This is a genomic window from Propionispora sp. 2/2-37 (genome assembly GCF_001298735.1).
Taxonomy (GTDB): domain Bacteria; phylum Bacillota; class Negativicutes; order Propionisporales; family Propionisporaceae; genus Propionispora.
On record NZ_CYSP01000005.1, the window covers coordinates 112,671 to 228,013 of the forward strand.

General features: G+C 45.4%; 109 protein-coding genes, 2 pseudogenes and 1 other annotated feature (2 of these 112 cut by a window edge). Of the genes and pseudogenes, 85 read left to right on the forward strand and 26 right to left on the reverse strand.

Features of this window, described 5'->3' with window-relative positions:
- From P22_RS06665 to P22_RS06680, 5 genes are all read left to right on the forward strand, one after another.
- On the forward strand, positions 1–526 hold the final stretch of the coding sequence (locus tag P22_RS06665) for a SpoVR family protein (RefSeq protein WP_054259455.1). It extends 761 nt beyond the left edge of the window; the window shows 526 of its 1,287 coding nt (coding positions 762–1,287); its start codon lies beyond the left edge, outside the window; its stop codon occupies positions 524–526.
- A gap of 178 nt (positions 527–704) precedes the next feature.
- Positions 705–839, forward strand: coding sequence for a hypothetical protein (locus P22_RS21360; RefSeq protein ID WP_255351787.1), 135 nt, complete (start codon positions 705–707; stop codon positions 837–839).
- Positions 804–1,017 (forward strand) — a binding site (T-box leader). (Overlaps the previous gene by 36 nt.)
- Before the next feature lie 101 nt (positions 1,018–1,118).
- Positions 1,119–4,220 (forward strand): isoleucine--tRNA ligase, encoded by a 3,102-nt coding sequence (ileS, locus tag P22_RS06670; protein ID WP_054259456.1) that lies wholly within the window; start codon positions 1,119–1,121, stop codon positions 4,218–4,220.
- A gap of 618 nt (positions 4,221–4,838) precedes the next feature.
- The gene (locus P22_RS06675; protein ID WP_054259457.1) at positions 4,839–5,537 is read left to right on the forward strand and encodes a FadR/GntR family transcriptional regulator; all 699 of its coding nucleotides are present in this window, start codon (positions 4,839–4,841) and stop codon (positions 5,535–5,537) included.
- Between the two features lie 69 nt (positions 5,538–5,606).
- A complete protein-coding gene (locus tag P22_RS06680) occupies positions 5,607–6,134 on the forward strand; it encodes a peptide deformylase (protein WP_054259458.1) in 528 nt (175 codons plus the stop codon).
- A gap of 61 nt (positions 6,135–6,195) precedes the next feature.
- On the opposite strand, the pseudogene P22_RS06685 reads toward P22_RS06680, so the two are convergent.
- A pseudogene (locus P22_RS06685) lies at positions 6,196–7,595 on the reverse strand (DHA2 family efflux MFS transporter permease subunit).
- Between the two features lie 256 nt (positions 7,596–7,851).
- Here P22_RS06685 and P22_RS06690 point away from each other — a divergent pair.
- The 5 genes from P22_RS06690 to P22_RS06710 all read left to right on the forward strand — a co-directional run bounded on the left by P22_RS06690 (position 7,852) and on the right by P22_RS06710 (position 12,123).
- Positions 7,852–8,523 carry a hypothetical protein gene (locus P22_RS06690; protein ID WP_054259459.1) on the forward strand — a complete coding sequence of 224 codons (672 nt, stop codon included), beginning with the start codon at positions 7,852–7,854 and terminating at the stop codon, positions 8,521–8,523.
- Between the two features lie 315 nt (positions 8,524–8,838).
- Positions 8,839–9,984, forward strand: coding sequence for a sensor histidine kinase (locus tag P22_RS06695; protein WP_054259460.1), 1,146 nt, complete (start codon positions 8,839–8,841; stop codon positions 9,982–9,984).
- Positions 9,981–10,670 carry a response regulator transcription factor gene (locus P22_RS06700; protein ID WP_054259461.1) on the forward strand — a complete coding sequence of 230 codons (690 nt, stop codon included), beginning with the start codon at positions 9,981–9,983 and terminating at the stop codon, positions 10,668–10,670. The genes P22_RS06695 and P22_RS06700 overlap by 4 nt, the downstream gene beginning before the upstream one ends.
- Positions 10,671–10,884: 214 nt before the next feature.
- Positions 10,885–11,328, forward strand: a complete 444-nt coding sequence (locus tag P22_RS06705) for a Fur family transcriptional regulator (RefSeq protein ID WP_054259462.1) — start codon at positions 10,885–10,887, stop codon at positions 11,326–11,328.
- A 102-nt stretch (positions 11,329–11,430) separates the two neighbouring features.
- A complete protein-coding gene (locus P22_RS06710) occupies positions 11,431–12,123 on the forward strand; it encodes a polysaccharide deacetylase family protein (RefSeq protein ID WP_054259463.1) in 693 nt (230 codons plus the stop codon).
- Between the two features lie 151 nt (positions 12,124–12,274).
- Here P22_RS06710 and P22_RS06715 read toward each other — a convergent pair whose 3' ends face one another.
- The gene (locus P22_RS06715; RefSeq protein ID WP_054259464.1) at positions 12,275–12,916 is read right to left on the reverse strand and encodes an NAD(P)-dependent oxidoreductase; all 642 of its coding nucleotides are present in this window, start codon (positions 12,914–12,916) and stop codon (positions 12,275–12,277) included.
- A 137-nt stretch (positions 12,917–13,053) separates the two neighbouring features.
- Here P22_RS06715 and P22_RS06720 point away from each other — a divergent pair, with 137 nt between their 5' ends.
- The 39 genes from P22_RS06720 to P22_RS06910 all read left to right on the forward strand — a co-directional run bounded on the left by P22_RS06720 (position 13,054) and on the right by P22_RS06910 (position 56,802).
- Positions 13,054–13,407 (forward strand): winged helix-turn-helix transcriptional regulator, encoded by a 354-nt coding sequence (locus P22_RS06720; protein WP_054259465.1) that lies wholly within the window; start codon positions 13,054–13,056, stop codon positions 13,405–13,407.
- Between the two features lie 270 nt (positions 13,408–13,677).
- On the forward strand, positions 13,678–14,835 hold the full coding sequence (locus tag P22_RS06725) for an MBL fold metallo-hydrolase (RefSeq protein ID WP_069972774.1): 1,158 nt from the start codon (positions 13,678–13,680) through the stop codon (positions 14,833–14,835).
- Positions 14,836–14,994: 159 nt separating this feature from the next.
- The gene (locus P22_RS06730; RefSeq protein WP_054259466.1) at positions 14,995–16,194 is read left to right on the forward strand and encodes an ROK family transcriptional regulator; all 1,200 of its coding nucleotides are present in this window, start codon (positions 14,995–14,997) and stop codon (positions 16,192–16,194) included.
- Between the two features lie 550 nt (positions 16,195–16,744).
- Positions 16,745–17,050 carry a PTS sugar transporter subunit IIB gene (locus P22_RS06735; protein WP_054259467.1) on the forward strand — a complete coding sequence of 102 codons (306 nt, stop codon included), beginning with the start codon at positions 16,745–16,747 and terminating at the stop codon, positions 17,048–17,050.
- A gap of 47 nt (positions 17,051–17,097) precedes the next feature.
- Complete coding sequence (locus P22_RS06740) at positions 17,098–17,421, forward strand: PTS lactose/cellobiose transporter subunit IIA (RefSeq protein ID WP_235814572.1); 324 nt, start codon at positions 17,098–17,100, stop codon at positions 17,419–17,421.
- A gap of 64 nt (positions 17,422–17,485) precedes the next feature.
- Positions 17,486–18,913 carry a glycoside hydrolase family 1 protein gene (locus P22_RS06745; RefSeq protein WP_054259468.1) on the forward strand — a complete coding sequence of 476 codons (1,428 nt, stop codon included), beginning with the start codon at positions 17,486–17,488 and terminating at the stop codon, positions 18,911–18,913.
- Between the two features lie 147 nt (positions 18,914–19,060).
- The gene (locus tag P22_RS06750) at positions 19,061–20,407 is read left to right on the forward strand and encodes a PTS sugar transporter subunit IIC (RefSeq protein WP_235814573.1); all 1,347 of its coding nucleotides are present in this window, start codon (positions 19,061–19,063) and stop codon (positions 20,405–20,407) included.
- A gap of 90 nt (positions 20,408–20,497) precedes the next feature.
- On the forward strand, positions 20,498–22,015 hold the full coding sequence (locus tag P22_RS06755) for a sialate O-acetylesterase (RefSeq protein WP_054259469.1): 1,518 nt from the start codon (positions 20,498–20,500) through the stop codon (positions 22,013–22,015).
- Positions 22,016–22,129: 114 nt separating this feature from the next.
- A complete protein-coding gene (locus P22_RS06760; RefSeq protein ID WP_054259470.1) occupies positions 22,130–22,783 on the forward strand; it encodes an HAD hydrolase-like protein in 654 nt (217 codons plus the stop codon).
- 240 nt (positions 22,784–23,023) lie between these two features.
- Positions 23,024–23,326: a PTS sugar transporter subunit IIB gene (locus P22_RS06765; RefSeq protein ID WP_054259471.1), complete on the forward strand. Its 303-nt coding sequence runs from the start codon at positions 23,024–23,026 to the stop codon at positions 23,324–23,326.
- Between the two features lie 144 nt (positions 23,327–23,470).
- On the forward strand, positions 23,471–24,745 hold the full coding sequence (locus P22_RS06770; protein WP_054259472.1) for a PTS transporter subunit IIC: 1,275 nt from the start codon (positions 23,471–23,473) through the stop codon (positions 24,743–24,745).
- A 43-nt stretch (positions 24,746–24,788) separates the two neighbouring features.
- Positions 24,789–25,268: a PTS sugar transporter subunit IIA gene (locus P22_RS06775; RefSeq protein ID WP_054259473.1), complete on the forward strand. Its 480-nt coding sequence runs from the start codon at positions 24,789–24,791 to the stop codon at positions 25,266–25,268.
- Between the two features lie 15 nt (positions 25,269–25,283).
- The gene (locus P22_RS06780) at positions 25,284–26,390 is read left to right on the forward strand and encodes an NAD(P)-dependent oxidoreductase (RefSeq protein WP_054259474.1); all 1,107 of its coding nucleotides are present in this window, start codon (positions 25,284–25,286) and stop codon (positions 26,388–26,390) included.
- A gap of 35 nt (positions 26,391–26,425) precedes the next feature.
- On the forward strand, positions 26,426–27,259 hold the full coding sequence (locus tag P22_RS06785) for a class II fructose-bisphosphate aldolase (protein WP_054259475.1): 834 nt from the start codon (positions 26,426–26,428) through the stop codon (positions 27,257–27,259).
- 90 nt (positions 27,260–27,349) lie between these two features.
- Entirely contained in the window at positions 27,350–30,274 is a 2,925-nt protein-coding gene (locus P22_RS06790; protein WP_069972775.1) for a sigma 54-interacting transcriptional regulator, read from the forward strand.
- A 134-nt stretch (positions 30,275–30,408) separates the two neighbouring features.
- Positions 30,409–31,782: an esterase-like activity of phytase family protein gene (locus tag P22_RS06795; protein WP_054259477.1), complete on the forward strand. Its 1,374-nt coding sequence runs from the start codon at positions 30,409–30,411 to the stop codon at positions 31,780–31,782.
- A 746-nt stretch (positions 31,783–32,528) separates the two neighbouring features.
- Positions 32,529–33,536, forward strand: coding sequence for a LacI family DNA-binding transcriptional regulator (locus P22_RS06800; protein WP_054259478.1), 1,008 nt, complete (start codon positions 32,529–32,531; stop codon positions 33,534–33,536).
- Positions 33,537–33,557: 21 nt separating this feature from the next.
- Positions 33,558–34,991, forward strand: a complete 1,434-nt coding sequence (locus P22_RS06805; RefSeq protein ID WP_054259479.1) for an L-fucose/L-arabinose isomerase family protein — start codon at positions 33,558–33,560, stop codon at positions 34,989–34,991.
- A 15-nt stretch (positions 34,992–35,006) separates the two neighbouring features.
- Positions 35,007–35,837 carry a transketolase gene (locus P22_RS06810; protein ID WP_054259480.1) on the forward strand — a complete coding sequence of 277 codons (831 nt, stop codon included), beginning with the start codon at positions 35,007–35,009 and terminating at the stop codon, positions 35,835–35,837.
- Positions 35,830–36,762 carry a transketolase family protein gene (locus P22_RS06815; protein ID WP_054259481.1) on the forward strand — a complete coding sequence of 311 codons (933 nt, stop codon included), beginning with the start codon at positions 35,830–35,832 and terminating at the stop codon, positions 36,760–36,762. The genes P22_RS06810 and P22_RS06815 overlap by 8 nt, the downstream gene beginning before the upstream one ends.
- A 16-nt stretch (positions 36,763–36,778) precedes the next feature.
- Entirely contained in the window at positions 36,779–38,269 is a 1,491-nt protein-coding gene (gene glpK, locus P22_RS06820) for a glycerol kinase GlpK (RefSeq protein WP_054259482.1), read from the forward strand.
- Positions 38,270–38,344: 75 nt separating this feature from the next.
- Positions 38,345–39,325, forward strand: a complete 981-nt coding sequence (locus P22_RS06825) for a D-ribose ABC transporter substrate-binding protein (protein WP_216598040.1) — start codon at positions 38,345–38,347, stop codon at positions 39,323–39,325.
- 97 nt (positions 39,326–39,422) lie between these two features.
- Positions 39,423–40,166, forward strand: coding sequence for a DUF2291 family protein (locus P22_RS06830; RefSeq protein WP_054259483.1), 744 nt, complete (start codon positions 39,423–39,425; stop codon positions 40,164–40,166).
- On the forward strand, positions 40,166–41,704 hold the full coding sequence (locus P22_RS06835) for a sugar ABC transporter ATP-binding protein (RefSeq protein WP_054259484.1): 1,539 nt from the start codon (positions 40,166–40,168) through the stop codon (positions 41,702–41,704). Before P22_RS06830 ends, P22_RS06835 begins: the two co-directional genes overlap by 1 nt.
- An 18-nt stretch (positions 41,705–41,722) precedes the next feature.
- A complete protein-coding gene (locus P22_RS06840) occupies positions 41,723–42,787 on the forward strand; it encodes an ABC transporter permease (RefSeq protein ID WP_054259485.1) in 1,065 nt (354 codons plus the stop codon).
- 15 nt (positions 42,788–42,802) lie between these two features.
- Positions 42,803–43,234: an RbsD/FucU family protein gene (locus P22_RS06845; protein WP_054259486.1), complete on the forward strand. Its 432-nt coding sequence runs from the start codon at positions 42,803–42,805 to the stop codon at positions 43,232–43,234.
- Between the two features lie 177 nt (positions 43,235–43,411).
- Positions 43,412–43,537: a hypothetical protein gene (locus tag P22_RS21365; RefSeq protein WP_255351788.1), complete on the forward strand. Its 126-nt coding sequence runs from the start codon at positions 43,412–43,414 to the stop codon at positions 43,535–43,537.
- 205 nt (positions 43,538–43,742) lie between these two features.
- Positions 43,743–44,558 carry a bifunctional 3-deoxy-7-phosphoheptulonate synthase/chorismate mutase gene (locus P22_RS06850; RefSeq protein ID WP_054259487.1) on the forward strand — a complete coding sequence of 272 codons (816 nt, stop codon included), beginning with the start codon at positions 43,743–43,745 and terminating at the stop codon, positions 44,556–44,558.
- A gap of 34 nt (positions 44,559–44,592) precedes the next feature.
- Positions 44,593–45,336: a 4'-phosphopantetheinyl transferase family protein gene (locus tag P22_RS06855; protein ID WP_054259488.1), complete on the forward strand. Its 744-nt coding sequence runs from the start codon at positions 44,593–44,595 to the stop codon at positions 45,334–45,336.
- Between the two features lie 204 nt (positions 45,337–45,540).
- Complete coding sequence (locus P22_RS06860; protein ID WP_235814575.1) at positions 45,541–46,371, forward strand: 2,3-dihydro-2,3-dihydroxybenzoate dehydrogenase; 831 nt, start codon at positions 45,541–45,543, stop codon at positions 46,369–46,371.
- Between the two features lie 53 nt (positions 46,372–46,424).
- Positions 46,425–47,651 (forward strand): isochorismate synthase DhbC, encoded by a 1,227-nt coding sequence (gene dhbC, locus P22_RS06865; protein WP_054259489.1) that lies wholly within the window; start codon positions 46,425–46,427, stop codon positions 47,649–47,651.
- On the forward strand, positions 47,648–49,279 hold the full coding sequence (locus tag P22_RS06870) for a (2,3-dihydroxybenzoyl)adenylate synthase (RefSeq protein ID WP_054259490.1): 1,632 nt from the start codon (positions 47,648–47,650) through the stop codon (positions 49,277–49,279). The genes dhbC and P22_RS06870 overlap by 4 nt, the downstream gene beginning before the upstream one ends.
- A gap of 21 nt (positions 49,280–49,300) precedes the next feature.
- Positions 49,301–50,203, forward strand: coding sequence for an isochorismatase (locus P22_RS06875; RefSeq protein ID WP_054259491.1), 903 nt, complete (start codon positions 49,301–49,303; stop codon positions 50,201–50,203).
- Between the two features lie 63 nt (positions 50,204–50,266).
- On the forward strand, positions 50,267–50,500 hold the full coding sequence (locus P22_RS06880; RefSeq protein WP_054259492.1) for an MbtH family protein: 234 nt from the start codon (positions 50,267–50,269) through the stop codon (positions 50,498–50,500).
- Positions 50,484–50,789, forward strand: coding sequence for a hypothetical protein (locus P22_RS20895; protein WP_054259493.1), 306 nt, complete (start codon positions 50,484–50,486; stop codon positions 50,787–50,789). The genes P22_RS06880 and P22_RS20895 overlap by 17 nt, the downstream gene beginning before the upstream one ends.
- 156 nt (positions 50,790–50,945) lie before the next feature.
- Positions 50,946–51,749: a class I SAM-dependent methyltransferase gene (locus P22_RS06895; protein WP_054259495.1), complete on the forward strand. Its 804-nt coding sequence runs from the start codon at positions 50,946–50,948 to the stop codon at positions 51,747–51,749.
- A 216-nt stretch (positions 51,750–51,965) separates the two neighbouring features.
- Positions 51,966–52,958, forward strand: a complete 993-nt coding sequence (locus P22_RS06900) for a helix-turn-helix transcriptional regulator (RefSeq protein WP_054259496.1) — start codon at positions 51,966–51,968, stop codon at positions 52,956–52,958.
- A 315-nt stretch (positions 52,959–53,273) separates the two neighbouring features.
- Positions 53,274–55,064, forward strand: a complete 1,791-nt coding sequence (locus P22_RS06905) for an ABC transporter ATP-binding protein (RefSeq protein WP_054259497.1) — start codon at positions 53,274–53,276, stop codon at positions 55,062–55,064.
- On the forward strand, positions 55,057–56,802 hold the full coding sequence (locus P22_RS06910; protein WP_054259498.1) for an ABC transporter ATP-binding protein: 1,746 nt from the start codon (positions 55,057–55,059) through the stop codon (positions 56,800–56,802). Before P22_RS06905 ends, P22_RS06910 begins: the two co-directional genes overlap by 8 nt.
- 118 nt (positions 56,803–56,920) lie before the next feature.
- Here P22_RS06910 and folP read toward each other — a convergent pair whose 3' ends face one another.
- Together folP and P22_RS06920 are read right to left on the reverse strand one after the other, a co-directional pair.
- Entirely contained in the window at positions 56,921–57,718 is a 798-nt protein-coding gene (folP, locus tag P22_RS06915; RefSeq protein ID WP_069972782.1) for a dihydropteroate synthase, read from the reverse strand.
- Between the two features lie 293 nt (positions 57,719–58,011).
- Complete coding sequence (locus P22_RS06920) at positions 58,012–59,109, reverse strand: esterase/lipase family protein (RefSeq protein WP_235814577.1); 1,098 nt, start codon at positions 59,107–59,109, stop codon at positions 58,012–58,014.
- A 355-nt stretch (positions 59,110–59,464) separates the two neighbouring features.
- Here P22_RS06920 and P22_RS06925 point away from each other — a divergent pair, with 355 nt between their 5' ends.
- The 9 genes from P22_RS06925 to P22_RS06965 all read left to right on the forward strand — a co-directional run bounded on the left by P22_RS06925 (position 59,465) and on the right by P22_RS06965 (position 69,217).
- Complete coding sequence (locus P22_RS06925; protein WP_054259501.1) at positions 59,465–61,294, forward strand: BglG family transcription antiterminator; 1,830 nt, start codon at positions 59,465–59,467, stop codon at positions 61,292–61,294.
- Complete coding sequence (locus P22_RS06930) at positions 61,272–61,727, forward strand: PTS sugar transporter subunit IIA (RefSeq protein ID WP_054259502.1); 456 nt, start codon at positions 61,272–61,274, stop codon at positions 61,725–61,727. The genes P22_RS06925 and P22_RS06930 overlap by 23 nt, the downstream gene beginning before the upstream one ends.
- An 18-nt stretch (positions 61,728–61,745) precedes the next feature.
- A complete protein-coding gene (locus P22_RS06935) occupies positions 61,746–62,057 on the forward strand; it encodes a PTS fructose transporter subunit IIB (RefSeq protein WP_054259503.1) in 312 nt (103 codons plus the stop codon).
- A 22-nt stretch (positions 62,058–62,079) separates the two neighbouring features.
- A complete protein-coding gene (locus tag P22_RS06940) occupies positions 62,080–63,162 on the forward strand; it encodes a PTS fructose transporter subunit IIC (protein WP_054259504.1) in 1,083 nt (360 codons plus the stop codon).
- Positions 63,163–63,182: 20 nt separating this feature from the next.
- On the forward strand, positions 63,183–64,034 hold the full coding sequence (locus tag P22_RS06945) for a class II fructose-bisphosphate aldolase (protein ID WP_054259505.1): 852 nt from the start codon (positions 63,183–63,185) through the stop codon (positions 64,032–64,034).
- Between the two features lie 15 nt (positions 64,035–64,049).
- Positions 64,050–64,913: a ketose-bisphosphate aldolase gene (locus tag P22_RS06950; RefSeq protein ID WP_054259506.1), complete on the forward strand. Its 864-nt coding sequence runs from the start codon at positions 64,050–64,052 to the stop codon at positions 64,911–64,913.
- A 92-nt stretch (positions 64,914–65,005) separates the two neighbouring features.
- Complete coding sequence (locus P22_RS06955) at positions 65,006–65,977, forward strand: type I phosphomannose isomerase catalytic subunit (protein WP_235814578.1); 972 nt, start codon at positions 65,006–65,008, stop codon at positions 65,975–65,977.
- 297 nt (positions 65,978–66,274) lie between these two features.
- Complete coding sequence (locus tag P22_RS06960) at positions 66,275–68,011, forward strand: spore germination protein (RefSeq protein WP_216598041.1); 1,737 nt, start codon at positions 66,275–66,277, stop codon at positions 68,009–68,011.
- Positions 68,012–68,047: 36 nt separating this feature from the next.
- Positions 68,048–69,217, forward strand: coding sequence for a Ger(x)C family spore germination protein (locus tag P22_RS06965; RefSeq protein WP_054259508.1), 1,170 nt, complete (start codon positions 68,048–68,050; stop codon positions 69,215–69,217).
- A 216-nt stretch (positions 69,218–69,433) separates the two neighbouring features.
- Here P22_RS06965 and P22_RS06975 read toward each other — a convergent pair whose 3' ends face one another.
- Positions 69,434–70,549 (reverse strand): GerAB/ArcD/ProY family transporter, encoded by a 1,116-nt coding sequence (locus P22_RS06975; protein WP_069972784.1) that lies wholly within the window; start codon positions 70,547–70,549, stop codon positions 69,434–69,436.
- 281 nt (positions 70,550–70,830) lie between these two features.
- Here P22_RS06975 and P22_RS06980 point away from each other — a divergent pair, with 281 nt between their 5' ends.
- Positions 70,831–71,907 carry a type II asparaginase gene (locus tag P22_RS06980; protein ID WP_054259511.1) on the forward strand — a complete coding sequence of 359 codons (1,077 nt, stop codon included), beginning with the start codon at positions 70,831–70,833 and terminating at the stop codon, positions 71,905–71,907.
- 169 nt (positions 71,908–72,076) lie between these two features.
- Positions 72,077–72,682, forward strand: a complete 606-nt coding sequence (locus tag P22_RS06985) for a ferritin-like domain-containing protein (RefSeq protein ID WP_054259512.1) — start codon at positions 72,077–72,079, stop codon at positions 72,680–72,682.
- A 107-nt stretch (positions 72,683–72,789) separates the two neighbouring features.
- Here the strand turns inward: P22_RS06985 and P22_RS06990 are convergent, their stop codons facing one another.
- The 4 genes from P22_RS06990 to P22_RS07005 form a co-directional block, all read right to left on the reverse strand.
- Complete coding sequence (locus tag P22_RS06990) at positions 72,790–73,611, reverse strand: LPP20 family lipoprotein (protein ID WP_054259513.1); 822 nt, start codon at positions 73,609–73,611, stop codon at positions 72,790–72,792.
- Between the two features lie 18 nt (positions 73,612–73,629).
- Positions 73,630–74,244, reverse strand: a complete 615-nt coding sequence (locus P22_RS06995) for a hypothetical protein (RefSeq protein ID WP_054259514.1) — start codon at positions 74,242–74,244, stop codon at positions 73,630–73,632.
- A 592-nt stretch (positions 74,245–74,836) separates the two neighbouring features.
- Entirely contained in the window at positions 74,837–74,983 is a 147-nt protein-coding gene (locus P22_RS20430) for a hypothetical protein (RefSeq protein WP_156318880.1), read from the reverse strand.
- A 182-nt stretch (positions 74,984–75,165) separates the two neighbouring features.
- Positions 75,166–75,780 (reverse strand): TetR/AcrR family transcriptional regulator, encoded by a 615-nt coding sequence (locus P22_RS07005; RefSeq protein ID WP_054259516.1) that lies wholly within the window; start codon positions 75,778–75,780, stop codon positions 75,166–75,168.
- A gap of 342 nt (positions 75,781–76,122) precedes the next feature.
- Between P22_RS07005 and P22_RS07010 the strand changes: the two genes are divergently transcribed.
- On the forward strand, positions 76,123–77,478 hold the full coding sequence (locus P22_RS07010; RefSeq protein ID WP_054259517.1) for an MATE family efflux transporter: 1,356 nt from the start codon (positions 76,123–76,125) through the stop codon (positions 77,476–77,478).
- Between the two features lie 229 nt (positions 77,479–77,707).
- Here P22_RS07010 and P22_RS07015 read toward each other — a convergent pair whose 3' ends face one another.
- The 9 genes and pseudogenes from P22_RS07015 to P22_RS07055 all read right to left on the reverse strand — a co-directional run bounded on the left by P22_RS07015 (position 77,708) and on the right by P22_RS07055 (position 83,234).
- Positions 77,708–78,919: an iron-sulfur cluster carrier protein MrpORP gene (locus P22_RS07015; protein ID WP_054259518.1), complete on the reverse strand. Its 1,212-nt coding sequence runs from the start codon at positions 78,917–78,919 to the stop codon at positions 77,708–77,710.
- A gap of 36 nt (positions 78,920–78,955) precedes the next feature.
- Positions 78,956–79,369, reverse strand: coding sequence for a NifB/NifX family molybdenum-iron cluster-binding protein (locus P22_RS07020; protein WP_235814580.1), 414 nt, complete (start codon positions 79,367–79,369; stop codon positions 78,956–78,958).
- Positions 79,348–79,734, reverse strand: a pseudogene (locus P22_RS07025) (DUF1847 domain-containing protein); the annotation flags it as partial. The gene P22_RS07020 and the pseudogene P22_RS07025, both read right to left, overlap by 22 nt.
- Before the next feature lie 15 nt (positions 79,735–79,749).
- Complete coding sequence (locus P22_RS07030) at positions 79,750–80,619, reverse strand: ATP-binding protein (protein WP_054259521.1); 870 nt, start codon at positions 80,617–80,619, stop codon at positions 79,750–79,752.
- Positions 80,616–81,467 carry a nucleotide-binding protein gene (locus P22_RS07035; RefSeq protein ID WP_054259522.1) on the reverse strand — a complete coding sequence of 284 codons (852 nt, stop codon included), beginning with the start codon at positions 81,465–81,467 and terminating at the stop codon, positions 80,616–80,618. Before P22_RS07035 ends, P22_RS07030 begins: the two co-directional genes overlap by 4 nt.
- A gap of 114 nt (positions 81,468–81,581) precedes the next feature.
- Positions 81,582–81,827, reverse strand: coding sequence for a DUF5320 domain-containing protein (locus tag P22_RS07040; RefSeq protein ID WP_054259523.1), 246 nt, complete (start codon positions 81,825–81,827; stop codon positions 81,582–81,584).
- Positions 81,828–81,966: 139 nt separating this feature from the next.
- Positions 81,967–82,356 carry an iron-sulfur cluster assembly scaffold protein gene (locus P22_RS07045; RefSeq protein WP_054259524.1) on the reverse strand — a complete coding sequence of 130 codons (390 nt, stop codon included), beginning with the start codon at positions 82,354–82,356 and terminating at the stop codon, positions 81,967–81,969.
- A gap of 57 nt (positions 82,357–82,413) precedes the next feature.
- Entirely contained in the window at positions 82,414–82,848 is a 435-nt protein-coding gene (locus P22_RS07050; RefSeq protein ID WP_054259525.1) for a DUF134 domain-containing protein, read from the reverse strand.
- Between the two features lie 71 nt (positions 82,849–82,919).
- A complete protein-coding gene (locus tag P22_RS07055) occupies positions 82,920–83,234 on the reverse strand; it encodes a hypothetical protein (protein ID WP_054259526.1) in 315 nt (104 codons plus the stop codon).
- 709 nt (positions 83,235–83,943) lie between these two features.
- On the opposite strand from P22_RS07055, the gene P22_RS07060 reads away from it, so the two are divergent.
- The 13 genes from P22_RS07060 (at position 83,944) to P22_RS07120 (ending at position 97,824) form a co-directional block, all read left to right on the forward strand.
- On the forward strand, positions 83,944–84,126 hold the full coding sequence (locus tag P22_RS07060; protein WP_054259527.1) for a hypothetical protein: 183 nt from the start codon (positions 83,944–83,946) through the stop codon (positions 84,124–84,126).
- A 39-nt stretch (positions 84,127–84,165) separates the two neighbouring features.
- Positions 84,166–84,765: a class I SAM-dependent methyltransferase gene (locus P22_RS07065; protein ID WP_054259528.1), complete on the forward strand. Its 600-nt coding sequence runs from the start codon at positions 84,166–84,168 to the stop codon at positions 84,763–84,765.
- A gap of 131 nt (positions 84,766–84,896) precedes the next feature.
- On the forward strand, positions 84,897–85,259 hold the full coding sequence (locus P22_RS07070) for a DUF2680 domain-containing protein (protein WP_054259529.1): 363 nt from the start codon (positions 84,897–84,899) through the stop codon (positions 85,257–85,259).
- A gap of 108 nt (positions 85,260–85,367) precedes the next feature.
- Entirely contained in the window at positions 85,368–86,063 is a 696-nt protein-coding gene (locus P22_RS07075; protein WP_054259530.1) for a response regulator transcription factor, read from the forward strand.
- Positions 86,060–87,919, forward strand: coding sequence for a HAMP domain-containing sensor histidine kinase (locus tag P22_RS07080; RefSeq protein ID WP_054259531.1), 1,860 nt, complete (start codon positions 86,060–86,062; stop codon positions 87,917–87,919). Before P22_RS07075 ends, P22_RS07080 begins: the two co-directional genes overlap by 4 nt.
- 1 nt (position 87,920) lies before the next feature.
- Positions 87,921–88,175, forward strand: coding sequence for an SHOCT domain-containing protein (locus tag P22_RS07085; RefSeq protein WP_054259532.1), 255 nt, complete (start codon positions 87,921–87,923; stop codon positions 88,173–88,175).
- A 656-nt stretch (positions 88,176–88,831) separates the two neighbouring features.
- Positions 88,832–89,446: a flagellar hook assembly protein FlgD gene (locus P22_RS07090; RefSeq protein WP_054259533.1), complete on the forward strand. Its 615-nt coding sequence runs from the start codon at positions 88,832–88,834 to the stop codon at positions 89,444–89,446.
- 99 nt (positions 89,447–89,545) lie between these two features.
- On the forward strand, positions 89,546–90,853 hold the full coding sequence (locus tag P22_RS07095; RefSeq protein WP_054259534.1) for a flagellar hook protein FlgE: 1,308 nt from the start codon (positions 89,546–89,548) through the stop codon (positions 90,851–90,853).
- A gap of 100 nt (positions 90,854–90,953) precedes the next feature.
- Positions 90,954–92,432, forward strand: a complete 1,479-nt coding sequence (gene flgK, locus P22_RS07100; protein ID WP_054259535.1) for a flagellar hook-associated protein FlgK — start codon at positions 90,954–90,956, stop codon at positions 92,430–92,432.
- A 12-nt stretch (positions 92,433–92,444) separates the two neighbouring features.
- Complete coding sequence (gene flgK / locus P22_RS07105; protein ID WP_054259536.1) at positions 92,445–94,001, forward strand: flagellar hook-associated protein FlgK; 1,557 nt, start codon at positions 92,445–92,447, stop codon at positions 93,999–94,001.
- Between the two features lie 16 nt (positions 94,002–94,017).
- The gene (flgL, locus tag P22_RS07110) at positions 94,018–95,325 is read left to right on the forward strand and encodes a flagellar hook-associated protein FlgL (RefSeq protein ID WP_054259537.1); all 1,308 of its coding nucleotides are present in this window, start codon (positions 94,018–94,020) and stop codon (positions 95,323–95,325) included.
- Positions 95,326–95,418: 93 nt separating this feature from the next.
- Positions 95,419–97,389, forward strand: coding sequence for a flagellar filament capping protein FliD (gene fliD, locus P22_RS07115; protein WP_054259538.1), 1,971 nt, complete (start codon positions 95,419–95,421; stop codon positions 97,387–97,389).
- A gap of 15 nt (positions 97,390–97,404) precedes the next feature.
- Positions 97,405–97,824: a hypothetical protein gene (locus tag P22_RS07120; RefSeq protein WP_054259539.1), complete on the forward strand. Its 420-nt coding sequence runs from the start codon at positions 97,405–97,407 to the stop codon at positions 97,822–97,824.
- 84 nt (positions 97,825–97,908) lie between these two features.
- On the opposite strand, the gene P22_RS21460 is transcribed toward P22_RS07120, so the two are convergent.
- The 3 genes from P22_RS21460 to P22_RS07135 all read right to left on the reverse strand — a co-directional run bounded on the left by P22_RS21460 (position 97,909) and on the right by P22_RS07135 (position 101,331).
- Complete coding sequence (locus P22_RS21460) at positions 97,909–99,312, reverse strand: flagellin N-terminal helical domain-containing protein (protein ID WP_054259540.1); 1,404 nt, start codon at positions 99,310–99,312, stop codon at positions 97,909–97,911.
- A 311-nt stretch (positions 99,313–99,623) separates the two neighbouring features.
- Complete coding sequence (locus tag P22_RS07130) at positions 99,624–100,307, reverse strand: response regulator transcription factor (protein WP_054259541.1); 684 nt, start codon at positions 100,305–100,307, stop codon at positions 99,624–99,626.
- A gap of 460 nt (positions 100,308–100,767) precedes the next feature.
- Positions 100,768–101,331 (reverse strand): nitroreductase family protein, encoded by a 564-nt coding sequence (locus P22_RS07135; RefSeq protein WP_054259542.1) that lies wholly within the window; start codon positions 101,329–101,331, stop codon positions 100,768–100,770.
- Between the two features lie 392 nt (positions 101,332–101,723).
- Here P22_RS07135 and P22_RS07140 point away from each other — a divergent pair, with 392 nt between their 5' ends.
- From P22_RS07140 to rsgA, 3 genes are all read left to right on the forward strand, one after another.
- On the forward strand, positions 101,724–101,906 hold the full coding sequence (locus tag P22_RS07140; RefSeq protein ID WP_216598042.1) for a hypothetical protein: 183 nt from the start codon (positions 101,724–101,726) through the stop codon (positions 101,904–101,906).
- A gap of 87 nt (positions 101,907–101,993) precedes the next feature.
- Entirely contained in the window at positions 101,994–102,335 is a 342-nt protein-coding gene (locus tag P22_RS07145; protein WP_054259544.1) for a hypothetical protein, read from the forward strand.
- Positions 102,336–102,684: 349 nt separating this feature from the next.
- Positions 102,685–103,773, forward strand: a complete 1,089-nt coding sequence (gene rsgA / locus P22_RS07150) for a ribosome small subunit-dependent GTPase A (protein ID WP_054259545.1) — start codon at positions 102,685–102,687, stop codon at positions 103,771–103,773.
- A 162-nt stretch (positions 103,774–103,935) separates the two neighbouring features.
- Here rsgA and P22_RS07155 read toward each other — a convergent pair whose 3' ends face one another.
- The 3 genes from P22_RS07155 to P22_RS07165 are packed head-to-tail and all read right to left on the reverse strand — an operon-like array spanning position 103,936 to position 106,097.
- The gene (locus P22_RS07155) at positions 103,936–104,370 is read right to left on the reverse strand and encodes a universal stress protein (RefSeq protein WP_054259546.1); all 435 of its coding nucleotides are present in this window, start codon (positions 104,368–104,370) and stop codon (positions 103,936–103,938) included.
- A 60-nt stretch (positions 104,371–104,430) separates the two neighbouring features.
- Positions 104,431–105,630: an MFS transporter gene (locus P22_RS07160; RefSeq protein ID WP_054259547.1), complete on the reverse strand. Its 1,200-nt coding sequence runs from the start codon at positions 105,628–105,630 to the stop codon at positions 104,431–104,433.
- Between the two features lie 41 nt (positions 105,631–105,671).
- Entirely contained in the window at positions 105,672–106,097 is a 426-nt protein-coding gene (locus P22_RS07165) for a MarR family winged helix-turn-helix transcriptional regulator (protein WP_054259548.1), read from the reverse strand.
- A gap of 302 nt (positions 106,098–106,399) precedes the next feature.
- On the opposite strand from P22_RS07165, the gene P22_RS07170 reads away from it, so the two are divergent.
- From P22_RS07170 to P22_RS07205, 8 genes are all read left to right on the forward strand, one after another.
- The gene (locus tag P22_RS07170) at positions 106,400–107,434 is read left to right on the forward strand and encodes a threonine aldolase family protein (RefSeq protein ID WP_054259549.1); all 1,035 of its coding nucleotides are present in this window, start codon (positions 106,400–106,402) and stop codon (positions 107,432–107,434) included.
- 74 nt (positions 107,435–107,508) lie between these two features.
- Complete coding sequence (locus P22_RS19910; protein WP_069972776.1) at positions 107,509–108,222, forward strand: metallophosphoesterase; 714 nt, start codon at positions 107,509–107,511, stop codon at positions 108,220–108,222.
- 296 nt (positions 108,223–108,518) lie between these two features.
- Positions 108,519–110,645 (forward strand): BglG family transcription antiterminator, encoded by a 2,127-nt coding sequence (locus P22_RS07180; protein WP_054259550.1) that lies wholly within the window; start codon positions 108,519–108,521, stop codon positions 110,643–110,645.
- 48 nt (positions 110,646–110,693) lie between these two features.
- Positions 110,694–110,999, forward strand: coding sequence for a PTS sugar transporter subunit IIB (locus P22_RS07185; RefSeq protein ID WP_054259551.1), 306 nt, complete (start codon positions 110,694–110,696; stop codon positions 110,997–110,999).
- A 23-nt stretch (positions 111,000–111,022) separates the two neighbouring features.
- On the forward strand, positions 111,023–112,303 hold the full coding sequence (locus P22_RS07190; RefSeq protein ID WP_054259552.1) for a PTS sugar transporter subunit IIC: 1,281 nt from the start codon (positions 111,023–111,025) through the stop codon (positions 112,301–112,303).
- A 19-nt stretch (positions 112,304–112,322) separates the two neighbouring features.
- Positions 112,323–112,709, forward strand: coding sequence for a hypothetical protein (locus P22_RS07195; protein ID WP_054259553.1), 387 nt, complete (start codon positions 112,323–112,325; stop codon positions 112,707–112,709).
- A 41-nt stretch (positions 112,710–112,750) separates the two neighbouring features.
- Positions 112,751–113,593 (forward strand): class II fructose-bisphosphate aldolase, encoded by an 843-nt coding sequence (locus tag P22_RS07200; RefSeq protein ID WP_054259554.1) that lies wholly within the window; start codon positions 112,751–112,753, stop codon positions 113,591–113,593.
- 77 nt (positions 113,594–113,670) lie between these two features.
- The gene (locus P22_RS07205) at positions 113,671–114,276 is read left to right on the forward strand and encodes an AAA family ATPase (RefSeq protein WP_054259592.1); all 606 of its coding nucleotides are present in this window, start codon (positions 113,671–113,673) and stop codon (positions 114,274–114,276) included.
- A gap of 178 nt (positions 114,277–114,454) precedes the next feature.
- Here P22_RS07205 and eutC read toward each other — a convergent pair whose 3' ends face one another.
- Positions 114,455–115,225 (reverse strand): ethanolamine ammonia-lyase subunit EutC, encoded by a 771-nt coding sequence (gene eutC, locus P22_RS07210; protein ID WP_072169782.1) that lies wholly within the window; start codon positions 115,223–115,225, stop codon positions 114,455–114,457.
- Between the two features lie 13 nt (positions 115,226–115,238).
- Positions 115,239–115,343 carry the 3' portion of an ethanolamine ammonia-lyase subunit EutB gene (gene eutB, locus P22_RS07215; RefSeq protein WP_235814582.1) on the reverse strand. Its footprint extends 1,251 nt past the window's final position, so 105 of the gene's 1,356 nt are visible here — the last part of the coding sequence; the start codon falls outside the window, past its right edge — the gene reads right to left on this strand; the stop codon is at positions 115,239–115,241.

Here is a 115,343-nt window from a genome sequence, read left to right on the forward strand (position 1 = left end):
TCCTCAGGCTCTTCATCTTGAGTTTCTGCAGCGGCATAATCTGGTCATCCGTCCGCACCGGGGCCGGGTTAATCCTTATTTTGTCGGTTTTAAGCTTTTCGAATATCTGGATAAGACTATGGGGCGCGAGGCGATTTTACGGATTCGTGCCGAAGAACGGGACCAGTCCTTTTTACGGCGCTATCTGACCCGGGAACTGTGCGAGGAAATGCATCTTTTTGTCTATCAAAAACAGGGAGAGGATATTGTGGTTGCCGAAGTAGCCGATGGGGATGGCTGGAAAAAGGTCAGGGACGAACTGGCCGGCTCCGCGGGAGCCGGCAGTATTCCGGTTATTATCCCGCATAAGGTAGACCGGGGAAAACTGGTGCTTGAACACCGTTTTGACGGACGGGAACTGGAGATGAATTATGCCCGGGAAACGTTACAATATGCTGCCCGGCTCTGGGGTGGAACGGTGGAACTGCTCACCATGCTGGATGGAAAACCGAAAACTATAGTCAGTGAGGATCCTGCCGGTAAATAAGGCCGGAATTCATCGTTGTAGGGACCTTACGTGCTTAGAACCTAGCTATTGCTAGGTTCTTTTCTTAGAATACGGATAACCCCTCTTGCCATTTTATTCCCTTAAAACGTGATGAATTCGTAACAAACCTGTAATATTGGCAGATTATACTGTAGTTAATAAATAAAGGAGGGTTCCCATGAACAAGTTAGTTAAATTTTTAATTGCAATAGCATTAGTATTTGACATTCCTCATAAGAAAGCGTACAATATTGATAAATATTTTAATATGGTATTCGCAAAAGCTGTGAACAGGAAGAGTATTCCGGGATAAACCCGTACAGAGAGCAGGAAAATGCTGAGAACCTGCAGGACATTGCCGGAAGAAAATCACCTGAGAGCTGATGGCTGAATTACTAGTAGGTCAATTCGTATTCCTGCGTTAAAGGATAAGGTATGCAGTACCTGAAAGTGTAAAGGTGGTATAGCGAAGCAAACGCTTCGTCCTGACTAGGACGAAGTTTTTTTATTATAAAAATAGATATTGTCTTTGAGGGACATATGGTTGATATAGCGGTTTTGGAAAATGCACTGTAAAAGGAAGGGGCAAAACATGTATAAAAAAGTAAGTCCAAAGAATGATTTTGTGGAAATGGAAAAATCGATCCTGGCTTTATGGGAAGAAAAAGATGTCATTGCCAAAAATTTCAATATGAATGAGGGTAAGGAATATTTTACATTCTATGATGGCCCGCCTACTGCAAACGGTACTCCCCATATCGGGCATGTTGTTACCCGGGTTATCAAAGATCTCATTCCCCGCTATAAAGTCATGAAGGGCTATAAGGTACTGAGAAAAGCGGGCTGGGATACGCATGGCCTCCCGGTTGAACTGGAAGTGGAGAAAAAACTGGGTATTTCCGGCAAGCCGGAGATTGAAAAATATGGCGTTGAAGATTTCGTAAAGCAATGTAAAGAAAGTGTTTTTACTTATGCTACGCAGTGGAAGGAAATGTCCGAGCGGGTAGCTTATTGGATCGACATGGAAAATCCGTATGTCACCTATCATAATGAGTATATTGAGTCGGTTTGGTGGTCGTTAAAGCAGCTCTGGGATAAAGATTTATTATATAAAGGACACAAAATTGTTCCCTATTGCCCGCGCTGCGGAACCGCTTTGTCTTCCCATGAAGTGGCGCAAGGCTATAAAGATGTAAAAGATAGTTCAGCTTATGTCAAATTTAGACTCAAGGGAGAAAATGCCGCTATTCTTGTGTGGACGACGACGCCGTGGACGCTGCCCAGTAATGTGGCGTTGGCGGTCAATCGGAAATATGATTATGTGGAAGTGATCAATCAAGACGAGCATCTGATTCTTGCCAAAGAATTGTTAAGCTGCCTTGAGGGTGAATATGAGCTGGTGCGTGAATTCAAGGGAGAAGAATTGCTTGGCAGGGAATATGAACCCATGTTCAGTTTCGCGAAACCGGAGAAGAAAGCTTATTATGTTATCCATGGTGATTTCGTTACCCTGAGTGACGGTACTGGTATTGTGCATATTGCCCCGGCTTACGGGGAGGACGATAACCGGGTTGGACAAAAATATGATCTGCCGCTTGTCAATCTGGTGGATGCACAGGGGAATTTTGTAGAAGAAGTGACTCCCTGGCAGGGGTTGTTTGTTAAAAAAGCCGATGAAAGAATACAGACATTCTTAAAAGAGCAGGGCACTTTATATAAAGCGGAAAAATATCTCCATTCCTATCCGTTCTGCTGGCGCTGCGACACTCCGCTGTTATATTATCCGCGTGTATCCTGGTTTGTCAGAATGTCGTCCCTACGGGATAAACTCTTGGAAAATAATGATAAAATTAACTGGTATCCGGATAATATCAAAAAAGGCCGTTTCGGCAATTTTCTGGAAAATGTAATCGACTGGGGGCTCAGCCGGGAACGGTATTGGGGCACGCCGCTGCCGATTTGGGAATGCGAATGCGGACACCGGGAGTGCATTGGCAGCATGGCGGAACTCAGGGAAAAAGGGCTGGATGTGCCTGCGGATATTGAACTGCATAAACCGTATATTGACCAAGTACACCTGAATTGCCCGCATTGTGACAAGCCGATGCAGAGAGTCAGCGAGGTCATTGACTGCTGGTATGATTCCGGGTCGATGCCATTTGCCCAATATCACTATCCGTTTGAGAATAAAGAACTTTTTGAACAGAATTTTCCGGCCCAGTTTATCTCGGAGGCTGTTGACCAGACGCGTGGCTGGTTCTATACCTTGCTGGCCATTTCTACCGCAGTTTTTGATACAAGTTCATTTGAAAATTGTGTTGTGCTGGGGCATGTACTTGACAAACACGGCCTGAAAATGTCTAAACATAAAGGCAATGTCTTAAGTCCGTTTACCGTTTTAGACAATCAAGGTGCCGATGCCCTGCGCTGGTATTTCTATACTGCCAGTGCTCCCTGGCTGCCTTCCCGTTTCTATGAAGACGCCGTAATTGAAGCACAGCGTAAATTTATTAATACATTGTGGAATGTCTATTCCTTTTATGTACTATATGCGGAAATCGACCAGTTCGATCCGGCGAAATACCAAGGCAGGCAGAGCAGTCATGTCATGGACAGGTGGATTATCTCCAAGCTTAACACTCTGATTAACCAAGTCGATGACTATCTGAACACGTATAAAATCACCGGTGCCGCTCAGTTGATTGAGGAATTCACCGATGAACTTTCCAATTGGTATGTACGGCGCAACAGAACGAGATATTGGTCCATGGAAATGACTGATGACAAGATTGATGCCTATTTCACGCTGCACACCGTATTGAAAAATCTGGTCATTGTAGCCGCTCCGTTTGTACCGTTTATTACCGAAGAAATTTATCAAAACCTGGTAGCACATATCGATCCCCAGGCGCCGGAAAGTGTACACTTATGCCTGTGGCCCGAATATGATGAAAAACTAGTGGATGCCAGACTGGAAAAAGAAATGGAACTGGCTTACAAGATTTGCGGACTGGGCCGCAGCGCGAGAAACCTTGCAAATATCAAGAACAGGCAGCCGCTTCCCCAAATGCTTGTCAGCACCGGTGAACTGCCGGACTACTATATTGATATCATCAAGGAAGAACTTAATATTAAAGAAGTAATTGTTAATGCCAATATGTCTGACTATGTAAGTTATACCGTCAAACCGAACTCCCCGGTGCTGGGAAAGATGTACGGCAAACTGCTGCCAGGGATCCGCAAAGCCGTCACAGAAGCAAATCAGATGGAACTGGCGCTCAAAGTGTCTGCCGGACAAAGCATTACCATCGATGTTGAGGGAACTTCCATTGAACTCAATAGCGATAATCTCTTAGTCACTATGAATGGTCTGGAGGGCTTTGCCTTTGCCGGTGAAGGCGAGGTGGGTGTGGTATTGGATACCCATATTTCGGAAGAATTAAAAACCGAAGGCTATGCCAGGGAGATTATCAGCAAACTGCAAAACATGAGAAAAGACAGCTCGTTTGAAGTTGTTGATAAAATAACAGTCTATATGGCTGGCAACGAGTTGCTTCAGTCAGTTGTACAGCAGTATAAAGAGTACATTATGAGTGAAACGCTTGCCGTGGATATTATCTTTAATGCGGAACGGGACTATACTGAAGTAAATATCAACGGCGAAAAATTGCAGTTGGCTGTGGAGCGGCTGTAGAATTCATTCAGTACGGTTGATTTAAAGGTTTTATTTTAAAAATGATCCGGGGAAATATATGCCGGATCATTTTTGATTTATAAATCCTGTTCGCATTGTGCATCCGGCAGGAGCCAGTAGTCCGCTTTTGTCTTCATCCGAGAAGCAAAGGAACCGTCCCTATGTTTTTTCTGAGTTTTTGAAAGGACAAGGTTTTGTAAGTAACCCAATCGCTAAGTCAGCCATAAGATATATAGGGTATTACATACCACAATGTAGAAAGGAGATGTTGTTCATGGGTTTCGGTGGATGTGGAAACGGATTTGGCCGTGGAGGTAGTTGGATTATAATCATTATTATAATTCTACTCCTGTTCTGTTTTTGTGAAGATAATGGTTTCACATCAGACTGCTAGAATCTTCTTTTGAGTAAGAATTCTTGCCGCAAAAATAGTCCTCTGCCGCCAGGACTAAAGCCCTCCTTTTATAGAAAAAATTCCCGTTTCGATGTAAACGGGGATTTTTTTCTATTTTATGAAAGGAAAAAAAGGTGAGGTGTGGTTAAAATTATTTGAAGAAGGTGAAGCTTGACAATGACGATAAAAATATTTTAGTATATGATTAAGGAGTTGAACATCAGATGAGCAGATGTATGTTTAGGGCGGCACCCCGTAAAAGATTAGTGGATGAAGTGATAAATCAAATACAGCAGCAAATTTTACTTGGCCATTTAAAGACAGGCGATAAAATCCCCAGTGAACCCGAACTGATGGCTTTGTTTGATGTGGGGCGTTCTACCGTCAGGGAAGCCGTTAAGGTTTTGGCTAATAAAGGCTTGCTTCAAGTTAAACAAGGAGAAGGAACTTTTGTCCTTGGCTGGCCAATACAGGATGAATCCCTGGAGCAGCGCTTACGGCGGGCTAATACTCTTGAGGTATATGAGGTCAGAAAGCTGCTAGAAGTGGAAATCGCCGGACTTGCTGCTCTACGGAGGACGCAGGCGGATCTGGACGAAATAGCTACTCAGTTGGAAAAGCAAAAACATGCTAAAGCAAACCAGGACAAAAATGAATATGTGGACAGTGATCTTGCCTTTCACATGGCGATAGCTATAGCGACACGTAACGAGGTGTTAACCGGTTTGTATGTTGATTTTGCCAATGTAACCAGAAAGGCTATTATTAATGAAGTAAATGATCCGGATATATTTCAAAACCAGGAAGACTATCATGAAAAACTATATGAGTCGATTAAAGAGCAAAATGCGGCAGCGGCAAAAGGCTGGACTGAAAAATATCTGGAAGATATGATTCAGATGATAAAAAAATTGCTTTTATAAGTAACTTTTTATCATTAAAACATCAGATGATGCGATGTTTAAATGATTTATATAATTAGGAGGGAAAATATGGCGGTTAAAGACATCTTGAAATTAGGAGACCCAAGGCTGTATTCCAAATCGGAAGCTGTCTTGAAGGCGGAATGGAAAACAATAAACGGTATTGTAGAAGATCTCCATGATACGATGATGGATTTTAGAAACAAGTATCATGCCGGCAGGGCGATAGCCGCTCCGCAGATTGGTGTCATGAAAAGAATGATTTATATGAATGTGGATCAGCCGGAAATCCTGATTAATCCTGTTCTTACGTTTCCGGATGAAGAAACCATGGAAATATGGGATGACTGCATGAGCTTTCCGGATCTTCTGGTGAAAGTGAACCGGTTTACACGCTGTGTCCTTCAATATGTAGATAAAGACGGAAACCTGCAAGTGAAACATCTCGAAGGAGATTTGGCGGAATTAATCCAGCATGAGTATGATCATCTGGAGGGGATTTTGGCTGTTGACCGGGCAATTGACAGTCACTCCTTTGCTTTAAAATCGGCGGCAGTGAATCCAACCCTAAAAAATAGGAATGGTAGGACGAACTAGCCCTTGGCATTTTCAAGGAAAAAAGCAAATAAAAAAACCACTCTGCCGTAAAGGAAGATTGTTATTTTTTTTGCTCCGGTGAATCTATAAACCAGGCTGCAGCCATACCGAGTGCTGCGGTACTTGCCGCCAGCAGGAAAACTTCAGGAAAGGCTTTTCCCAAGGCGATTTTATCAGCCGTAGCTGCCGTATAGTCATTTTGCATTACCTGTGACAGGTAAAAGGCTGTCCGTTGCTGCATAAAGGCTCCAAATATCGTTGAACCAATGACTCCACCTAAATAGCGGATCATATTGAATAATCCGGAAGCCATACCCATTTGCTTTTGAGGAACCACATTGATCAGGTTGGTGTTCAATGGTGTGCTGGAAGCCCCTAAACCGACGCCCGTAGCGATCAGCGCGGTAGCTAAAATCCAGTATGGACTCTGTACTGTCAGCCTGGAAAATAATCCGATGCCCGCGGTCAGAATCAGCATGCCATAAAAAATTAGTTTCTTTATGTCCGATTTATGGGAGAATCTGCCAACAATAGGTGACATGACCATGATTGAAATCGACAGCGGCAGAACTAAAACGCCGGCATGGGTTGGTGAAAAATCATGAACGTGCTGCAGATACATGGGGATTAACAACATACTGCCGAAAAGGGCAACACCTTGAAAAAAACCAACCGTGATAGTTGCAGTAAGCGATAAATTCATGAATAATTCAAGAGACAGTAAAGGATGGTTAGCCTTAATTTCCCGACGCAGCAGCAGGCCGGCAAACAGCAAAAACACTCCCGCAAGCAATACAACTTCAGAACTCCGCCAACCGGCGGACGGCCCCAACGTAATACCTGACAATAGAGCGGTGAGCGCCGCGGTCAAGTAAACCGAACCGGGGAAATCGAACCCTGTTGCGGACGGATTGGTATTTACGGATGGGATATGTGTAGTCCCTAGTAGTAAGATGCCTATGGCAAAAGGCAAATTGACGTAGAAGATACTATGCCAGCCAAAATGTTCAGTCAAAAATCCCCCAGGGTGGGACCGATTAAACTTCCGGCGGAAGAGATCATGCCCCACCAGCCGAGAATCTCACTGCGTTTGTGAAGCTCAAACGGACTAATAGCAAGGATCATGGCATTAGGCATAACGGCGGAGGCTCCTACCGCCTGGAGCATTCTGGATACCATCAGCAGCCAGAAACTGCCGGCAATAGAGCAGGAGAAGGAGGCTAAAGCAAAGATTGAGACACCTAACAGAAAAATTTTCTTGGTGCCATAAATGTCTCCCAAACTGCCAAAGATAGACATGCCGATGGCATAAGGCAGCATATAACCGCTGTATAATAAAGTGGAGCTCTGAATGTCAATACTCAGGTCATTCATAAGTGTAGGCAGGGCCACATTAACCATACTGGAATTTAATATGGACAGGAAAGTCCCGGTAAAGACCAGCATTAAGAATAGCGGCATTGTATCATCAAACCCTTCTATAAAGTACAACGATTAATTTGTACCAAATGACAGGAGATAATACCAAATAAAATAGGCCGGACAGTGCCGGAGCAGGTAACGGCAGTTCTTTTGCTCCGCAGAAAAGGAGGAAGAAATCCGCTGCTGGTTTTTTACAAATAATTTAGCCCTGTTTATAAAATTTTTAAAAATACTTTAAAACAAGTTTATACTCTGTTTTTATAATAGCCTCAGAACAACTCAAGGAGGTTATTTAATGAACAGGATTAAACTGTTGTATGATGTGATGAAAACGGTAAAAACGAAAGAGATGGTAACCGGAGTATGGCAAGCGCAAATCGAAAAAGATCGGGTAACCATATTTTCCATTCAAAATGAATTTGAGAAGAACCTGTCCACCGGGCAAACCAAAGCTAAAATAACTGCTGCGGTGGATTATGAAGGAACGATGGACAGGCGTGGGCGTCATGCCGAAGAAACCGGTGGACGAACTTTTAAAGAACGGCATCATGGTTTTCACAACCATAGGCATCATTGGCACGATCATCCTCGGGAAGGATTAAAAGCAAGGTTTAACAGGTATCTTTTTGCATTGAGTCTGCTAAATAACTTGCAGTTGGAAGAAAAGGAAGACGTTACCATAATATCACTTCACGCCCGTGATCTACCCGAAGATATGAAACAAATGCTGTACGGGAAAATAGACCGGCTGCTGGCACATCACCGCCATAGCTACGATCTTGTAAACGAATGCGCTGCTGAGTATCTTGATATCATAATTCGTATAGATATCAATAAAAATTGTGAGGTGAAAAAAATCTCACTGTCAACTGCTGAAATTTCTAAAGATGTTCAGGCCGGACAATTCAATTTTAAAGCACAGGCGGAACTATCACTGCAATGGCAAAGTGAAGCTTATACATTGTAAACCGTATGATATTGTTACTGACCGTGTACGCGTTGCCGGTGTTGTTTGGCGGCTTGTCCGGCAGGTCTGCCAGAGTTACGAAAAACAGATGATTTGAAAATTCGAAATGAAGCATGTAACGGTGCGGAGGCTGTAAACCGATTTGCCTCCCGGAAAGCCATAACGTATCATCTTCAATTATAAACGGTGTGTAAAGCAAACACAGGCGTAGAATTTGTTTTGCGCCTTCGTTTGCTTTAACCTATAATTAAGTCTAAAGAACAATAACGTGCGGAAAAGGTGAGAATGATGTGTAGACATGGGAGACAGAAGCATATGCAGCCGGATACGGATAAACGGGAGCGGCTATTAGCTCATTCCGGTTTACAATATTTGCATCATCACCATCATCGCAGCCGGTTTTTGCGGCAGTATAAATATTTTCACTATCTTCGGCCGTTTGGCATCTTATTTACTCTTCTTGTTCTCTATTTGGCATTGAGCTGGGCTGACAGCAAAGAAATGATTATTTTTTTTGTGGTCATACTTGCTTTGAAAGAAATGATTCACTTCTTTTTCCTATGGCGGCTGGAAAAAAACATATTTAAACCAATGATCAGTTTAAAGCAGGGACTAGATGAGGTTGCCAAAGGCAACTATACCACTAAAGTAAAAAATGAGCTGTACGGTGATCTGGGCAGCGTGATTGATGCGTTTAATGAAATGACAGAGAAATTGTATGAGGGAGAGAAACTTCAGATAGAGTATGAAGAAAACCGCAAAGCACTGATTGCTAATATCTCGCATGATTTAAAAACGCCGATCACTGCCATTCAGGGTTATGTAGAGGCTTTGTTGGAAGGGGCGTTTAATACAGGAGAGAATAAACATAAGTACTTAAAGACCATTCATCATAATATCATTTATGTAAATAGATTAATTGATGATCTTTTTTTGTTTGCGAAGCTCGATATGCAAAAACTTGAATTTCAGTATCATTGCACTAAGATTCGTGCCTTTATGGAAGACTTAATTGCGGAATATCAATTTGATTTTACAGAAAAAAACATTCAATTTCATTATGATGCTCAACTGGAGGAACACATTCAGGTGAGGCTGGATGGAAAGCGGTTTCATCAGGCCATCAGCAATATTTTGACTAATGCTGTTCAATATGGTCCGGCAACAGGGTTAGTTATACAGGTACGGCTGTACCGGCGAGAAAACTTTGCAGCAATTGACATCCAGGATAATGGACCGGGCATTCCGGCAGAAAAACTTGCTTTTGTTTTTGAACGCTTTTACCGTATTCATACGGAACGGCCTAAAGAGGCAGGCACGGGGCTTGGACTGGCTATTGCCAAAGAACTGATAGAGGCGCACGGAGGTCACATCACTCTTTCCAGCATGGAAAACCAGGGTAGCTGCTTCACCATCCTGCTGCCGCTCTGGCAGGAAGACCAAGGGGAGGTTGTAGAGTGAAACGCATTCTGATTATTGAAGATGACCTGGACATTGCAGAACTGGAACGCGACTATTTGCAATTAAACGGGTATAAAACGGAAATTGTGCAAGATGGGCTAATTGGATTGAAAAAGGCGGCTTCCGGTCAATATGCGGCAGTGGTCGTGGATTTGATGCTCCCGAATAAAGATGGTTTTGAAATAATTAGGGAAATTAGAAAAAATCAGGAAATTCCGGTGATTGTCGTATCGGCAAAAAACGAAGATATTGATAAGATCAGGGGACTCGATGTGGGCGCGGACGACTATTTAACAAAGCCCTTTAGCCCAGCCGAACTGGTGGCAAGAATAAAGGCTCACCTGAAACGCTATCAACGGCTGAAAGGACCGGCAACTGCTCAGGAAGTGATACAGTACAAAGGGCTGGAAATCAATACGGCATCTCATAAAGTTTCGGTAAACGGTGATGAAATTCTGTTGACGACCAAAGAATATGACCTTTTATTCTTTCTGGCTTCCAATCCGAACATTGTTTTTAGTAAGGAACATATTTTCAATACGATCTGGGGTAATGAAAGCTTTGGAGACGCGGCGACCGTTGCCGTTCATATTCAAAAGATTCGCCGAAAGATTGAGAAAGACCCTGCAAATCCTGAATTTATTGAAACTTTATGGGGAACAGGATATCGCTTCAATCCGCTTTAAAAATTTTTAAGTATGTTTATAGTATTTTTAAATATACTTTACAGCCAATTTAATTTTTAATTTTATAATAACCTTGCCAGAGCGGGAAAGGTTATTTTTTTGGAATAAACGTTCGCCGTATAGGCTATTTGGAGTTTTAGGCTTATCTTATGGTGGAACACCGTGCACGGTACTGCAGTTGCTTTCATTCGGTAAACTCAGGAGGATTTTAGTCATGAATATCTCTGTATTAAAGCAAAGACTCAACGGCAAATATAAGTTAACCCAGCAAAGACAAATGATTTTTCAGATTCTCAATAGTGATGAAAATCACCATTTCAGTGCCGAAGATATCTATGAAATTATTCGGCGGGAAAACCCGCAAATCGGGTTGGCAACTATATACCGAACCTTGGAGTTGCTCAATACTTTGGATATCGTCCAACAACTTGATTTTGGTGATGGACGTCATCGGTACGAAATCAACGGACTGCACTCATTTCACTATCATGTAATTTGTGAATCCTGTGGTAAAGTTGCTGAGATAAAGAAAGATTTATTCGACAAGTTGGCTATCCCCATAGATGGCATGCCGGGTTTTTCCATTCATGAATATCGCTTGTATGTTTACGGATGCTGTGAAGAGTGTCAACCCCAATCAGGCCATCCTGCATGCTAGTCATCCATAATTATGCCTATAAAATTTTCCTGTCGGTTTCATTTATTTTAGCGATTTCGAATAAACCGGAAAATTGTGCGTAAAATTTACAGGGTGATAGTGATGAAGCTATTAAACATTATTTTCCCATTAACACTGATAGCTGCTGTTTTAGTAGGCATAAAAGTAGAGGATCATATAGCAGATACTGCTGATGCCGTCAAAGAAGTAGCTACTTCACGGAAAGTCGTGGCATTAACCTTCGATGATGGGCCACTCGGGCGGACAACGCCGGCTATTTTGGATATTTTACAGGAGAAACAGGTAAAGGCGACCTTTTTTGTAGTGGGAGAACGGGCCGAACAGTTCCCGGAATTGGTAAAACGGGAAGAAAGGGACGGGCATGAAATCGGTAATCATACCTATAGTCATCCTAATTTGTTTTCCTTAACTAGAAATAATATTGATAAAGAAATTGAAAAAACAGATCAGATTATAACAAAAATGACTACAAAACCTTTATTTTTTCGTCCTCCGGAAGGAAGATTTAATAAAAGTATCATCAATCTTGCCCGTGACAAAGGGTATACGGTTATCCTATGGTCAGTAGATCCTTTCGACTGGAGGCTTCATCCGGCAGGAGATACGGTGAATACAGTTTTAAAAAAGACGAAACCGGGGAGCATAATCCTCTTGCATGACGGAATATATCCTTCCACAACGCCCGAGGCTTTGAACTATATTATAGACAGTCTCAAAGACCGGGGGTATGAATTTCTTACTATCAGTCAGTTATTAGCAGAGAATGGGACATAATTTGGCGTTTTAATTTTTGCGGTCCAATAAGCCTGAAGGATAGTATAATACAGCAATATGGAAGACGATATTTCCTTAAATGGAAATTTCCAATACAACATCCCCGTTCGTTTCCGATGGGGATGTTGTATTGGTCCATAGATTGATGGTTTTAATATCCTACTGTGAACCGTTGACGGATAAATTGCGGGTTTTCAATTTCATTTAGAATGGCCACCGCCAGGTCGCCGACGGAAATTTGGCTTTCTCCCTGTTCATCCGTAACCGGATTGTCCTTTCCAAGCCGGAACTGACCGGTTTTATCTCCTTCGGTCAATTTGGGCGCAGGACTGATAAAAGTCCAATTCAGCTCCTTCTCATGACGCAGTTCTTCCAGCAGCTCCATCGGACCTTGAACGGCAGTTTTAAAGTCCTCGGGAATATGTACATCATATACCCGCTTTCCGGATGGCAGTATCAGACTTGCCGCACCGCCTACCACCAGAATTCGTTTTACCCGGGACAGCCTTGCTGCTTCGAGAATGGAAGCGTACCCTTTTTTATAATCCGCATACAGATTAGGATTCTTCCAACCGGAGTTGAAGGCACTGATAACCGCATCCTGATTCTCGAATATGGCTGCCAGCGCTTTGGTATCATTGACATCGAGTGAGACAGGAATAAGATGTTCTTCCTGGGTAGCAATCTTGTCGGTGTTACGGCTGATTGCCGTTACTTCATAGCCTCTGGAGAGCGCTTCCATAAGTAATTTTGAGCCTACAAAACCTGTGGCTCCGATTAAAGCGATTCTCATAATAAACACTCCTTTTTGTTTACAATATCTGTCTAATTAGCTATAATACTATCATTGCGGTAAAAAACAAACAAGTACTAAGTATTTTATTACATACTTAATAAAAACTTACTATAAATGTATTAATGGAGGTTGTCATGAAAAGACGGGAACTCTCAACAATTCCCTGCCCCATTGAGTACACAATCGAGTTACTGAGTGGAAAATGGAAGATGCATGTCATCTGGCAGGTAGCAAAACAGGGAGTAATCCGGTTCAACGAGCTGCGGCGCCAATTAAACGGCATTTCTAATGTAATGCTGGCTCAGACCTTGCAAGAACTGGAAGAAGCAGGAGTTATTAACAGAAAGCAGTACAACGAAGTGCCGCCAAGAGTAGAATATTCTTTAACGGACCTTGGAAAAGGATTGTTGCCCGTATTTCATGCTTTAGAAATATGGGGAAAACAGTGCGGTTGGACATATCCGGAACGATTTCCACAATCCGAATAAATGCTGACGAATGGGTATGGGAATTATGCTAAATCTACAGCATAAGTTAACATAGTGTATTTCTACTCCGAGCCTGTTGCTATGTAACCGCAGAGTTTAAAAAACGGGTGCAGGGTTGACAGTGAGAGCAGGTTGAAGTAAATTTAATCATACGGGAATGAACGTTCATTCCTTAAGAAGATTTGTATGGGAGACTAGGATGTAAGAAAAAACACAAAATAAAAGGTAGTTGCATAGAATTCAACAAATTAGATTGAGAGGAATGTCATTATGATTGTATTTCTTAGTGTTGTGGCGGGGATTATCTTGCTCAGCGGTTTTTTTCTTATCTTTAACCCGCGATTTGGCGGTAAGGCTTCAAAAAACAAATTACGTTCATTTAGTCAATCTGTCAATTTTAGCGAAAATAAGTTTGTAAATCAAATTCCCACACCAAACAATTTAGATGCAAAAAACCTGATGGCTATTTTGAGAGAGTATTGGAAGGGCAGTTCCAGGCGAACTCCGGCTCATTCTCTTCCGGTCATGGCTGTGAATGCTGCCGGTTTGCAGAATCAGAGTCAAACCAGGATGATCTGGTTTGGGCATTCTACCATATTGCTGGAAATAGAAGGGAAAAGAGTATTGCTAGATCCTATGTTTTCTCAGAGACCGTCTCCTTTTCCGAAATTTGGAGCAAAACGTTATAGTGACACGCTTCCCATAGAAATAGAAAAATTACCGGCCATTGATGTGATTGTTTTGTCCCATGATCATTATGACCATTTGGATTATGATTCCATCATGAAACTTAAAGACAAGGTGCGCCACTTCTGCGTTCCCCTTGGTGTAGGGAGCCATTTGGAAAGGTGGGGTATTGAGAAAAAGAAAATAACTGAACAAGATTGGTGGGCGGAAACCGAGTTTGAAAGATTACGATTTGTTTCCACGCCTGCCAGACATTTTTCCGGGAGAAGCCTTTTTGATCACAATGCGACACTATGGTGTTCCTGGGCGATTATTGGAGACATAACAAGGGTTTATTTTAGCGGTGATGGCGGCTATGGCCCGCACTTTAGGGAAATAGGACAGAAATATGGTCCTTTTGATTTAACGTTAATGGAATGCGGACAGTATGATCAACGCTGGTCTGCCATTCATATGGTACCGGAACAAACGGTACAGGCGCATATGGATGTGAAAGGGAAAATGCTGGTCCCCATACATTGGGCTGCCTTTAGTTTGGCTCTGCATGATTGGACAGATCCCATTGAGCGGGTCATAAGAGCAGCACGGGAAAGGGAAATGTTGATTGCAACACCGAGGATTGGCGAACCTGTTATAGTAGGGGCGGTAGAATATCCTCATTCTGTATGGTGGAATACCGACCAGACACCAAAGCCCCGGACTGCGCAGCAACAGTTACAGGTTAAACGGGTGCCTAATTAGGTTTTGGTTTATGCGAGAAGTTTATGGTGAGAGTAAAGGAGTGCTTGCTAAATTATGCAAAGGACTATTGATGATTACAAGAAGACGTTATAATATTAAAGTAAACTTTGCTAAATAAACAGTATCAGTCTGCTGCCAAGTTGGGTATGAGAGGTATATATGAATGAAGCCATTATTTTGAAAACAATCAGACGGTATGGGCCTATCTCACGCGTGGATATTGCCAGAATTACCGGACAGCCCCCTTCCACTTTAAGCAACATTACCGGAAGGCTCCTGGAAACTAATGTTATTCAGGAGTACGATACCGGCGAATCGAGTGGGGGACGCAGACCGGTATTATTAAAAGTAAATCCGGCTGCAGCCGATATTATTATTGTAAATGTGCGCACCCATACGGTTTGCTGTCATATTGCCGATGCGGCAGGAAATATAAAAGGGCATAAGCGGGATTATTGGTTCCGGAGAGATCAAGAGGAAGTATTGAATTATATTTTGCAGGCTATTACCGATGCTTTGGAGCTGACTACCGCGCCGGTGCCGGCTATTGCCGTAATTTTGCGAGGACCGGTTAAGTCAAAAGAGGGAATCTCTATGTTTGCCCCCAATATAGGCTGGAAGAATGTACCTATTAAATTTATTATTGAAGAACGCTTTGGAATTCCGGTTATGGTAGAAAATGATGTGCGAATATTAACGATGGGGATGTATTATTATACCCTAGCAGTACAGTCAAGGAATATGGCGCTGCTAAAAGTTGGCCAGAGCATTGGGGCGGGGATTATCATTAATGGCGAGCTGTATAAGGGTGATAATGAAACGGCCGGAGAAATTGGGCACAATACTGTGGATGTAAACGGACCGCTTTGCAATTGCGGGCAACGAGGCTGCTTGGATGCTTTTGCTTCGGAAGTAGCTTTAATTAATTATGTAGAAGAAGCCATACAGGGAGGGCGCAAATCGTTATATACCGAGCTGCAGCGTCAAGTACAGCAGGGCGACTTGTCCCGTATGACGGTCTTAGAAAAAGGAACTTTGTGTAATGCGCATGATCTCGTCTATCAAGCAGCAGTGGAAGGGGATGAGATCTGCCTTGAAGCGCTTGAACGGGCTGCTTTTTATTTAGGAGTCGGTCTTGCTAATCTAATTAATGTGGTTAATCCGGAGGTGGTCGTAATTTCCGGAGGGATGATGCGGGTAAAACAATTGGTACAAGAGAGAATTGAAAAAATTACCCGGGAGCGGGTATTGCCCTACTGCTTTACGGCGGGAAAAATATATTTTTCCGACCGGGATGAAGAGGCAAATATAAAGGGAGCAGCGGATATGGTGTTGGCGACGGAATGGGAAAATAAATAATTGAAGGAAGAGAATGCCCGCACCACTTTTGTGGGGAGGGCTATTTTTATGAAACAATGCAACCCCAATCCGGTAAAGAAAAAAGTAATGAGGCTTTATGACTAGTGAGTGGCGGATATTATTTGAAGGGACAAGTCTAAAAACAGAGTATTTTTTTTGAAAAAAGCAGTAATTAAAATATAAAACCGGCAGGAATTTAATCACTGTTGCCGAATTTTATTTTAAACTTTATATAAAACTTTATTCAATTTTGAATTTAATATGGTAATTACAAATATATCCAATAAAATTTAACACGATTTATATTTCTAAGCCATGGGGAGGCCGGAAACTGGCAAAATATAAGCCGGATCTGCCTGTAGGTGATATCGGCGAGGCCTGGGATGTTTCTGCCCATCCGGGATTACTGTTGGAAACTGATACAAGGTTGGTGGCAACAGGAGCTAACAGGGAGCTCAGTCTGCACTACCGGAAAGGAGTGAAAAGAGACAAGAGGTAGCAGAAGGGCTGACTGCCTTATTTTTGCCAACACTATGAAGGGGGAGATAAAGTGAATATATATGTAATTTGCAATGCCGGCATGTCGACCTCGGTTTTGGTAAAGCGCATGCGGAGTGCGGCCGGAGAAAAAAAGCTGAATGTAAACATAGAAGCATTTTCAGTTGAAGTGCTGGATAAAATCAAAGCGGAAGCTGATGTAATACTGGTTGGACCGCAAATACGCCATATGTTGCCTAAAATAAAAGAGATAGTAAAAAGTCAATGCCCGGTTGAGATGATAAGTATGGCCGATTATGGCATGATTAACGGGGCCAGGGTTCTGGAACAGGCATTGACTATATTAAAACAGCAATAAATGCGATCCGGCTTGGCGAAGACAAGAATCCGGTTGGGAGGGTACCGATGATGGATGAGAAATTAACGCAGGATTGTATGATGCTTATACTTTACGCCGGTGAGGGCAAGACCTTGGCAACGGAGGCCTTTCGCCTGTTAATGGACCACCAGGATAGCACAGAAGCTAAAAGTAAGATAGAAGAGGCCGGGCGGGTAATCGGCCAGGCACACGATATACAAACCCGGTTAATACAAGATGAAATTAACGGGGTGCCGATTGAAAAAAGCGTATTGTTGATTCATGCTCAGGATCATTTTATGACGGCGATTACTTTTAGGGATATGGTAGCACTGCTGATTGACATGTATGGTAAAGCAGGCGGAAAATAGCCGGGCATGGAGAGCTTTTTATTACGCAGGTTTTCTATCATATAAGACCATAAGGGGGACAATTATGACTTTGTATACGCTTCCTAAAGATTTTTTGCTCGGGGCTTCTTTTTCTGCCTGGCAGACTGAGGGCTGGGCAGGCAAAAAGGAAAAATGCGACCACTTTGTCGATATGATGTATAAGGCGGCGCCGGAACGCTGGCATAATGGCATTGGTCCGGCTATTGCCACGGATTTTTATCATAAGTGGGAAAGTGATATTGAGCTGATGGCCAAGTCCGGGATGGAAACAGTGAGAACCTCTGTTGACTGGACCCGCTTTATAGACAATTACGAGCAGGGAACGGTGAATGAAGACGGGGCAAGGTTCTATGATCAGGTAATAGACGGATTGCTTAAACATGGGATTGAGCCGATGATCTGTCTGGAACATTGGGAGCTGCCGGTATCATTGTATGAAAAATACGGTGGCTATGCTTCTTCCTTTGTTGTGGACTGTTATGTGAAATTTGCGGAAAAAGTTTTTGAAAGATACCGAAATAAAGTCAAATATTGGTGGACGTTCAATGAACCGATCGTGATACCACAACTGTGTTTTATGGATGGATTCTGGTACCCTTACCGGAGTGATACAAAAGTAGCCATGCAATGGATTTACGGCAAAATATTGTGTAATGCCAAGGCTATAAAACGCTTCCGGCAGATGAACATAAGCGGCAGCATCGGTATTATCTTGAATCCGGCGTTGGTTTATGGACGTTCGACCGACAATCCGCAGGACGTCCAGGCGCAAAAAATAGCAGATCTTTTTTATTGGCGGAGCTTTATGGATCCCTGTATTAAAGGGGAATTCCCGCTGGAACTGATTGAATTATTGGAAAAGGAAGCTTGTATGTTCACGTACCGGGAAGAAGATTTGCAGATTATCAAAGAGAATACCATTGACATTCTCGGCATGAATTACTATCAGCCCATGCGGGTTATGGCTCAGCGCTTCCAGTGGAATGAGACTGCACCCTTTCATCCTGGCAAATATTTTGAAGAATACAATTTACAAGGAAAGAAAGTAAACCCCTGGCGCGGCTGGGAGATATATCCTCAGGGTATTTACGATATTGCTATGAGGATTAAACTAGAATATGATAATATACCTTGGCTGATTTCAGAGAACGGCATGGGAGTGGAAGATGAAGGCCGTTACAGGGATGCTTCCGGCATTATTCAAGATGATTACCGGATTGAATTTATGAAGGAACATCTGGCTTATCTGCTAAATAGTGTGTCAGAAGGCAGCAACTGCAAAGGGTATATGGTCTGGAACTGGCTGGATAATATCTCTCCGGTCAATTCACTTAAAAATAGATATGGCCTGGTGGAGCTGGATCCAGAACATAATTATGCCAGGATTATGAAAAAATCGGGAGAATGGTTTAAACGGTTGCATGATGCCCGGCAGTTTCAAATAGATTCACTCGAAAAAGAATATAGATAGTACCGGTTCTAAAACAACTTCTATTATAGGTGATGGCTTTCAATAATAAGAACGGACAGGAACGCCCGGCATAATTGGCGTATTCTGTTCGTTTCCGTACAGGACGACCTGATTAATATATAGAAAGATATATGGGGGGAAAGTCATATGTCGATGCAAACCCTAACCACCAAACTGGAAGCGGTCATGCTTCCTATTTCGGCCAAGATAGCCAGCAACCGGTATCTGCTGGCTATGCGGGATGCTTTTTCTATTATCTTGTCATTTGTCCTTGTTGGATCATTTTTTGGTATATTGAACTGGGTAATTTTGGATCCATTTGGTACCGTTATGGGGCCTAACGGTTTGAATTTAGGCCGTCTACTTACCGGCTTGACAGGCGAAGCCTATAAAAATTCAGGATTTGTTGCGGCCATTTCCGACGTTCAATACGTAGGTAATCTGGTTGTCGGCGCATCATTCGGCATATTTTCCCTGTTGCTTACCATTTCTTTCGGATACCGTCTGGGTGACATCTGGAACGCGGATAAGCTGATTGCCGCTATCCTTTCGGTGGTAGCCACATTTGTGCTGATTCCGCAGTCTTTTAAACAACTGATCAGTATGGCAGGAACGGATACCATTATGGTAAATGGCGCAGTAAAAGTCGGCTACTTTGGCACCGGCTCGGTTATGACGACTCTGCTGGTTGCTACCGCTACAGTATGGTTATTTGCCAAATTGTCCAATAACAAAAGTATGATTATAAAAATGCCGGAAAGCGTTCCGGAATCGGTTACCAGGTCATTTCAAGCGCTTATACCGATTACGATTACTTTATTTTTTATTGCACTGTTTGCAGCTGTTTTACACTGGCTGGAGCAGCCATCGTTTCATGACTTGATTTATACCATTGTTCAAGCGCCCTTATTGGGCTTTTCGCAGGGGATTGGTTTTGCTCTTTTGTACCAGTTTATTACCTGGTTCTTCTGGTGGTTTGGTATTCATGGACATAATGTAACCGCTGTTATTCAAAATTCGGTATATCTGCCGGCTCAATTGGCAAACCAGGAAGGCAGTGCTTTATATATCTTCTCCAACGGTTTTTTTGAAGCCGGGCTAATGCATATTATGGGATTGGTGCTGGCCATTCTGATTTTTTCCAGACGGGAAGATTGGAGAGCGGTGGTAAAAGTCGGCCTTCCCTCTATGCTGTTTAATATCCAGGAGCCGCTGGCCTTTGGGTTGCCGATCGTGTTAAATCCGATTTTTTTTATTCCGTACGTTATTGCCCCGCTGATAAACACCTTCATTGGCTGGCTGGCAATTACAGTGGGGTTGGTGCCGGTATTTAAATATGTGGTACCCTGGACAATGCCGCTGTTTTTTGGAGGAATGATTGGTACCGGAACACTGGGAGGAGGTTTGCTGCAGGTGGTATTCTTACTTGTCGATACTTTACTTTATGCTCCGTTTGTAATAGTCGGCAATAAAATAAAAGACCGGATTAATTAAGGGAAAAGGCACCTGTTGCCGGCAATAGGTGCCTTTCTGTTTTAGAATATAAGTATATCCTAAAGCTGTTTGCAGAAGGGAAGGCGAAAAATGATAAAAAATAAATATGCGGTGGCTGGTATTTTTACGGACAATATGGTACTGCAACGGGATTGCGATCTTCCGGTGTGGGGAGAAGCGCCGGCAGGAACTGCCGTCCAGGTGGAACTGGCCGGTCACAGCTGTGCAACAACTGCCGGTGATGCCAACAAGTGGAAAGTACTGCTGCCGCCTTTGCCGGCCGGGGGGCCCTACCGGATGCGAATACGCCTGGGGGCAAACGTTATTTGTCTTGATAATATTTTGGTCGGAGAAGTGTGGTTGGCCGGTGGGCAGTCCAATATGGAATTTCCCCTCAAAGATTCAACCGGCGGGGCGGAGGAGATAAGCGGGGCGAATTACGAGTGGCTGCGTCAGTATGAAGTAGCTCAAATTGAATACGAAGATGGACTGCAGGTAGTACCGGATTTGCCGGCTGGTGTCTGGAAAGTTTGTACCCCGGAGTGCGCAGGCAGTTTTTCAGCAGTGGCTTACTATTTTGCTAAGAGAGTATACGCCGACTTGCATATCCCTATCGGTATTATCAGCTGCAATAAAGGCGGGACATCAGCCGCCTGCTGGATGAGTGAAGAGTACTTGACTCGTGACAGGACAGTTCGTGCATGTTATCTGAAGCCCTATTACCGGGTGATAGCCAATTTGACTGAGGCGGAGGAAGCAAAACGCGAACAGAAGTACTTGCGCCGGAGAGCATTACATGACGAAAAAATCAGGGCTTTCAAAGAAAAACATCCTAAAGCCGGCATGGAGGAATTGAAACAAAGCGTGGGGCATACGCCCTGGCCGCCTCCGCTGAGCAGAAAAGCGTATGGACGTCCGGCCGGTTTATATCATACCATGCTGGAAAAGGTGATTCCTTATGCAATTAAGGGAGTACTGTGGTATCAGGGGGAGGAGGACACCCGACGCAGTGAATTGTACCGGACACTATTTACGTTGTTGATCGCCGACTGGCGGGAGAGATGGCATAACCGGGAACTGCCCTTTGTTTTTGTACAATTGCCGGCCTATCACGATACTAAGCCTTTAGCCAACTGGCCGGCGGTACGCGAGGCGCAGTTACAGGTTACACAGACTATACCATCCACATTTATGGCGGTGACCATCGATTGCGGAGAAAAATTTGACATACATCCTCCACTTAAGAAGCCGGTGGGAGAACGACTGGCTCTGGCGGCATTAACGGGGGTGTATGGCGTCGGCAAGGATGGACTTTCCCCTGTATACTCACACCATGTTCTGTGTGACAGGCGCTTTGTGGTGTACTTTGACAATCTGGAAGGCGGCATACTGGTCGGTCCATTGGATGCTTGTTTGCAAGGATTTGAGGTTTGCGGACAGGATGGTATTTTTTTCCCGGCTGAGGCACAATTGCGTAGTCGCACAGTGGTGGTAGATGGTAAACAGGTCGAGAAACCTGTCCGGGTACGCTACGCTTGGAGTAACTATACGCAGGTAATTTTATATACCAATTACGGCTTGCCGGTAAGTCCTTTTCAGACGAGGTAATTTTTCGGCGTGGCAAATAAGCTTCCGGCAGCTATTTTGCAGGAATTTATAGGTTTTAGGGAGAAAAGATTGCAGATACATTTGGAGGAAAGCCGCTCAAAATAGGGGGAAAGCATGATGAAATATGACGCGATATTATTTGACTTGGATGGAACATTGACTGACTCCAAACCGGGTATTTTGCGATCTGTGCAGTATGCGCTTGAGAAAAGCGGTATGAAAGAATTTGATCTAGAGAAGCTGGTGTCTTTTATTGGACCGCCGCTGACCGATTCGTTTCAGGAACTGTATGGTATGAATGCAACGGAAGCGGCACAGGCAGTTGTCTATTATCAGGAATACTTTTCGGAAAAAGGAATGTATGAAAATGCCGTTTATCCCGGAATAGCCGATCTATTAGCTGAGCTGTCTGTACAGGGGAAATATCTAGCGGTGGCCACATCAAAGCCAAGCGTATTTTCTGAAAAAATTATTGAACATTTTTCTCTGACACCGTACTTTAATAAGGTCGTTGGTGCCAAGATGGAAGGCGTGCATAGTGATAAGGAACACCTTATTGGCAATATTTTGGCCGACATACCCCATATCCCATTGGACAAAGTTGTTATGATCGGTGACCGGAAATTTGATATTCAAGGCGGGCAGGCGCATGGCATCGATGTGATTGCTGCGGGTTATGGCTATGGACGGCGGCCTGAATTAGAAGACGCCGGACCTACGCATATTGCCGAATCTGTAGCCGATTTGCGGTCACTATTGCTGGGGTAAATAAACGGTTAACACTACTTGTTAATCTTTAGCTGGAGAGGCAAAGAACTGTTTTAGCCGGTGCATCTTTTTGTAAAAATAAGTACATGCTTTTGTAATTACAAAAGCATGTACTTATTTTTATAGCAAAGCGAACAGGCGGGATATCGGAGTCTATTTGCATCACTATGTAATTGGCACAATATTTGCATTAAAAATAGGCGTAAGAGCTAACTTTTAAATGGATGGGAGGTGAGCGCAATGAAGGAAAAAGTCACAATTCTCTGTTGCTGTGGAGCAGGTATCTGTACCTCCAATTATTTGAGAGAAGAAATTGAAGACCGTATTAAACAAGAAGGATTAAAAAATGTGAAAGTAGTTCTCTGCAGGGTGAATGATGTTGATGAGGCGATTAATAATGCCGATCTGCTGGTTACAACGGTTGAAATGAAATCAGATTATCCGGTGCCTATGATCAGAGCCTTAGGGATTATGCTGGATGATAAGGCTGCTAAGAAAGCGCTGGACGAAATTATAGCTGAAGTTCGAAAAATACAGCAATGATTTCGCTTAATTCCCCCAAAGAAGTAATATCTTGGTGGAAGAAAACTCCGGTCGTATGCTTCGAATTTGTATTTGATCCACGGTAATTCTGCCACCAAGATGTACTTTGAAATTAAAGAAATAAATATGCAGAGGAGAAGGCGTATGGAATTTATTGATTCGATTACTAGTGTCCTTTCCGCTTTTTTTAAATTTGATTCTACAGTCACGATTGTCGGGATTATTTTAATCGTATCCCTGCTGGTTAGAGTAAGCCTAAAAAAAGCAATTCTCGGTGCATTAAAAGTTTCTATCGGCCTTACGGGGTTATTTATGGTAGTAAGTTTGATTCAAGAGGCAATGGTAAAACCAATTACGAACATCGTTGCCATTTACGGTTTTAATAAGGGCGTCATCGACATCGGCTGGGGATGCCTGGGGTATGCATTCGGTAATACCTACGGCTATTTTGGTGTTCTGGTTTTCCTCATTATCAATATACTGTTAGTTACCGTCCGTTTCACGCAAACCATATATGTCGATGTGTTTAATACCTGGAGGGCCATGTTGTTAGCCGGTTTAGTCGGAGTATCTACAGGCAATTTTTGGCTGGCAACACTGGCTGTGGTGATCTTTTTAATTATTGATGTCAAAGCAGCCGATATTGCAGCTCCGTATATTGAAAAAATTAATAATTTCCCTCCCGGCGGGTCTTGGCCGCATGGAACGCATTTCTCCTTTCAGGCTTGTATTGCCATTCCCATTGAATGGGTGTTGCGACGGATTCCTGTCATTAAAGATATAGAAATTAGTGCGGAAACCATACAAGAGAAGTTTGGTATTTTTGGTGAAACCACGGTCATGGGAGCCACATTGGGGATCATTTTAGGATTGTTTAGTCAAATAGGCATTATGCCCTCGTTACTGCTGGGAGTAAAGATGGCAGCGGCATTCCTGCTTCTTCCCCGTATGGCAGCTATTTTGGTGGAAGGATGGTTCCCGATTATAAAATCGGCCAGGAGCATCCTGGTAAGTAAATTAAATCGTGACGATGTCCGGATTGCCTTGGACTGCTCAACGGTTATCGGACATTCGGCCGTGGTACCGACGACGCTGATTATGTATCCCATTGCACTATTGATCTCACTGGTTTTGCCTGGCAACCAAATGATTGCCTCCGTCAGTTTAATTATTGTGTTATGGGAAAGTGCGGCCGTTAATGCTATCACGGAAGGAAACATCCTACACAATTTGATTATCCTGTCGATCATTGTTTGCCTGTTTTCCTGGGGAGCCACCTTCATGGCCGGCCCGATGACGCAGCTGGCTGGGTCAATGGGATATGATGTGGGTAAAGGATTGATATCGAACTGGGATGCCGCCGGAACCCCCGGATTAGTGCTGGTATACAAGATTTTTTCAATGATTTTCGGATTTTAAAATACATGATTAGCCGGATTCATTCCGCAAGAGGAGGAGACTCATGGAGCCAGCGACAGAAAGCGTCTATTATGATGCCGTTATCTTAAACGAAATGAACAGCAAAGAAGATATAATATGCTATTTGGCTGACTATCTGCATCATAAAGGATATGTAAACGATCAATATCAAAGTGCAACGCTAGAAAGAGAAAGCGAGTACCCTACCGGACTTCCCACAAAGCCCATTGGCGTTGCAGTGCCTCATTCTAAACCGGAAAATGTAATCAAACCGGCCATTATTATGGGGATATCAAAGAATCTGGTCGAATTTTCGGATATGGGAAATACAAAGGCGACCGTACGGGTAGGGATAGTATTTATGCTGGCTTTACAAGGTGAAAATAGACATTTGAATTTTTTAAAGAATATTGTCAATTTTTGTAAGCTGGAAAGTAATGTAAACAAGCTGTATCATGTAGAATCAAAACAAGCAGCATTTACCATCTTCCGAAATGAGATTCTGGGAAATAATCAGGAATGAGAGAGGGGTAAAAGAATGAATGCAAATAAAAGAATAAAAGCATTAGTAGTCGGTGATGAATGGGTGCATACCGAAGATTTAGTCAATATTACCAAGGAAATATTACAAGGGTATGACTATGAAATTGATTCGTTTGACGTAATTATGGATAAACCTATGAGCCGGGATCGCAGTGATGACATTGGTGATAATACGGTCACGGAGTATTGTGGACACCCGCAACAGCTAATTGATCGTATTGCCGATGCAAACCTGTTGATTGTGCATACGGCACCGGTGACTAAACAAGTAATTGAAGCGGGGAAAAATTTATTTGCCATTGGGTGCTGCCGTTCGGATGCAGTGAATGTAAATATCGAAGCGGCATCGCAAAAGGGAATCTATTTTTTTAACGCACCCGGCCGGTCGGTAGAACCTGTCTCCGATCTCACTATCGCCTTTGCCCTGATGCTGGGACGGAATATCATTAAAGCCGATCAGTATGTCAAAGCGGGCCGGTGGGATAATGATATCAATAGGGAAATTCCCATTTGGGATGAATTTGTGACATTTAGGGGAATAACGTTTAAAAATAAAAAATTCGGACTTGTCGGATTGGGGAAAATCGGTAAGAGGGTAGCGGAAAAAGCATATGGCATGGGAATGAAAGTACTAGTGTATGATCCCTTCGCCGATGAAGCAGCATTTAAAAATTACACAAGAATAACATCCCTGGAAGAACTATTTACTGCTTGTGACTTTATCTCTATTCATGTTCCGCCGTTAGCCTCTAATAAAGGATTAATCAGCAAAAAACTGTTCGGCATGATGAAACCGACTGCCTATTTTATTAATATCGCCCGCGGGGAGATTATCGATGAAAATGCATTAATAGAAGCGCTGCAGCAGAAAAAAATAGCCGGAGCCGCTTTGGACGTTTATTATACCGAACCGTTGCCCAAGGAAAGCCCACTGGTAAAGCTGGATAATGTAATACTGACACCGCACCTGGCGGGACAGCGCAAAGATTTATCCGAAGGTTCGGCGGAAATATTAAAAGAGATGATGGAGCCTTTCTTTAAAGAAAAACGCACCGATACTTGTTTCAATGTACAAAAAATAAAAAAAGGAAGCACGCTGTAATGAGTTGACAAAAACATGATAGGGTGAGTGTAATCATGCTTGTAAATTTGAAAACGGTGTTATATGATGCAAAAGAAAAGAAATACGGGGTGCCTGCCGCTAATGTTTGGAATGAAGGCACTGTCAAGGCTGCCATTGCGACAGCCGAAAAATACCGGTCGCCAATCATTTTAGCGCTTTATCCGGCCATGGCCGATATTTTGGAATTCGGGCCGGTTGCGGTACGTCATGCAATGCGTTCTTCGGTTCCTGTTGTTGTCCATTTGGATCATGGGCAGGAATTTTCAGATGCCATTAAGGCGGTTCGCGCAGGGTTTACGTCGATCATGGTTGACCGCTCGACGTGTCCATATGAACAAAATGTTGCTGAAGTAAAAGAAATTGTCAAAATTGCTCACGCAATTGATATAAGTGTCGAAGCCGAGTTGGGACATGTCGGTAAAGGCTGTGATTATGAAAAAATCAAGAATGAAGGCCTGACCGATTTAGCGGAAGCGCAAAGCTTTGTACGGGAAACCGGCATTGACTGCCTGGCAGTGGCGGTTGGTACTTCGCATGGCTTATATTCGGGAATACCGGAAATACAGTTCGAACGGCTGGACAGACTGAACCAGGCCATAGCCATTCCGCTTGTACTGCACGGTTGCTCCGGAACCGGCGACGAAAATTTGAAAAAGGCCATACAATTTGGTATAACTAAATTAAACTTATATACTGATCTGGATCGAGCAGGATGTGCTTTGCTGGATCGATATTGTTCCCGGAAGAAAATAGCAAACATGATGGAAGCTGAAACTGCGATACTGGAGGGTTATGCTCAAAAGCTTAGATACTATATAGAATTATTTGGCTCCATGAAACGTGTATAATTAAGTTTGCTTTTCATTTCTGGTTTTATTTTGGGGAATATGCTTACAGGGCATCAACAGTAGCATATTCCCTTTTGTAAGTTATGGTTCATGTGTAAGAAGGGGGGAACAATATTGGCTGAATCTGTTAAAGATATAATCAAACAGTTAATTATGTCGGAAAGTATTTACCATCCTTTGACCGATGAGGAAATTGCTCAGACGGTATCCGTTTTACGTGAAACGGTAACCGGAATTAGAAAAGAGCTCAATATACCAAGTTCACGGGAACGAAGGAAGAAAAATATCCAGGATGCGATAGAAGTTATAAAAAACGATCAACCCAATATAGCTATCAGCCATTTAGTCAATATCCTTACAAGCCAGGGATTTGAAGTCACCCGTAACTATATTGCCGATATCGTTAACAAAAATCCTGCCGGACAAAATCAAACAGGGGTGATGCAAACTGCTCCTGCCGCTGAGACAGTAGATTTCTCTGCTTTAGTGGGCCATAATTGCAGCTTGGTTAAAAATATTCAGCAGGCGAAAGCTGCTGTTCTTTACCCACCGTATGGACTCCCGACATTGATTGTTGGCGATAGTGGGACAGGCAAATCAAAATTTGCCGAATGCATGTACCAATATGCAAAAAATAAAAAAATATTAGCGGAAAAAGCTCCGTTTATCGCTTTGAATTGTGCCGATTATGGAGACAATCCCCAGCTGATACTTTCCATTCTGTACGGACATAGAAAAGGATCCTTTACGGGGGCCGATCAGGATGCGGAAGGCTTGGTCGAGCGGGCGAACGGGGGAATTTTATTTTTAGACGAAATTCACAGGCTTCCGCCTAAAGGGCAGGAGATGCTATTTTCTCTTTTAGATAAGGGGAAATTCCGGCGGCTGGGAGAAACGGATACGGAGCGGGAAGCCCGGGTATATTTTATTGGAGCTACAACGGAAAATATTGAGTCCTCCCTTCTTTTGACTTTCCGGAGAAGAATTCCGATGATTATTGAACTGCCAAGGCTGGAAGACCGTTCGCTGCAAGAAAAGGCACAGCTTATTTATGACTTTTTTCAAAATGAAGCCAACCGCACCAAATGCACCATAGCCGTAAAAAGCAGGATTCTATCCGCCTTTGCGATGAAAGAATATGATGGCAACATCGGGCAGCTAAAAAGTGAAATCCAGGTTACCTGTGCTAATGCGTATGTTGAAAAGATGAACAGTGGTAAAAATGAAATTAATATCGGTTTTAATGAATTATTATACAATACGTTATTCCACGATAAACAAAATTCCGGCAAACGAAGAAACAGTGCCATTGTTTTTCAGGATACTTTATTTGTTCCCCATATAACCACAACCAAAATACAGCATGAGTATCCCATTTTTGAAGATATTTATAAAAAGGTGGAAAAGAAATATTATGAATTAAAAGAAATGGATATTTCTTCTTCTGAAATTGAAAAAATAATATGGACATTTGTTTTAAATAAATTTAAGTTAATCGGCTCTGAACTGGCAGAGAACAAAAATTTAGATAATATTGATGAATTTAAGTATTTAGTTGGAGAAACCATAAGCGAAATCATTAAGGACTTTTTTGTAGTTATCAGTAATCTGTATCCCGATGTAAAAATCAATAAGAAAGTTTTGATCTATCTGGCGATCCATCTTAGTGAAGCGATCAAGAGAATTAAGTATAATCAGGATATTATTAATCCTAATCTGCTAAATATAAAGCGGAATTTTGAAAATGAATATACGATCGCTTTGCAGCTGGCAAGAGAAGTTGAAAAAGCAGAAAACATTGATATACCGGAAGGTGAGATCGGTTTTATTGCTATGTATGTGAAAGAGTTATTGCAGGTTACCAATAAGAAAAACAAAGTGGCGATTATTACCGTTTGCCATGGAAAGATTGCTTCAGAAATGATTGCCATCGTCCATCAGTTAATGGGGGTTGATTTTCCCATAGCGGTGGATATGCCCTTTAATACAAATCCTACTAAAGTTTTTGAGCAGGTTATAGAAATTGCGAAGACATTTGAAAGCGATATGGGGATTTTGTTTTTTGTCGATATGGGGTCCCTGGTTAATATTGGCGAGGTAGTACAAAAAAGAACAGGTATAAAAACCCGTACCATTGACAGAGTAGACCTGGTATCCGTCATGGAGGCCGTCAGAAAGGCCTATATTTCAGACCAGAATTCCCAGGAAACCCTTGATGATATCTATTATGAAATTATTAACTCCAGACATTCTTACCCCGTTATACCCGTTGAAAATTCGAATAAGCCGCCAATGATCATTTGTATGTGTCTTACGGGACATGGTGTAGCTGTTCACATTAATGATATTTTATCTGAGTATTATCCGAATGTGAAACGAGAATTGTTAAGTCTTTTAGATGAAGAGCTAAAACTTAAAATTGATAAAATACGGCAACAATATAACCTGATTGCTATCGTCGGCACAATCAATCCTCAAATAGAAGGAATTAACTTTATTCCCTTTGAATTTGAGCTTAATAAAAACAAAAAGATGTTATTGGACTATCTGATAAAACAACAACACGGTAATACGCTAAAAAACATTCTAAGAGAAGATCTAATTCTACTGCGGGAGAATTTTCAGACGAAGCAAGAGGTAATTGAGGCTTTAGGCAGTGTATTGTTCAATCATGGATATGTGAAAAAGCAGTTTCTCCAATCCTTAACGGCAAGAGAAGAAATGAGCAGTACCTGTTTTAAAAACGGAATCGCCATTCCACATGGACTGCCGTCTCTTGTAAATGAGTCAGCTGTTGTTTTCATAAAGCTGAACCAATATATTGAGTGGGATAACCATAAAAATAAAGTCAACTTAATTTGCCTGCCTGCCGTAAAGAATGATGATATTTCCATTATTACCGATTTATTTTACAGTCTCAAAAGGGAAGAAGTAGTAAAGCAGCTGTTAAAGGCACGGAATGAGTCCGAATTCATCCAAGTGTTATGCTTGAACTCTAAAAATAATATGGTTTGATCCAAAAAGCGGCTATTAATTCAAGGATAATTAATAGCCGCTTTTTACCTGTAATTAACATTTTCTTAACGGTTTTACCCGGTAAATATGTCAATATAATAATAGCAACTAAAATATAACAATGGAGGCAAGAAATGAAAAGACACTCTTTCTTATCTTGGGCTGTGGCTGCGGTAATGACAGTCAGTGCTTGTGGCAGCGTGGCAGCAGCTGACGATTCACCTAAAATAACGAAGTACCTGGTTACGGTTCCGCAAAAATACTATGTACAATATCAAGGACCCAATCAGCAGAACTTTCCTAATGGTTTCCTGGCCGGCTTTGGTTCCGCGATTGTCTTAAAAGCGATCAATCAAGACGGGTCTATTGATTTCTATGGCATTACCGACCGCGGCCCGAATGGGGATGGACCGGATTATCAATCAGGATTGGAAAGATACAGCAGTAAGTTTTTCCCGGCTCCGCAGTTTCAGCCTCGGATCGGTGTAATTCATGTAAAAGACGGTAAGGCCGAAGTGACAAGTGTGATTGGCCTGAAAGATGAAAAAGGCAAAGCCATTACCGGGCTGCCCATTGAGCCGGGGCTGGTCGGTGCTACCAATGAGTTGGCTTTGGATGACCGTTTTACATGGTTAGGCTATGACAATAACGGCATGGACACCGAGGGGATTGCGCTGGATGCCGGCGGTAATTTCTGGATCTGCGATGAATACGGTCCGTTTATTGCCCAGTATGATAAACAGGGAAAGCTGCTAAAAAAATATGCACCTGGCGAGGGATTGCCGGAGGTTATGAAATACCGGACACCCAATCGCGGCTTTGAAGGATTGACCGTAGCCCCTAATGGCCTGATTTATGCGGAAGAGCAAAGCCCGCTGGATATTGGTGGGAAAACAGGGAAAACGGCTCAGTTCAGTAGAATTGTCCAGCTTGACCCCAAAACAGGAAAAACGAAAATGTTTGCTTATCCGGTGGATGTAGAAGTTTACAAATCTCCCAAGGATGCTAAGATTGGCGATATTTACGCTGTTTCGAATACGCAGTTTTTGATGATTGAACAGGGAAAAGGCAAAGACAAACAAATGCGTAATCTGATTTATCTGGTTGACATCAAAGATGCCACCGACCTTACGGGAATCACCATTGACGGCAAAGAACCGGAGTTTACTGCTGATAAGAGCAAGCTGTCCGGAATCAAGTTTGCTGAAAAACGGCTGTTGATTGATCTTCGTGCCTATGGCTGGAATATTGAAAAAGCCGAAGGTATCACCATGCTGCCTGATAAAAAAACGATTGTGGTAACGAATGACAATGATTTTGCCATGACAATGGAGGTAGCAGACAGGGAAAACAAAAATACAGAAACGACTGACTACGTTCTTCATGAGGACGGCACCTTTACTTATAAAGACAAACCGGCTAATCCTCTGATTCATGTTGTACCGAATAAGGAAGCAGAACAAAATCAATACATTTGGTTTATTGAATTGCCTGAACCTCTTCCATGAAATATACTTTTGGTGTATACGGTTGCACGGTAAAATAAAAACGCAAGCTGTTGCATGTGAACATGCAGGCTTGCGTTTTTTGTACGTGATGGTAAACTGGTTTTACTTCTTTAAATCGATTTTACCCAAGAAACCGTTAATCAATCGTTCTAAAGTATGGCGTATACTCTACGATTTGTTTTTTCTAGCAACGGTCGTAGCATTGATATATATTTTAGCAACATTTGAAACAGTTGAACAATACCAGTATTTAACAGGGGGATTAGGGGGGATTTTGCTTATCTGCATTTGGTGGAAACGTTAGGCAGGCGCTAGTAAAGCTGACTATTTTCAGTACACTCCTAACCGCAACGGCGGTTAGAGACTTCCATCGTACAAAATAAAGAAGAAGGACAGCAAAGAAGCAAAAGATCGTCCTTCCGAATAATTTAAATAATCTTAAGAAGTAATAAAAAAATTAAATAAAAATTTATTAAAATATAATAAAAATTTTAAAATATATTGCTAAATTTTTTATTATATTTTATAATGACCTTGTAAATTAAAGTATAATAAATATTGGAAAAAATATTTGAAAAGGTTTATGTTAAATGGAAAAAAAGCAGTAAGTGAGATTTGGATATGTGAATTTCTCGGTTTTAATATTTAAAAATAAACTAAAAATTTTATAAAAATTTTAGTTGGCGAAATGTGCAGGTTGATGCTAAGATATGTAGTAAGAAAATCGATTTTAAGGAGTTTTAGTAATGAATATAACCGATATAGCCACTATGGCGGGAGTTTCGCCGGCCACTGTTTCCAATGCGCTGAACGGGAGAAAAGGGGTTCGTGAAGAAACCAAGCAAAAAATATTAAAAATAGCCAAAGAATTCGGCTACAACAAAGAAATGAATATGGCTAACGGGCAAAGGACCATCCGGTTTGTCATTTACAAAAAGCACGGAGTGGTTGTGTCCGACACTCCTTTTTTTGCTTCGTTGATTGAGGGGATCGAAAACGAATGCCGGAATCAGGGCTATGAATTACTGATTTCGCATGTATATCACGAATGCGAAGATATCGTTTCCCTGCTGGAGAGCGATTATTCCCAGGGGTTAATTGTACTGGCAACAGAAATGGCGTTTGAAGATCTGCTGCCGTTTCGTGATATCAATATGCCCGTTGTGCTGCTGGACAGCCATTTTAGAGGGGCGGATTTTGACTGTATATTAATTAACAATATGGATGCTTCTTATAAAGCTACAAAATATTTAGTTCAAAACGGTCACCGTGAAATCGGATATTTGCATAGTTCGGTTTACATTAATAATTTTCATTATCGGAAGCTGGGTTTTTGGGATGCTTTGCATGAAGCTGATCTGGAATTCAACCCGGATTTTGATTTTGCCTTGAACCCCACCATAGAAGGTTCGTACCGGGATATGAAAGCTATTTTAGAACAACGTGCTCCCAAGTTGCCCACAGCTTTTTTTGCGGATAATGATCTTATTGCGTTTGGAGCTATGCGGGCTTTACAGGATCACGGAGTTAAAATCCCTCAGGATGTTTCTGTCATAGGCTTTGACGATATGCCTTTTTGTGAAATTGCCAGCCCCCGTTTAACAACAATTCGCGTATTTAAGCAGGAAATAGGCGGCGCCGCAGTTAGAAGACTGCTTCAAAAGATAGAAAACAGTAAGGAAACCATTACGCAAAAAATCGAGGTGAATACCGAGCTGATTATCAGGGAGAGTGTTTCAAAACCACCATCTTAATTGAGTAAAGGGGAAGAGATTATGGGAGAGAGAGTTAAATTGGGTTTTGCTCCGACGCGACGTTTTGTCTTCAGTAAGGAAGATGCCCACAAATTCAAGCGATTAACCTTAGAAAAAATATCTCAATTTGATATTGATATTGTGGACCTCGAGGGGATTAACGAAGAGGGCTTATTATTTGATAATGATGAAGACGTCGGGAAAATAATTAAAAGGTTTAAAACGGAAGAGGTAGATGCTGTATTTTTCCCTCATTGTAACTTTGGTACCGAAGATACGGTGGCGAGAGTGGCTAAAGTGCTACAAAAACCGGTATTGTTATGGGGGCCGCGGGATGAGGCCCCATTGGCGGATGGCAGCCGGTTGCGCGATACGCAGTGCGGGCTGTTTGCCACGGGAAAAGTGCTGCGGCGGTTCAATGTACCGTATACCTATATTGTAAATTGCACCTTGGAAGATCCGGTCTTTACCAGCGGTTTTACAAATTTTATTGCTGCCAGTAATGTAGTCAAAAAATTCAGAAACTTAAGAATATTGCAGGTGTCAACCCGGCCGGCCGGCTTTTGGACAATGATTTGCAATGAGGGGGAACTCCTGGAAAAGTTCGGAGTGGAAATTTATCCGGTCTCTTTGCAAGACGTTAAAGATGCAACGGAACAGGTAGAAGCGGAAAACGGTGCAGACCTTAAAGCAACGGTTGAATTAATCACTTCTAAACTGGACTGTAGTGAAGTGGATGAGTTTTCTATTAAACGCGTAGCCGCTCTAAAAGTAGCTTTGTTGCAAATGATTAAAACACATAGCTGCTCGGCTATGGCCATTCAATGCTGGACGGCGCTGCAAAATAGCGTGGGTGTCATGCCCTGCCTTGCCAATGCTCTGCTCACCGATGAAGGCATACCGGCCGTATGCGAGACGGATATACACGGAGCCATCACGGCCGTTATGGCGCAAGCCGCGGCCTTGCAGGTCAGTGCACCGTTCTTTGCCGATGTAACGGTGCGTGATCCCAATAATGATAACGGTGAATTATTATTCCACTGTGGAAATTTCCCGATTTCACTGGTGGAGGAAGGGTGCAGTCCAAGGTTCAGAAAGCATTTTCTGTTTGATTCTCATGCCCCGGGCACCCATGAGAGTGAAATCAAGGGTGGCGATGTATCCATTGTCAGATTTGACGGTGATCATGGTGAATACTCGTTGTTTCTGGGAAAAGCCACCGGCATTAAAGGGGCTTTTACCCGCGGGACCTATCTCTGGATTGAGGTTAACGATTGGCCGTTATGGGAAGAAAAGCTGGTCACCGGCCCTTATGTTCACCACTGCGTAGGTATTCATCATAATGTAATTCCGGCTCTTTACGAAGCTTGCAAGTATATTCCGGGGCTGCAGCCCGATCCGGTTGACCCGACTAAAGAGCAAATTGAAGCATTGCTGCGCGGAAAAAACTGTTGATCAGGGGGAATTAGGGTGAAGACGGAATGTTTACAGGCAAAGGCGAAACAAATTCGTAAAGATGTAGTGGAAATAATCTATCATGCTAAGGCGGGCCATATCGGTTCTTCTCTGTCAAACACTGACATTATGACTACTTTGTATTATGGCGTGCTGAATGTTGATCCTAGAAATCCCGTGCTAGAAGACCGGGACAGATTTATACTCAGCAAAGGGCATGCTGTGGAGTCCTATTATGTCATCCTGGCGGACAAAGGTTTTTTTCCAAAAGAAGAATTAAAAACTTTTAGCCAGTTCGGCAGCAGATTGATTGGACATCCAAATAATAAAGTGCCGGGAGTGGAAATGAATACCGGCGCACTGGGCCACGGCTTATCCATAGCCGTCGGTATGGCGCTGGCAGCGAAAAAAGACCGGAAATCCTACCGGGTGTTTACTCTGATGGGAGATGGCGAACAGGCGGAAGGTTCGGTATGGGAGGCGGCTATGGCGGCTGCTCACTATCAGCTTGATAATCTGGTGGCTATCATCGACCGCAATAAGCTGCAGATCACGGGAAAGACCGAAGCTGTAATGAGACTGGAACCATTGGAAGAAAAGTGGAAGAGTTTTGGCTGGGAGGTCATTCCGGTAGATGGCCATGATATAGAAACATTGCAGCAAGTACTTTCGGCAACTCCTGCCGCTAACAATAAACCAACGCTGATCATGGCCTATACCATCAAGGGAAAGGGAATATCCTTTATGGAAAATGTTCCGCACTGGCATCATGGTGTACCAACCGCAGAGGAATATCAACAGGCAATGGTTGAGTTGTCCGGTGACGGAGGGCACAAGCATGAATAAAATAACCAACCGGCAAGTCATTTGTGATACTTTAGTCGAATTCGGCAAAACAGACCGGGATATTGTTGTTCTTACCAGTGATTCACGCGGATCGGCTTCCCTGGCTAATTTTGCCCGGGAGTTACCCGGGCAGCTGTTTGAAGTTGGCATTGCCGAACAGAATGTGGTGGGAATTGCCGCAGGACTTGCTGTTTCAGGCAAAAAACCGTTTGTGGCTTCTCCGGCTTCTTTTCTGTCTATGCGCAGCATTGAACAGATTAAGGTAGATGTTGGCTATTCAAGAACCAATGTCAAATTAATCGGTATCAGCGGCGGCTTAAGCTATGGAGCGCTGGGCATGTCGCATCATTCCCTGCAGGATATTGCGGTAATGCGGGCGATCCCGGGCATTGATATCGTACTGCCGGCAGACCGGTTTGAGAGCAGACTGATGATTAAGGCGCTGCTTGCCAGCAGCCGGCCTGCCTATGTGCGGATTGGGCGCAATGCAGTAGCTGATATTTATGAGTCGGAGGACTACGATTTTGAGATTGGCAAGGCGGTTACCTTAACGCAGGGTGATGATATAACCATTATTGCGGCAGGCGAAACGGTGAAGGTAGCGATCGATAGTGCGGCGGCACTAAAGGATATGGGAGTAGCCTGCAGAGTCTTAAACATGCATACCATCAAGCCCCTGGATGAAGCGGCCATTCTTAAGGCAGCCCGTGAGACGGGAAGAATAATTACTATTGAAGAGCACAGCATCTTTGGCGGTCTGGGTTCTGCGGTAGCGGAAGTGGTGGCACAGCACTGTCCGGTACCGGTGAAAATTCTTGGCATTCCCGACGAACCGGCAGTGCCGGGTAAATCACAGGAAGTGTTCGCGTATTACGGTTTGTGTGTAGAAAACGTAAAAGCTATCGCTTGGCAATTAATTAAATAAGGCAGGGGAAGAAAATATGAAGAACGGTTATATACTTGCCCTTGACCAAAGTACGTCGGCTTCCAAGGCAATGATCGTCAACCCGCGTGGCGTCATCATTGCCCAGGAAGCGCTGGAGCATAAGCAGTACTATCCTAAGCCGGGCTGGGTAGAACATGATGCGGTGGAAATTTATCAAAATGCTGTACACATTCTACGTAACGTAGTAAAAAAGACTAATTTAACGGCAGCGGATATTGCCGTACTGGCGATAACCAACCAGCGGGAAACGGTTGTCGTATGGGATAAGGATAGCGGGCTTCCCGTTTGTAATGCCATTGTATGGCAGTGCCGCCGGACGAGCGGCATTTGTTCGGCGCTGAAAGCAGCGGGTGTGGAAAATATTGTTAAAGAATGCACCGGACTCTTACTGGACCCCTATTTTTCTGCCAGCAAGGTAAAATGGATATTGGAAAATGCGGCTGGTAATGTCCGGGAAAAGGCAAAAGCAGGGCAGCTGCTGATGGGGACCATCGATACCTGGCTTATCTGGAAGCTGACCGGAGGAAAGGTCCATGCAACCGATTATACCAATGCCAGCAGGACACTGCTATTTAACATCCAATCGCTAAACTGGGATGAAAGGCTTCTTAATATTTTCAATATTCCAAAATCAATGCTTGCCGAGATAAAATCGTCCAATGATATTTTCGGCTATACGGCGGAAGGGGAGTTGTTTGATCGGCAGCTTCCGATATCAGGGATTATAGGGGATTCTCAGGCAGCCTTGTTTGGACAAAACTGTTTTGAACCGGGAATGGTTAAGGCAACTTACGGTACGGGTTCCTCGGTTCTCATGAATATTGGCGGCAAGTACCGGCAAGCCGGCAATGGCTTAGTAACTTCTATCGCCTGGGGAATTAACAGGAAAATCGAATATGTGCTGGAAGGAATCGTACATTGTTCAGCCGATTCTTTAAAATGGCTGAAGGATAACCTGGGGCTGTTTGACGATTTTTCCATTGTTGAGGCAATGGCGGAAAGCTTGGAAGACAATGAAGGAGTCTATATGGTTCCTGCCTTTGTCGGCCTGGGGATACCGTATTGGGATGCTGAGGCTAAAGCAGCGATTAACGGTATGTCCAGGGCCACCCGCAAAGAACATATCGTCAGGGCCGCTCTGGAATCGATTGTGTATCAAATTAAAGATGCGGTGGATACCATGCAGCAGGAAGCGGGGATACGCATTAAGGAATTGCGGGTCGACGGCGGACCAACATCAAATGCTTTCTTAATGCAGTTCCAGGCGGATATGCTGCAGATCCGGGTGGCCGGAACGCAAGCGGCAGACCTCTCGGCAATGGGCTCGGTATATATGGCAGGGCTGGGGATTGGAATGTGGGACATGGCGGATATACGGCAACTGCGGCAAACGGGGCGTACCTATGTCCCGCATATGGAAGAGGCGGTGAGGGAGCGGTATTGTCAGGGATGGCGCCAGGCAGTGGCGAGAGTATTGTCGAGGTAGGCTGTATTGGCCAGGCTATACTCTTTCCCAGGGAGAAAGGTGTAAATAAAATTACATAACAGGGGGAGCAAAGACATGAAGAACATCAGTAAGCAAGTGTTTATGGGTCTCTTGGTGATCGGTATGACGGCACTGTTACTTGGCGGGTGCAGTGGTCAAAAACAGGAAGCGACAGCCAATAAAGCTGCAACCGCATCCAAACTGATCGTTGTTATTACTCCGTCGCACAGCAACCCGTTTTTCAAATCGGAAGCTCTCGGTGCCGAGGCCAAAGCGAAAGAACTTGGCTATGAAATCCTGTCACTGGTCCATGACGATGATGCCAACAAACAAAATGAAATGTTTGATACGGCGATTGCCCGTAACGCGGCAGCCATCATCTGTGACAATGCCGGTGCTGACGCTACCGTGGCGGCGGTGAAAAAAGCCAAAGCCGCCGGAATTCCCACATTCCTGATCGACCGCGAAATTAATGCGACCGGTGCAGCTGTATCCCAGATCGTATCAAATAACTTCCAGGGCGCTAAATTGGGCGGCGAGGAATTTGTTAAGTTAATGGGTGAGAAGGGAAACTATGTGGAACTGGTTGGTAAAGAATCGGATACCAATGCCGGTATTCGCTCTAAAGGTTATCATGACGTGCTTGATCAGTATCCGGAGCTTAAGTTGGTTGCCCGCCAAAGCGCTAACTGGAGCCAAACCGAAGCTTATTCCAAGATGGAATCCATTATCCAGGCCAATAAAGATATTAAGGGTGTAATCTGCGGTAACGATACGATGGCGATGGGGGCCATGGCTGCTATTAAGGCGGCTGGATTGAAAGATGTTATTGTAGTAGGGTTCGATGGCAGCAATGATGTGAGAGATTCCATTATCAGCGGAGATATCAAAGCAACTGTGCTGCAGCCGGCATATCGTATTTCCCAGATGGCAGTAGAACAGGCCGACAGATATGTAAAGAACGGTTCCACCGGGGAGCAGGAAAAGCAATTGATCGACTGTGTCCTGATTAATAAGGAGAATGCCAGGAATTTGGAAACTTTTGCAATCAAATAGCTGCAGGTGAGTAACAAGCATACGTCTTAGGGTAACTGCGACAAGTCATCCTAAGACGTATGCAAAGCAATCATCTGATTTTGATGAGGAGAATGTTATGAACAAAATGAGTAAAACTGTCCGGGCAGTACGGTCCGCTTGCAGTTTGCGCAACCGCTGCGTCGTAAAATGGAAGACTTCATTGCTGGTTGTTGTATGCCTATTCTCAGCAGTTCTCTTTTCCGGCTGCAAACTATATACCGTAGTTTCCAATGACAAAAGTAACGATAAACAGGGCAATACCTTTTATTTTCAGGACAATAGTTTTGATGCCAATCAGTTTGTCGAATCGGTATGGGATAGTAAAGTGATGCCGGCCGTCAATCAAAAAGCGGCCGATATCGGTCAAGTACTGAAAGAGGCACGAAACAATATGGATGAGGCCGGCGGGAAATACGGTTTTCGCAGCGCCCAGGAGGGAAGTGCCTGGAATTTTATTGTTAAGGGGCAGGGAAAGGTGCTAAAAGTCAGCCGGGAGTCCCGGGCGGGGACGCTGGATATAGATCTTCCTCCCTATGATGGCAAGACAGAGTTCAAAATACAGATAGGCCCGGTAATCAAGGGCACGGCAGTACGGGACTCGCTTGATTTTATCAAATATGACGATTTTAAAAATCAGATGGTTTTTGCTGAATTATCCAATGCGTTCCATAAGAGGATTGCCGATAGTCTGCTGAACAAGACGGATTTCAGTACTGTGGAAGGCAAGGAAGTAATTTTTACCGGTGCGTTTACCTTCACCTCGTTCGATGCTGTTGTTGTAACTCCGTTAACCTTGGAATTTACGGAGGGTGGTAGCTAATGAGTGAAGAATTGTGCCTGACGGGACGGGGAATAAGCAAGATCTATCCCGGAACGCTGGCTCTGAATAAGGTCAACTTCAATGTATACCGGGGCAAGGTTAATGTACTGATCGGTGAGAACGGGGCAGGCAAGTCCACATTAATGAAAATAATCGCCGGAATTGAGCAGCCCACCGAAGGGACTATCTGTTTGAATGGAGAGGAAATACATGTTAAAGATACGCGGGATGCTTCGGCCAAGGGAATAGGAATTATTCACCAGGAATTGAATTTATTTCCCAACCTTACGGTAGCACAAAATATTTTTATGGGCCGGGAAAATACCCGGTACGGGATTGTTTTAGATAATAGCCAGCATTTGGTAAAGACAAAAGCACTGCTGGAGAGGCTGGAACATCCGATTCGTCCGGATACTCCGGTCGGCGATCTGCGGGTTGGGCAGCAGCAGATTGTTGAAATAGCGAAGACGATGGCTCAGCAGGATTTGCATGTACTGATTATGGATGAACCGACTTCTTCACTCAGTACGGCCGAGGTGGAGGTTTTGTTCCGGCTGATTAAGGAGCTTAAAGAGCAGGGGATTTCCATTGTTTATATTTCCCACAGGCTGGAAGAAATTATGAAGATTGGTGATTATGTCACTGTTTTGCGTGACGGCAGACTGGTTGCTGAGGAACAAGTAAGAAATATTGACATACCCTGGATTGTCCAAAACATGGTAGGGCATAGTGACACAAAAATGGATTATCATCAGGAAAAAACAATCGGTGGTGAAATTTTACGGGTAGAAGCGCTGTCTTTACCGCGGAAAGGCGGTGGTTATGCGCTGGAAAATGTTTCTTTCTCCCTGCGGGCAGGGGAAATACTGGGAATATATGGCCTTCTGGGTGCCGGACGTACCGAATTGATTGAATGCTTAATGGGCATGCATCCCGAGTTAACCGGCGATGTGTATTTGGCAGGAGAAAAGATTCAACCAAAATCCATTTGGGGACAAATTAAAAGAGGCTTTGCCCATGTACCGGAAGATCGTCAAAGGGAAGGTCTGGTGCAAACGCTGTCCATTGCCAGAAACATGACACTGTCGAGCTTGTGGAATTACACGAGGGGAGTCCATTTGGACCGCAAGAAAGAAGATGAGTACATAAGTAAAACAATCAAAGATCTGGAAATAAAAGTACCCGATAGAAATTTACCAATCTTAGTTTTAAGTGGCGGCAACCAGCAAAAAGTCGTTATTGGCAAAGGGATACTGACTTCACCCAAAATCTTGCTTTTGGATGAACCCTCAAGAGGAATTGACATCGGGGCGAAGGCCGATGTATTTCACATTATAGCGAAATTTGCAAGTCAGGGTATGGGCGTTATTGTGGTAGCCTCCGAACTAAAAGAGATTATGGCAATATCTGACCGGATTATTGTGCTGTCAAACGGGCAGGTAACAGGAGAATTGAACAGGGATGAGATAACAGAAGAGGCTCTTGTAAAGGCTTCCGGAGTTGGTCACAGTTCGTCTAGAGTGAAAAATATTTCTTAAGATAGGAGGCCGTTTACTATGAGCAAAACAGCTTTCCAGGTAGCGGAAAAAGCTAACCTAAACAATATATCTGTAGGAATGCTGCTGTTAAAGGGCAGGACCTTTATCGCATTAATCTCTTTGGTGATTATCTTCAGTTTTCTTACGCCGAGCTTTTTGACCGCAAACAGCTTGATACTTATTGCCAAACATGTGGCGCTATATGCTTTGCTGGGCATTGGCATGACGCTGGTTATTATCAGTGGCGGAATTGACCTGTCGGTTGGTTCCATTGTGGGACTTGCCGGAATGATAGCGGGCGGGCTGATTAACGAAGGCTTGCGGCTGGATATGTTCGGGGTAACGATTTACTTTAATATTGTCGTCATCATGATCCTGGCTTTGCTAATGGGAACTGGTGTCGGGGCGGTTAACGGTCTTTTGGTTACCCGGTTTAATGTAGCGCCTTTTATCGCCACTCTCGGCACCATGTATGCAGCCCGCGGCTTTGCCCTCATCCGGTCAAACGGAGAGACCTTTCCCAATCTGGTTGGCAACCCTGCCTTGGGTAACGAAGGGTTTCCGATATTAGGCACAGGCGATGTTTTAGGCATCCCCATTTCCATTTGGATCATGATCATTATCGGCTTAGCGGCAGCTTATCTTCTTAAAAAGACTCCCTGGGGCTGGCATATTTTCGCCGTGGGCGGGAATGAGAAAGCCGCCAAACTGTCCGGTATCCGAGTGGACCGGGTTAAAATGCTGGTATATATGATTTCCGGTTTTTGCTCGGCTCTGGTCGGTCTGATTGTTTCTTCACAGCTGGTGGCGGCGCATCCGGCGTCGGGAAACTCCTGGGAAATGAACGCTATTGCGGCAGCCGTCCTGGGGGGGACCTCAATGGCCGGCGGTGTCGGAACCATCGGCGGGACTTTGATCGGCGCCTTTGTAATCGGAGTGCTTAGTGACGGCATGGTCATGATCGGTGTATCCGAGTTCTGGCAGATGGTCATCAAAGGCTTGGTTATTGTCGTTGCTGTCATTGTCGATCAAATTCAGCGAAACATGGAGAATAAATTAGCTCTGGAACGTAAAAACGGGTAGAGGGGATGTTTGTGCATGTTAAAAGGAATTCCAGATATCATTTCCCCGGAATTATTAAAAATTTTGCATGAAATGGGACACGGCGATGAACTGGCACTGGGGGATGCTAATTATCCGGCGGCCAGCAATGCGCAACGGCTTATCCGCTGTGACGGCCACGGTGTGCCTGAGGTTCTGGACAGCATTTTAAAACTTTTCCCGCTGGATATGTATGTGGACTGTCCGGTATCCCTGATGCAGGTGGTTCCGGGTGACACCGCCGTTCCCGGAATTCAGGATGAAATAAAAAGCGTGGTCTGCAGCTATGATGAACGTGGTGAAAAAGCAATTGAGTATGTAGAGAGGTTCCAGTTTTACGAAAGAAGCAGAAAAGCCTATGCTATTGTTGCTACAACCGAACGTAATTTGTATGGGTGCATGATTATAAAAAAGGGTGTTATAAAATAAGAGATATAAAACCCCCCTCAAATTATCTTCTTTCCAATACCGGAAAAATAGTTTCAGTAAACTGCCTATATATCAGTCACCGTTATTACCTGCGAGCGATGGGGAGGGGATTTGGGCAACCGTTTTATTGCGCATATTTTATCCTAATGCAGTTTGGACTGTATTGGGATTTTATTTTTGACTGAATTGATTATAACACTGCCTACGCTGCGCCAGGATGACAAGCTGCAAGGGCAGACGACATTGGAAGCGAAAGAACCGTCCCTAAAAGATTGTTTTGCATATTCGGTGCAGCCAGGCTAAAGCAGCTTGTTTACTGGTTTTGAGTGAAATACAGCGGGGTAGTTTATTTTTTTACTTGTTTATTGGTAATTTATGGAGATTGAAAGAGAGAATAGCAGTATTTTTTATATAAATCAGCAATTTTAATACTTGTTAAAATTTGACAATGATTATCATTACCAATTAGACTGTCCATATATTCTATTACTATGCAGGGAGGAAGAAAATGAATGCGCTACCGGAAATAAAGAAAATGGAAACGGCCCATAAAACCACAATTGATTTTGGCAGAGGAACAATCGGCGACGGCAGCTTTGCCGTCATCGCAGGTCCATGCGCTGTGGAAAGCCGGGAACAAATGTTTATGACGGCAAAAGTCGTCCGGGATTTAGGATCGGTCTTTATGCGGGGAGGCACGTTTAAGCCAAGGACTATGCCATATTCTTTTCAGGGTCTGGGTGTTGATGGTCTTTATATCTTAGATGAGACAAGGAAGCAGTATGATGTGGTTGTTACTACCGAAGTGATGAGCACGGAAATGGTAGAGGTCGTAGCAAAACATGTGGATATTTTGCAAATAGGCTCAAGAAATATGCAAAATTTTGATTTATTGAAGAAAGTGGGGCGGACAAGCACCCCGGTTATTTTAAAAAGAGGTCTTTCCTCAACCATCGAGGAATGGCTGGCGGCAGCCGAATACATTATGTGCGAGGGCAATAAAAAAGTCATATTATGCGAAAGAGGCATCAGGACATTTGAAAAATACACGCGCAATACCCTGGATCTGAGTGCCGTATTAGCGGTCAAGCAAATCAGCCATCTTCCGGTGATTGTAGACCCGAGCCATGGCACGGGAAGGAAGGATATGATTTTGCCGATGGCCAGGGCGGCCATGGCGATTGGCGCGGACGGAATTATGATCGAAGTGCACCCGAGGCCGGAAGAAGCCTTATCCGACGGAGAGCAATCCATCAATTTCGATCATTTTACCCAGTTGATGCAGGAAGTGGAAAGATTAAAAAAAGTGTTTCATTATTGCTAATTACTAAGCCGTGTCAGGAGGCTGGAAACAAACCTTGTTCAAACTTAAGATAAGGAATTTTGACCGTGAGTTTGCTGCTGCTTCTTTTTTATTGTCCGGCGGGGATATTCATCTCTGGCTGGCTTTTATCCAGACCTTTGAAGCAAGGGGAGAACAACTGGAAGCGCTCCTTTCCGCTGAAGAAACCAGCCGGATGGAGCGGTTTCATTTTCCGAAGGACAGGATTGGTTTTGCCGTAACGCATGGGATATTAAGAATGCTGATCGGCAGATATCTGAACTTCCCGCCGCATTTGTTAACCTTCCAGCCGGGCCGCTACGGCAAGCCGGAATTGTACGGAAACAAGCCTGTAGAACATTTTTTCTTTAACCTTTCCCATTCTTGCAATCTGGCGGCTTTCGCCTTTTCCCGCTCTTATCCTCTAGGCGTTGATGTGGAGCATATCCGGGATATCGGTGAACTGAATGAGACGGCGAATTACTGTTTTCATCAAAAAGAAAGAGCAGCGTTTAAAGCTCTTCCTGCAGATAAACGGCTAAACCGTTTCTTCGAATGCTGGACATGCAAGGAAGCCTTTGTTAAGGCAACGGGAGAAGGATTTTCACGAAGCCCGGATTCATTTTATTTTTACGGCGACAATTGCCGGGCAAAAGATATTTTCTGTATAAAAGGAGCCGGCATAAACAGCGCGGAGTGGGAAATTCTAACATTCAAACCCGCGGCAGATTATGCCGGAGCGGTTGCTTTTCGAAAACAGGATCATGTGCTGCAGGCATAAACGGAAAAGGTTTGTCCCAAAACAGGTTGTAAATCTGTTGGGGCAACCCTTTTTTTGTTTAATATACCATATTTAGGAAAAAATACAGGGATTTTTAGGAAAATAACCATTTGCCATTCATTTCCATTTTGGTATACTGTTTAAAGAAAATGATAATCATTATCATAAATGAATATAAAAGGAGGGATGTTCGGGAGTGTACCGATGAATCACAGATGGATTGCCTGGCGGAAAGAAAGGAAGGGTAAAATGAGTTTTTTAAACCTGGAGGGAAAGACCGCACTGGTGACAGGCGGTGCGCAGGGGATTGGCGAAGCTGTCGTCCGCTCCTTATGTGAGGCTGGTGCAGTTGTTGCCGTAATTGATCGCAATCCGCAAAAACTTAATGATTTCGTAGCCCGGTTGAAATCGGCAGGCTGCAAGGCAGAGGCTTTTCCTGCCGATGTCAGCGACAGGGAAGCGGTTGATACGGTAATAGAAGGTATTGAACGGAACCTGGGGCCAATTGAAATCCTGGTCAATGTTGCCGGTGTGCTGCATATGGGATGGATTGCGGAACTCAGCGATGAGGCTTGGGAGAAAACCTTTACTGTTAACACAACAGGCGTTTTTTATATTTCCCGTGCTGTAAGCAGGTATATGGTATCCCGCGGGCATGGTTCCATTGTCACTGTCGGATCAAATGCCGCAAAAGTCCCGCGAATTGCAATGGCAGCCTATGCTTCGTCCAAGGCGGCCGCTGCCATGTTTACCAAATGCCTGGGTTTGGAACTGGCAAGGCATAATATACGCTGCAATATCGTTTCGCCCGGTTCTACCAATACGCCGATGCAGTGGTCGTTGTGGAACGATGCGGATGGTGCGGCGGCTGTGATTGACGGTAGTCAGGAAGCCTTTAAGACCGGAATTCCGTTAAAAAAGCTGGCTGACCCGTCGGATATAGCGGCGGCGGTTCTTTTTTTGGTATCGGATAAGGCAGGGCATATTACTATGCATGATATATGTGTGGACGGCGGCGCAACTTTAGGCGTTTAACGGTGTTTTCACGATTTTCAGACAAGCCTTTGGAGGACAAGGAGGAGAAAATTATGAGGCGGGATTTCGCTGTACTGGAAAAACAATTGCTGGAAGACTATCAAGCCGGGGATTTTTTCTTTGCATCACCCGGTGGAACCTTACTGGGAAAAGGGTGCTTTGCCGTCGTTCAGCAGGAACGGGGAAAAGGCAAGCGGGAAAAAGGTCTGGTGCAACAAGTTGATGCCGTATTGCGACAGGCAAAGGTGCAGGGTTTCAATAACCCGGTCGTTACCGGTGCGGTCCCGTTTGATGCCAGACAAAAGGCCCGGCTGATTGTGCCGGCAACACTGGCCGTTAGCGACCGGTTGCCGCTTGATGTCAAGGCGGCTTTTAAACCGCCGGTCACTTCGGCGTATGCGGTTAAATCCATCCCGGAACCTCAGGCCTATTCGGCAGGTGTGGCCAAGGGGATCGATTATATAAAAAGCGGACGTCTCAGCAAAATTGTTTTATCAAGAGCCTTACAGCTTACTTCTTCAGCAGCCGTTGATATTCATCAATTATTGTGTAATTTAGCACAGCATAATCTCAAGGGGTATACTTTTGCCGTTAACTTGGCTGATATGGTACCCGATCAACCCGGCACGGACTCCGCCTTGGAAAGGAACACGCTAATCGGCGCCAGTCCCGAACTGCTTATTGCGAGGTCGGGGCTGCAGGTAACGGCCAATCCGCTGGCAGGCTCCAGACCGCGGGGAGATACGGCTGCCGAAGACCGGAGGCTGGCGGGAGAACTGCTTTCTTCCCGGAAAGATCTCCATGAACATGAAGTGGTTGTCCAGGCGGTTGCCGCTGCCCTGAAGCCTTACTGCAGGAAATTGACGGTGCCGGAGGCACCCTCATTGATCAACACGGAGGCGGTGTGGCATCTTTCTACCAAAATAACGGCGGAAATTGCCGATCCTGCAGTCTCTTCGCTGGAACTGGCAATGGCGCTGCATCCGACGCCCGCCGTTTGCGGATCCCCTACAGAGGCGGCGCGGGCGGCGATTGAACGTATCGAACCGTTTGACCGGGGATTTTTTACAGGAATCGTCGGCTGGTGCGATGCAACCGGCAATGGGGAATGGGCCGTTGCGATCCGCTGCGCTGAAATACAGGCACAGTCACTCTGCCTGTTTGCGGGCGCAGGCGTGGTTGCAGGATCAAAACCGGAAGAGGAATTGGCGGAAACGGCGGCCAAGTTCCGCACTATGCTGACCGCTATGGGAATTGACAAGGAGGTGGCGGGAGTATGAGGAGCAGCGAATACCCGTTCTGGCCGCAGAATTTTGTTAATTTGTACAGGGAAACAGACTGCTGGCGGGGTGAAACTTTTGGCTCCATGCTGCGTGAACGGGCCGGCAAACAGGGGAAACGCATTGCCGTTACCGATGGGGAAAAAAGCGTCAGTTACGCAGAATTGGACCGCCGTGCGGACTGCCTGGCGGCCGGATTCGCCAGGCTGGGCTTGAAAAAAGGAGACCGCGCGGTTGTCCAGCTTCCCAACCGGATAGAATTCTTTGAGGTGATTTTTGCCTTATTCCGGCTGGGAGCATTGCCTGTTTTTGCTCTTCCGTCCCACCGGGAAAGTGAAATTCAATATTTTTGCCGGTTTACCGAAGCTGTTCTTTACGTCATCCCCGATTGCTATGCAGAGTTTGACTACCGTACTCTGGCGAAAGCGGTTCAACCCAACACTCCGGCTTTACGGCAGGTGATTGTGGCAGGGAGTTCCGGCGGTTTTACGGCTTTGTCGGAGCTGTATGACGATCCGGTTGTTCCCGAGGCGGAAGTAAACCCGGACGATGTCGCTTTTTTACAGCTCTCCGGCGGCAGCACCGGGTTGTCCAAGCTGATTCCGCGTACGCATGACGACTATATTTACAGTCTGAGAGCCAGCAATGAAATATGCCGGATGAATCAGGACAGCGTCTATCTTGCCGCTTTGCCTGTCGCTCATAATTATCCGCTCAGTTCGCCGGGCGCACTGGGGACCCTGTATGCAGGCGGACGGGTTGTACTTGCTGCGGGAGGCAGCCCTGATGAAACCTTTCCCTTGATCGCACAGGAAGGTGTGACCATTACGGCGCTTGTGCCGCCGCTTGCGTTGATCTGGCTTGAAGCGGCGGCTTCCCGCCGTGAGGACCTGTCAAGCCTGAAAGTGCTTCAGGTTGGCGGAGCCAAATTTAGCGAGCAGGCGGCAAGAAGAATCAAGTCGGTATTTGGCTGCACGCTGCAGCAAGTGTTTGGTATGGCGGAAGGCCTGGTGAACTACACCAGACTGGATGACCCGGAGGAGACGATTGTCAGCACGCAGGGAAAACCCATGTCGCCGTTTGATGAAATCCGGGTTGTCGACGAAAATGACGAGGACGTCGGACCAGGCGAGGTAGGAGAATTATTAACCAGAGGCCCCTACACCATACGAGGCTATTACAAGGCTGAGGAGCATAATGCCAAGACTTTTACAACGGATGGTTTTTACCGGACGGGAGACTTGGTCAGCATGACCGCAGCAGGGTATATTGTTGTAGAAGGCCGCGCCAAGGATCAAATTAACCGGGGCGGTGAAAAAATAGCGGCGGAAGAGGTAGAAAACCATCTTTTGGCACATGATGCGGTGCATGATGCGGCCGTTGTTTCCGTACCCGACGAATTTCTTGGGGAACGGTCCTGCGCCTTTGTCATACCGCGCCGCCGGGTTCCTTCCGCCGGGGAATTGAAACGATTTCTCAGAGAACGCGGCATTGCCGGTTATAAAATTCCCGACCGCATAGAGTTTATTCAGTCTTTTCCCTATACACCGCTGGGAAAGGTAAGTAAAAAGGAATTGCGACAGATGGCCGCACGGATAACGAAGGTCTCCACTGCCGCGTCAATATAGATAACTGAAGGAGTGATTGGGATGGCTATTCCCGCTATTTTGCCTTATTCGTTGGCGTTTGCAGCCGAGCTGCCGCAAAACCGGGTATCCTGGAAAGCGGAGGCTGACCGCTCGGTGCTGCTCATTCATGATATGCAGCAATACTTTCTTGCTGCTTATCAGTCTGAGAATTCGCCACTGGCTGAACTGCTAAGAAATATTCAATTGTTAAAAAAGCAATGCAAAGAACTCGGCATACCGGTGATTTACACTGTGCAGCCAGGGGCCCAGAAACCTGAAGACAGGGCGCTGCTCCGTGATTTCTGGGGGCCGGGGCTGGCTGATGAGCCCGAACAAACTAAAATAGCCGATGCGATTGCACCTGACGACCAAGATATTGTACTGACCAAATGGCGGTACAGTGCCTTTAAAAGAACGCGGTTGCTGGAAATCATGCGCGGGCAGGGACGCGATCAACTGATCATCTGCGGCGTTTATGCCCACATTGGCTGCCTTTTGACGGCCGGAGACGCTTTTATGCAGGATCTGGAGACTTTTTTTGTCGGCGATGCGGTAGCGGACTTTTCTTTGGACCACCACCGCATAGCCATAAACTACGCAGCCGGCTGCTGCTCTTTTGTCACTTCCACCGAACTGGTGCTTTCCCAACTAACAGACAACCGCAGCTTTTTCGGGGTTGTGGAGGACAACAGTACGCAGCCTCTGACACTGCAGCGGGTACGAAAGCAGGTTGCTGAACTATTGGGTGAAACTGCGGCTGATTTGACGGATCATGAAAGTCTGGTCGACCGGGGCCTGGATTCGATCCGTATGATGAGTCTAGTCGAGCAATGGCGGAGGATAAGTACGGATATTACGTTTATAAAGCTGGCTAAAGAGCCGACAATATATAGCTGGTGGGAGCTGTTGTCTGCAAAAAAGTAAAGACTGAGGTTGATCGTATACTTGTCAATAAACTGCAGAATTTTTAAAAAGGAGAGAATGAAAATGAATAATCCTTTTGAAAATCCAAACGGCACCTATTTGGTACTGATAAATCAGGAAGGCCAGTATTCCCTCTGGCCTTCCTTTCTGGACATACCCGGCGGCTGGTCTGTGGTATACGGGGAGGGAAATCGGCAGCAATGCCTGGATTATATTAACGCGTGCTGGGTTGATATGCGGCCTAACTCCTTAAAGCTGGACTCCGTAAAAGGACATAAACATGCGAGTACGGCCTGAGCTTAAAGTAACTGCCGGTATTGTTTATGTAACGGCGGCAACGGCTGGGACAATTGCATCGGGCGCTGCGGCGGCTGGATCAGACCGCCAGGGAGTTAAAGCTGGAAAAACTGTTGAGGCGAAGTATCTTTTCCCTGTCCGGCGGGGAAAAACCATTGTTATAGCCGACAGGATTATCTATATGGAGAAAGGTCGTATTAAAGCCGAATATACCCATGCCGGTTTTCTGGCCATGGATGCTGAGGAAAGAGCGGCTAAAGGCCGGATTGCTCAAGGACCTGGCGGTTGAAGGTAAAGTAATCTTTGTCGTAACCCGTGATGCTGAATTGCTTGCCAATACCTGCAACCGTGTACTTTGTTTTGCGGACGGCACGGCCCAGGAGCGGTTTTACGGTAAAGAGGAAACTGACGGACAGTGGCTGATAAATACAGGGGGGGGATACATATGAGCATTGAACAGAACCTGGACGGGGTTCCGGAAACTTTACTGGTTCCATTATGGGCCAGAGCGGTAGAAACGAGACGCTCCGAGCCGATTATCCGGGATGAGCTGGCGGTAAGCATGGTGGAAAAAATAAATTATGACTTTTCTAAATTTGAAAAGGCCTGGATGTCACAGGTAGGTGTTTCTATCCGGACGGAGTTGCTGGATAAGGCGGCCGTCAATTTTATCAGCCGGCATCCGGAGGCTGTCGTGATCAATCTTGGCTGCGGTCTAGACACCCGTTTTTTTCGTGTGGATAACGGCCAAATCCGTTGGTATGAATTGGATTTGCCGGAACCTATCCGGATCCGTCGGGAATTTTTTACGGAGACGGACCGGTACCGGATGATTGCCCAATCCGTGTTTGATCCTGCCTGGGTGGAAGAAATTGGACAGCGTCATGAACCCGTATTAATCATTGCCGAGGGGCTGTTTATGTATTTTACCGAGCAGGAAGTAAAAGAATTATTTGTTAAGCTGATTGCCGCTTTTCCCAGGGCCGAGATGTTACTTGAAGTTTTGTCGCCACTGTTGGTGAAAAACAGCCGGCACCATGATGCTGTCGGCAAGATGAATGTCTCTTTTCAATGGGGAGCAGCGAGTGGGAAGATGGTGGAAGAATTGAATGAACGTATCAGGTTCCTGCAGGAATGGAACTATTTTGACTATCACCGGGAGCGTTGGGGATGGCTGCGCTGGCTCTCATGGATTCCGGCCTTTAAGCGGAATTTTAACAACAAGATTGTTCACTTGCAGTTTGTTTAAAAGGAGATATTTTCTTAAGTGAATCACTCTCTTCCACTCGGTTCGGCAACAAAACAATACGGCATGGCCTATTGTAATTGGCAAGAATCATACTATAATGATAATGGGTATCAAAATATGTGCTAGGGCAGGAGCCGGCAGCGTCTTTTTTAGCGCAGTTGCCTGATCAAAGCCGCTAAATGACACATTTCCGGATAAGGGGAGGGGGCTTTTATTATGGAAAATGCCATGCAAAAATATAAGATCTTTAATCCGGGAAACAAGAATTGCGCCGTATGTGCCGGGATCAACAGCATGTACAGAACAGATTCCTTTCAGCAAGAATTAAAAATACCGGAAAAGGTTGGCAAGGGATATTTTCGCAGAATCATTGTCAAACCCTCCATGGAAATATTTATACCCGATGTGACGTTTTATGACAATATGGTGATACGGGGCAGCCGGGATGAGCAGATATATGGCTTGGCTTTCGGTCTAGGAGATCCCTTTTGGTGGAGCGTGGAGGGGAATGAACAGGAATATGAGCTGGCATGCGGGGAAAGCTGCATTTTCAACCGGTTCCAGGGAGAAAGCGTATCCCGCTATCAGCCGGGGCAGCGGTTTTGGGGGCTTAGAATCGAGTTCGATTCGCGGCTTATATCCAGTTGGATTGAGCATTTAGGGAAAGATGGTTCCCGTGCTGGAATGTCTTGTACCTGTGGCAGCGGTGGTGGCTTTTATAAGAGAAAGTATTCAGCAGCTGTCAGTCTGATTCTTCATGATATGATTAACTGTCATTATCGGGATGATGTAAAAAGAATATATCTTGAAGGGAAAATACTGGAACTGCTTGCTGTTTATCTGAATGAACTAACCTTTGAAAGGGAAGGCGCGTATTCTCCGGTCAGGCTCTCCAATACCGACATGAAGTCGTTGCATGAGGCCAGACGGCTGCTTGATGAAAATATTGCCACGCCGCCAACCATAAGAAAACTGGCAAAATGGGTATGCCTGAATGAATATAAGTTAAAAACAGGATTCAAGAAATTGTTCGGCAAGCCTGTTCATGCTTATCTCATCGATAAAAGGCTGGAAACGGCCCGGTTTTTAATAGAAAAGAAAAAGTTAAAAATTACGGAAGCGGCTTTATTAGTAGGTTATAACGATTTAAGTTACTTTGCTGAAACATTTAGGAAAAAATATGGCGTCAATCCGTCCCAGGTCAGCTAGTACGGTATCAAATCTGAACCTATGAGCCCGGCGTATATTTTCCGCAAAACTGCGCTGGCCGGTATCCCCACTGCTCCGCCTTGTTTCATGAAACAGATTCTAGCCACGATACTTACATTTAAGATTAGTACCGTTTAGGCACAGAGAAGAAATCATTTCTTTTCTGTGCCTAAACTACTTTTTACCATAAATTTAATCCTTCTTGCCATAGAAAACAGCAGTAAAAGGGAGTATTATATTTTTGTAATATGATAATGAAAACCAATATCAATAAACATAAGCTGGTGATAACTATAGCTGTTAGGAGGCATGAACATGAGTACTACTAAAAACTCAATGGTTACAGTATTGTTTGGATTTGCAGGGAGCTACCGTATCCTCCTTGTGCTGTCCTGGCTTTTAGCCGGGCTGAGCTCCGTCCTTTCCATCGGTCCGTTTATCTGCATCTGGTTCGTGATCCGGGAGGTATTCCGTGTACTGCCGGATGTTGTACAAGCTGCGGAAGCAGCGAAGTTTGGGTGGCTGGCAGTAGGTTTGGCAGTTGCCAGTATTGCTTGCTATTTTGTAGCGTTGCTGTGTTCCCATTTAGCTGCGTTTCGGGTTGAAAAAAATATGCGCAAGCAGGCGATGCGTAAAATTGTAGATCTGCCACTCGGGTATTTCGGCACCAATACAAGCGGGAAACTTAGAAAGATTATTGATGACAACGCAAGTCTGACTCACGCCTTTTTAGCGCACCAGTTGCCGGATTTGGCCGGAGCGGTCATTATGCCGATAGCAATTCTGGCGGTTCTCTTTATTTTTGACTGGAAATTAGGACTGATCTGCTTCATTCCTCTGGTCCTTGGTCTGGTATTTTTACAAAGAATGATGGGGGGCGAAAAAGCCGGATTTATGAACCAATATATGGATGCCCTAGAGGCGATGAATGCAACTGCTGTTGAATACGTCAGGGGAATCCCCGTTGTAAAGGTGTTTCAACAAACGGTGTATTCTTTCAAAAACTTTCATGAATCGATTGTAAGGTACCGGGATTTTGCAGCCGCTTTTGCCCTGGAATGCCGTATACCGATGATAGGATTTACCATGTCCATCCATGCACCTTCACTGCTCTTGATACCTGCGGGTATCTTGTTTGTTTCAACAGCGGCAGATTACCGGGAATTTCTTCTGGATCTTATCTTTTATATATTATTTGTTCCAGTGTCGGGGAGCATGATGAATAAAATCATGTATGCGGGGGAAAGCATTATGGTGGCCCGGGAGGCCGTTGGACGTATCTGTGAAATTACTCAGGAAAAGACACTGGCAGAAGGCAGTCTGGATAAACCAATAAACGAGTATAGCATTTGTTTCAACCATGTTACCTTCGCCTATCCCGGCAAGCAGCAACCCGCGGTTTTCCGGGCGAATTTTGCTGTGCCGCAGGGTAAAACCTATGCTTTGGTCGGGTCTTCCGGCAGCGGCAAAACCACACTGGCCAGCCTTATTCCGCGATTCTGGGATGTAGGTGAAGGGAGTATTACCATTGGCGGAGTCGATGTACGGGATGTTAAGGAAGCTGATTTGATGAAAAAAATTGCCTTTGTATTTCAAAATACAAAGTTATTCAAGACTAGTCTGTTGGATAATATCCGTGCCGCCAAACCGGAAGCGGGCCGGGAAGAGGCCCTTTATGCAGCGCACATGGCACAGTGCGACGATATTTTGGCCAAGATGCCCCACGGAATTGATACTGTTGTAGGAACTGACGGCGTCTATTTGTCAGGAGGGGAACAACAGCGAATTGTGTTAGCCAGGGCGATTTTAAAAGATGCTCCTATTATTATTTTGGATGAGGCAACCGCTTTTGCCGATCCGGAAAATGAATATCAGATTCAAAAAGCTTTTGAACACCTGACAAAAGGAAAAACCGTATTGATGATTGCCCATCGTCTTTCCTCCATTAAAGATGTGGATTGCATCTTGGTTATGCAGCAAGGGGAGATTGTAGAGCGAGGTTCTCATGAGAATTTGCTGCATTCTAAAGGAGTATATGCCGGTATGTGGCAAGAATATCAGACTTCTATTGCCTGGAAGGTCGAAGAGGAGGCTGCACATGCTTAGATTTTTTCAAACAAAATTTGCACTAAGTGAAAAGGGTGCAAAAGATTTACGCAATGGCAGCTTATATAGTGCGTTAACGAATCTTGGCATGATGCTTCCGGTGGGACTGTTTAGCGTAATGCTGAATGATCTGCTGCGCCCGCTTTTCGGAGCGGACGCAGCGATGCCGAAGGTTATGCCGTATATTCTGCTCGTTTTCATACTATTTATCGTTTTATATCTTTTTCAGTATTGGCAATATTCCAGCGTATTCCTTTCTACTTATGCCGAGAGCGCCACCCGCAGAATTACGTTAGCTGAAAAACTTCGCCGGTTGCCTCTGTCCTTTTTCGGTAAACGGGATTTGTCCGATTTAACCAATACCCTTATGGGGGATTGTGCGACGCTGGAACATGCTTTTTCACATGCTGTGCCTCAGTTGTTTGGCGCTATTCTTTCTACAGGTATCATCACCATTGCATTGTTTTATATGGACTGGCGCATGGCACTTTCCATATTATGGGTGGTTCCGGTAGCTTTTCTGATGATCGTTGGTTCCAAATATATTCAGAACAAGGCGGAACTTACTCATTATCAGGCAAAGCGCGTTTGTGCGGACAGTATTCAGGAATGCCTGGAAACTATTCAGGATATAAAAGCCTGCAATAAAAAAGAAAGTTATATGGAGAGTCTGAATAGAAAACTGGATGCGGCAGAGCAGGCGCAGATCCGTTCGGAATTGACTGTGGGTATTTTTGTGACCAGTGCGCAGGCGGTGCTGCGGCTGGGTTTGGCTTCCGTAGTACTGGTAGGCGGTGAATTATTGGTGGAAGGAGAAATGGACTTATTGACCTATCTTATCTTTTTGATTGCAGCGTCGAGAATATATGAACCGTTGTCAGGAACGCTGGCCCATATTGCCGAGATTTTTATGATTGGAATTCCCATCCAAAGAATGCAGGAAATGGAGGCGCAGCCTGTTCAGCAGGGTGAAAGAAGCTATGCTCTGAATGGATATAACATTCAGTTTGATCATGTTGCATTTTCTTATCATACGGATGAGCCCATTTTACAGGATATTTCTTTTGTGGCAAAACAGGGAGAAGTAACGGCGCTGGTAGGTCCTTCCGGCGGCGGGAAAAGTACGGCCGCCAAACTGGCAGCACGTTTCTGGGATGTAAATTCCGGTAAGATTACGCTTGGAGGCCGGGATATAACGACCATTGATCCCGAAGCTTTGCTGCAACATTATGCGATTGTTTTTCAGGATGTTACCCTATTCGATGACACGGTCCTGGAGAATATCCGCTTAGGTAAGCTTGGTGCGACTGATGAAGAGGTAAAAAAAGCTGCCAGGCTGGCCAGGTGTGATGAATTTGTAGCCCGTATGCCTAGGGGATATGATACGGTTATCGGTGAAAACGGTGCGATATTATCCGGTGGAGAACGTCAGCGCATCTCTATTGCCAGAGCCATCCTTAAAAATGTGCCGATCATTTTGCTGGATGAAGCTACCGCTTCTTTGGATGTCGAAAATGAAACAAAAATACAGGCGGCCTTAACGGAACTTATTAAAAATAAAACGGTCCTAATTATTGCCCACCGTATGCGTACTGTTGCCAATGCCGATAAGATTGTCGTTCTGTCCGACGGATATGTTGCCCAGCAGGGCAAACACGCTGATTTGATAAAGCAGGATGGATTATATCGTCATATGGTTGAAATTCAAACGCAGAGCATGGACTGGGCACTGAATTGAACAGAGTCAAACAGCAACCCCACGGTCTTGGGTAACACAAAACGGATGAATCGATAGTCTTGGCTGCATCATTAGATGCAGCCGTTTTTTGTCTGTTGGAGTAAGGATTTCATTGAAATCAGGTTAATGTGTTAATCACTTTTAGTGCGTCGTTCAAAGCGCGTACATCATGCGTGCGGATATAGTCTACGCCCATATAGCTTAAATAAATTTCTGCCCCTAAAGTAGCTGGTCCTCTCTCGGTTACTTTGCGGTTGGTGATGTTGCCTAAAAATGATTTTCGGGAAACCCCGACAAGAATTGGTAAATTAAAATACTCCTTCAAATGCTTTATATTTTTTAGAACATAGATGGAAGACTCCGGATTAGATCCTAAGAAAAATCCCATCCCCGGATCCAAAATCATTCGTTCCAATGAAATACCTGAATTCTGAAGTGCTTTAATACGTTCGCTAAAAAAGGTGACCATGCCCTTAAAAACCTTTTGGGGTTCAGTCTCAATAACGGTAGCCGGACCAAAACGCTGGATGGAATGCATGATAATTAGTTTACAATTAGATTCTGCTAAATCAGGATAAATTTCAGCATGAGGGAATCCCTGAATATCATTTAAATAGTGGATATTATTCTTTAAAACGGATTTTTGAACTTCAGGCTTAAAAGTGTCTATCGAAACCGGAATATGGTGCGATAGCAAAGAATGAATAACCGGTTGTAAACGATTAATTTCTTCTTGCGGCTTCACTTCATTTGTTTCAGTATTACTGGAAGCGGCTCCTAGATCAATAATATCAGCGCCATCTTCCACAAGCTTAAGAGATTTTTCTATAGCCTTGTTTGTATCAAGATAAAGGCCGCCGTCCGAGAAACTGTCCTCAGTAATATTTACAATTCCTAATATTTTGGGGGTAGATATTTTCACAAAAAGCTCTCCTCTCCTATAAGCGAAATTGAACCTCTTGTATAAATTCTATCATAATATAATTTTTTATCAATTTATCTTGCATTTGGGTTAAGCTGCCGGTCTCGTATAAACTGCTCCGGAACATCGCTGGCGGAAGGATGTTCGAAAATGACATCTGAAACGGCTTTTACAAAAAGTGCGGCAAATGGTAGAGCATCATTTTTAACCAGACGTAGCGAGCAGACCACACCCCATCTTGTCATTTGACAAGATGGGGTGTGGTCTGCTCCTATGTTGTCAGGCATTTATTCCAGATTGCCCAGCCTTTCGGCAAGACTTTTATACCAGGACGAAGTTAATACATTCACCCCAATGCCGCAGGCGTCCAAATGATCGGTTGTATTCAGGAGCGGCATGGAGTTCCACTTACCTGTTTGCGGAATTCCGCTGTAATTGACAATCTCATCGGAAGACCAGATCTTTGGTCCGTCCTGAGAAATGGTATTGACCACACCGTCGTTAGGATTCCAACTGTCATCAATCACCACGCGTCCTTGTTCATTGCGGGTATAGCTGCCGAGAAACAGAGCGGTTGGATAGAGCAGGGGAGTCATATCCGGTATGTGGGGAAGCTCACTGCCGGTCAGAAAACCGGGTATCGTTGCGCAGGTGGAATAAGAAAAATAGCTTACATCCGGCTGGGCTTTAACCCAGAGGTTCAGTTCCCGGGCCCCGTCCGTACTTAAATCCCAGTTGGCCAGGTCAGTGGAATAGTTCCATATACTGCTGGAAACTACCCGGCTGGTATAGTCGGTAAGGCTTTCTCCCGGCCTTCGATTTAAATCCCATTGATCCAGTTTAAAATCATATAGAAGATTATCGCCTACACCGGTAAAAGCGGCAAGAGAAGCCACAAAATCCTTAACAAAATCGCCAATAACATTGATTCCGTCGGCAAGCGTGGTGCCGTCATGAGGCGCGGCAATGGTAGTAACGCTGTGAACCCAGGAATGATTACCGGCAAAGAGCGGGCTCAATGAAGTCGAAGTTGCAGAACGTTCTTCGGCACTGCCTTCCTCCAACAGCTGAACAAGGGTGCGTACCGTCTGGCCACCCATACTGTGTGCTACCAAATGGATCTTACTGCCGGCGCCTTCCGGTGTAAGGTTTCCCCATTCCGGATAAAGGCCAGGGTAGGTTCTGCCATACCGGTTATGCCCGTGCTTTTTAGCGTGGGCATAACCGTAATCAACGGTTCCTCCCTTGATATAGGCATACAGCTCACAGGCCCTGTCCCAGTTGCTGGACACCGGACCGACCACGGCAGTATACGTCGTATAGCCGTGCGAAGTAAGTTCCTGCTGATAATCCGACAACCCACCCCAGTATTTTAGTCCGAGCACTTCGTCTCTTCCCCAGCCCATAAAGCCATGGACCAGTACGATAGGGTAATGATTAGCCCTGGATATGGTTTCTATGTTAATCCCTCCTCGCGTTATATAGTATGTATATGACCGGACCCTTTTTTATGTCACCATCATGGTTGAATTTTAGTGGGGAGGGTTAAGACAAACTTCTCTTGAGAAGATAGAGACACTATTTCTTACGGAAGAATTGGCAAGTTTGCGGGCTTGGTATTTATACGATTTACTTATTAGCATACTAAAATAGGACCAGTATTGTGGCAATGTTTTGTTATTTTTGAATTTAGCGAACAATGCTACAATTAGCTTGTAATAAAAACGGGGGGAAATCCAGATGAAAGAGCTACAACCACGTCAAAAACAAATTTTGAAGTATTTGTTGCCGATGGAAGATTTTACACCTGTTAGAAAAATTGCCGCCATATTACATTGCTCGACTAAGACGGTACGCAACGACTTGATGGTGCTAGAGGAAAATGGAATCAATCTGGAAAAAATGTCCGGAAAAGGCATTCGTATTCTACCGCCCCAAAAAAACGATGTAGAAGATGTTCTGCAGGAGGAGAATAGTTTAGGTGCTTTATCCATTGAGCACAGAAGAATGAAAATCATCTTTGAACTGTTGGAAGGGACAAAAGATAAAATATCCATTCAGTCTTTGTCGGATAAATATTTTGTCAGCAAAACTTCCATCGCCAATGATTTAAAAGTGATTGAAGATAAATTAGCCAAGTACAATTTGCGTCTCAGGAAGGACACGCAGGGAACACAGCTGGTTGGCTCGGAAATGGACATCCGTAAAGCCATGGTGGATATTTTGAATATGCTCATCAGTTCAAAAACCGTATTTCAGGAAGAACCCTCCCGAATCGACAGAGAAACCATCCTGGAGCTGGAAGAGCATTTCGGCAAATACCAGGTGGACCAAGTGAAAGCAATCATTGAAAAGGCGGAAAAACTGTTACATTTTAAAATAACCGAACCTTATTATATCAATCTGGTAACCCATATATTGATTCTTATTCACCGGACCAAAAACGGAAAGACGATTTATTCGGAACTAAAAACCGAAACGGGAAACTATGATTCCTCTTTTTACGGTGTATCGCAAAAAATGGCCCATTGGCTGGAAGATATATTTTCCATACAGATCAATCAGGAAGAGGTCTTTTATATTTACCGTTACTTGACTTCTTCCGGCGGCATTGTTGCCCAGGAAACTAAGAAGCCGAATGAAGTCGACCAATATTTAGAAAAAATAGCCAGGAAGATGATTCGGTTAAGTTCTGCTATCTGCCCGCTACAGCTTACGTTCAGCCAGTCCTTGTATAATGATTTGCTTCTCCATCTAAGGCCCATGATGAACCGGATTGTTTATAATATCGAAATTAAAAATCCATTGCTGGATGAAATTAAAGAGGAATTTCCGGATTTGATGCTGCTGTTAAAGCTGGTTGTTCTAAAAATAAGATTACAGTATAAGCTGCCTCCCATAAGTGAAGCGGAAATCAGTTATATCGTTGTTTATTTTCAATCGGCCATCGAAGAGGCCATCAGCAAAAAAAGAGTGATCATTGTCTGTTCCACCGGTGTCGGCACATCGCATCTATTGAGAAAACGGATAAAGAATCATTTTCCGGAATGGAATATCGTCAAGATTATTTCCGCCAAAGAGCTGGAGGGTGACCTTGACCTTGAGTCTGTTGATTTAATTATTTCAACGGTAAAGCTCAATATTTCACTAAATAAACCGGTGGCGTATGTAAGCGCCTTATTTAATAAAGCCGATGAAAAAAGAATAAGAGAATCACTGGCAAGTGATTGCCGGGAGCTGATGCCTGAAGAGACGGAAAAGACAGTCATAGAAGATTATCATCAGTTAAGCAAAGCAGAATTGGCCAGAGAGATTTCACAGGCCAATCTCATTAATTGCATGGCAATCAATGACTCATTGGAATTATGCCTGTATAAAAGGCAAGGTTCAGATAAAAACAGGCAAAATATTCGGATCATTAAACAGGTCAGAGGTAAAAACAAAGTAAAGCTGCTGGTGCTGATTAGAGGGGATGAAGACCTATCAGAAAATATAATCAGAAATTTATACCGCATGTTGCTAGAGAACTACACGGGAGGGATACCAAATGGATTTATCAACAGTTATTGATGAAAACAGAATTAACCTGGAATTAGATGTAGCCAATAAAGCGGAGGCGATAGAAGCGCTGGCCGATATGCTAATGCAGTCAGGCTCCTTATCCTCTAAGGAGAGTTTTATAAATGATGTGTATGTAAGGGAAGCCGCAGGACAAACCGGTATAGGAGGTGGGATTGCAATTCCTCACGGCAAATCCAAAAGCGTATTGAAAACTTCGCTGGCGATTGGCCGGACGAAACAGCCGATTGAATGGGAGTCGCTAGATGAAGAACCTGTCCGGTGTATTATCTTATTTGCGGTGAAGGAAGCAGACAGTACGACCGTACACGTACGGTTATTGGGACAGTTTGCAGGAAAATTGGCTGACGATAACGTTGTGGAAACGTTGCTGACCAGCGCAGATGCAAAAGAAATTATTGCTATCCTTAGTGAAGAAAATTGAGAAAATGGAGGGGTTACCATGAACATTGTCGGCATTGCTGCTTGTACCTCCGGAATTGCGCATACCTATATTGCCAAAGAAAAACTGATAAAAGCCGCTAAAGCCTTAAATCACACCATTCATATTGAAACGCAGGGGACGATAGGAACCGAGGATGAGCTAGCGGCGAAGGACATCGAGGCGGCCGATGTGGTCATTATTGCAGCGGACATTAAAGTTGGCGGTAAAGAACGTTTTCAAGGTAAAAAAGTGGTGGAAGTACCAACCCATATTGCGATTAAATCTCCCAAGGCATTATTGAACAAAATCCAGGCGGAACTGGGAATTTAAAAAACGAATGGAGGTTATCAGTATGTTCGAAAAACTGCAGTTGAAAAAACATGCCATGACGGGAATATCGTATATGCTTCCCTTGGTAGTGGCTTCGGGGCTGCTCATTGCCATCGGCAATATCGTTGGCGGCAATCCGAATGTAATCTCCGATTATAAACAAGGCTATAGTCTGTGGGAAGCGGCAGTTACCTTAGGCGTATATGGCATGGGGCTGATCCCGGCCGTTATGGCGGCGGCCATTGCCTATTCCATTGCGGACAGGCCGGGGATTGCGCCGGGCTTATTAATGGGGATGATTGCCAACGCCATGGGGGCCGGTTTTCTGGGCGGCATGCTGGGCGGCTACTTGTCCGGCTGGTGTGTTAACTACCTTAAGAGCCATATCAAAGTTCCGGTGTGGGCGCAGGGCTTAATGCCGATGATGATTGTTCCGCTGTTGGCATCCTTGATTGTAGGTTTCATTATGTTCTTTATCATTGGCCGGCCGATTGCAGCGGCATCGTTTGCCCTGAAAGACATGCTGGTTAATATGCAGGGCGGCTCCAAAGCCATGTTCGGGGCCATTATGGGAGCCATGGCCGCATTTGATTTCGGCGGCCCGGTAAATAAAGTCGCCTCTTTATTTGCAGACGGATTGCTGATCGAAAAAGTGTATGGACCGGAAGCCATTAAAATCTGCGCATCCATGATTCCTCCGTTTGGCGTAACCTTATCCTGGCTGATCAGAAGAGCAAGATACAGCAAAAGTGAAGCCGACAATATCAAAATAGCCTTTCCGATGGGAATTTGCATGATCACGGAGGGTGTTATCCCGATTGCGGCCGTTGATCCGATCCGGGTTATATTTTCTTGCTCCTTTGGCGCGGCCATCGGCGGTATGCTGATCATGCTGCTGGATGTAGGTTCTCCGGTTCCTTCGGGCGGCATGTTTATCGTCCCGGCCATGCAAAATCCGTTGGGCTTTTTAGTTGCCTTAGGTGTTGGCAGCATTGTTACGGCATTATTACTGGTAGCGTTAAAAAAGGACGCTGCCCAGCAGCAAGAGGCAAGTGATGACGACGAAGAGGAAGAGGTTGATTTGTCAGGCGTCACGATAAAATAACTTTAGAAGGAGTATGCCACATGTATGTCTCCATGACGAATATGCTAAATAAAGCCAATGCCGGATCGTATGCTGTTATGGCAATCAATTGCTTCAATTTAGAAACAGCCAGAACGGTAATACGGGCTGCCGAACAAGAAAACGCCCCGATTATTGTCAATCTGTATCAGGATCATTTGGTAAATCATTGCGACAGTGAATTGATTACACCTATAGTAAAAATCTTAGCCAACAGAGCAAAGGTTGAGGTGGCACTGAACTTTGATCATGGGCAGGACGTCTTGCTTTTGAGAAAGGCAATAGAGGACGGATTTTCCTCGGTTATGGTAGATGCCTCGCGTTTCGGCCTGGAGGGGAATATCGCCATGACCAAAGAAATCGTTGATTTTGCTCATCCTCAAGGAGTAAGCGTGGAAGGGGAAATTGGCTGCATCGGAGCTACGGAAGGGGCCGGATATACCGAGAACTCGATGTATACAGACCCGGAGGAAGCATTCCGTTTTGCAAAAGAAACCGGAATTGATGCTTTAGCCGTTTCCATCGGTTCTTCCCACGGGAATTACCCTGAGGACATGATCCCCGAATTTGATTTTGAACGGTTAAAAGAGATCAAGCAATTGACGGATATGCCGCTGGTTCTTCATGGCGGTTCCGGTTCAGGTGAGATAAATATCCTGCAGGCGGTTAAATACGGAATTAATAAGATCAATGTCGGCTGCGATTTTATGAATGCCAATGTCGCTGCCGTAAAAAACAGGCTCCGGCAACAGCCGGATATCAATTATTACGATTTAGTCGGCCAGGTGGAAAAAGAAAGTCTGGAAATCGTAAGGCATTATATACGATTATCCGGTTCAAACAATAAAAACTAAAGGGGATAAAAGACTATGCTAATGAATATGAAAGAGTTGCTGTCAGTGGCGCAAAAACATCAGTTTGCCGTACCGGCTTTTAATGTAAGCAGCAGCATGATATTAAAAGGCGTTATGGAAGCCTGCCGGGAAAAAAAGGCTCCGGTGATTATTGCAATTCACCCGGATGAATTGTCCTTCGTTGAGGACAGCTTTATTGCCGGCGTACGGGAAGAAATCATAAAAAGCAAGATTCCGGCAGTCATCCACCTGGATCACGGCGGGAGTTTTGAGCAGATCATCAGAGCTATTCACTGCGGTTTTACTTCCGTAATGATTGACGCCTCGCTGCTGTCCTTTGAAGAGAATGTTGCTATTACCAGAAAAGTCATTGAAGTGGCCCATGCCGTTAATGTTTCCGTGGAAGCCGAGCTGGGAACAATCGGGACAACCGGCAACGGCGGCGAGGCCGGTACGCACGAAATTATCTATACGAAACCGGATACGGTGAAAGAATTTGTCGCCAGAACCGGTGTGGATACCCTGGCGATTGCCATCGGCACATCACACGGCATTTACCCCAAAAATATGCAGCCTAAGTTAAGGCTGGATTTATTAAAGGAAATCAGAGCGATGGTTGATATACCGCTGGTACTGCACGGCGGCTCGGCCAATTCCGATACGGAAATCGCCGAATCGGTAAAGCTTGGGATATCCAAAATCAATATATCCAGTGATATCAAGGATGCGTTTTATAAAAAATGCCGTGAAGTGCTGCAGGATCCGGTCATCCGCGAGCCTAACACCATCTATCCGCCCTGCATTGAAGCAATGAAAAGCGTTGTATATCATAAAGTCGACCTATTCAATGATGCCGATAAAGTAAAATATTATCAATAACATTAAGCGAAAATTGCTATTTATAATAACAAACAGATAGATATAGTTGCAAACCTCCCATGTCGGGGAAAGGGATATGGGAGGTTACTTACATGCATGGCAGAAAACGGAGAATAGGCCGAAGGGAGGAGGCGTTTAATTGGGTGTATCCGCTAAAATTCAAACCGGTTTATAAGGAGATGATCTGGGGCGGGCGGGCCTTGGAGAGCTTGTTTGGCAGGAAGTTGCCCTCTTCCCGGATCGGAGAAAGCTGGGAACTATGTACCCATCCACAGGGTATGAGCTGTATCAACAATGGAATCTGGCAGGGAAAGACCTTGCAGGAAGTGATCGAACAGCAGCCGGAAACCATTTTAGGCAAAGCTTATGCAGGGCAGGCGCAATTCCCGTTATTAATAAAATATATCGATGCCAATGATCATTTATCCATTCAGGTACATCCGGGAGATGAATATGCCCGGAGAGTAGAGGGCGAAAGAGGAAAAACCGAAGCCTGGTATGTAGTAGACGCCGGGCCGGGAGCGGAAATTATCTATGGACTTTCTGATACGGTTACCCGGGAAATATTTTCACAGGCTGTTGCCAGCGGGGCTGTGGAACCCGTTTTGCGCCGCGTTGCCGTATGCCCGGGGGACCTGATTTTAGTCCCGGCGGGAACGGTACATTCACTGCTGAAAGGGGTTGTTGTCTGCGAAGTACAGCAAAGCTCGGACCTCACCTATCGCATTCATGACTTCAACCGTACCGGGCCTGACGGCAAGCCGCGGGCACTTCACATCGAGAAAGCGCTGGAGGTGATTTCTTTTGGTGAGCAGCCGCCCTTGAATTTTACGCAAGACAGCATTACCTGTTCCTATTTTTCCGTCCGGAAGTGGCAGGTAAAACCATTGGTACGGGATTACTCCGGCGGCCATTTTCTGGTGTACTGCATTTTGCAGGGGAGCGGTCAGGTCGTGGGTAATGGTGTGTCTACTCCGGTACAGGCCGGTGAAACGGTTTTAGTGCCGGCTTGTTTAGAGTCGGTGGAGATTATGGGTGAGCTCCATTTGCTGCGGATCCAATAGATCCCGGCAACTTAACGGTACAATCCATTTTTCTAAAGGTACGTTAGAATGATACTAAGCCATCGGTTTTTAACTCCTTATTGGACACTTACCTTTAGGGAGTTACCGATGGTTTTTCCTATTCTTTTTTGTGAACTTTATTATACGCTATCCGATATGTGAATATGAAAACTCAAATTAGTAAATTTTATTAAATGTCTGCAAGGAAGATCTCATATCGTTATTTGTGGCAACCTATATCAAGGAGAAGAAGAACTCTGTTAAAATTATAAAAATCAAGTGGCTGAGGGAAAGCAAATGAGAAACAGCCTGATTCATACATTGCTCAGTAAAATAAAAAACTATTTTAAAGCCGAAACGAAAGAAATTGATGAGCCGCGATCCAAAGATATGGAATTAACTGCTTCCATTCGTGAATTGGAGGCTTTACTTACATGTTCCCGAAAACTATTAGCCATAACTGAGCAAACTATTGCAGCGTTACGATCCGGACAATTGGCCCACGAGACAAAGTTTCTGAATAAAGAAATTCAGTTGCTGAAAAGTGAATTGACGAAGGTTAGTTCTGGTAGTGATAATTCAGGCGAAGCTAACAAAAAAGAGAAATATGGTGAATACGGACATTTAATTGACAATAAATTGCAAGTCAATTTACAAAATTTGAAAGAGATTTTAGGTGGCAGTGAAGATATCATTTACCGGGAATTTGAAATCGGGGGCGGAAAACAAACCGGAGCTTTCGTTTGTTTCATTGACGGATTAGGAGATAAACAGCTCATTGATGAAGGTATTGTCAGGCCTTTAATACATAGCGGTTCCCTTAGTGCCGCTGACACGAAAGAAATAACAACGTTTAACGCGGTCTTAGATGCAATTTTATCAGGGAAAACGGTTCTATTTGTTGATGGCAGTGATACCGCACTTTCTGTAAGTGCGGCAGAGTTGAATGCCCGAAATGTCGAAGAACCTGATACCGAAAGAAGTGTCCGGGGACCGCGTGAAGGGTTTGTCGAAGTCCTCCGCGATAATACCGCTTTAGTCCGGCGAATAATTAAAAACCCAAAACTCGTTTTTGAATCATTTAAGCTGGGTAAACAAACACATACGGAAATCAATATAGCTTATATTAAGGGGATTGTAAATCCTAACCTTATCAATGAGGTCAAAATAAGGCTGAATAGAATTGATACTGACTCAATTCTGGAATCGGGCTATATTGAAGCTCTTATAGAGGACGACCCTTTCTCGTTATTTCCCACAGTTGGAAACAGCGAAAAGCCAGATAAGATTGCAGCAAAACTTTTAGAAGGAAGGGTGGCCATTTTTGTCAACGGTACCCCCTTTGTCTTGACGATTCCTTACTTATTCACCGAGAGTTTTCAAGCTTCGGAAGACTATTATAATAGATATTTATTTTCTTCGTTAATTAGGTTAATTAGGTTTTTGGGCTTTTTTCTCACTATTGTACTTCCTTCTTTATACGTGGGAGTAGCAAGCTTTCATCCCGCTATGCTTCCGCATCTACTTTTGATCACAATGTCGGCAGCCAGTGAGGGAGTTCCCTTTTCTCCTTTTGTCGAAATTTTAATTACAGGCATTATGATCGAAGTACTCAGGGAAGCTGGTATCCGGATGCCGGGTAAACTTGGGCAAGCCCTTAACATTGTCGGAGCATTGGTGATGGGCGATTTATCCGTAAAAGCAGGGCTTATTAGTGCTCACGTTGTTATCATAGCAGCAATGACAGGGATTACCAATTTTCTGGTCCCTACCCAACAAGGAAGTATTATATTTCTAAGATTGCTTTTTATTGTATTTAGTACAATACTGGGTTTCTTTGGGATCGGAGTATGTTTAATGATGGTTTTGGGACATTTATGTTCATTAAGATCCTTTGGCGTACCGTATATGGGTCCTATGGCTCCTGCCGGCGGTACGGGATTGAAGGATACATTTATAATAGCGCCATTATGGGCGAGAAAGTTCCGAAGCCAATTAATCACATGGGGAAAATCCGAAAAGTCGGGTAAATAAACAATCGGACAATTGATAATGCGTAGGTGAAAAGACTTGAAAAATGTTTTAACCTGTATATTCTGCATGCTGTTTTTAGCGGGGTGTGGCGGTAAAGCGTTAGATCAAAATGGAATTGTTGGCAGTATGGGCATAGATAAAGATGGTAATACGGGAGAATATATTGTGTTTACTCAAATGATAAGGGCAACTGTGCTGGCAAAAGGGGAAGGAGGCGGCGTTCAGGAACCACCTACAGAAATTGTCACTAGTCGGGGAAGGACATTATCAGAAGCTATTAACAACATTGAAAAAGACTTCGATAGAGAACCCTTTTTGGCTCATTTACAGAGCGTTGTTATTAGTGAACAGCTTGCCAGGGAAGGGATTAAACCAGTTTTAGAGTTATTAGCAACATCGCCCGAGGTGCGCCGCTTAGCATGGTTTATTGTAGCGAAAGGTACAAATCCCAAAGAAATATTAAATACAAAATACGGGCTGGAAGCTACACAAGCCTACTCATTAAAGAATATTGTTGAAAATAGAACTTTTGAAGCAAGTGCTCCGAGTGTTTTAGACATGATAATAAAGCTGACCGGCGGGGAAGTGGACCCGGTTGCCGGGGTGGTAATAATTGGAGAACAAAGCTCTTCTAGTGAGAGCCAAAAGCCTGAGGAAAAGAGTACTAAGTTTTCCGGCACGGCAGTATTTAAAAAGGATAAATTAGTGGGATACCTTGATGAGAAAGAGTCTCAGGGATTTAACTTGATAAATGGAAAGATAAAGGGAGGAATTATTAGCGTTCCTTCTCCAACGGAAAAAGATAAATTGATTTCTATTACGCTAGATAACGTGAAGAGCAATATAAGACCTACCCTTGTAAACGGGGATGTTGTGTTTGCTATTAACGTGGAGGGAGAAGGGGGCATTAACGAACAGCAGGGAATGGTCGATTTTACTAAATTGGAACTTATTAATGCTGTTGAAAAGGAGCAAAATGCGTATATTGAAGACGTAATTCGAAATACAATTGACCGGGTTCAAAAAGGTTATTATTCCGATATTTTAGGCTTTGGGGCGGCTTTACATAGAAAATATCCTAAGGAGTGGAAGGATATAAAAGATCAATGGGACAGTATATTTCCTACTGTTCAGTATACAGTCAACGTAGATATAAAGCTTAGAAGAACAGCGTTATTACAGAAACCTTTGTGGCCGGAGGAGTAGAGTAAGGTTGTTTAACTACACGTTTGGCAAATCGGAGGCATTCCAAGCTATAATTTTTCTTTAGAAGATAAAAAATTTAGGATGAATCGGATAGCATGATATAAGAGTACCAAGATCAGGACAACGGTGTAAAGCCATCCACCCAGGAAAAGAATACTCGGGCCCAATCCGGCAATAGATAACATATATTGAATTTGTTCAAGATTTGGCATTTTTTCACCGCTTATCATTTGATTCTTTACAAATGTTTAATACACGCTTCCTGCGTAGCCAACAAATAAGCAATAATAAGATAGGAATGTAAATTTGGAATAATACGTGAATCCCCCGGGCAAAAACGTTCCAACCGATAAATCGGTGAAACATGAGGTTGGGAATAGTTTGAATGACTAAGAAAAACGTAATAAAAACTACCGGGATAATGAGTAATCGATTGCTTATATTGCATACTATTGAGAGAGCTATAATACCGCCCAATAAGTTTAAAAGTGCTTTGTAGAAACCCCCAAGGAAAATGTTCGATATGGCCAGTGGCTCAAAATTAGTTATGACTTCACCTATCTTTATCGATTTGACAACTTCCAGTAAAGGTATGGTTGCGATGCCGGCATAATTGACTCCCAGTACTGAAATAATGATAACTATCGAACATAAAATTATAAAACCTATAACGCCAAGGGCCAATATCGATATTTTGCGAATATTTTTCTTCGTATTTACATAACTCCAAAACATCAGGAAAAGTACCGATTCTCCAAAAGGAACAATTACGATATCGGGATAAACTGCTTTTAAAATAGGCTCTATGCCGTTTCCTAAAACAGGTTGAATATTTTGTAGGTCTGTGGACCCCGATAAAATTGTCAGCAAGTAAATGCTAGACAGGAAGATAACCAGTGTCGGGAGGGTAATTTGAGCTGTACGACCAATCACTTCGACCCCTAACATGAGAAAGTAAGCGGTAAGAAGCAGAAAGACACCCTCGATGACTTGGAATTGTATGTTTGGAAGAAGTGTAAGTTTGATCAAAAAACCGAATTCACTAAAATTAAGTACGCTCGATTCAATAAAATAATAAGCATATAGTAGTGATAGGGGAATCCCCAGAGGTTTACCTAGTAATATAATTATGATTTCAGCAAGATTTTTGTCAGGATAATACTTTTGAAGTTCGGTATAAGCCCACACAAGTGCGATGCCGATAAACATTGCAATAATAATAGTAAGCCAGGCATCTTGTTTTGCTTTTATTCCTAATGCGAATAAAGTTGTGCTTCCTATTTCGAATATCGCTATTAAGCAAAATAGCTGATATTTATCGATGCGTTCCATTTTTCTGCTAACCTTTCTTCGATTCTTCTTTTGTTTGGTTAATGGACGATACTGAGGGAATACTTTAACCATTTTGTTGACATACAGCATTAGTCTTTACTTGTTATGAAGATTTGATTCACTAGGCAGTTGGTGGAATAAGAGTAAAAACTACGTTACATTCCACCACTATGGGAAAGAATTCCGGTGGATATTGACATTATGTATTATAACGCTGTGTCTTAACATATAAATGTAATAACAAATCAGAGATGTTTGGAATATAAAGGGAAGTGATAATGATGTTTAAAAGAAAATGGTTTATTTTATTGACAGTTATGTACATGTTGTTTATTGGGGTACAGGGAGTACATGCGTTGGAGCAAAACCAGCTTCCGAATATTAAAATTCTGGCTACCGGGGGTACAATAGCCGGAAGTGCACCTACTAATACAAAAATGACAGGTTATACGGTAGGGGAAATCCGCATTCAGACACTAATTAACGCGGTCCCGGCCATTAGGCAATATGCAAATGTCAGTGGCGAGCAAATTGCAAATATCGGCAGTAACGATATGACCGACGAAGTTTGGTTGAAGCTTGCTAAACGTACAAACGAACTATTGGCTGATCCGAAGATTAACGGTGTGGTTATTACCCATGGTACAGACACTTTAGAAGAAACAGCATATTTCCTTAACCTGGTGGTTAAAAGCGATAAACCGGTTGTTTTAGTTGGTGCTATGCGTCCGGCAACGGCAATTAGCGCGGATGGGCCGGTGAACTTACTGAATGCAGTGCGTTTGGCAGCCAGTAAATCGGCTGCCGGCCAGGGTGTGCTGGTGGCGATGAACGACGAAATTAACGGCGCACGTGATGTAACCAAGACGAATACAAGCCATGTCAGCACCTTTAAGGCACCCGAACTCGGGTACTTAGGTTATTTTAATGATGGTGAGCCCTATTTCTATCGTAAAGTTACCCGAAAACATACGAAAGATACCGAGTTTGATGTAAGGAATCTAACAGAGCTTCCTGATGTAGAGATTATCTATACACATGTTAATGAAAACCGGGCTTTAATTGACGCGGCTGTAGCCGCCGGAGCCAGGGGAATTGTCTATGCAGGCAGCGGAATGGGAAGTATTCATCGTAATGCCGAGCCGGCTTTAGTGGATGCACAGAAAAAAGGTGTTGTTATTGTTCGCAGTTCCCGTACCGGAAATGGAATTGTAACACCCTCTTCGGCACAGTGGACAGCCGAGCATTTTTTAGATGGGGATAATTTAAATCCACAAAAAGCACGTGTTTTACTGCAACTGGCTTTAACCAAGACAACGGATCTGGCTGAAATACAGAGAATGTTTAATGAATATTGAAACAAAAGTGCCCTTGCCGGAATACACAGGAAGCGGTAAAGGCGATTAAAGCCTATTGGTTTGCACCTGTGTTTGGGCAACCTGTAGATGGAATCAGGAGTAATGCACTTTTACGTTTCAAATGTAATAGTATATAGTAATACTGATCTAACCTATAGGAGGAATACTTATGTCTAGACACAAATATTGTTCCTCGGAATACGATTATAGCTGTCCGGATTCAGATACATTTGATCTTGATGATGAGGAATGCCCCAATCATTCTGATTTATACCTGCTTAGAGATGCAGCCGCGGATGAACGGGGAGCCATCGCAGACTACCTAGCCTGTGCAATGGAGACTTGTCTGGAGAAACTTTTTTTACATGTGGCTGAAGATGAAATGCAGCATTATATGGAAACCATGCGGTTGATATCATCATTAGATCCGGTACAGGCCCAAATGCTCGAAGAGGAAGACCTGGATTTTCTTGTGATGCAGAGGGCGCCGATCGGAAAGCCCAAATGGGGGCCTCCCGGCATCAACGAAGAAGAGGAAGATGTTGACGTTCCCCCACCCGGGAAAAAAGACATGCCGGCGATACGGTGTCTGACCAAAGCGTTACAAGACGAGCTTCATGCGATTAATAAATATCAGGAATATATGAATAAAGCTGTAGATTCTGGTGTAAGAGATCATTTTTGTGAGCTTATGAACGACGAAAAAGAACATGTGGCAGAGTTTACCGCGGCATTGTTTAAAATCACGCATGAACCGATGGCGCAAGAAGATTAACAACGTTTATTACAATCCGGAATGATAAACAGGGACTCCCTTCAAATGGAAAGGGGTCCCTGTTTATGTTCGAATACTACTATTAACTCAATTTGGAATCTGCCCGGCTAACGACTGAATACGACAGCGCATCTGGCTAAAAAGTTGTCTGCCTGACTTGCCGAGATAATCTTATCGGCCTCTTCGACACTGATAATGACATTGCAGCGGTCCTTAATCCCTACCGCCCTGACGATCAAAGGGGAGGAGCCCGCCCTGGCCTTTCCGTTAACCGCCTCGGCATACATAGCATCATTGATGGTATATTCTACCATGCCGTATTGTATTGCATAGTCGGCATCGATATATTTATGTCCATAAATATGGCGGCCGGATTCATCATAGATACCCGGTGAAAAAGTTGGTTCCAGACCAAGACCGCGTGCATCCACGATAACTCCCGTGTAATGCTGACTGTTTGATAGCGCTGCAGGGGAACTGGGAGCGGGAAGAGGCTCCGGGGCTTTTTCCGCCATGATGGCCGGATACACCACCGCAGCCAGGCTGTTGCTGCCGTACATAGGCAGCTGCATTGTCACCTGATATGATCCATCCGGCCGGGCGGCTTCACCCACAATCTTAGCTCCCTGGATCAGGCTGGATACTTTCGTCTGTACTACATCACTCTCAATTTGCAGATTGTGTATGGTCGTGGTGGAATTCACCTGAACGCCCTGGATGATCTCGGCCAGGTTCCGGTAAGCGTCCACAATGGCGGCGCGTTTGGCCAGGGCGGTACCCTGTGTGCCGTAGGTACCGGACGGCGGTAGGCCGATACCGGTGGCTTCAATGGTTCCCTGCTCAAAGGAAACGCTGTTTGCAGCAAAACTAAATGTAAACATTGAAAAAAAAGTCATAAGCAAAATGGTTAGCATCCATATTTTTCGCATAGTTACCCTCCTCAATAGTTAATGTAACAACGCTCTCCAGTCGACGCCCAGCATGTCCAGCATGTGAATTACCTGTGTATCGTTAGTTTGAACGAAGCCGCGGACATTGGCGTAAATCATAATTTGACGTCCGTCTTTATAGATTGTTAGCTGATCCAAAAGCGGATTATAATTGATTTCACTGCCGTCAGGCATCTTCTTGGAAACCGGATCAGAAAGCGGGCGATCAGATGATGGAGCCGGAGAAGCTTGAAGTTCTTTTAGCCGTTGGCGCATGGCAGAAATATCGTCTATGGTGGCCAAACAGGTTATTTCCGCAGAGAAGGATAATGCGCCGTCGCTGGTTAAAGCCCGTTGTACTTTGGATGAGGTGATTTGAAGGACTCCGGACGACAGCGCATTGACCTCATCTCTGGTAAGCTGAAGATTTTCCGTTTTGCTATAGCTTTCGATATAAACCCCTGCCTGCTCAATGGCTGAGCGCTTGGCATTAAGCAGCGCCTTTTCCTGGGCTGCAGCCGGTGTTTCGCCATCACCCATAATATACGTTCCGGTTGCGGTTATATAGCGGGTTTCAGCAAAACAAAGCAGAGGTATGCATACTAAAAACAATAGCACGCCAATGATTCTCATAGCATCATCCCTATCTAAGTTGAATTACTTTACTTTTGGGAGAAAGCATGTAGGCATGCAATCCACTGCTAACTATTTTTGACTATCTGCAAGGAAATTCCTGCTAAATTTTGCATGAATTTAGCAGGAACTGATGTAATTCATTCGCTGTTTCAGATTATATCCGTCAACTTCACCGGAAGCACTAAACTATATAGAAGGAACATTTTATTATTAAGCAACATATTATGTAATATAACAAAGGAGGATTGATAAAAAGATGGGTTGTGATTTAGAATTCTGTGAACCGTTTTTTATACGCTGTCCGTGGTGTGGCCACAAATTTCCCCATAAGTGTCCTAAATGTCATTGGGAATGCAAGGAACATTGTCATAAGTGTCCCCATTGTGACCACTGGTTTGATGATCACTGCCATTGTCCAAAGTGTCACCATGAGTTTAAACATGATTGGTCCTAGTAATAATAATTCCCTTAGCGCCCTTCGGGGCGCCTTTTAGTTTTATGAAGTGATTTTTGTTATAAAATAAAGTTGCTCCAAATCAGAACCTGGATAATTCCGCAGGCAGCGCATGATCTGGCTCATAAGTAACATTTAAACTGAACAGGCTTCTTTTTTCTTTTTCTTCCCATGCAATTTGGTCACAATCCATTCCACCACCACAAATAATACCGGGATGAGGAAAATGCCTAAAGCGGTTGCAATCGTCATGCCGCCGACAACCACAGTTTCCATTGACACTGTCGGTTATCGTCAGCTGCGTCGGCCGGCATATAGCAGGTTGCCGCAAAAGATAAGGCCATGCCCCATAAAATCAAAGTTTTGTTCAGGTTCATAATTGCTTACTTTCCAAGAATTAAGTCGGTTTTTAACTGACCTGGGTCAGTAATGGAGCAAAAAAAGATGCGCAGTTCCTACGCAATCTACAGCTGGGCAATGGATAATTCGAATGCTCCTTCCTTGATTCCCAGAATTCGCTCCAACACGGCTTCGGCAATTTTTACTTTCTTGAGAAGAACTTCAGAAGGCTCTTTGAGATAAATAGCTTCCCATAAGCAATCTAGCGTACTCCAGAAGAAAGCAATGGTTTCATTTATACAGGCCACATGCATGGTTCCTTCCTGATTTCCCTGCTGGATTATGCCAGACAGAAGAGGGTTAAAGACGGTTTCGACCTGCCGTTGCCAGATTTGGTAAACTAGGTTGAATTGTTTCTCATTCCATAGTCTGTCAAAGAGATCATCAACCTGACCGGAAACAGACAACTGCAAAAGGAAGGATTGCAATTTGTTTAATGCGGTAAGCTGTCCGCTTTTTAACTGGAAGGAAGCGGCCAGTTCGGTGGCCCAGCGCGTGCAGATAGCCTCCAGAATGGCTTCCTTGGTGGGAAAGTAGTAGAAGAAGGTTCCTTTGGCCACGCCGGCTTTTTTTACAATATCGATAATCATTGTCTTTTCGTAGCCGGCGGAACCAAATAGCTCCAAGGCCGCATCAATTAGCTCTGTCTGCCGGACTTCGGGATCTTTTCTGATTCGCATAATGCTAGTCACCTCTTAACTGGTATTTTCGCTCCTATTGCATAAAAGATGCGAAAATAGTATAGTAATAGTGTCGTAACTGACCTAGGTCAGTATAATTTTATAAAAATAATATCTGTATTGTCAAGAAAAAAGTTAGGTAATGATGCTGGAGATGCCCGAGCCAGAAATAATACATTAACCTTAGCTGAAAAAGAGCAGGCCGCCAAGTGAGGGACCTTTACGCGGACGTTGCCTGGCAAGTTGCCATACAGGTCTTGATTACTACGAAATGTGATTGGGCTTTGCCTGCTTGAACTTTTGAGCTGCTCTAAACTTAGTCCTTTATATGGGGTGGTACATATGAAAGAAAATATTTTGGGTACAGAAAGTATTGGTAAGTTATTTTTGCAATATAGTATTCCGACTATTGCAGCCATGTTGTTTTTAGGCCTGAATACAATTGTGGACGGATTATTTGTAGGCCGCTATATAGGGGCTGATGCTTTGGCTTCCGTTAATATCGCGATGCCTTTCAGTAGTTTCTTATTTGCGCTTAGTGTGATTATCGGCATTGGTGCACAAAGCCTGATTGGCAGAAAACTGGGGGCGGGCAGTGCCGTGGCAGCCAATACCGCTTTTACAACAGCGGTGGTGCTCGCCGGCGGAGTTTCGCTGCTGTTTACGGCAGCCGCTATACTCTTTCCTGTTCAGATTGCGTATTTTTTGGGAGCCAATGAACATTTAATGCCGCAGGTTGCCGCTTATATTCGTTATTTAGGGTTATTTTTGCCCTTTTTGGCGCTGATGATGGTGCTGGATTATGCATTGAAAACGGTAGCTATGCCTGTTTATGCCATGCTGGCCCTGGTGATTGCCGTCGGCAGTCATATGTTGTTTAATTGGCTGCTGATTGCAAAGTTTGCATTGGGCATTAAAGGGGCGGCCTTTGCTACGGGGATTGGTTTTATTATTGCATTTGCTATGGCGGTCCTGCCGTTCTTTGCTAAAAAGGCGGTGCTAAAACCGTTTGCCGGCAGTTTTGATAAACATGCGGCCGGACATATTCTCTATAGCGGTTTATCCGGGGGACTGAGCGAAATGGGTACAGGGATTACCACTTTTTTATTCAATATTACGCTGATGCGTTATGTGGGTGAAATCGGTGTGGCTGCCTTTACCGTCATTAGTTACTTGGCGTTTATGGGTAATAATGTACTGATCGGATTATCCGATGGCGTGGGGGCAATCATCAGCTACAATTATGGTAGCCGGCAGATAGAGCGTGTGAAAAAGGCCTTACAGTTGGTTTCTGTTGCCGCTTTTGTGATTGGTGTGGGTATTTTTATGGCGATTTTTATTTTTAGCAAAGAAGTCATTGCTATGTTTTTAAATGAAGGAAATGAAGCGGTGCTTGCTTTCGCTGTGTATGGTGCAAAGCTCTATGCGTTTGCCTTTCTCGTTAATGGTTTGAATATCGTTGTAGCCGGTTATTTTACAGCCATTGGCAGTCCGAAGAAGGCGGTATTCATCGCTTTGAGCAAAGGGCTCTTATGGATAGCGGCCGGTATTGCGGTGTTACCAGTTTTATTTGGCATTCAGGGCATCTGGCTGACGGTTCCTATCGCAGAAATTGTTACGGTTGTGTTGTCGGGATTCTTATTGCATCGGCACTTTAAACATCAAATCGTTTATATCAATGAGGAAGGAAAGGCTTAGCTTGATTGACTAAATAATTGATGATGTGAAGAGCGGTTATAATGCAAGAATACTGGGACATTTACTGGCATGGGATTATCAGGATTAAATCACAAGGGGAAGAGGATGGCTTCTTTGAGTAGTGTCATACCATCATCCTCCCTATCTCGCGGATCGTGTTGATTTTGCATGGATAAAGGCGCATCCAGAATGATGTAACGTCGTTCCCGATGCGCCTTATCGATTTTACTTAGTGGCCGCCACAGCCATGACCGTGGTGATCGTCATGGTCATGGCCGCAGGCATTGCCAGAGTCGATAAGTTCGCCACGCAGATAGAGGGCAACCAGGTTTTCCGGCGTGTCCGATGGGGCGCCACAGGTGACCTTGATGCCGCGTTCCTGCAGAATCGCCTGGGCCGCTTCGCCCATGCCGCCAACTAAAATGTCGGTGCAGCCCTGGTCGGCTACCCAGTTGGGAATGACGCCAGGTGCATGCGGCGGCGGGGTCAGGGTTTCTTGTTTGGCAATCTTGCCGTTTTCTACAGTGACGATGGCAAATTGTTCGCAGTGGCCAAAATGAGTACAAAGTTTTCCTCCAGCTAACGGAATGGCAATTTTCATGGTTACATCAGCACCTTTCTGTTTATTGGGAAGTTGCTGCAGCATTTGGTCTACAACATGCTGCATTTCTTCTTTGGTATGAGTGGTTAAGCTGTCAATAGCCTGGCCGGCATCGCCGGCGGTGACTACGCCGGGATCAATCGGCAGTCGCCCCAGGAAGGGAATGCTTGAGGCGGAGGCCGTTTTTTCGCCGCCGCCGCTTTTAAAGATGGCATGCAGGCTGCCGCAGGTAGGACAGACAAACCCACTCATATTTTCAATAAGCCCCAACACCGGCATATTGACTTTCCGGCAAAACTGGATGGATTTGCGCACATCCGCCAAAGCGATTTCTTGCGGGGTTGTTACGATGACAGCCTGGCAGCCGGTAACGGTTTGGGCTACTGTCAGTGGCTCATCACCTGTTCCGGGCGGACTGTCAATGATGAGAAAATCAAGTGGACCCCAGTTTACATCCGCCAAAAACTGACGAATAATGCCGATTTTTACCGGGCCGCGCCAGATGAGCGGGTCGTCAGGCTGCTCCAATAAACCTTGGATGGATACGACTTTTAACTTGTCGGTATAATGGTAAGGCTGAATCAGGTTGCCGCTAAAATTGAGTTTAAAGCCGGTAAGTCCCAGCAGCCCGGCGATGCTGGGACCGTGCACATCCACATCCAGCAGGCCGACCTGATAACCCTGGTTGCTCAAAAACACTGCCAGGTTGGTGGCAACCGTACTTTTGCCGACACCGCCCTTGCCGCTCATAACGACAATTTTGTGATCGACCTTTTGCAAAAACTGGTTGATCTTTTTGGTTTGTGCGTCAAACTCATGGTTTGTGGTGTTACAGGACATTTTGAAATCCATCTCCTTAGTTTTTGTGAAGTTATACTATTTTTTCATATCCAGCGCGTTTGGTACGGCGATGGCCGTCAGCTTGCCGGATTGAAAAGCTGCCAGAGCCTCTGCCGCGGTGCCGTTCATTTCGCCCAGAGAATACATGGCGATTTGTTCGGCCTGCAGCACTTTAAAGGCTTTGGGGCCGACATGACCGGTGATGAGGACCCTGGCACCGGTTTTGGCCAGCGTCTGGCCTGCCTGAATACCCGCCCCGTGGGCGGCTTCCAGGTTTTGCGTATTGGGCAGAGCAGTCCAGGCGTCTTTCTCCTCATCATAGAGGACGAAATAGTCGGCCCGGCCGAATCGGGAATCGACGGTTGCCTGTCGGTCTTCGCCATGGGCCGTAATGGCAATTTTCATTAGTTTTCCTCGCTTTCTTGTTATTAGTCTGTTAAACCAAGGCAATAGCCAGCATAAATAGCTCCCAAGGGATTTTGGGACAGCAGGCGGTCTTTGGCTACGAGTGTGGATACCGGAGCCGTGGAGTGACGGTTAAAAATCATGTCATGTTCTACGCAAAGACCGACGGCAAAGTTTAATTCCGTGTTTGCGTCGTTTAAGATGTTGGCCTGTATGGCCGGATTGCACATAGCTTCATAGCGGTCCGCTTTGAGTTGTTCCAGATCAAGCTGGTGTTTATCGAACCCGCAGACTTTGCAGCATACGGAGTGCACGGTAAAAAACTTTTGGAAATATTGCACAATATATTTGGCTTCTTTGGCTAACCCGATGCAAAAGGCTACGTCGATGGCGGTACAGCCCATCTCCTGGGCAAACTTTACGCTTTACCTTTGAATGTTTAATTGGCTGGCGAGGGTTTGCCATAATTTTGTCAGCTCGTCTTTGACGTCATTTTCCGGTAGTTCCAATACGGTTTTACCGGATAGCACAGCACTGCGAAAGGCGTTGCTATAGGGAATCTGGCCGAAGACAGGAATGTCTTTGCTCTGGCACCAGGTTATCATTTGCCGTGTATTTTTCGGGTGCAGTGTACTCTTGTTGATGCATACAGCCATAGGCAATTGAAAGTGCGCCACTAAATCGGCTAGCCGGGCCAGGTCATGCATACCGGATACGGATGGTTCCACGACCGCCAGCGCTAAACTGGCGCCGGACAGAGCAGCGATGGCCGGGCAGCCGATGCCGGGCGGTCCATCGGTGATAATAAGCGGCAGATGACGGCTCTCAGCAATTTTTTTTGCTTCCTGTCGCACTTTGCTCACTAATTTGCCGGAGTTTTCTACCGATAGGCCAAGTTCTGCGTGAATTAAGCAGCCCAAGCGGGTATCGGACACAAACCAGTGTCCCGCTTGTTTTTCCTGCATGCTGATGGCATGTTCCGGGCAGTTAAAGGCGCATACGCCGCAGCCTTCGCAATTGAGCGGCGTTGTGATCACGCCGGCGGTAATGGCTTCAAACCGGCATAAATCGGTGCATTTGCTGCAACGGGTGCAGACCTTTTCCTCAATATGCGGTTGAAATCCGGCTGTAAACGCATGGGTTTCACAAATGGCAGCGCCACTGATTAAATGAAAATTCGCCGCATCGACGTCGCAGTCTACGAGTACTTTTTGCGGAGCCAGGAAGGCAAGTGCGGCGCTGATGCTGGTTTTGCCGGTACCGCCTTTGCCGCTGACAATGACGAGTTCTTTCATGCTTCCGTACTCCTTTCGGACGTAAGTTGACGCCAGATAGCGGCGGCGATGGTTTGGAATTCATTCGGTATGCAGCCGGCGGCATATTGTTCAGCAAAGGAAAGACTGTGGGGGATTTTGGCCAAGACGGGAATCCGGCGGCTGTCGCACAAGGCTTCAATGCTTTCATCGCCGCTGGCCGTGTCGCTTTTATTAATCACAACACCTGTCGGGATTTGGAGCAGGCGGGTAATATTCATGGCTAATTCCAGGTCATGCCTGCCAAAAGGAGTTGGTTCGGTAACCAGAAGACAAAAGTCGCTGTTTTTGACGGCAGTGACCATGGAGCAGGAGGTGCCGGGCGGGCAATCCAGTAAGACGTCTCCAGCAAGCTTGGCAGTTTCTTGCCGCATCTTCTTGATGAGCGGCACGGCACTGGGTGTACCGATTTTTAGTGTGCCACTCACTACATGAACGCCGGGATGCGCCACGGACGTTCCAGTCATCAGGGTGCCAATGGTTTTTGGTTCTTCGCTTATGGCCTGTTGCCGGCAGGCGAGCAGGCAGCCGCCGCAACTGTGGCATAATTCGTCAAATAATAACGCGGTTTTACCGGTAATCGCAATGGCATTAAACAGGCAAACAGCGGAGCAGGCACCGCAGCCATTGCACAACGCGGAATCAATGTGCGGAATGGTGACGGTAACTTCGTAACCGGGGTCTTGCCATGTTGGTTGTAAAAACAAATGGCAGTTCGGCTCTTCGACATCGCAGTCGACTAGCGTAATATTGGAATGCGAAGCGGCCAGCAGCAGGGCTAGCGTGGTTTTGCCGGTGCCGCCTTTACCGCTGGCAATGCTAATCAGCATAGGAGTTCCTCCTTTTGCGGGGATGAATAAAAGGGGGGCTCTTTACTATCTTGATGGGGAGATGAGAAGTAAATCTCTTTGTGGCTATGATAGCGAAGAGCCAGGTGGGAATGATTATTCGGCCTTGCGGTTTTGCCTGGCTAGATTCCGTAGGTTAGCCGCTTGTGCTTCCAAGCGTTCGGCTTGTTCTTCCAGGGGTTCAGGCATTGCGGAAGTATTACCGGCAAAGCCGAAGCCGCCTTGTCTGCCGCGACCAAAGCCAGTGCCAAAGCGATTGCCAAACCCCATTCGTTGGCAGCCGCCGCGCCCGCGGCCTAGTGGTCCATTGCCCATAGGGCCTGTTCCATCTCCTCTTGGCATAAAAATCACCTCCTCTCGCAAAACTTGAACTATATTTCATAATCAAATTAAAAAAATACAGCAACTTATATTATATGAAATCGATGTTTATTTGGTAATCAGAATGGTTTCCATTAGGAGCCTGTATCATGCTAGAAATTTAGCGGTACTCTTCCGAGGTTTGCCCCTGCTTGATCAAATAATCCTGGATGGCCGCGCGCAAAGCCGCCGTGCCGAGATTTGAACAGTGTTGTTTCGCCTCGGGTAAGCCGTCCAGCGCGTCAATGATATCCTGTTCCGTGATTTCCAGAGCAGCCTGAAGGGTTTTTCCCTTAGCGAGGACGGTTGTCATGCTGCCGGAAGCGATGGCGGCTCCGCAACCGAAAATAAGAAAACTGATATCGTGAATGATTCCTTCCCGGACTTTGATAAAGATCATGCAATTGTCGCCGCAGCCGGGTTCGCCGATTCTGCCGACTCCGTCCGCATCCGGCATGTACCAGGCGTTTTGGGGTGACAGGAAATGCTCAATTACCTTTTCGGAATACATGGGAGACCTCCTTGTTGCTTATTCCGTGAAATATATTTCATAATTAGGATAAAATTTTTATTCTTCGTCCCGGCATGCATTGGAAGCCTGGCACGCAGGACACTTTAAATCCTGGCAGCGTTGCCCGGTCCCGCGGGGCAAGGTCCATTTGTGACCACAGGTCTGACAGGTAAAATGGCGCAGACTGGTTTGGCAACGGTGGGCAATGCGGAAATTGCCGCCGTCTACCCGCAGGGCATGGCCCTGCCATAAGGCTGATGCTATTTTTTGATGTGCCGTACTGATAATCCGGTGAAAGGTGGGGCGGGATACTTCCATACGTTCCGCTGCCGCCCCCTGGTCCAACTGTTCAATATCCGCCAGGCGAATGGCTTCCATTTCCTCAATGGTTAAAGTCACTTCTTCCAGCATGCGCAGGGGAACTCCGGCGGGCTTGTAGTGAGTCACTGGCGGCAGTTGTTCAACTCGACGTTCTTTATGTGGACGGCCCATAAGTGCTCCTTTCAAATTATGAACTATATTTCATAATTAATATATTATATCAAGCGAGAAATGTCAAGAAATTAGATCGATGTTTCTTTTTGCTTTTCAACAGCATGGATTGCTGTGATGGCCGCGTTCACTGCCTCATTACTGCCTAATAAAGCCATCGTATTCACATGCTGAGGGCAGTTTCCAACGACTTCAACGGCGATAACGTTCCCTGCTTTTTGGCCGATATCCGTGTAGTAAAATAAGCTGGGAAGATCCGTTTGAATAAGACCTATTGCATCAAAATGTGTGTCTTCTACTTGTTTTCTTGCTTCCGGTGGCATCCGTCGCAGTAATAAACCAATGGTGTTGGGACGAGGGGCACGAATAACACGCGTAATCAGCATTATGATCACCTTCTTTATTTTAATCATGAAACGGGGATATCAACAAGGCTACCACATCGCCTGTTTTTATATTACCACCTTTTACGATGATGCCAAACCGGCCTTCTCTGCTAACAATTAATAGTCGATGCCCTTGCGGGAGGATATTCCCTATTGATAATAATGACGAATTTCCCGCATGTATGGTCGCGGCAGCCATGCCCATTATGTTTTGTTATCACCGTTTATTACTTCTTTTCCGGCATTCCGTGAGGAGCAGAGAAAACTAATTAACTGATACTGCGTTGTACCTTATGATTTAACAATTAATTGTGGAATATATTTCATAATTAATATATAATTTTTAGTAGGTTGATGTCAAGAATATATTGTCATTTGCTTAGTATCATTTTCGAGCCCAGCACCAAACCAGTAACATACCGAAGCTGACATAAAAACTGCGGCTGGTAAAAGAATGCGTCGGGTAACTGCCGAGTACGGCTCCCGGCAGGGTTACCAGGCTAAACCGGATGGCTGCGTCATAATATATTTTTTCTGCCTGATATAGGCGAACGTACCGGACAGGGCATTGAAAAAAACGACCGCCACGAAGTGCCGACCGCGTGCTGAAGCACGGCATCATCTCCAGAGGGTGTGGTTTTTGGGTGAAGGAAAGTACAAGTCTTAGGTTTGCACTTTGGAGTCGGCTTGATTCTGTTAACAGTGTCTTATGGTGATACTGTTGGCGTGGCCCGCGCCGCTGTTATTGACGGTGACTACGCTGATTGTTGCTATGGTAGCGGTAAAAACGATACATGCTTTTCGCCGTAACACATTTTGTACCGGATTAACGGGGATTTTCCAGCCTTTGTGGGCGCATGTGATTACAGCCCGCGTGGTAGTATTATCATAGCTTCAGGGATTAAAACCGATACCGAAAGGATGAGATGGTATGGTACATAAATTTAACATGGAAAGCAAGCATAAGTTGGACAACCCGCAGCGGCGCAAACTCCTTCCGCCGGAAGAAACACTGCGTCGTCTGGGATTAAAGAGTGGCGACATCATGGCCGATATCGGCTGCGGCATCGGCTATTTTACGTTGCCGGCCGCCCGGATCGTTGGCAGTCAAGGCAAGGTATACGGCCTGGACATTATGGCGGAAATGATTGAAGAGACAAAAAGTAAGATCAGAGAAAACCACTTGACGAATGTAGAACTTGTACAGGTAAGGGAAAATGATTTTGTGCTGGCCGATCAAACGGTAGGGTATGCTTTTGCCTGCCTGGTTGCGCATGAGGCGGAAGAGCCCTTGGCTTTTTTTCGGGAAGTGGCAAGAATACTGCAGCCTACCGGTCGGATTGTCACTATTGAGTGGGCCAAGCAGCACAGCATGATGGGACCGCCCCTGGAGCACAGACTGGATAGTGGGGACGTGGCCGACGTATTGCGGCAGTGCGGATTTACCAACCTGCAGCAGATGGCCGTGAATGCCGAGATGTATGCAGTGATAGGCGAAAGGGCTATAGTGGGTATGGCTTTAGGGCATTGATTGTTTTTACATTACAATACGGCGATAAACGATATTATCCTGCAAAGTTCCTAGTTTGTTCCGAATTTGGCCTCATTTTGGCCATACTGATCATTTATACTAAATCACGAGAGGAAAGGAGGTTGTTTTCTATGAAAAAAGTAACTTTAATCGCGATGGTGGCTTTGTTGGTGGTAGCATGCAGCGGTTTGGCAATGGCCGCTCAGGCGCAAGTGCCGGCGCAAGCTGCCGGAGTTGGCAATTGTCCTTTTTATGGGATGTACCAGAATAACTTGACCGATGAGCAGAAAGCGCAGATTGACACCTGGCGGCAGCAGTGGCTGGAACAAAGAAAAGAGATGCTGGCTAAACAAGTAGAATGGGGCTGGCTTACGCAAGACCAGGCCAATCAGCAAATTTCCTGGATGGAGCAGCGCATCGCTAACGGCGCTGGTCCGGGAATGATGGGGCATATGCGCGGCAGCGGCATGGGCGGCAATTGTCGTAACTGGTAGACAACAGGCCTCATTATCCAAGAGCCTGCCGGGTAAGCGGCCAGGCTCTTTTTTCACGGTAGGGCCTATGGTATAGTAATAGCAAGTACTTGGCTAAGAGGTGATACGATGGATGGCAAAACGGTATTGATTGTCGACGATGAAGAACAAATCCGGGAATTGCTGTCGCTTTACTTTAAGCAGGCGGAGTTTACCGTGGCCGAGGCGGCCGACGGCGCTGCTGCGCTCCTTGCCTTGCAGGAAGTGCAGCCGGATATTGTCATTCTGGATATTATGATGCCTGTTCTTGATGGTATAGAGGTATGCCGGCAAATTCGTAAGGTTTCTACTGTGCCGATTATTATGCTTACCGCCCGGACGCAGGATGACGACCGTATTCTGGGGCTGGAAATTGGTGCCGACGACTATGTGGCCAAACCTTTCAATCCGCGAGAAATGGTGGCCCGGGTCAAAGCTGTGTTGCGGCGGACGGCCGCGCCTCAGCAGTATGCGCCTAACGACAGCCTTGCTTTTCCCGACCTTACCATCAATATGGCCGAACACAGCGTGACGGTCTCTGGACAACCCGTCGCATTAGCCAATAAAGAACTGGAAGTATTGTGGCAGCTTGCTTCCCACGCTGGTAAAGTATTATCCCGGGAACAGTTGTTAAAACTAGTGTGGGATTATAGCTATACCGGGGATACCCGTACTGTGGATACCCATGTCAAACGTCTGCGCAAAAAGCTGGGAGCCGGGACGGATACACCATGGGATATAAAAACAATCTGGGGCATTGGCTATAAGTTTGAGGTGAGAAAGTGAAAGTATCCCTGCAATATAAACTGCTGGCAGCGTTTATGGCGGTGGTCGTTCTGGTGTTGGCCGGGGTTGGTATCGGCGGCTCCATTCTTATTCGCGACTACTTTATTGCCAGTAAACGGCACGAACTTACCGATAAGGCGTATGAAATGGCACGAATGGTCAATGCCTACTATGACGGGCAGATTACGCGGGAACAGCTGCATAACTTTGTTAATAGTGTGGACAGTTTCTTGGATGCGCGGGTTTGGGTAGTGGACCAGGAGTTAAACCTGATTACCGTGTCCGAAGAACAGCCCAGAGAAGCCGCAAGGCAGCGCCGGCCGGCGCCGGTTATAAGACCCAGTCCCATGCGTCCCGGCTGGCGGAATTGCGACCCTGCCGGTAATCAAGGCGGTATGATGATGGGCCCACCCTGGCAGCAATCCAATCAATCGGGTGATAGTAATAACGGCTCTGTTGATGGCGGGCAAGGCAGGCAAAAGAGAATGCGTGGCCATGGCATGGGGGGACGTCCTGGTTTATCGGACGGGCAGCCGGTACAATCATCCTTCAATGCAACTGTACCATCACTGCCGGCGATTGCAAGTCAGCTTGCGGTAGACCAGGCACTGACAATTAACAGGGAACAGACAGCTCAGGGAAACTTTCCCCTTGTTCTTGATATGGGAAAAGAGTCGCAGGCAGCCTCTGGTGCCGCCGTCAGTTTAACAGACATTACAGGAATGTCGGAAATTATTCAGGCGGTACAAGCCAACTATGGTCAGGTTTGGGCTAAGACCTATTATCACCCCTATTATGAAGAAAATATGCTCATCGTGGCCGTTCCCCTTCAACGCTCGGACGGAAGTATGAACGGTACGGTTATGATCAATGCGCCGCTTACGGAATTTGACGGTTTTTTACAGCATGTCTATGCTTATCTAGCTTATGCCGGTTTGGCGGCCATCCTGTTTGCCATGGGCTTGGCCGCCTATATGGCCCGTGGTATCGTACGGCCGTTGAAAGCCATGAAAGAAACAGCGGCGGCCATGGCCCGCGGTGATTATGCGCGGCGGGTGACGGTAGCTGACTGTGATGAAGTGGGCGAACTGGGGCATTCTCTAAATTCTTTAGCCCAAGACCTGGGGGACTATGTCCGGCAGATGGAAGTGACTGAAAACATGCGCCGGGAGTTTGTGGCTAATGTGTCGCATGAACTGAGGACACCGCTTACCATCTTGCACGGCTATAACCAGGCTCTGCAGGATGGCACCATCACCGACCCGGCAAAGGTAAAAAAATATTACCGCATCATGGGGGACGAAATCCAGCGGCTGGAAAAACTGATTGCCGACCTATTGGATTTAAGTCAGCTGCAGGCGAACGGGATTGTATTAGAGTTGGAAGATGTTTCGCTGGGAGAAGTGGTGGATAATGTGAACACGTTGTTGAAACAGAAAAGTGAAGCCCAGGGGGTTACGCTGGCGGTTGACACTGATCCGGTTGTTCCGAGCATCAGAGGGGATGGTGACCGGCTGACCCAATTGGTGCTGATTTTGATGGATAATGCCCTGAAATTTACGCCGGCGGGTGGTCAAATTACTACTCGTCTGGTGGTCGAAGACAAAGCCGCAGTGCTGACCATTGCCGATACAGGTATGGGCATTGCAGCGGAAGACCTGCCGCATGTCTGGGAACGCTTTTATAAAGCGGATAAATCCCGTGCCAGCGGAGGCACGGGATTGGGGCTGGCCATTGCCAGACAGATTATCGAATTGCACGGAGCGACGGTAGATGTAGCTAGCGTCTGTGGCGAAGGCACGGCCTTTACCATACGGTTTCCGGTTGAAAGAAACAATACACAAGAGGTGAAATAACATGTGTGCATGGTTTGGCGGTCCCGGAGCCGGAGGCTGGTTCGGGGGCGGAATATTTATGATGCTACCGATGCTTATATTTTGGGGCCTTATTTTGTGGGGCGGTTTTATCCTGGGGCGAAAGCTCATACTGGTAAGCCAGGAAAACCGGCCGGCAGGGGAATCACGAACGGCCCTGGAAATTTTAAAAGAGCGTTATGCCAAAGGAGAAATCAGCCGGGAAGAATTTGAAAAGATGAAACAAGATTTATTATAGTCGTTGTTCGATGCAACGGATTAGCGATGGCTGTTATTTGATTTGCCAATATTGACGATTCCTCATACCGGGCCACAGGTCCGGTTTTCTTTTTCAGGAATACGGATAAATTACCCACTTGGCCACCTACGGACCTATCGCCCTAGCGAGTGCAGACGGCGCACCAGCCCTTGGCATGCTTTCCGCCTACCGTCAACTTTGCATAATTGGCTGATGAAAAAAAAGATCATCGATAAAAGGGCTGACCTTCACATTGTGGTCAGCCCTTTTGTGTGGGCGCCGTATTATGCAGAAAGGGTAAGTTAAATTTTTCTCCTTACAACATAGAGATTGCTAAGGATAAATTTATATATTATGAGCTTGTTCAGGGTGATTCGAATTGACATCCTGAATGAGCTCTCTTTTTTTGTTCTATAAAAATTTCATTAAGGCATTATTCTACTGAAGTTAATTCCTGATTGTAACGCTTATAGCGATATCTAGTTCCAAACCTTGTGGCTTTTTATTATTAAATTCAAATCAAAAACTAAATGATACATAAATCCTGTAATTAAGCCAATACCAGTGTATTTTTCCGATAGTATTAGTGAATGCGTTTAGCCCATTCGAGAGTATAGTTTGGCAACGTATATCGAAAAAATGAGGAGGAAAGTGTAATGAGTAATGTCGATGCGGTTTCCAGTACGTCAAATTATTACAAGTCTGGCAGTTCAAGTACCAACAAATCTAACAGCGATCTCCAATTTGAGGATTTCATCAACCTGTTGGCATCTGAGCTTAAGTATCAAGATCCAACAGACCCGGTAAGCAGTACCGAATATGTAGCCCAAATGGCGCAGTTTAGCTCGTTAAGTGAGATGGAAAACATCCATTCAGCGATGGACAGCGTTCAAGCTTACGATATGATTGGCAAAAGTGTGATCTATCAAGCAACCGATTCCACAGGGGAAACCGTGCTGAAAGGCGGGACGGTGGACTCAGTAATTACAAGCAATGGAACTACGTATCTCTCCGTTGGCGGCGAGTTAGTAGAATTGAGCTCGGTCCTTAAGACGGCCAACACGGATAAGATTGCTAATTCCGAAGCGTATAGCCTGATAGGCAAAACCGTGACCTATCAAACCGTCGATTCTGCGGGGAAAACCACCGAGAAAACCGGAAAGGTGGATTCGGTAGTTATCCAAGATGGAACTGCGTACCTCTCCGTTGACGGTGAGTTAGTAGGGTTGAGTTCGGTCGTTAAGGTGGCCGACAGTTCGTCAAGCTCTTAAACAGGTGTATACCAAGAAATATAATCAGCCGGACCGCCTGCGGGGGCTGAAAACTATTTCCGAACGACAGAAGAGATAGTACTAGGAGGAATATTCATTATGATGAGCGCGTTTTTTTCTGCAGTTTCAGGAATGAAATCGCAGACTACGGGTCTAAATAACATCGCTAACAATATTGCCAATGTCAATACTACCGGCTACAAAAGCCAAAGGACCACTTTTAGTGATCTTCTCAGCCAGACTATTAGAAGCGCTTCCGGTGCTACAGCGAATTCAGGCGGCACTAATCCTTCGCAAATCGGTTCTGGTGTCGGTGTTTCCGGTACGAGTACCAATATGACTCCAGGCAGTACTCAGTATACTGGTATCGCTACTGATTTAGCCATTAGCGGCGATGGCTTTTTCGTAGTAGCTAACGGCGACGGCACTTACTCATATACCCGGGAAGGCGATATAGGATGGGATTTGGCTGGCAATCTGATGATTGGCGGGAAACAAGTGTGCGGATGGATGAAAAAGGATGCCAACGGCAATATCATAACAAACGGCGAGCCCGAGCCGCTCAATTTTTATTCCGATGATTACGTTGGCAATAAAAAGACGATGGCTGCCAACCAAACTTCAGAGGCCGCTTACAGTGGTGTTCTCAATTCTTCGAAAACGGCACACGGAACAGCTTTGGACAATATCGGCACCGTTCCCACTACGCCCGATGCGACAACAAGTGTGACGTATTACGATACCCAGGGCAACGCCTACAACGTTACGAGAAATTGGTATAAGTGCTATACCAATAACACCGATTCTAATAACCCGGTAACCAGTTGGTATTATGAGGATACTTGCTCGAATGGAACCATTTCTCCTTCCAGCGGCTACGTCCAATTTGACAAAAGTGGCAATCTAACCAGTCCTACTACTCCAACGACGCAAACCGTGACACCGGGCAGCGGCGTCGGAACGGCTCCGTTTACTGTAAAAGGTGATTTGAGCAAAATTACGACCGGCAATAGTACATCAGGCGTTAGCGCTACTCAGGACGGTTACACGACTGGGACGTTGCAGAGCTTCGGCTTCAATGCGAACGGAGAAATCATTGGCACCTATAACAATAATAAAACCCAGATTTTGGGGCAAGTGGCATTAGGCACATTCACTAACCCTGCCGGTTTGGAAAAAACGGGTAACAATCTGTATAAAGCATCGGCTAACTCCGGCACTGTGAGTTACTATGCCGCCGGTGACGGCGGTACATCTGCACTGGGGACCAGCTGTCTGGAGATGTCCAATGTCGATTTGGCACAGGAATTCAGCAATATGATGATTACTCAGCGTGCCTATCAAGCCAGCAGCAAAGTTATTTCCACTTCCGATGATATGTTGCAGTCTCTTATTAATATGAAATAACGGTTAACACCTGGAACGTAAGAATTTTTTTGACATGCCGGTTGCGGGAACAATTCCTGCAACCGGCATGTGGTAGTACTTTCGAAAGGGAGAAGCAGAAATGATTTCGACTTTTGGTACTTACAGTATTTCCCAATCGGGGATGAGGGCCAGTCAGGCCGCTCTGACTGCGTCAAGCAATAATCTAGCCAATGTCAACACCAATGGGGCTTCGCGGGTACGGGTGGCCAATCGCGATACGAGTGTCACCCAGACGGACGGAACGACACGGAGTAGCGGCGTCGATGTGGCGTCGATTACCCGGGCCCGCGATGCACTTCTGGATGCTGCTTACCGCACCGAAAACAGCGACTACAGCCATTGGGCAGTAAAAAACGGCAATTTGGAATATATGCAGAAACTGCTGGGGGAATTTGACGCTGACGATGGCACTTCCAGCGACGGTTTGCAAGAGCTTATCAATAAATTTTTTAGCCGTTGGGATACCTTGTCCGGAGGTGCTGACAACAGAACTAGTCGGCAGGCGGTTACCGACGCTGCCGCAAAACTACTCAAGGGAATGTCCGAAGTCGACGAGCAATTGAAAGAATTGCAGCAAGATGCTGTCAGTGGGGTTACCGATGGTGTGGACAGTTTGAATACACTGGCAGAGCAAGTGGCCGGACTAAACCAGCGAATCAGTGCGGCCGAGGTGAACGGTTCAGAGGCCAGCTACCTGCGGGACCAGCGGGACGCTCTGATTGATCAGATGTCTTCGCTGGCTGATGTCCGTGTCAACGAAGCTAACGGCGTTTTCACGGTCACTATCGGCGGGGCGACGCTGGTAGACGGCGCTACCACCCGCAAGTTGACAGTGGAAGGAAGCGGAACGGAGAGTGACCCGTTGAGTCTGAAGTGGGCGGATACGGGCAAAGGAGCGGTTATTTCCAGTGGGAGCATTGCCGCCTATCTGGAAGATGCCAACCAAACCGGCTATGAGAATATCGACGGCAGCAGTTTGCGCTATGATTTTACTGCCGGTTCTATTAGTTCGATTACCAACTTGCGTCAGGCTTTGAACGATTTGGTTACGACCATTGCTCAAGAAGTCAATTCTTTGCATACTTCCGGTTCGGACCTTAAAGGGAATGCGGGGTTGCCTTTCTTTACGTCAATTGATTCGAGTCAACCGTTGAGTATCGATAATATTCAGGTTAATCCTGCGCTCTTGGATGATCCGGACCTTGTTGTTACTGCGGCAGCCGGCGCTAAGTCGGGCGACAACTCTATCTCCGATGCAATTTACGGTCTGAGTGAGAAAAATATTTTTAAATTCAACGGACTGGCAATGAACCCTGCCAATTTTTATAAAACGGTGGTTTCCTGGGTCGGTACGCTCGGTGACAATGCTAATAACAGCTATGAAACGCAGGAAGCTTTGGTCAACCAGGTAGACAATCAGCGACAGTCGATTTCCAGCATTTCGCTGGATGAGGAAATGTCAAACTTGATCAAATATCAGAATGCCTATAGTGCCAATGCCCGGGTATTAAGCACCATAGACGGTTTGATCGGTGATTTACTTGATACTGTAGATTAAGGGGGAAGGGAAATGGCTTCAACTTTTGCGGGATTGTCTATTGCCAGCCGCGGTTTATTGGCCAGCCAGATAGGAACGGCAACAACCACCAACAATATGAGTAATGTGAATACTCCCGGCTATTCACGGCAGGTAGTCAATCAGGTCGCCATCGGTCCGGCGGCGGTTTATAGCCGTAATACCGTGGGTGCGGGGGCCGATGTCACCTCGGTTAGCAGAGTGAACAGTTATCGTCTTAACCAGAAGTACTGGCAGCAAAATTGTTCGTTGGGCGAGTGGTTGACCAAGACGGAGTACCTGACAGAAATAGAAAAAGCTCTCGGGACTTCGAGCAATGATAACGGGTTCAGCAATATGATGAAAGACTTCTATGCCGCGTTGGAATCGCTGTCTACCAATGCGGGCGATTCCGCAGCCCGGGCCAAAGTTTATGAGACAGGCAATGCGGTTTGCGAGTATTTCAAAGCCGCCGCCAAATCGCTGACGCAGCTCAGGAACGATGCTAACAACGAGGTAAAAACAACGGTGGATCAAATCAACTCTTATGCCAAGCAAATAACCGAGCTTAATCAGCAAATCTCGACGGCGGCATCCGCCGGCGCTTCCACAAACGAACTGGAAGACAGACGGGACTTGCTGGTTGATGAGCTTTCCAAACTGACGGATGTCAACGTAACTGCCAACATAATAAATACGGCGAGTGACGGCACGACAACTGCAAGCTATACGGTATCGATAAACGGGCAGGAGCTCATCAGCGGCAACAATGCGCGACAGCTGGAATGCTGTACAATCACCGACGACAGCGCACAGAACGGAATGTACGGTATCAAGTGGGCAGACACCGGCGATTCGTTTAATGTGAGTAATAGCGGTACCCTGAAGGCGTGTATGGATCTTCGGGACGGAAGCGGAAGCGCCGGCAATGGTAAAGGAATCCCCTACTACATGAGTAAATTGGATAATTTTGCCCGGACGTTTGCAAAAGCCTTTAATGAAGGAATTTATGCGGACGGGAAGCAATATTACGGTGGTCATGCCGGAGGGTATGGCCTGGATGGCACTACCGGCGTTCGTTTTTTTACCTGCGACGGAGAATCGACAGCCGATTTTCTGGCCGGCGGGACGGATACGGCGACGCGTTACAACAAAATTACGGCAGCCAATATATCACTGTCCTCAGATGTTAAAGATAACAATAAAATAGCCGCGGCCTCCCAAGCACCCTCGGGTTTGGACACAACAACAGGCAGCAATAATCAAAATGCCGCCGACCTTCTCCGTATTTGCAAGGATTCACGGATGTTCAACAGCGGAACACCCGTGGATTACTACAACTCGGTTATCTCCACTCTTGGTACGGAGACCTCGTACGCTTCCAGGGAAAACGACCGCCAAACCAACATGGTTTCGTACATTGGCGACAGCCGTGCAGCGGTGTCGGGGGTATCGGAAAATGAAGAAATGGCCAATTTCTCCAAGTACCAGCAAGCTTATATCGCATCGTCTAAAGCAGTTACAACCTGGAGTGAAATCTATGAGGCTACCATCAATATGGTATCGGATTAAAATGAGGTGAATGAGTATGCGAATAACCAATAATATGATGGTTACCAATACGATCAGGAATGTCAATGCGGCGGCTAATCGCCTGAACGAGGCCACGGAACGGATAGCAAGCGAAATGAAGATCGATTTGCCGTCCGACGATCCGGTGGTAGCTACGCAGACAATAAAGTACCGCGACTATTTGGCCAAAATTGAGCAATACAAGAGTAATGCCTCGGCTGCCGCTTCCTGGCAGAAAACAACCGATAGCTCTCTAACGGGTTTGGCTGAAATTATCGGCGATATACAAAAAAAGACAAATCAGGCCGCCAACGGTACAGTAAACGACAGTAATCTGGCGGATATTAAAGCGGAGATAGAATCGAATCTGGAAGAAATCATTCAGCTTATGAATGCCGATTACGGTGGACGGCATATTTTTGGCGGGTACAGTACCGACGAGGAGCCATATGCGCTGACGGGAAAAAGCATAGCGGGAAAGGTGAGCGCTGCCTCCGGCAGCTATACCGACAGACATATCGGTATAAGTGACGATTTGCCTGCCGGTACATACTCCGTAAATGTAGCTTATAGCGACGGTACATATACAATTACTATGAATTGCGGCGACAATATCTACACGGGAACTACTACATCCATTGGGGGGACGGTTAGTTTGACCGATGCGTCGGGAAAGGTGGGAGCTGCCTTGACGGCGCCGTCAGGCGGTTTTTCCAATGGCGACGCTTTTACTGTTCCTGTCAGTATCACCAAGATGGTAACCTTTAAAGGCAAATGCCTGGGAACGGTATGTGACGGCAATTACTCCGACGACGCCATTGCTGCGCTGTATTCCGGCAATACCTATACCGACAGCGGCGTTGACGAGTCCATTAACTACAATATCGGCTATGATGCCGAAGTTGGGGTAAATACCGAAGGCCAGGATGTTATCGGTGACGGCACCGCCAATTTGTTCAATACTCTGTCTAAGCTTATCATGGCGTTAAACGGTGAAACTACCTATAAAAGTTATGATGCCAAGACGGGTAAGGTTACCAGCGGTACGCTTAATTTTAGCAGCTTATTAACCGATTTATCCACCGATTTAAACAGAGTGACTACGGCGCAAGCTACATTAGGAGCACGGATGAACTATGTGAACAGGGTGTCCGAGCGCTTGAACAATAATAAGAGCAATTATACCGAACTTTTGAGCGATACGATTGATGTGGATACCAGCGAGGCATCAATTGAGCAATCCAATGCCAATGTGGTGTATCAAGCTGCATTATCGGTAGGAGCTAAGGCAATCAGTAAATCACTGGTGGATTATATGGTGTAAACTTGTTAAAAAATTACGCACCGAATGCGAAAAATAATCAAGGCCGGAGGGGTTCCAGCGATAATCTTCCGGATAAGCGAGGAGGTAAAAAACATGTCCACTTCCAGTAGTGGTGTATCTTCATCCACCGTCAACGGGACGACCCGGGTTACCGGCATGTCGGGCTTCAATGTTGACTCGGTTGTCGAACAACTTATGACAGCTGAAAAAGCTAAAAAATTAAATAAATTGGAACAGAAAGAGCAACTGGCCGAATGGAAGCAGGAGGCCTATCGGGACATTATTACAGATGTACAAGACTTTTATAATAAATATTTCTACGGAAGCTCCGATACAAGCCTGTTAACCGCAAAAAATTTTAATAAGTTCACCGTTAACAGCTCGAGTAAGGCTGTCTCAGCAGCTTACAACAGTTCTGCCAGTGCGGGCAGCCATAAGGTTTTCGTAAGTAAACTGGCCAAAGCCGCCACCAGAACAAGCGGTGCCGTTACGGGAGATGTAAAGGGAAACTCGGCATTGGATTATGCTAAGCTTGGCGGTGAGAGCTTTAACATCACGGTAGATGGAACGGATTATACGGTGTCTTTTGATGCAAACGCTTTTTCCTCGTGTGCCGGCCTCAGCGATGCTCAAACCATCATCCAAACGACTATAGATAAGGCGGTTGGCAGTAACAAGCTGAAGGTGGGTGTGACTGGTCCGGGGATAGTCTCCATTACCGCTGATGATACCGGCGTGAATAAAATCAGCATTAGTGCTGCTGCTTCGGATTCCGCTGCGAGCGCTTTGACTGCACTTGGTTTTGGCACCGGCTCCACAACCTCAAACCGTTTGAATATATCCACGGCCACGCTGAAAGATATTGCCGCCGCTACGGGATTAAAATTCGATACCGATGGCGGGCTGGATTTTACTATCAACGGTGTAAACTTCAGTTTTGACCAGGATGATTCCGCTTCCGACGTTATTAACCAGATTAACAAGAAAAACTGCGGGGCGACGCTGGCCTACGATGAGATTTCCAACACGCTGGTGTTGAAAGCTAAAGCAACCGGGGCCGGCAATCGGCTGGCGGTAAGCGATACGAACGGTACTTTTTGTTCAAGTATCCTTAAAAACTATACTGAAGGGCAAGACGCCCAGTTGACGGTGGATGGGGTAGCACTGACCCGCAGCTCGAATACGGTTGATTATAATGGGGTCACCTATACGCTTAACGATGTTACCGATACAGATGGAGACGGAGAGGTAAAAGCGGGTGAATACGCCACGATAAGCGGGACGCTGGATGTGGACAGCGTTTACAACCTTATCAGCGGGTTTGTAAAAGATTACAACGCATTGATCGGAACGATCAATACCGCACTCTCCGAAAATTACGACAGTGACTATCCGCCGCTTACCGACGATCAAAAGGAAGATATGAGCGACGAGGAAATTAAGAATTGGGAAGCAAAGGCCAAGACCGGCTTGCTTGAGGACGATCCGACGCTGCGCAGTTTTTTGACGGAGATACGTTTAACCATGCTTGATTCTATTAGTGGCCTGGATACAAGTATTTTCGACATTGGTCTCGATACTACCGACACATATAAAGAGGGCGGCAAGTTAGTTATTGAGAGTGAGGATAAGCTAAAAAGCGCCATTACGAACAATCTGACCGACGTCATTAATCTTTTCACACAGAAGTCCACCGATTACCCGGGAGTTGGCCAGCAGTGGCGCAATTTAAACGCTGATCAGCTAAAGACCCGGTACAAGCAGGAGGGCCTGGCCTACCGTTTTTACGATGTCATCGGCAAGTATACTACTACCCTTAACAATTCCAAGGGTTATAAAGGGATTTTTGCCGAGAAGGTTGGTCTTGAGGGCAGCACAACAGAGAACGACAATGAGTTGAGCGATAATATTGATAAATATAAGAAGGCAATTTCCGAAGAAGAAGACCGGCTGGACGATTACGAGGATTCGCTTTATATCAAGTACTCTAAGCTGGAGAGTTACCTCAGCCAGATGAACACCCAGCTGGCGGCCCTGCAATCCTACCTGTCCTCCTCAAGCTAAAAAGGACTGATTATCATGAAGCTAGAGGAAGTTAAAAATTACCTGGCAGCAAAACTGGAGATTCTGGGAGAAATACACGCCAATACGGAGGCGCAGGGCCGGTTTGTCCGCAAGCGCCAGCTGACGGGCCTTAACCGCCTCTTACGTGAACGGGCGGTGTTAATCGAGAAACTGGCCGCTGTGGATCGTCTCCTGAATGCTGATAACAATTGGCGGGACGAAGGACGGTTGGCTGCAGAGATAAGGACTGTGGAGGAAAAGCAAAGAGAGATACTGGCTGTTTGTCAGGCGGTGATGCGACAGACCATGACTGAACGGGAGCGGGTTGGCGAGGAACTGTGTAAGAGCCGGTCAATGCGTCAGGCCCAAAAGCAATACGTCCGTAAATGGCAGACAAATGCTTTTGTCGGTAATCGCCTGAACGTAAAGGGGTAATTTAGTTATAATTCACGGCAAATACAAAAAGTTGATACCCATTCGGGATGGGTATCAACTTTTTGTGTAGTGCTCTTATCAGCCTTATTGCAAAAGCTTTAACACCTGCTGCGGCTGCTGGTTGGCCTGGGCCAGCATGGCGGTTGCCGCCTGAGTAATAGTACTTAGCTTAGTGTAGGTCGCCATTTCGGACGCCATGTCGACGTCGCGGATGAGGGATTCGGCTGAAGTCAGGTTTTCACTGGTGGTATCCAGATTGTTGATGGTCGACTCCAGACGGTTTTGAGCTGCGCCAAGTTTGGAACGCTGCGAGGATACGGATTCGATAGCTTTTTCGACCGTGGTGATGGCACTCGCGGCATTTTTAATAACATCGACAGCGTCTACGCCAAGCGCGGCAGCCCGCATGTCACCGATGCTAAGACCCATGGTCTGCCCCTCGTTGGCACCGATCTGAAAGGTTAAGGCGCCGTTTGTATCAACTGTGATTGTCGAAGCTGTGGTTGTATCCGCATTGACATCGAAAGTGAGTCCTTTAAGCGTTCCGCTGGTGATGGTGATCGTGTTGCCTTTTGCCGTATAACTGCCGGCGGCTGCAGCGGAACCGGTGTCAATAACAATTTTTGCGTCTGTACCCGTAGTTTTGCCCGCAGTAAGGTTAGCAAAGTCGCCGGTACCGGCAACACCTACATTGATTTCAGCAGCTGAACCGACCTTATTCGATGTAAACTTGATTACATTATTAGTGACCGCATCTTCACCTTCACCTGTTGTTACGCTGTCCAAAGTGGCGGTTACGCCGATGCCTGCTTTGTTAACGGCATCCAGAACGTTTTGCACGCTGGCACCTTTGGTGAAACTGAAGGCTACACCGTTAATGGTGATGGTGGAGTCAGCAGTTAACGTGGCCGAAGTACTGGTGTAATTTTTATCAGTTTTGATTGATGCGGCTGATGCGGCTGTGGCTGAGGTAAGTTTAGCCGAACTGCCGGCTGTGGTGTCGGCCGTACCGCCTTTTACTGTATAGGCGCTTGAGTCACCGGTAATGCTGGCGGATATCCCCAGGGCTCCGTTGAGAAGGTTTTTATTATTGAATTGGGTGTCGTTGCCGATTTCATCAATAGCTTCAGTAAGCGCACTAATTTCGTCCTGGATGTTTTCCAGTTCGGAGTCGCTGTTTGTACCGTTGGCAGCCTGAGTTGCCAATTCTCGCATACGCTGTAGAATACTGTCGGTCTCTTCTAAGCCGCCTTCTGCTGTTTGTATGAGCGAGATAGCGGTTTGGGAGTTATCGCTGGCTTGGTCAAGACCGCGGATTTGAGCCCGCATTTTTTCCGAAATGGACAGCTCGGCCGCATCGTCGGCTGCGCTGTTGATACGGTAACCGGATGACAATTTCTCCAGGGAACTGTTCATCAAGTTGGAATTTTTGTTCAACTGATTAAAGGTGTTTAAAGCTGACAGATTGTGATTAATAACCATACTCATTGTTGTTTTCCTCCTTGGAAGTTAATGCTTCCATGCATTTTTAAGATACTAGACGAAAAGTTACTAAGTGTTCTTCTGTTTGGCCTATTCACTAGTTCATGAGCGATACCTCCCTTGGTTTTCTTATTCATAGTATCGTTTCGCAATATCATAATGGCCTTTAGTGGACAATTATAAATACATTAAATTTTTTAACTATAATTTTTTACTTATTCTACGTATAGAGTTTCTATCTCATCTTCCTTAATTAGCTTGCTTTAGAAGTTCCATTGCCGTTTTTATTACACTATGGAAAGGGTTTAGCCAATACATTAGTTCGCGGTGCATTCTTTGAAATTCGTCTCCAAACAGTAGCCAATTCCCCTGATGGTGATTAAATTGTTAATGCAGAGTTTCTTGCGAAGATAATGAATATAAAGATTTACGGAGGCGATGTCGGTTTCGGCAAGGTAACCCCATATTTTTTCGGCAATCTCTTCTTTGGTTATTACCTGGCCTGGAGTGCGCATGAGCATCTCTAATAACAGCCCTTCTTTTAAAGTCAGTTTAATCTGTTTGTCTTTTTTAGTGACCAGGTTCTTTCTGGGGTTGAATTTCAGGTCGTTTACAACTAAAATATTCTTTTCTATTATCTTATTCTTACGTCGGACCAGTGCCTGTAATCTCGCAAGCAGTTCTACGATGGAAAAAGGTGTACCTACATAATCATCGGCACCGGCCATAAGACCTTCCGCCCGTTCTTCCGGTGAGTTTTTGGCTGTTAAAAATAAGACTGGGGTATCGTAGCCGAAACTGCGGAATTCCTTCACCAGGGACAAGCCGTCGAGATGGGGCAGCATTCGATCCAGTATTATGATATCGTAAGTCCCCGTAAAAGCCATTGGGGCGCCGGTTTCACCATCTGTTGCGGTATCTACCAGGTATCCGTTCTTTCTTAATAATCGTGGCAGAGCATCAATCAGTTTAGTTTCAGCGTGTAATAGTAGAATTTTCACTTTTATCATTCCTTAACATAACATCCGTGTCCAAATTTTACCTTCCGTGGATTTATATTAAGTTTCATGAAGGAAACTTTGGCTTGATGTAGATTCGGTATTAATACCTTAGTTTACTTAATAGTTATCGTAATGTATTATTAGGATTGTTTTAACTTAATTGTTATAATTTCATTGAATGGTTAATTTAATTGGACTTTTGGAAGTCGGGATGAAACAAGTTATAGGGCTCTTATCTTATTGGAATGTTGTGGTTGTCTTTGAAATGGAGCCCGGGAAAAACGTATTGTGGATATTCTGGCAGAGTATAGAAAATTGACAAAAAGCACACCTGAGCGATGTGCTTTTATATTCCGAGAGTATGAATGATAAGGTATTCCGGCTGAGGTGTATATACGGGAAGTCAAAAGTACGTTGAAGGTATTTTGCTAAAGGAACCGGCTAAGTAGGAAGGCGTTCTTTATAGCCATTCCGTAACGGCTTCCCACCCTTTACGCGGGCGTGGGTAAGGTTCTTGATCAGCAAAGCCGATAGCCACGGCTGCCACCAGTTCATCATGGCGGTCCAGCCAGGCACAGATTTCCGGTTCGGCATAGAAAATATCACAAATCCAAAGTGTTCCCAGCCCTGCGTTTTGTGCAGCTAACAGCATGGTTTGAATGGCGGCGCCAATTGACTGGGTATCGGTCAACAGCCGGTAGTGGTTATAATCTGTTTCAACATGCGAAAAAGGGTTGTAGACTAAAATGACTGCGGACGCTTGCTTTATTGCCTGAATACTTAATTCACAGCTTCCGGTATCAAGAGATTGTTGTTTACGGAGAGCTACAACGCCGGACATGATACCTGCCAGAGTATCTTTACTTTGCTCCTGTAAAACAACGAATCTCCAGGGCTGGCGGTTTTTACCGGAAGGCGCTTTGGTAGCCAGATCGATAATCTCCTCAATCATTTTCCGGGGTATAAATGTATTTTGAAATTTGCGGATACTTCTTCTCTGTAGAATGGCCGCTGTGGTTTCCATGGCTGTTCCCCCTATTACACTTTAATGTGGAAGCTCTTTTAGCTCCGCACCACAACAATCCTTCCGGAACATAACCGGCATAATGATTCCTTGGTAATGGTAAATGATGGATAAATCCAATTTTCTATGTTGCTTTTTAGAGTTCCTGCTACTCTTTAAACGTTATCTCTTATACGGCATTGTTCACGGATTTGTTGCCACTATTTCCACTTATCTGGGTCTGATACGGTATAGCAATTTGGGACCGTTTAACGTTTTGGGCATTATACCGGCCTGGACACCGCTTGCCTGGTCATTTTCTTTTGGTGTTTTCTTCTATTTGATGCCCAGGCGCAGAACGTTCTTTAATCCCCTATTTGTTATCCTTTACCGCACTGGATTATTTCGTAGGCTTGATATTCGAAGCATACGGCTTGTTTACGTATATTGGCAGTTATCGTTATTTTTTCTTAGTGATCTTTTTTGTCTGGTATGCGGCCGCCACCTGGATTTACCGCAGGGCTCCGCAGTTTCAACTGCTGCAGCCGGCGATTGCGAAGCCGCTGCCGGATGACAGGCCGGACGAGGGGAAATAGATTTATATTGTGATGCGTTTGTAACAAAACTGTAACATAGGCATGGTACTATTTTCTTGAAGAAGCATCATATGGGAGGAATTCAAGATGAATAGCATAGTAAAAAAGACAATCGTTTATTCTTTAGTGGGTATCATGCAAATCGGCTGGGGCGCTGCGGTAACGGAAGCATCGCCGCTGTTTACCGGCAGTTCGCAGCAACGGATCATTCAGGTGGATCGTCCGCACGGCGATAAAGACCGGCAGCGTGAACATGACGAAAGAAAACGTAAGGAAAACGAACGTCACGAAAAAGAAATGAGACGGCGCCCCCATGAAAGTGAGAGAGAGTGGCGTCAACGGCAGGAACGGGAAAACAAACGCCACGAACAGGCATTACGTGAAATAGCGGCCTTCTTGCTCGGGGTCGCCGTCGGTAATTCCAACTAAAAATAGCCCTGGGACAGCGAGGAGGCTCCCCTCATATCCTTCTTGTTGTCTCGCATTCGATCCCCTATTCTTCAGAGTAGGGGCTTATTTTTTAGTTTCCCGCCATGTTTTGTTATATAAACAGAATGGGGCGATAAGCGGGGGCAGCCCGCGAAGGTTCTCTTTTCCGGCGAAAATGGTATAATAAGCGTGTAGGCGTAAGTCTATATTATCTTATCGTAATAAAGGAGTTGTGATTTATGTGGAATAAAAGTGCCGGGGATATTGTAAGCAAAGGGGAGGTGCGTACAAAATAATCGAATGTATACACCTCCCGGAAGTTATAGTAAAAACTTTTGGAGGGTAAACATTGAATACAATAGACATGACCGATGCAGGACTCGGCCACCATTGGATGGACGAAGCTGCTGCTTATACAAATTGTTATATTGGGCGGGTAATTTCCCAATATAAAGACCTATATAAAGTCGTAACCGAACAGGGTGAGTTAACAGCGGAAATTTCCGGAAAGTTTCGTTTTACGGCAAACACGTTGTCTGACTACCCTGCAGTGGGCGACTTCGTTATGCTTGACCGGCAGAAGGATACCCTTGGGAATGCCATTATTCACCATGTGCTGACCAGAAAAAGCGCCTTTGTCCGAAAGGCCGCAGGAACTTCGCATGACGAACAGATTGTGGCGGCAAACATTGATACGATTTTTATCTGTATGGCACTGAACTATGATTTTAATCTACGGAGGCTGGAACGCTACCTTGGCGTTGCCTGGGATAGTGGGGCTGTTCCGGTTATCGTGCTGACAAAGGCCGATCTATGTGACAATCTGCTGCAAAAACTGTCGGAAGTGGAGGCTGTTGCCTGCGGGGTTGATGTGCTGGTTACGTCCAGCATGAGTGAAGACGGCTGCGCTGCGGTCAAGAAGTACACGGGACACGGCCAAACAATTGCCTGTATCGGTTCGTCCGGCGTTGGGAAATCAACCTTGATTAACCGGCTGCTCGGTAACGATACGCTGGCTACGCAAGGCCTGAGAAATAATGATAAGGGCCGGCATACGACGACCAGGCGGGAACTCATGATGCTGCCGGGCGGCGGCGCCGTTATAGACACTCCGGGTATGCGAGAACTTGGCATTGAAAGCGCCGACCTGGCAAAAGCCTTTGCCGATATTGATGAACTGGCCGCTACTTGCAAATTCCACGATTGTACCCATACCCGCGAACCGGGCTGTGCGGTGCAACAGGCCATACAGGATGGTCTGCTGTCTGCGGAGCGGCTGATAAGCTATGGTAAGTTGAAAAAGGAAGCAAAATACGAGGGACTAAACTCCCGGCAGATTGAAGCCGAAAAGTTTTCTGCCATGTTTGCGAAAGTGGGCGGAATGAAAAATGCCCGAAAGTTTATTAAGGAAAAAAATAAAAGAAGGCAGCGGTTTTAACAGAAACTTCTCCTACTAAAAAACAAGCGATAAGGTCGGCTGACTTTATCGCTTGTTTTCTCCTGTATATTTTGTTGACAAAGTGATTTTTGTTTAACTAAACAGGCCTGTACAGCTGGAAGTGCTGGGAGGGTTCGTTAAGGAAATGCCAAATTAACGGGACTAGCTATGATTACGGACAATCAATGTCGGGCAGGGGGCGTAATGTAGCACATAATTGCTGACGCTGCCGATCAGCAGTTTGGCGACATCGCTTATACCGCGCCGTCCCATAATGATTAAGGAGTAGTTGCTTTCCCTGGCGATTTCGGTAATTTTGATGCCCGGATGGCCGTACACAATACGGGCTGTTATATGACCGTCGAAATTGTGGAAAACTTCCAATGCGTGTTCTAAAATCAGCTTGCCATGATCATCCAGGCTTTGGCTAAGGGATTGCGGCACGGAATGAGTATCAGGCGCCAGATAAGCGGCGTGTTGGATGACATGGATTAACGTTACGGAACTGCTGAATTTCTCCGCTATTTTTCGTGCGTAGCTGGCTGCCGCCAGTGCTTCCTGGGACCCGTCAACAGGGACCAGAATCCTTCCAAACATACTCTCACTCTTTTCCATTGTAGTTTGAACAGCAACATCATTTCAGAGAAAAGGGGCAGGCTATCCTTTTGCCTCCACATCTTCCAAACTTTCAGCCAGCCGCCGGTTTTTAGCAAACAGGAACCAGACATAACTTAGCAGGAAGATGCCCATGATGATGGCTGAACACCAATAAATCGAAGCATAACCAAGCTTTCCCGCCAGCATCCCCAGAGCAACCGAACCGGCACCGTTGCCAATGTCAATCATATTGTAAAAAGTCGCACTGGCTGCACTGCGCTTGGACGGTGGGACAAGATTGAACATCCAGGTCTGTATGGCCGGGAAAACAGTGCCATAGCCAAACCCATACAAGGCCGAAGCTGTCAAGAAGACAGTCAGTGTTTGGCTTTGGGCTAAGACAACGAACCCGGCTAAGAATAGCAGCGAACCTGGCAGAAGCACCCAGGCCGGCCCCTTTTTATCAAATATTCTTCCCGTTACTAGGCGGGACAGGAAAATGCACAGCGTGCATACCAAAAAGAAATAACCGGCATTGGCAATATGCACTTCTTTGGCTAACAGGGCAATAAAATTTAAAACTCCACCGATACAGATGCCGAAAAGGACGGTAAGAAAAGCCTGGAAGAGCAGACGCTTTTCAATGAGTTTATCCATAAGCGACGAGCTTTCCCGGTAATCGGTCCTGGCTGTTCGGTCATCGGGCAAAGAGCAAAAACTCATGCAAAGCAGCGCGATGATTTGACTGATGGTTGCCACAATAAATAGCATTTGAAATGAAATATTGTCGACAATCCAGACGCCGAGCCCCGGCGCAACGGCCATGGCCAGAGTGGTGCCCAGTCCGAAATAGCCGATCCCTTCACCACGCCTTGATTTAGGCAGAATGTCGGAAACGATGGTGGCATACAAGGTGGTGGCTATGCCGAATCCCAGGCCGTGCAAGACCCGCAGCGAAAGCAGCCGCGGCACGGAAGTCGCCAGAGTATAACTCATTGCGGCAATAAAACATAATATACAGCCAATGTAGAGGTAATATTTTTTACCCCATTTTCGGATGCCGTAATCCGTAAAAAAACGGATTACAATCGCACAAAACACAAAGATGGCGGACAATAGCCCGACATCGGTGCTGTTTCCGCCCTGCTTTAGTACATAAAGGGGAAGTGTCGGCAAAAAAATGTGAAAGCCGCTGAATAAAAACGTGTTGGAAAGCGTAAATAAGATAAAATCTTTCGTCCATAATTTTTCATTATTCATTGTCATTAAGGTATCCTTTCTAAGAAGCCAATAGAGCAGCATTAACCTTTATATGTTTGTGAATTGGAATAAATCGACTGCAGCATGGCATAGAGTTCGTGTTGTTTTTCTTCCGGCAGGTCTTTCAGAATCGCCTGCCGGTGTTTTTGGATCACGCTTTCCCAGAGAGCGTACCGGCTTAAGGCTTTGTCGGTCAGAAAGACATTTTTTTCGCGTTTATCATTTCCTGATTTTCTTTCCACCAATTGCTTTTCTTCCAGCTTGACCACGCTTTTGGAGATGGCCGCCGGTTCGATGTTCAGATAGTTGGCCAAAGCGATTTGCGACGTAGGGCCGATTTCCTTTAACGTCATAATAATGGACCATTCCGAGCTATATAGTCCGTACTCTGCCAGGCATTGGTTGACTCCCTGCGAAATGGCGCGTGTGGTTTGATAGAGTAAGTGCATCAATTTATTGGCGTCCATGAAACAATTTGCCACCTCTTTTGCCATTGAAATTAATATACTAGTATATTATTAACTAGTATATTAATTTCCCGGTTTTCTGTCAAGTATTACCTGACACCGGGCTGGGAGTGAAAATGAAGATTTAGATTTTTCCGCTGACGGTTCGCTTTATTTGTTGACAAAGTCCAGTACCTATGCTACCGTAAGTCCGATGAACAAATCCCTAAGGCTGCAGGGTTAGCGCCAAGAGCAATAAAAGAGATACAGGCCGCTATGCTGCTGATCTTTAAGAAACTGAACAAATTGGAGAGGGGAACAACATGATACGGTTCGAATGTGATTATACGGAAGGCGCCCACGCGCGGATTATGCAGCGAATGCTGGAAACTAACGAAGAACAGACACCGGGCTATGGCCTGGATCAGCACTGCGAAACAGCCAGAGCCTATATTCGGAAAGCATGCCAGGCAGCGAAGGCCGATGTTCACTTTTTAGTCGGGGGAACACAGACCAATGCTACCATTATCGCTTCTATTCTGCGCCCGCATCAGGGCGCTGTGGCCGCCGGCAGCGGGCATATTGCCGTACATGAAACGGGAGCCATTGAAGCTGCCGGCCATAAGGTGCTTACCCTGCCGAGTACTGACGGAAAAATCCGGGCGGAACAGGTAAAAGCACTATATGATGCCCACTGGAATGATGTCACGCATGAGCATATGGTTCAGCCCGGACTGGTGTACATATCGCACCCCACCGAGAACGGCACCACTTATCGTAAAGCCGAGCTGGAAGCATTAAGCCAGGTTTGCCGGGAATGCCGCCTGCCGCTGGTGCTGGACGGCGCCAGGCTGGGCTACGGCCTGGCAGCCCCGGATAATGATTTATCGTTAGCCGATATCGCACGGTTATGCGATGGCTTTTATATCGGGGGAACGAAAGTCGGCGCCTTGATGGGAGAGGCCGTAGTCATCACCCGGGATGCCCTGAAAACCGACTTCCGCTATATGATCAAGCAGCATGGCGGTATGCTGGCCAAGGGGAGGATACTGGGGATTCAGTTTGAAACCTTATTCGAGGACGGCTTGTACTATGAGATCGCCAAACATGCCGTGGATATGGCGATGAGAATCCGGGAGGCCTTTGCGGCAAAAGGTTTTTCCTTCCGCTATGATTCTACCACCAATCAGCAGTTTCCCATTTTGCCGGATGCGGTGTTAATGAAGCTGGGCGAAAAGTATTCCTATTCCTTTTGGGAAAAAGTTGATGCCACCCACAGTGCAGTGCGGTTTTGTACCAGCTGGGCCACAAAGAAGGAGAATGTGGACAGGCTGGTGGAGGATATCAGGGCATTGTAACGCATGGGGATGACCGGGGCATATACTGTTTGTAGCCGGAGGGTTAACTTTCAAATAAGAATTTAGGTGAGTTTATGCGCGCAGTAGACAGGATCATAGCCATTTCCGACATTCATGGGGAAGGCAGAAAGCTGTTGGCTTTATTAGAAGAATGTGAGTACGATGCTAACACCGATTTACTGGTGATCGTCGGCGATATGCTGGACCGTGGCGAAGAGAACCTGGATACATTGGCAATTTGTCGAAAGTTCCAAAGGCAGGGAGCGATACTGCTAAAGGGAAACCACGAACAATTTGTTCACGATAGTATTATTGAAATGCTGACCAATGAAAACTGGCGTGCGAAGCCAAGCGTGGACCTATATAACTGGTATACCTATCATGGCGGATATTCCACCTATCAGGAGATTAAAAACTTATCTCCTGACAGACTTAGGAAAATATTACGGTTTATTCGCTCGTTACCCTTTTATTACTCTGCGGGCAGGTTCATTTTTTCTCATGCCGGAGCCAACACGGCAAAACCAATCGAAGAAAATGAAGAAGACGAAACCCTTTGGATGGAAAGGTCCTTCCCGGTTTGTCCGGCCTATCCCAATAAAGTACTGATATTCGGCCATGTACCTACCTGGGGTTTGCCTCCCTATAACTCAAAATTCAAAAAGAAAAATGCGAAGATTTGGTATGATACGGTCCATAAAGACAAAATAGGGATTGACTGCGGCAGTTGTTTCGGCGGACGGCTGGCTGCATTGGAAATTCCAACCTATAGAGAGTTTTATGTATAGCAGCAGGCATGAGAAACAGCGGTGTTCGTGGATTGCTGTTTTTTTTTATGACAACTGTTATTTATTTATAAATTGACATATAATTACGTAGCCGGTTTCCACTGAACCCCGTTTTAATTGCGTCCGAAGGTTCATGAAAAAACGGCTATCCATACATAAGAACTGCCTTATGCTGAGCGGTTCTATTTTTTTATTGCCAACCGGCAGGTAGAATTTTTTGCAAAACCATCTTGCAAATAGTTCTACTTTTTTGGGAAAACATTAGTCAGTATACTAAACATGCGAGGTGGATAGGGATGACGGGCAAGGAATTAGACCTGATTTTGCATCTGATATCAAGAAATGAATATATCACCTATTCGGAAATGAAAACAGTATTTCAGAAATCGGAACGCACCGTCCGGAATTATCTGGAGCAGGCCAATCGGCTTTTGCAGCAAAATCATCTGCCATGCATTGAGCAGGATCGAAAATTAGGCGTTAAGCTGCAGTTTACCCAGCCGCAAAAAGAATATTTTCTTTCTTTGCTTAACTCCAAACAGGATCAGGCTGAATACTATCCGGCCGGAGAACGGATATTGATGATTTTGTTTTCCATCTTGCAAGAGAATGAGCCCACGTTTGCCACGACGTTTATTGACGAGTTAATTACCAGTAAAAGCTCAATCGACTCCGATATGAAAACTATCCGGAAACTGGCGCAGGAATACGGGGCGGTTTTGAAAAGCACTCCGAAAGAGGGGTTTAAACTACATGGCGATGAATGGTCCGTCCGGTTGTTTATCAATAATGTCATCAACAAATATCTGAACCTGGAACTGTTGATGGATCATGGCAGCAACCATTTCATTGTTTCCAAAAAAGAAAAAATCGTAGTGGAGTATTTAAACGAAAACCTGCTTTTCAACACCTATCGCTATATCCGGCAGCTTGCGCGTTCGGAAGGGTTTGCTTTCAATGAGATACACTTCCGGCAAATGGCCGTTATTTTTGCCATCTGGTACAAGCGCTTTACCCAGGGCCATACCGTAAAAAGTGCGAATAGTCTGCCGCTTCGCTATGAAAGACTGCATTCTTATCAAATGGTTGTACAGCTTTTGCAGGATGTAATGGGAATTGAAGTGCGCACTATTAGTGAATATGAGCGGTATTATTTATGCTTCATCATCGACAGTTTTAATATTAAGCATCCGACCGTGTTAAAAATTGACTGGGGCGGTCTGCAGCTGCTGACCATGCAGCTGATTGCCGAAATGGAGCAGATCACTGCCATCCCTTTTTCGAAAGACGAAGAACTGTTTGAACGGCTGTTTAATCACATCGAGCCGCTGATAAACCGTATCAAAAACGGGGTCAGTATTTTTAATCCGCTGAAAAACATGATTATGGACCAATACAGCGTTATGTACAATACGCTGCGCAAAGCCGTTCGTGTTTTAGAAATCTATTGCCGGCAAAAGATTTCGGAAGAAGAAATTGCCTACCTTACCCTGCATTTCAGCGCATCGGAAGAAAAACTGGCCCAATATAATCCGGGAAAATACAGGGTGGTTATTATCTGCGGCCATGGGGTGGCCACGGGAGAATTATTGGCGGAAAACCTCAAGAAATATTATCAGTTTGATGTGCTGGGGGTTGTCAACGCCTATGATATTCGCGCAATCAAACGGCTGGGCGCCGACTTTGCCTTGAAGACAATTGATATGGAAATTAACAATCTTCCTTCTTTAAAAATTGATCCGGTATTAACCGAACATGACCGGCAGAAGATCAAGCAGTTTTTAGACAATCATCCGGACATCAGAAAATCCGGCACGACTCATTTTGATGCGGTTGATTTTTTTAAAGACATTTGCAAAATAGCTGAAAAACATAGCATGAAGCTGAAAATGGAGCCTTTCATCGGAGAACTGGAGCAGCTATTTGAAAAAAATAAAATCATTTTAAACCGTCAGGGGGTTCAACCAATGATCCATGAAGTACTAAAAGATCAGCATATATTGCTGCAGCAAACAGCCAAAGACTGGGAAGCAAGTATCAGGGCTGCCGCACAGCCTTTGCTGGAAGAGCAATACATCAAGCAGGAGTATATTGAGGCGATGATCGCTGCGGTGAATAAATACGGGCCCTATATCGTTGTCGGCAAAGGTGTCGCACTGGCACACGCCCGTCCGGAGGATGGCGTACTAAAATTAGGACTTAGCGTGATGACGCTCAAGGAACCGGTCCTTTTCGGCCATGAAACCAATGATCCGGTTAAGTTGATCTTTTGTCTGGCTGCCGTCGACAATTTTTCACACCTGAGAGTCATGAAGTCGATTGTCAATATCATTAGTGAAGAGAGGAAAATTGACAAGATTTCCAGCCAATATACCATAGACGGTTTTAATAGTGTGTTAGATGAATTTGAGGAGGGGATCTAGGCATTGCCTTTTATGGAACCTACTTCATTTTAGAAAAGAGGGGTCGGCATGAAGAAAAAAGTGAAAATGCTCATGGTGTGTGGAGCCGGTTTGGGCAGCAGTTTTGCCTGCCAAATGAGTGTGGAGGATGTGTTAAGCAAACTGGGAGTGGAAGCGGATTTGGATCATTGCGATATCTCCTCCGCTGTCTCTATGAATCCGGAAATCATTATTACGGCCAGCAACTTTAAGTCGCAATTCGAACAGTTTACCATTCCGGACACAACGACAATTTTGTATCTGAAAAATATTGTGAACAAGGCGGAAATTGAAGAGAAGCTGGTACCCTTGCTGCAGGCTAAAGGCGTGCTATAGATTAAAAAATAAGGGGGATGTTTATGTCAATCATTAACTTCATTATCACCAATGTGTTGACGCAGGCGGCTATTACCATCGCGTTGATTGCCATGCTGGGACTCATTCTGCAAAAAAAATCGGTTGGACAGACCATTGCCGGGACATTTAAAACGTTATTGGGTTTTCAGGTATTATCTGTGGGGGCAGGCATCATTGTTGGCAGCTTAATTTATTTCGGCAAGATTTTTACGGAAGGCTTTCATATGCAGGGTATTATTCCCTCGATCGAAGCCATCAACGGGCAGGCGATGAATGAGCTGGGACTGGGAAGTCCGATTGCCTTTACCTTCCTGGCCATCTTTATTGTAAATATTATCATTGCGCGGTTTACCAGGTGGAAATATATCTTTTTGACCGGCCAGGCTATTTTATGGATGGCTACCATGTGCACGGTGTTTGGCTACAGCGCAGGCTTTAGAGGCGCGACGCTGATCGTGGTCGGCGGTATTGTCGGCGGTATCTTTGCCGTAGCCATGCCGGCCATTGCCCAGCCTTTGATTCGCAAGATCACCGGCAGTAATGATATTGCGCTGGGCCATTTTTGTACAATCGGCTATTTGTTTGAAGCCGCAGTGGCTAAAGTATGCGGCAACCCGGAAGAGTCCACGGAAGATATCAAACTGCCGAAAGGATTTGAATTTTTACAGGATACCTATCTGTCCGTCATGGTAGTCATGGTGCCGCTCTATTTAATCACCGCATTTTTTGCCGGTCCTGAATTTTGCGCCACCTTGTCCGGACATACCGATTATCTGGTACACGCGTTCTTGCAGGCCATCCAGTTTGTTGTCGGGGTCTATGTACTGTTAGCCGGTGTACGCTTGATTTTAGCGGAAATCGTGCCCGCCTTCCGCGGCATTGCCATGAAGCTGGTGCCCAATGCCATACCGGCCCTGGATTGCCCGGTGCTGTTTCCCTACGCGCCGCATGCGGTCATTATCGGCTTTGTTACCACTACGATTGGTACGGTGATCGCGATGTTTGTTTTGCCCATGTTTGGCTTGGCTATGATCCTGCCGGGAATGCTGACTAACTTCTTTGCCGGCGGCACAGCCGGAATCTTTGGCAATGCGACGGGCGGCAAACGCGGAGCCATTATCGGCGGCGTGGCCCATGGCTTCTTTATCACGCTGCTGCCGGCGCTGCTGGTAGGCGTATTCAGCCAACTGGGCTTTGCCAATGCCACGGCAACCGATGTGGATACCGTGGCCGCCGCGCTGCTGTACGCGTGGATTATCAGCCCGCTGATGAGTATATTCTAAAACAAAGAGGGGATTGTAGTTGTTTTTCTTTAAGAAGAAAACAAAATCGGCGCAGGCCGGGGACAACGAGCAAACGGCCGTGGTCGATCCGGCCCTGCAGGAGCAGGTTGTAGAGCTGAAGCAAAGGCTGGAAACAGCCGAAGGGGATTTGCGGATTGCTACGTTAAATGAACTGGGAAGCAAACTGTTTGCTTTGGAAAACATTGATGAAGCCATTCAATTCTACGAAACGAGTATTCAGGAAAACCGTACGCTGGGCAAGGCGTACACGGACTTACTAAAGCTATACAACGTAAAAAGAAAACAAGCCGCGGAACAAAATGACGATGATAAGCTGCAGACATATCTCAATAAAATCGACGATTTAATGAAGCTGTCAAAAGACGTTATCCGCGGTTTGGAATGAAGGAAAACGCAGGACGCTTCAGGGAGACAGGAGGATATCATATGTATACTACACTGAAAAAAGTAACGGAAAAAGCGGCGCGCTTAAACTTTACGGTCGGCGCATTCAATATGCATAACCTGGAAATGCTGCCGGCCATGATTCGGGCCGCAAAGGATATGGGGTCCCCCATTATTATTCAGACGAGTGCAGGTACGGCGGAATACATCGGCTATGGCGTGATCACCAGTGTATGCAAATATCTGGCGGACTATGAAAGCGCGGAAGTCGTGCTGCACTTGGATCATGCGAACCGTTTTGCGGATATCCGCAAAGCCATTGACGCGGGCTATTCCTCGGTGATGTATGACGGTTCGGTGCTGAGCTTCAAAGAGAACGTTCTCAGAACCCAGGAAGTGGTTGCATATGCCCATGCCAGAGGAGTATCGGTGGAGGGAGAACTGGGAACCATCGGCGGCACGGAAGACGGGCTTGCCGTGCAGGGGCAGCAAAAAGCCTACACCAATCCGGAAGATGCCAAGCGCTTTGTCGAGGAGACAGGCATTGATGCCCTGGCTGTCGCGGTCGGGACCCAGCATGGGCAGTATCAGTCAAAAACCGAATTAAACATCCCGTTATTACAGAAAATCCATGAAACCGTGGATATTCCGCTGGTCATCCACGGCGGCACCGGCGTCAAGGACGAAGACATCCGCCAATGCACAAACCAGGGTGTACGCAAATTTAACGTGGGCACCGAATTGCTGGTCGGCTGGACGCGGGAAGCGGCGAAATGGTTCTCGCAAAGCAAGGAGAATACTTCCCTGCGGAAAAATATCATGCCCTGTAATGAAGTGGTTGCTAATGTTATTAAAAATAAAATCGGCATCTTTTTAAACGCATAGCAGGACGATGAATGGCAGGGTGTTATCTATCTGGCGGATGGATAGCACCTGCCTCATTTGCGGAAAGGGCAGTACCTATGAAAAAGACACTCATCTTGCTGGCGGGCTTTCCCGGTACGGGCAAGACCTATCTGGCAAACAAGATACGAAACTGGAAGCCTGATTTTATCACCGTATCGCCGGATGCGATAAAAGAAAAATTCTGGGATGAACTGGGCTTTACCAACCTGGCGGAAAAAGAACACGCCATTCAGCTAAGCTGGGAGTATTACTATACACAACTGCGCGGGCATATGCTGTCCGGCACACCGGTCATTTCGGATTACCCCTTTAGTGACAAGCAAAAGTCAACCCTTTCCGGTTTGGCGGAGCAGCACGGCTATCAAGTCATTACGCTTCGCTTAACAGGAGACTTAGACGTTTTATATGAAAGACAAAAACAACGGGATCTCGATCCGGAAAGACACCTGGGGCATATTCTCACCAGCTATCATTATGGACAGACGCTGACTAACCGGAGCGAAGCGGACGGTCTATTGGACTACGATGAGTTTATCCGGCGTTGCCGCACACGCGGGTACGGAGAATTCTCCATAGGCCATCTGATTGAACTGGACAGGACGGATTTTGATTCGGTCGACTATGAGGAGTTATTTGTGAAATTACAGGAACGGCTGGAGTAGCTTTTGGAATGTTTTTTGGGGGAGATAATTCTTCCCTGGCTAGTCAAATTCGTTCCATGTTAAAGGTAGCTCCTAACACTAAAATTCCTGCCAATTTTTATTTAAAATTGGCAGGAATTTTATTTTAACGTGAGAGGGCTATTGTCTTATCAATCCATGAATTTTGAGCTAATCCTAGTTATTTCATTTTTAAATCAATGCCGCTTTTTTTATTCTTATAGATAAGTTCTGCTAATTGTACGGCTTGCGCTCCAGCTTCTATGGGAGGAATCCCGTTCTTGTAAATATTGGAAATCAGGTTTCGCTGGGCTTCCGGTTTGTCGGAGCTGGCTTGATAAGCCATATAAATGCTCATACTTTCATTTGTTATAAGGCCTGGCCTTTCACCGATAAATATAATGCTTAGCATGGCATTGAGATATTCACTGATTTTGTCCATTGTGGCCACTCTGGCGTATTTTACAAAGATTGGCGTACCCATGATATAACCAGCTGATTTCAAGCCATCCTCAAGAATTTGGTAAGTGTCCGGGACATTGTGTTCAATCGCATAGGCACTGAGACCATCGCCAATGATAATTTGTACATCAATGTCATGGCGGCATTTTTCTTTGATAAAAGCGGCTGTTTCCTCCGAGAAGCGCCGGCCGAGGTCCGGGCGCTTAATGTATTCTGCTTTGTTTTTGGCTAATGTTTGCACTTTTATACAGCCAAGTTGATCAATTGTTTTTTCGTCTACATGTTTCCATACGGCATCCATAGCCGCTGCATGATCAGAAAGATAGCGCAAATAGGTTTCTGTGCGCAGGGAAGTGCCGCACCTTCCAACACAAACACGCGCATTGGTTGCTCTTTTTATCCGCGCGCAGGCTTCCTGGTCCAAAGGATTAGTAATGGTTACACGTGAGGTATAGTCAACTTGAGAAATATCATAAATTTCTTTGTTCATCCTGACTGCCTCCTTAGCGCATAAAGATAGATGGATCGCCGGCAATTTTTGTCAAATGCCCATTTTCCATAATGCCAAGTCGCTCCATTGCTTCCTCAAATTCTTTGATAGGATGTTT

Bases quoted from the DNA above. Each gene is read 5' to 3' on its own strand.
- P22_RS06875 (WP_054259491.1), top strand. From the start codon at position 49,301: ATGGCTATTCCCGCTATTTTGCCTTATTCGTTGGCGTTTGCAGCCGAG.
- P22_RS07180 (WP_054259550.1), top strand. From the start codon at position 108,519: ATGACGGGCAAGGAATTAGACCTGATTTTGCATCTGATATCAAGAAAT.
- P22_RS06860 (WP_235814575.1), top strand. From the start codon at position 45,541: ATGAATCACAGATGGATTGCCTGGCGGAAAGAAAGGAAGGGTAAAATG.
- P22_RS07070 (WP_054259529.1), top strand. From the start codon at position 84,897: ATGAAAAAAGTAACTTTAATCGCGATGGTGGCTTTGTTGGTGGTAGCA.
- P22_RS07200 (WP_054259554.1), top strand. From the start codon at position 112,751: ATGTATACTACACTGAAAAAAGTAACGGAAAAAGCGGCGCGCTTAAAC.
- P22_RS07085 (WP_054259532.1), top strand. From the start codon at position 87,921: ATGTGTGCATGGTTTGGCGGTCCCGGAGCCGGAGGCTGGTTCGGGGGC.
- P22_RS07120 (WP_054259539.1), top strand. From the start codon at position 97,405: ATGAAGCTAGAGGAAGTTAAAAATTACCTGGCAGCAAAACTGGAGATT.
- P22_RS06905 (WP_054259497.1), top strand. From the start codon at position 53,274: ATGAGTACTACTAAAAACTCAATGGTTACAGTATTGTTTGGATTTGCA.
- P22_RS19910 (WP_069972776.1), top strand. From the start codon at position 107,509: ATGCGCGCAGTAGACAGGATCATAGCCATTTCCGACATTCATGGGGAA.
- P22_RS06730 (WP_054259466.1), top strand. From the start codon at position 14,995: ATGAATGAAGCCATTATTTTGAAAACAATCAGACGGTATGGGCCTATC.
- P22_RS06925 (WP_054259501.1), top strand. From the start codon at position 59,465: ATGAAAGAGCTACAACCACGTCAAAAACAAATTTTGAAGTATTTGTTG.
- flgL (WP_054259537.1), top strand. From the start codon at position 94,018: ATGCGAATAACCAATAATATGATGGTTACCAATACGATCAGGAATGTC.
- fliD (WP_054259538.1), top strand. From the start codon at position 95,419: ATGTCCACTTCCAGTAGTGGTGTATCTTCATCCACCGTCAACGGGACG.
- P22_RS07055 (WP_054259526.1), bottom strand. From the start codon at position 83,234: ATGCTGATTACGCGTGTTATTCGTGCCCCTCGTCCCAACACCATTGGT.
- P22_RS07035 (WP_054259522.1), bottom strand. From the start codon at position 81,467: ATGCTGATTAGCATTGCCAGCGGTAAAGGCGGCACCGGCAAAACCACG.
- P22_RS06940 (WP_054259504.1), top strand. From the start codon at position 62,080: ATGTTCGAAAAACTGCAGTTGAAAAAACATGCCATGACGGGAATATCG.
- P22_RS07075 (WP_054259530.1), top strand. From the start codon at position 85,368: ATGGATGGCAAAACGGTATTGATTGTCGACGATGAAGAACAAATCCGG.
- P22_RS07005 (WP_054259516.1), bottom strand. From the start codon at position 75,780: ATGCGAATCAGAAAAGATCCCGAAGTCCGGCAGACAGAGCTAATTGAT.
- P22_RS06845 (WP_054259486.1), top strand. From the start codon at position 42,803: ATGTTAAAAGGAATTCCAGATATCATTTCCCCGGAATTATTAAAAATT.
- P22_RS06930 (WP_054259502.1), top strand. From the start codon at position 61,272: ATGGATTTATCAACAGTTATTGATGAAAACAGAATTAACCTGGAATTA.
- P22_RS06840 (WP_054259485.1), top strand. From the start codon at position 41,723: ATGAGCAAAACAGCTTTCCAGGTAGCGGAAAAAGCTAACCTAAACAAT.
- P22_RS06775 (WP_054259473.1), top strand. From the start codon at position 24,789: ATGGAGCCAGCGACAGAAAGCGTCTATTATGATGCCGTTATCTTAAAC.
- P22_RS06835 (WP_054259484.1), top strand. From the start codon at position 40,166: ATGAGTGAAGAATTGTGCCTGACGGGACGGGGAATAAGCAAGATCTAT.
- P22_RS06710 (WP_054259463.1), top strand. From the start codon at position 11,431: ATGAAGCTATTAAACATTATTTTCCCATTAACACTGATAGCTGCTGTT.
- P22_RS06900 (WP_054259496.1), top strand. From the start codon at position 51,966: ATGGAAAATGCCATGCAAAAATATAAGATCTTTAATCCGGGAAACAAG.
- P22_RS20895 (WP_054259493.1), top strand. From the start codon at position 50,484: ATGCGAGTACGGCCTGAGCTTAAAGTAACTGCCGGTATTGTTTATGTA.
- P22_RS06980 (WP_054259511.1), top strand. From the start codon at position 70,831: ATGTTTAAAAGAAAATGGTTTATTTTATTGACAGTTATGTACATGTTG.
- P22_RS06910 (WP_054259498.1), top strand. From the start codon at position 55,057: ATGCTTAGATTTTTTCAAACAAAATTTGCACTAAGTGAAAAGGGTGCA.
- P22_RS06680 (WP_054259458.1), top strand. From the start codon at position 5,607: ATGGCGGTTAAAGACATCTTGAAATTAGGAGACCCAAGGCTGTATTCC.
- P22_RS21360 (WP_255351787.1), top strand. From the start codon at position 705: ATGAACAAGTTAGTTAAATTTTTAATTGCAATAGCATTAGTATTTGAC.
- P22_RS21460 (WP_054259540.1), bottom strand. From the start codon at position 99,312: ATGAGTATGGTTATTAATCACAATCTGTCAGCTTTAAACACCTTTAAT.
- P22_RS06750 (WP_235814573.1), top strand. From the start codon at position 19,061: ATGTCGATGCAAACCCTAACCACCAAACTGGAAGCGGTCATGCTTCCT.
- P22_RS06715 (WP_054259464.1), bottom strand. From the start codon at position 12,916: ATGAGAATCGCTTTAATCGGAGCCACAGGTTTTGTAGGCTCAAAATTA.
- P22_RS06705 (WP_054259462.1), top strand. From the start codon at position 10,885: ATGAATATCTCTGTATTAAAGCAAAGACTCAACGGCAAATATAAGTTA.
- P22_RS07095 (WP_054259534.1), top strand. From the start codon at position 89,546: ATGATGAGCGCGTTTTTTTCTGCAGTTTCAGGAATGAAATCGCAGACT.
- P22_RS06895 (WP_054259495.1), top strand. From the start codon at position 50,946: ATGAGCATTGAACAGAACCTGGACGGGGTTCCGGAAACTTTACTGGTT.
- P22_RS07205 (WP_054259592.1), top strand. From the start codon at position 113,671: ATGAAAAAGACACTCATCTTGCTGGCGGGCTTTCCCGGTACGGGCAAG.
- P22_RS06955 (WP_235814578.1), top strand. From the start codon at position 65,006: ATGCATGGCAGAAAACGGAGAATAGGCCGAAGGGAGGAGGCGTTTAAT.
- P22_RS07065 (WP_054259528.1), top strand. From the start codon at position 84,166: ATGGTACATAAATTTAACATGGAAAGCAAGCATAAGTTGGACAACCCG.
- P22_RS07050 (WP_054259525.1), bottom strand. From the start codon at position 82,848: ATGGGCCGTCCACATAAAGAACGTCGAGTTGAACAACTGCCGCCAGTG.
- P22_RS06985 (WP_054259512.1), top strand. From the start codon at position 72,077: ATGTCTAGACACAAATATTGTTCCTCGGAATACGATTATAGCTGTCCG.
- P22_RS06850 (WP_054259487.1), top strand. From the start codon at position 43,743: ATGAATGCGCTACCGGAAATAAAGAAAATGGAAACGGCCCATAAAACC.
- eutC (WP_072169782.1), bottom strand. From the start codon at position 115,225: ATGAACAAAGAAATTTATGATATTTCTCAAGTTGACTATACCTCACGT.
- P22_RS06725 (WP_069972774.1), top strand. From the start codon at position 13,678: ATGATTGTATTTCTTAGTGTTGTGGCGGGGATTATCTTGCTCAGCGGT.
- P22_RS06780 (WP_054259474.1), top strand. From the start codon at position 25,284: ATGAATGCAAATAAAAGAATAAAAGCATTAGTAGTCGGTGATGAATGG.
- P22_RS06760 (WP_054259470.1), top strand. From the start codon at position 22,130: ATGATGAAATATGACGCGATATTATTTGACTTGGATGGAACATTGACT.
- P22_RS07165 (WP_054259548.1), bottom strand. From the start codon at position 106,097: ATGGACGCCAATAAATTGATGCACTTACTCTATCAAACCACACGCGCC.
- P22_RS06795 (WP_054259477.1), top strand. From the start codon at position 30,409: ATGAAAAGACACTCTTTCTTATCTTGGGCTGTGGCTGCGGTAATGACA.
- P22_RS06960 (WP_216598041.1), top strand. From the start codon at position 66,275: ATGAGAAACAGCCTGATTCATACATTGCTCAGTAAAATAAAAAACTAT.
- P22_RS06740 (WP_235814572.1), top strand. From the start codon at position 17,098: ATGATGGATGAGAAATTAACGCAGGATTGTATGATGCTTATACTTTAC.
- P22_RS06935 (WP_054259503.1), top strand. From the start codon at position 61,746: ATGAACATTGTCGGCATTGCTGCTTGTACCTCCGGAATTGCGCATACC.
- P22_RS07160 (WP_054259547.1), bottom strand. From the start codon at position 105,630: ATGAATAATGAAAAATTATGGACGAAAGATTTTATCTTATTTACGCTT.
- P22_RS06675 (WP_054259457.1), top strand. From the start codon at position 4,839: ATGAGCAGATGTATGTTTAGGGCGGCACCCCGTAAAAGATTAGTGGAT.
- P22_RS07190 (WP_054259552.1), top strand. From the start codon at position 111,023: ATGTCAATCATTAACTTCATTATCACCAATGTGTTGACGCAGGCGGCT.
- P22_RS07030 (WP_054259521.1), bottom strand. From the start codon at position 80,619: ATGAAAGAACTCGTCATTGTCAGCGGCAAAGGCGGTACCGGCAAAACC.
- flgK (WP_054259535.1), top strand. From the start codon at position 90,954: ATGATTTCGACTTTTGGTACTTACAGTATTTCCCAATCGGGGATGAGG.
- P22_RS06745 (WP_054259468.1), top strand. From the start codon at position 17,486: ATGACTTTGTATACGCTTCCTAAAGATTTTTTGCTCGGGGCTTCTTTT.
- P22_RS06790 (WP_069972775.1), top strand. From the start codon at position 27,350: ATGTGTAAGAAGGGGGGAACAATATTGGCTGAATCTGTTAAAGATATA.
- P22_RS06720 (WP_054259465.1), top strand. From the start codon at position 13,054: ATGAAAAGACGGGAACTCTCAACAATTCCCTGCCCCATTGAGTACACA.
- P22_RS06995 (WP_054259514.1), bottom strand. From the start codon at position 74,244: ATGAGAATCATTGGCGTGCTATTGTTTTTAGTATGCATACCTCTGCTT.
- dhbC (WP_054259489.1), top strand. From the start codon at position 46,425: ATGAGGCGGGATTTCGCTGTACTGGAAAAACAATTGCTGGAAGACTAT.
- P22_RS07185 (WP_054259551.1), top strand. From the start codon at position 110,694: ATGAAGAAAAAAGTGAAAATGCTCATGGTGTGTGGAGCCGGTTTGGGC.
- P22_RS06975 (WP_069972784.1), bottom strand. From the start codon at position 70,549: ATGGAACGCATCGATAAATATCAGCTATTTTGCTTAATAGCGATATTC.
- glpK (WP_054259482.1), top strand. From the start codon at position 36,779: ATGAAGAACGGTTATATACTTGCCCTTGACCAAAGTACGTCGGCTTCC.
- P22_RS06815 (WP_054259481.1), top strand. From the start codon at position 35,830: ATGAATAAAATAACCAACCGGCAAGTCATTTGTGATACTTTAGTCGAA.
- P22_RS07155 (WP_054259546.1), bottom strand. From the start codon at position 104,370: ATGTTTGGAAGGATTCTGGTCCCTGTTGACGGGTCCCAGGAAGCACTG.
- P22_RS07090 (WP_054259533.1), top strand. From the start codon at position 88,832: ATGAGTAATGTCGATGCGGTTTCCAGTACGTCAAATTATTACAAGTCT.
- P22_RS06830 (WP_054259483.1), top strand. From the start codon at position 39,423: ATGAACAAAATGAGTAAAACTGTCCGGGCAGTACGGTCCGCTTGCAGT.
- P22_RS06690 (WP_054259459.1), top strand. From the start codon at position 7,852: ATGAACAGGATTAAACTGTTGTATGATGTGATGAAAACGGTAAAAACG.
- P22_RS06785 (WP_054259475.1), top strand. From the start codon at position 26,426: ATGCTTGTAAATTTGAAAACGGTGTTATATGATGCAAAAGAAAAGAAA.
- P22_RS06765 (WP_054259471.1), top strand. From the start codon at position 23,024: ATGAAGGAAAAAGTCACAATTCTCTGTTGCTGTGGAGCAGGTATCTGT.
- P22_RS06800 (WP_054259478.1), top strand. From the start codon at position 32,529: ATGAATATAACCGATATAGCCACTATGGCGGGAGTTTCGCCGGCCACT.
- P22_RS06695 (WP_054259460.1), top strand. From the start codon at position 8,839: ATGCAGCCGGATACGGATAAACGGGAGCGGCTATTAGCTCATTCCGGT.
- P22_RS07040 (WP_054259523.1), bottom strand. From the start codon at position 81,827: ATGCCAAGAGGAGATGGAACAGGCCCTATGGGCAATGGACCACTAGGC.
- ileS (WP_054259456.1), top strand. From the start codon at position 1,119: ATGTATAAAAAAGTAAGTCCAAAGAATGATTTTGTGGAAATGGAAAAA.
- flgK (WP_054259536.1), top strand. From the start codon at position 92,445: ATGGCTTCAACTTTTGCGGGATTGTCTATTGCCAGCCGCGGTTTATTG.
- P22_RS07135 (WP_054259542.1), bottom strand. From the start codon at position 101,331: ATGGAAACCACAGCGGCCATTCTACAGAGAAGAAGTATCCGCAAATTT.
- P22_RS06770 (WP_054259472.1), top strand. From the start codon at position 23,471: ATGGAATTTATTGATTCGATTACTAGTGTCCTTTCCGCTTTTTTTAAA.
- P22_RS07010 (WP_054259517.1), top strand. From the start codon at position 76,123: ATGAAAGAAAATATTTTGGGTACAGAAAGTATTGGTAAGTTATTTTTG.
- P22_RS06870 (WP_054259490.1), top strand. From the start codon at position 47,648: ATGAGGAGCAGCGAATACCCGTTCTGGCCGCAGAATTTTGTTAATTTG.
- P22_RS07045 (WP_054259524.1), bottom strand. From the start codon at position 82,356: ATGTATTCCGAAAAGGTAATTGAGCATTTCCTGTCACCCCAAAACGCC.
- P22_RS07060 (WP_054259527.1), top strand. From the start codon at position 83,944: ATGGTGATACTGTTGGCGTGGCCCGCGCCGCTGTTATTGACGGTGACT.
- P22_RS06945 (WP_054259505.1), top strand. From the start codon at position 63,183: ATGTATGTCTCCATGACGAATATGCTAAATAAAGCCAATGCCGGATCG.
- P22_RS06825 (WP_216598040.1), top strand. From the start codon at position 38,345: ATGAAGAACATCAGTAAGCAAGTGTTTATGGGTCTCTTGGTGATCGGT.
- P22_RS06805 (WP_054259479.1), top strand. From the start codon at position 33,558: ATGGGAGAGAGAGTTAAATTGGGTTTTGCTCCGACGCGACGTTTTGTC.
- P22_RS06950 (WP_054259506.1), top strand. From the start codon at position 64,050: ATGCTAATGAATATGAAAGAGTTGCTGTCAGTGGCGCAAAAACATCAG.
- P22_RS07170 (WP_054259549.1), top strand. From the start codon at position 106,400: ATGATACGGTTCGAATGTGATTATACGGAAGGCGCCCACGCGCGGATT.
- P22_RS07145 (WP_054259544.1), top strand. From the start codon at position 101,994: ATGAATAGCATAGTAAAAAAGACAATCGTTTATTCTTTAGTGGGTATC.
- P22_RS06990 (WP_054259513.1), bottom strand. From the start codon at position 73,611: ATGCGAAAAATATGGATGCTAACCATTTTGCTTATGACTTTTTTTTCA.
- P22_RS06880 (WP_054259492.1), top strand. From the start codon at position 50,267: ATGAATAATCCTTTTGAAAATCCAAACGGCACCTATTTGGTACTGATA.
- P22_RS07015 (WP_054259518.1), bottom strand. From the start codon at position 78,919: ATGTCCTGTAACACCACAAACCATGAGTTTGACGCACAAACCAAAAAG.
- P22_RS06755 (WP_054259469.1), top strand. From the start codon at position 20,498: ATGATAAAAAATAAATATGCGGTGGCTGGTATTTTTACGGACAATATG.